This window comes from Pseudotabrizicola sp., assembly GCF_030684215.1.
Lineage (GTDB): Bacteria > Pseudomonadota > Alphaproteobacteria > Rhodobacterales > Rhodobacteraceae > Pseudotabrizicola.
Genome location: NZ_JAUXOV010000052.1, coordinates 57,672 through 173,014, shown reverse-complemented (window position 1 = coordinate 173,014; position 115,343 = coordinate 57,672). Strand labels below are relative to the sequence as shown.

The following is a 115,343-nucleotide window of genomic DNA, read 5'->3' as shown; positions in this document are numbered from 1 at the left end:
GACGCAGCAGATCAACCACGGGCAGCGGCCCGGCGATGTAGCCACCCAATGCCCCACCCAGCGCCTTGCCCAAGGTGCCGGTCAGAATATCCACCTTCACCCCGGCATGGGCGGGCGTACCGCGTCCCTGCGGCCCCATGAAACCGGTAGCGTGGCAATCATCCACCATTGTCAGCGCGCCATAGCGTTCAGCCAGCGCGGTGATCTGCGGCAGTTTGGCAAGGTAGCCATCCATTGAGAACACGCCATCGGTCGCGATCAGGATATGGCGCGCTCCGTCCGCCCGCGCAGTCTGCAACTGCGCCTCCAGATCGGCCATGTCGGAATTGGCATAGCGATACCGCCGCGCTTTGCACAACCGGATGCCGTCGATGATAGAGGCATGGTTCAGCCCATCCGAAATCACCGCATCCTCGGGCCCCAAAAGCGGCTCGAACAACCCGCCATTTGCATCAAAACAGGCGGCGAACAGGATGGAATCTTCCATCCCCAGAAAGGCGGCAATCCGTGCTTCAAGTTGGCGATGCAGGTCTTGGGTGCCACAAATGAACCGGACCGAGGCCATGCCATAACCCTGTTCATCCAAAGCTCGATGCGCCGCTGCGAGCAGGGCAGGATCATTGGCCAACCCAAGGTAATTGTTGGCACACAGATTTAGCAGCGACCGGCCGTCAACCGTCACATGCGCCGATTGCGGCGAGCTGATCTGCCGTTCCCGCTTGTAGAGACCTGCTGTCTCTATCTCGGTCAAGGTATGGGAAATGTGCTGGAGAAAAGCAGAACGCGGCATCATTCACTCCATCTGTTCTGGGTGATGTTGGGACATGAAATCCAGTGTGTCAATATTAAAGATACATATCCGTGATAACGGATATTCTATTCAGCTCCGATGCCCGAGTCTTCTTAGGGCTGCAACTCAGTGACCTAAGGGGCAGCCTGCCCCATCAGTCTTGCATACAGAATGACCTCGGGCCGATACTCAAAGTGCATGCCATCGAAGTGATGCCATTTCCCGCCCCAAATGAACCCGTGGCGTTCAAACACCTGCACCACATCCTGCGGAATACGGTTCAGATAGGGGCCTGCATTGCCCTCGGGTCGTTTAGACCAACGCCAATAGCCACCCAGATCGGCGTTCAGATCAAAGGCAATGCCATAGCTGTGCGTTGACATTCGGCTGGTGCCTGCAATCTGACGCCAGTTAAAGCTGCCCGCCACATTGCGGAACGCGGGGGCCCAGTCGATTGTCAGCGCCTGAACGCCAGCCAGCGCCGCGCGCATCTGGCAGGCGGCGCCGTGACGTTCCGAGATCAGAAAACTTGCACTGGCCTTGCCGCTAATCGCCACTTTTCTCAGGCTTGCACGCACCGCCTGCTCCGTGCCGCCATAAAGCGCAGCAAACAGCGGTTCCACCCGTGCGCGGCCGGGATCGTGCCACGCGTCCATGCGCGCGTTCAGGTCAAAACGAAGTGGATAAATATCGTGGAACTGTTCACGCAAAGTCGGATTCGCCAAGCGCGCCGCCGGATCGCGGCTCCGGTCTTCGCCCAAGGCGATCAGGCTGCCATCGGCCAACGTCACGCCTTGCGCATCAACCGTAAGCCCCGGATAGGCCACTCGCAACGCTGTGACCACCGGATCATCGCCCGACGGTAAAGGCAGGGTCAGGAAATCAACCGGCGTGCAATCCGCAGCCCAGACCGGCGTTGTTATCATGCTGGCCAAAAACAGTGCATGGCGCAGACGTCTTAGCACCCCTGCGCCTTTTCCCGCGCCTTGATCGCGTTGACTTCGGCCGTTTCGGCAGAGGATAGCTGCGGTGCCGACGTGTGACATTGCGAGTTGTCAAACCACTTCTTGCCCTCGGCCGAGGTGAAGCAGTAGCCACGTTCTGCAAAAATCGCATTGCGCGCATACCACAGATCGAAGCAGCTGTTGCCGGTGACAGGGGCGGGAACCGGTTGTGGCACAGGGGCAGGTTGTGATGCGGCGAAAGGCTGGCGGCCCAGGCCATCCACCAGATAGCCACCATAGACCCAACCGGCCACATTGCGCCAACTTACGTTGCACCATGCGTAAGGGTCGCCGGGCTTGCTGTCACAATCGCTGACCCAAATATCTGTCGCTTCTGCGGGCAGTTCCGACACCGCCGCATATTGCGCGCTGGGGCCAGAGAGAACAGGAATGCGCGTGCCTGCGGCAAAGCCTGTAGCGCTGTATTTGCCCTGTTGCGTCGAAAAGGGCGGGCTGCCCGCGCCGGTGCGCAGATATTTCTGCGCCGCATAGCCGCGCATACAGCCATAGACCACTTCGCACCAATTGTTCGCGCAGCCCACCTGATGCAGGCCAGTCGCATTGAAGGCCAACTCACCCACTGCACGAAAACCGGTGCCTCCACCCTGACGCAAAAACAAGGTGTCATCAGGTGGCACGCCCGTTACCGACATCGAGCCGTTCAGCGGCGTGCAGCTTCCGGTATACTCTGGCACAGGCGGTGGGCGCAGGGCGGCCAGCCTGTCATTGGCCCGCGATGCGTTGGCGCTGTTGGGATAGGCGGCAAGAAACGCGTCATACCCGTCGGCACTGTCGGCTGCCTGAGTGGCGGCCCAGGCTTGGCCTTCTTTCAAGTCTTCGATCAGGCGGCGCGCATCGGCGGCGCGGATGTGGTCAGGATAACGGCGCAGGAAATCTTCCAGAGCCGCCAGATCACGCCGGGCCGAAGCCTGAATATAAAGCAACAGCGGATCCTCAATGATCGGCGGTGCGGGTTGCGCTACAGGGGCCGGGCTGGGCGGCGGCGCAGAAGCCGCGACCAGATAAATATCCTGATCCGGCAATTGTGCGTATTCAATCGGCACCTGCCGCCCGCCCGATTTCTCACGCACCTTGGCACGGACCGCCCGGAACAGGCGGTTGATCTCCATCCCCGGCTGGTCGATGGTTTCCAAAAGCGCTTCGGTATAGGGGCTGTGCTTGGTGTCGCCATCATCGGCCGTGCTGCCCGCCTCGGCCGCGAAAGAGATCAGCAGCCCACGTTCACCATCCACCGGAACCGGGCTTAGCCCGCGCTTCACCGCCCGTGTGCCATCCTTGCGCTGCATCGAGTTGGCAAATGGATTGTCGCGGCAGGCGTCCAACAGCACCATGCCCAGCTTTTTCGCGCCACGTACCGAGTCCAACACCTGTTCCAACGGGATGGTTTCAAACTGCGCCGTAGCTTCCGACCGCATTCTGGCATCGATTGGAATCAGGTAGTTCTGGCCTGCCATCTCGATCCCGTGCCCGGCGTAAAAAACCATGGCAATATCGGCATTCAGCGCCTCTTCGGAGAACTCTCCCAACGCGATGCGGAACGATTGGCCATCCAGATCCTCGTGCAACATCACGGTGAACTGCATCGAGGTCAGCTTGTCCGCCAAAGCGCGGGCATCATTGCGCGGGTTGGCCAGCGTGGTTGCGTTGCTGTAGGCAGAATTCCCGATGACCAATGCCATGCGCTTTTCGGCCAGGGCCGGGCTTAGGCAAAACATGCTGAAGGCAAATGCCAAGCAAAGCTGTTTTATCCAAAAGATAAGGCGCAATACGGACTCTCCCCGATCATGTTGTCGGTTTGTGTTTATCCTGCCCGTCAGAGGGATGCCGCGCAAGGTTTCTGGCAGGCTGCAAAAGCAAAGCGATAGCCTAACCTTCGGTAAACAGGCCGATGCGGCCAAATTGACAGGCAGTATCAGCACTTGCCGCCTGCAACTCGGCCATTGGAGGCACTGACAGGCCATTCACGGCCCGTAACAGCGCGTGCAGGTTTAGCGGCGGGCGGCGGCACCAGATCACGACAAGCTGATCTTCGCCCGTGGGAGGGGACACCGAAAAGCGCAGGCTCAGGCCACTGTCAGCGGGCGCATCTTCGCGAAAGCCCGGCGGATACAGACCGTATTGCACGGTTCCATCCGATGCGACATTGAACAGCGTCAGAAAGCTCAGATCCGGCGCGGGCGGCGGAAAGTCAAAACCAACCGTTGCCCCAAGTGGCTGTCGCGCCGCCGACTGGTGCGGGCGCAAGGTCACGGGCGGCAAAGTTGGCTGTTTTGCGTCGTTCAGGTCCAGCAAAAATCGGGCACGCTCAATCTGCGGACGGGCATCGCCGGTTATTACCGTCACCTGATCGCCTTGCCCGTTATAGACGGCCCAGCCTCCCGCCACATGTTCAAACATCACGGCATGCCCAACATCGACCAGACGGCAGCCGGGGCACGCCCCACCCTCCAGTCCCGGAGGCGGCGCGCCCACCACCCGGACCGGCAGGCCCGGCGGCACTGGCGCGGGCGGTGGCGGCACTTCGCCCTGCAGGCTCAGCATTACCGATGGGTCGCCACGCGGCAAAAACCGGGGCTGTTGGTTCTGATCCATGTGCGTGAAAACCCGGTCGCCGACATAGGCCGCCATTTCAAGCCGAGTGATCACACCGTCGCCGTTCATATCAGCCTCGCCCTCAATCGCCTTGGCAAAAAACCATGACAGCGCGCCATGGGGCACGCCGTCAAAGGCGGTTTCCTGCACCAGACGGTCATCAGTCGCGGTGGCAAGGATTTGCGTCACATGTGGCAAATCCGGCGCTCCGTTCTCGCCCTGCCCACCGGACAACTCGTTTGGCAGGGGTTCAATCGGAATGTCCCAGATGCCACCAGACCGTGTAAGCCCGCCTGCACGCGCATTGACGTTGCGCTCCAGCCCGCCGGAATGACAGCTGTCCATCACCCAGACCACCTGAAGATGAGGGACAGATTGCAGCATCGTATAAAGCTGGTCATCGGTCAGGCGGCCAATGCGCGGGTTCACCGGATCGAAATCGGCGAACATCAGCGTCTCGTCCAGACCGTCCTTTTCATCAAACGGTTCCGACACTTCGCGTTCCTGCCCGCCGTGACCGGCAAAGGTGACAAACAACCGGTCCCCAGGTGCTGCCTGCGCCGTCACATCGCGCCAGGCTGTTTCAAACGCGGACACCGTTGCAGCACGGTCCAACAACAAGCGACTATCGGGCAGGTCTACCCCCACCTTACGCAATGCAGCGGCAATAACCTTTGCATCATTGCTGGCCCCTTGCAGGTCGAAATGGCCACCACCGGGCCGATCCGGGTCGAAAGGTTCAAAATGAATGTAATCGTCAATCCCGACAACGATGGCCCAATCGCGCGCGGCGGCTGGTCCTGCCGCACCAAGAGCGACCAGCACAAATCCGGCCAAGACCACCGTTAAGATGCGCTTAATGACCAAAAGCGATCTCCACCCGGCGGGCAATCGTGCGCAGTTCATCCAGATTGTAGATCGCGGCGTCCGAGTAAAGCGGCGGCTCGCTCTCACCTTTGCCGATGATATCAATCTTTGCGTAGACTCCGTCGCTTAACAAAAAGTCACGCAGACTGGTCGCACGCCGCACCGACAGGTCAAGGTTGTAATTGGCGTCCCCCACATCATCCGTATGGCCGGTGATGATCAGACGCGGCACTTGCTGGGCCCTGATAAACTCGGCCAGTCGCAGCGCCTCTTTCACGCCCGATGCGTCCAACCGATCGCTGTCAAAGCCAAATCGGATGGGCAGGAAGACGCTGTCCACCTTTTTCGCGGCCTCGGTCAGCACGTTCCATTCATCAGGGGGCGGGGTATAGGCCGGGGCCGCCGCATACTCCTGCGCGGGGGGGGCCACATAATCCGCCGTCGGTGCTGGCGGGGCGACATATTCGACGGCCGGGGCTGGCGCAACATAATCGGCGGTCGGTGCCGCTTCGGGCTTTGCCGCGACCAATTCCACCGCCAATCCGCGCTGCATCACCGTCATCACACCAGAGGCACCACCACCGCGGGTGATCGTGCTTTCCATGCTGCCCGCAAGCATCATGTTTTCCTGCGCCAAAGCCGCCAATCGTTCTGCGACCGGAACAAGCTGTTCGCTTTGTGTGGTCTGGCCGGGGTCGCCCAAGGTATCCAGCGCCGCGTTATACATCTTGGCGGCTTCGCCACGGTTGCCCCGCTTTGCCGAGATATCGCCGCGCACGGCCTGCACAGCCCAATGCACACCGGGCGCCTGAAGCACGATGTCTTCCGCTGCATCCGTGTTGCCAGTTGCAAGAGCAGCTTGCGCGGCGCGCGCCACAAGGGCCGAGGTTTGCGACCGCGCCGCCCTGAACCGTGACTCGTCGCAACCAGCAGGCTGCACTGCGCTCCACGCCGCCACAATCTGCGCAACATCGCTGCCGGACGCCGCCACTTGCAGCGCTGTCAGCGCATCGTCACAGGGTGCGGCCTGCACGGCGAATGGGAGTGCAAGGGCGCAGAACGCCCCTGCCAATGTCTTCCGCCATGCGGCGCGACGGGTTTGATACAGTGTCATGATCACCATCCTTCGCTCAGGGCTGCACGTTGAAAGTGACGACGTTGGTCGCACTTTGGCCGTTGTCTCTGGCCACCGTATCGGTGCGTTCAATCACAAGACCGCGCGACAAGGGCTGGAACCGGTCCTTGGCGTAATCGACAGCGCCCTGCCCGGTGATCCGCTTGTCGCCAAGCCCACCTTCCCGGCAAAAGGCGACCATGGTTTCCCCCTTGCCCGGTGTGTCAAAGCGCAACTGCATGCCTGACCCCGGATAGGGAATGCGCCGAGTCTCGCCTGCCTCAAGGAAGGCGGGGCCCAGCACTTCGGGCGGCAGTTCTTCGACCGTTTTGGTTTCCTCAACATATAGGATCTGCAATTCGCAGCGCCGGTTCGCACGAACATCAAATTCCAGCAGGTCGTTCACCTTAACCTCGACGTAAGGCACCGACAGCTGGAGGATCAGCGGATCGGTCGGGGCCGCGACTGGCACATAGGGTTGCAGCGTGCTTTCCGCCTGCGGCTGATAGGGCGCCTGTTCCTTTTGCGCCGCCACCTCATAGGCTGTGCTGGCGACAGCAACATAATCAGCCACCGGCTGGGGCGTATAGGAAACACCGCCACCATAGTCATAGGGGCGCAGGTCGGTCAGGCGCGGCAACAGATCGGCATACACCGCCTCCAGTTCGGCCCGGCGCACATGCAACCCGTCATCCACACGCTGCACCCATTGCTGCACCACCTGCATGATATTGGGGTCGCCCACCTCACGGATGCGAGCGCGGAACTCGTCCTCGGTAAGGAAAAACGCGCGCGCCACCTGGGCCAGATCAAGGTTGTTGAACTGGATGTCAGACAGATAGGTGACGATCTCACCGCCACCCGCCTTTTCTGGTGCGCGCATCGAAACATTGACCCCGGCGGCCGATTTCTCGGTAATGCCAAGTTCTTCCAGCGCTGCAAGAAACGCTTTGGTATCTTGTTGATACCATTGGTCCAGTTCCTCATTGGGAACATACATCTCCAGCAGGATTTCACGCTGATCGCGGGTGTAGCTGTTGCTCGACTCGATGAATTTGCGCACCTGATCTGCTTTGCGGATCATCCCGTTTTCATGGCAGTCAAAACAGGACCGGGCGTTTTCAATCTCGACCCCTTTCCCAATTGGCTTATTGCGGAAAGACACGATTGACGTGGGCCCAACCAACAGTCGCTCTCCCAGATTAGTGGACAGGTAATAACCCTGCAACCCATTGGCAAGACTGAATATCATCTCACCGCCGTCATGTTCGAATGCCGCAGTTCCCGATGCGGTATAGGACAGCTCTCGCGGGCCGTCGGGATGCTGAAGCAACGACTGTTCGCCCGAACTGCCCGCGAAATCGTAAGATTTCCAGTAGTAGCCACCGCGCGGCAGGTCGTGACGTTCCAGCATGCGGTTGTGATCAGACACACCCGACGCGCCTTCCAGCATCCCGGCGCGGATCACTTCGCCCGACTGGATGTTGCGGTCTACGTCCACGCCCATCCGCTGTTCAAGAATACGGATATCTTCGGGCAGACGCAGGAACATATCGTAATACGGAGCCTCTGATGCAACATGGGTAAACCAGCTTGCCCCCAAAAGCGGAACCGGCGCCCCTGTGCTGTCGGCTAGAACCCGCAGCAGACTGTCTGATGTCGGGTCCATCGCATAGGGGTAAACCCGCGCCAGATCGGCCCAGCTTTCGGGCGAAAACCCTGCCTCAACCGCACCTTGGGTATAAAGGCCGGTTGAAATCGCGGCCCAGTCGTCTTCGGACCAGCCATAGTCGCGGATATCAATACGCACCAAGGCGCCGTCGGTGCCGTCGACTGGTGTTACCTTGGCCAGACGTGCGGCGCGGCTGATCGAGTTGATGAATTTGTTCAATCCCGCATGCAGGAACGCCATCGGGTTGCGCTTCATGCCTTCGGCAGTGCAGTCCAGTTCCGGCAGTTCGGTATCGGCAAAACTGAAGTAGCGGGCAAAGCGTCGGTCGCGGTCGTTCAGCCGCTGCAAATCAGCCACGCCCGCCATCATGATCTGGGTGAAATCCCCGCCAACAAAACGCGGCACGGTCACGTCAGGGTTAGGCCGTGCCGGATTTACGGCGACCGGCTCTGCAGAGGCCACCGGAGTCACTGCTGCGGGTGGGGCTGCTTTCACCTCCCCCAAGGCGACGATCCATGCCTTGATCGCATCGAGTTCTGCCGGGGTCAGTTTGGTGCCAAGCGGCATCCGGTTCAATGCAATGGACGCATAGACCGGGGATTTGTCAGGATCGCCCGGCGTCACCGTCGCCTTGTCCATCGCCATATCGGCGATGTCATGCATCGGGAAGGTGCGGTCATTGCGCTGGCCGGGACCGTGACAGGTGCGGCAATGCTGGTCCATTACCCGATCTGCAGCCGTTTCAATCTCAATCGGCACGCCTGCGACAGCAGCAACCCGGGCAGGTGCCGCGACGGCTTGCAGGACGGGCGAATCCACAGGCATTGCGCACGCCGCCTGCACAATCTGCATCAGCCCCTGAGACCCGGTTTCGCGGGCCAGTTCCATCATGTCCATTGGCGCAGGCCCAGCAGTGGCATCGGTCACCGTGGCACTGCCAGCCTCTGCAACTTCGGCCACTTGCACCAACTCTGGCGCGGCTTGCGGCAGGGTAGAGACATCGAGCGGCTTGCCGGTCAGAAAGGCGTAGATAGCCGCGCGGTCATCAAGGCTGAGTTTGGCTGTCTGTTCTGCAACCCGTCGCATCGACCCCGCGCCAAGTGGCCGTCCGTTCAGCTTTTTGCCTTCGGCCAGCACACCGTTGACAAAGGCCACCGCCCCGGCCTTTTCCAGCCGTGGCCCCGAAATATCGGGGGAGTAATCACCGAAATAGCCGAGGAACCCGCTGTAAGCCTTGGTCGTATCAATCGAAAACCCATCGCGTGGGCTGTGGCATTCGCCGCAATGGCCCAGCGCCTCGACCAGGTATTCGCCGCGCGCCAGTTGCGGATCGGTGGGGTTGGACAGGGCCGCACGTTCGCTGTTCATCAGTTGCAGCGCCTTGTCCGACAGCAGGTTCACCGCATGTGATTTGGACGGCAGATCGCTTGATTGCATGGTCTTGAGATAGGCGCGGATATCCAGCGCATCTTCGGGTTTCATCCGGGCATAGGCGGCATAGGGGAAGAACACACCGTAATATTGCCGCCCGTTTGGCGCGACCCCGCGAAGCAAGGCGTTAAGGAATTGCGCATCAGACCAATTGCCGATCCCGGCGGTCTGATCATGGGTGATGTTGGGGGCGTAAACCGTGCCAAGTCGGTTTTCAAACCCACGGCCACCGGCAAGGGTCATCATATCCCCCTCAATCGAGTGACAGGTGGCGCAACCGGCTGCGCTGTACAGTACTTTGCCACGGTCAGCGTCGGGGATGTGACTGGAAAAATCACCCTCCTTGAATTCGGGCAATCCGGCCAGCGCAACACCGGTCGTCATCAGCATCAATGCCACTGTGGCAAGGAAAGTCGTTTTGGTCTTCATCCGGGCCATGATCGCCTCCATGAGAAGTTCAACGAAACTCGAAACGCTCGAAATGCACAGACCGGGGGGCTTTCCCGGCGGTCTTCAAATCCTTGATCAACCCGTCGCGCATGGGCGCCGGGCCACAGAACCACAAGCTTGCCTGACCAATTTCAAAAGGCAGATAGCTGACCAGTTTGGCGGCATCAAATCGGCCATCAGTATCCGACATGTGCAGCTTCAGCTTGAAACCCGGCACCCGATCCGCCGCCGCGCGCAGACGGTCCAGCGCCACGCCCTCGGCCTCGTTGCGCACACAGTAGACCAGCACGATCTGTTCAGCATCGTCAGGTTTCAGATGGTCGGCCCAAGCCAGAAACGGGGTGATGCCAATGCCCGCTGCCACCCAAACCTGCTTTGCGCCGCCACGATGGTGATGGAACCGGCCATACCCACCCTCGACCCGCGCGGTGTCACCCACCGCAATCACGTCGCGCAGGTGGCGGGTGTAATCCCCCAGACCCCGGATCGAAAACTGGATTCCCCCATTCGGGCGCACTTGCGATACCGTAAAGGGATGCGGCTCGCGCAGGCCCGGCGAAGAAAAATGCACAAAGGCAAAGCTGCCCGGCCGCACCGTTACGCCCTTGCCCACTGGCTCCAGATCAACAATCGTCGCAGCCGCGTGTTTGTCGACAGTGGCAACACGGTAGCTGTGACGGCGATACAAGAAGCCGAACTGGGACCATAAAAATGCGGCAATCCCTGCCAGCGCGGCCATATTCAACCAGACAGACAAGAGCGCGTTGCCGTCAAAGGGCGCTTTCACGAATGCCTGATGAAACGCCAAAGCAACAAACACCAGCCCAAGCAAACGATGCGACCAGCGCCACCAAGCATAGGGAATTTCCCATGTAATCTTGGGCATCCTTGGCACGCGCTTGAAAAAGCTGATCAGGATCAGCACAGCCAGCACGATAAAGGCCACCTCTGCCACATCGACGGCCAAACGGCTCAGCGCTTCGCTCACTTCCAGCCCGTCAGTCGATATCTTGATCTGCTGATGCAGAAAAGCGGCAGTTAAAATGGCTATGCCAGTCCATTTGTGGACCCAGTAAATCTGATCCAGCCCCCCAAAAACGGCATCAAGCCCCGGCAGACGCGCCCCTAAAATCAGGTTCAGTGACATGAGTGAAAACGCCGTTGCGCCCAAGGCAATCACAGGCCACGTTGTCCCCGGAAGGTGACCTGCCGCCGCATAGGCCAACATCACGGGCACCAGAACGCCCAAGACAAACAGGGTTACCTTTCCAGCCAAAGTGCAAGTCCAATCTGATCGTCAAAATTACGTCAAAAGCCATAGTGACCTACTATGCTCAATAGTTTCTGGGAAAAAAACGATTCTTGAAAGTAGCGAATTCAATACCCACAGTTTGGTCTGATTGTTCAGCCCGGTATTGAGGTCTGTGCGGCAGTTTTGTGTGCAATGCGCGCCACCATTGTCGTGGCAAAGCCTCCGATGAAATCATTGGCCAAAGGAAACTGGTCGTCGGCCGATACACTGACTGGCAGCGGCGTATCAGGCAACAACGACTGCGCCAGCGGCACCCAAGCCAGATAGTGTCGGCTGCGGTGATATCCTTTCAAGAAACCGAGGTCAGGCGCAGTCGGATTGTGGCCATGACCGGGCTGTGGATACAAGTTCTGTCGGGCCAGACGCAGCACTTCTGGCGGCAGGCTCAGGGCATGGCCAAAGCCCGCAATTGCGCGCTTCAGCACATTGGGGCTTACCACGTCATGATCTGATAGGGCTGCAATCGTCGTCAGCAGCATGACCGCCATATTCGCATACCAAAGCGCCGAGGCCCCCCGGCACAATTCACTGGGAAACAGACCATCATCAGTCATCTCAGCGAGAAAACGCGCTGTCAGTTCGGTGGCACCAGCGCGCCCGCTGGCCACTTCGGGAAATGAGAGCAACACTGCGGCCTGCATAAGTAAATGATTGTTTCGTAACGAAAGCTTCAGTGGGTCATCTGATGGCCTGTCTGGCATCTGATCAAGCCCAGCCGCCAGCAGCTGCGCGACAAGCCCGACCCGCGCCGGATCGGCCGCGGCGACAGCAATGCCCAGCACAAGCAGCGCACGCATGGCCTCAAACCGGCGCGGCACGGTCAGATCTCCCGCTGCCAGATGCTGCGACAACAAATCCGCAGCCAGTGTGCAGACCGCTGCATCGCCCTGCCCTGCGCCAAAGGTCATGACGCCAAACAAGGCACGGTGCAGCTTTTCTTCAAGCAGTGCCATGGCAGCCCTTACCCAAAATCGCCATTGATCCAGTTTTGCACGCGCCGTTCCACCTCGGCCAATGTGGCAGCGTCAAGCCCGGCAGAAATTTCGGCAGCTTTTTCCTGACTGTAGCCATGGCCTTGCCGCGCCGCCAATTGAAACCAGAACAACGCCTCGGTCATGTCGACCTCGCGGCCCTGACCCTTCAGATAGATGTCACCCAACGAGGTATAGGCCGAGGTACGCCGCAACTGGGCTGCGCGGCGATACAGACCAAATGCCTGATCGAAATCCTGTTGAACACCTTCGCCTTTGCGGTAAGCGCTGGCCAGATTGACCATGGCCGAGCTGTCACCCAACTCTGCCCCACGCGCAAAAAGGGCTGCGGCCTTTTCAGCATCGGCCTTTTCGCCTTCGCCTGACTTTGCCATCAGACCAAGCTTGTCAAAGGCAGAAGGGTAATCCTGCTGAGCAGCCTTTTCAAACCATTCATGCGCACGCGAAAAATCCTGCGGCACACCACCTTCACCCTCACGGTAAAGAATCCCGACGTTATAGGCGTCTTCGGGATGGCCGCGTTCTGCTGCGTAGGTAAACAATTCCAAAGCCTTGACCAGATCACGCTTTACGATCTCGCCACGGCGGTAATGATTGCCCAGATTGTGATAGGCCCCCAGATAGCCCAGCTTTACCGCCGCTTCATCCAATGCCAGCGCCTCTTGCAACTCGCCATTCTTGGTCAGGGCGCGGGCAAGCAGTGACATCAGCCTTGGGTTATGCGGATCGGCAACAAGATCGGCGCGACAGGCTGCAATGGCGGGGCCGGGGCGCAACAGCGCATAATCCACGCCCACATGAACCCGCTCTGGATCAGACGGATGGCCGGCCATCAGATCGCATTGCGTCACACGCTTTTGCGGATCAACGGCAGCGGCCACAGCAGCGGGGGCCGCCAGATAGATCTCTTGTGTCAGAGACGAGTTTTCCCACGGCACCTGCTGATAATCCGTAACCCCGATCACCTGTGTCCGTGCCAGTTTGAACACGCTTTCGATCGGCAGTCCGGGCCGCAGCATCGCATCGGCCAATGCAATGCTATAGGGGCTGTTCCGCCCCGTCCCATCCTGCGCCACCTTTCCGGGTGCGGTAGAAAACGCGATCATAGACCCACGAAAGCCGCTTAACACCGGCGCCAAACCACGGGTCTGGCTGCCAACCACGCTGCGCACGGCATCATCCTCGAACGGGTTGTTGCGGCAGGCGTCCAGAATGAAGATGTTTGCCGCAGCATTCCGTTCGCGAAAGATCCCCAGCAGATTGTCCAGAGACATCGACAAAAACGGCAGATCCGCTTGTGAGGCAGGATCGGCATCCACTGGCAGCAGGAAGTTTTGCCCTGACACCTGAACCCCGTGGCCAGCATAATAGACCACAGAAATGGCGCCATCGGGCAGGCTGTTGGCGTATTGAACCACGGCCCGGTTGAAATCAACATAGCCCGCATCGGTAACTTTCGTGACGGTAAAGCCGATTTTTCCCAGCGTTTCAGCCATCAAATCCGCATCTGCCGCCGGGTTCTTCAGCGGGCTGGCAATCTTGTAGCCGGAATTGCCGATAACCAACGCATGACGCGGCGCGTCCTGTGCGATGGCGACGGGATCGGCCATGGCCACTGCCTCTTGCGCGTGCAGAGGCACTCCCGGGCCGATGGAAAAAACCGCGAGCACTGCGGCGAACGCGTATTGTGGCAACAGGGTGCGCGGATTTGTCATGGCGCTGCATTCCTTTGCGTGGCGGTCTTGGTGATCAGAATATCGGCGACGCAGGCGCAACTGTGCCGGTCGCAGGTGAGTGGCAAAACCGGCAGATCAATGGTGCCCTGTCCTAACTGGCCCAGACACCCCCCGCTGCCGCACACCGCGCGGAACACACGGCCATCTGCCTTGATGCGCAACGATTCCAGCCCAGCATGGCATCGCATGCCCTGCCAGCGATTTTCGCCCGCCAGCAGCAGATCATTCGCGCGCCATGTGTCGGTGGTGCCATCCGCAAGATGGCGCGCCATCAGACCCCGCTGAAAAAGCAGCGCCTCGCTTTCGACCGACTGACCTGACCTCAGGCGCGCCTGCCGCTTCGACAGATGGCCCTTTTGGGCTTCGGTATAGGGATACAACTCTTGCCCAAAGCCAAGGCGCAGCGGCTTTAATGTCAGACTGGCACCCGGCCCAGCTGCGCGGATATCATCGACGCGCTCCAGAATGGCGTCAAAGCGGTCGGGGTGGACTGTCACATTGACATGCACCGGCACACCGGCCCCTGTCAGAATACCAAGCGTTTCCAGAAACTGTGAATGATCAACCTGCAGATCGTGATAGGTCAGGATCGCACTTGCCAGAACTGGGGTGGCCCGATGCCAGAACCGCGCTGTGCGCGATCCGTTTGAAATTACCGCCACCTTGATGCCTCGCGCATGGGCGGCACTGCAAAGATCAAAAAAACCCGGATATTGCGTTGGCTCCCCCCCGGTCAGTTGCAACCAGAGCGACCGGCCAAGGCCCGCGACATAGTGATCGTGCAACGTATCCAGAAAGCCCGTTGCTACATCCACAGGCATCCAAGGCAAAGAGCCATCGTGCAACTCTGTCGGACAGTAGTCGCATGCAAAATTGCAGTGGTTTCCCAGCATCCAGTCAATCAACACGACCCGCGCGTGGCGCGGGTCCGCATGGTTTAAGGCGATCATCCGTGCGGGCTTGGCCGCAACCGATGCCGCCGGGCTGTCAATACCCGCCGACCACGACACGTCTTGGCACCGGCGTTCTCACCACTTTTTTCGGTGGCACTGGGGCTTGCACGGCAACAGGTTTCGGTTTCACGACAACCTTCGGCTCCTGCCCTTCAAGCTGACAGCCCGCCGTAACAAAAGCGGTCGATACAAGCGTCATAAGCGCAACAATACGGTTCGTGAAGCCAGCCATCGGACACCCCGCGAAATTTACGTCTACAATGTGAAAAAGAGTATGGGCGGCGGCCCCACCTGTCAAAATGGATTCGACCCATCCCCCGATATTTGGGCAATTAGCGCCAAAATGTAGGCGTCGAGCGGCAAACCGTAATGTAAAACCACATCAGGCTGCCACTTTTGCAAAATTTGGTTCTGTCTTGATTCGAGATAGCGGCGAATTTCTCCCGCCTCATGGCCAGCCAACTCTCGCAGTCCGGGCAGCAGTTCGACCACAGCGCCGCCACGGGTCGCCTCGACCAGATCCGGCGCGCTAAGGACAAAAACCAGCCGGTCAAACTGCGTCAGCCGCTGTTGTGCCGCACGGACCATTTGTGCGGCACGCCCAGTTTCCACCCCTAAGAGCGTGACCAGCGCCAACGTGTTCTGGTCCGCTTCGGGTCGCAGGGCATAGGGTGTCGCGCTGTCTGCCTCTGAACGCTTTTTGCGAAGCAGAAGCCATCTGCTAACCTTGCGCCGAATCCCTCCCGCTCCGCGATGCGCAGGGCGTTCCGACCGGGGTCCGGCAAAGGATTGCAGTATGGCAGAGGCATTCTTCGACATCGTGTTCGCCGCCGATCCAAGGTTCCCCGGGGGAACGTCAACAGCCCTCGCCAGTGAAGTCAAGGCTGCGCGCCGCGCGGGACTGTCGGCAGCACTTTTGCCGGTGCTAAGCCCGCTGCTGAAACAGGCGCGCCCGGTGCATCCCCAGATTAAGTCCGCGCTGATCGAAACCGGCACCCCGATGATTGGCCCAGCCATAACGGTCGAGACACGTTTTGTAGTGCTGCATCATCCGCTTGTGTTCAACCAACTGCCCGCCGCGCCTTTGTCTGTGCGGGCAGAGCATGGCGTTGTGGTGCTGCATCACCCGCCGCATGATGGCCGGGGCATTTCCGACTATGACCCGGCAGAGGTATTGCGCATGACGGGGTTGATGCTGGGCGTAACGCCTTGGCTTGCACCGGTTGGTCCCTTGGTCCGGAAGCAACTGGCGGGACTTGAGTCCCAGACCTTACCGCTTGACTGGCTGAACCTGATTGACCTTGACGATTGGCCGGATCAATCCGAGCGCATCGCAGCCCCATTGCCCGCAACACTGCGCATCGGGCGCCATTCGCGACCGCATCCCCCCAAGTGGCCGGATACGGTTGAAACGGCGCTCGCGGCTTATCCTTTTGCGCCCGATATTCACGTCTCCATGCTGGGGGCCGACCCGGAAGCACTGGCCCGGCGATATGGGGTTACTTGTCCCGCGCATTGGCGGTGCCTGCCCTTTGCCAGCCAGACCGCCGCAGATTATCTGGCGACACTTGATGCCTGGGTATACTTTCATGGCGACGATTGGGTGGAAGCCTTTGGCCGCGCAATCCTGGAGGCAGCAGCTTGTGGTCTGCCCGTCATCTTGCCCCCGCATTTCCGCCCGTTGTTCGGCCCCGCCGCTATTTATTGCCGCCCAGAGGAAGTGGCCGACACCTTGGCCGACCTTCGCGTGAATGACGCCGCCCGTGGCCTTCAGGCCCGGCGCGCCCGCGCCCATATTGGCAAGGCCTTTGCCCTGGAAAGCTACCCGGCCCGGTTTGCAGCAATCGATCCTGCATTTGCCAGCATTCGCCGGGCCAGCGCATTGCCGCCCGTTCCTACCGTATCCGCCCCCCCGTCCATCAGACGTCTGGGGGCCGACCGCATCCTGATGATGAGCTCGAACGGCGTTGGTCTTGGCCATCTGACCCGCCTTCTTGCGATAGCCGAGGCAGACCCGACCCAGCCGCAACCTGTCTTCTTCACCCTCTCCCGCGGGGAGCCCTTTGTGCAGCAGGCAGGTTTCCCCTGTGAGTTCAGTCCTTTTCACCGAAATCTTGATGTCGATACTGACGCATGGAACGACAACCTTGCCCTATCGCTGACAGAAGCATCCGATTTTCATGGGGTGGGAGTTTTTGTCTTTGACGGCAACATTCCCTATCAGGGCGTTCTGGATTTCATGGCGGGCCGTCCGCATATCCGCACGGTCTGGAGCCGGAGGGGCTTTTGGCGCAATGACCACGATCCGGCGCTGGCGCGTGGCGGGGCCTTTGATCTTATCCTGTCGCCCGGCGACTTTGCCGACATCATAGACAATGGCCCCACGGCACATGATCGGGCTGCAAATCAGCTTCGCCTGCCGCCGATATGGCGTGTGCCGCCCGGACCGGTTTTGTCACGCAAGGATGCGCGGCGCGCACTTGACCTGCCCGAAAGCGGCGCATGCGTTCTGATCAGCCTTGGCTCGATGGTGAATAATGATCTGGGTGGGATGCCTTCGCTTATTGTTGCGGCAATCCGGGATGGCGGTGACATCCCTGTTGTCTTGCGCTCACCGCTGGAACCCGAAGGGCTTTCAGTGCCCGAAGGTGCGCTTTTACGGGCGGTTTATCCGGTAACGCCTTGCCTTGCTGCCTTTGATTATGCCGTGTCAGCGGCTGGATATAACAGCTTTCACGAATTTACCGCCGCTGGCCTGCCCACAGTGTGGCTCCCGAACGAGGCCGGAGAGATGGACCGCCAGGAACTACGTGCCCGTTTTGCCTGGATCACCGGAGCGGGAGAAATGTTGCGGGCCAGTGATAGGATGCGCGTCAACCCGGTTCTGGACCGGATGCGCGATCCTGCCCATCGTGCCAGCCTGTCCGCCCGCGCCCGTGCGCTGGCGACCGGCAATGGTGTCTGTCTGGCGGCAAGCTTGCTGGCAGATCTGTCCTGTATGACAGTGTTCCGCAGCGATGCAGAGCCTGCGCGGCATGTCTGATCACCCTGCCGTGCTGACCGCGTAATGGGCCTTGTCCAAAAATACCGGGCTTATTGTCACGCCCCAACCCGGTGCGTCAGTAACTTCGACATGGCCATCAAGCACCTTATATGGCCGTTCAAGAAACAGATCATCTGCCCATTGCTGGCTGTATGGTCCCTCAATCGAGTATTCCAGATATTTGCCCGCATTGGGAATTGCCCGCAGAAGGTGCATGGAACACAAGGTCACCAGCCCATGATTGGCCGAATGCGGGGTGCAGGGCAGGCCCGCATCTGCCGCCATCCGGGCCACTTCCAACGTGCGGCACATCCCGCCAAGATACAGGATATCGGGTTGCACCACATCAACGACCCGAGACCCGATCATGGTTTTCCAAGCCGATAATTCGCAGTCCTGCTCGCCACCCGTCACATCAATCGGCAAGGCGTCGGTCACCTGCTTTGTCCAGTCAAATTCCCAATAAGGACAGGGTTCCTCGAAATGCGAGATGCCATTATCGACCAGAAGCTGACCCAGTTCGATGGCACGGGCCGGGGAAAAACCGGAATTGCCATCTACCAGCTTGTCGATCCCGTTGCCCAGCGCCTTGGCGACATGCGGCACAATGGCCTCTGACCGGCCCGGCCATTGGTCAAAGTCGCGACCACATTCCTTGCCAACCCGCCATTTAAAGGCGGTGATGCCCGCCTCATCGCGCAGGCGGCAAAGGCGTGTGGCCTCCTCCTCAGGTGTGATGTCGCGGCGCATCGAACTGCCGTAAATCCGCAGTTTGCCTGGGCTGCCCCCGATCAAAGAGGTGACAGGCTTACCCTCGACCTTCCCACGCAAATCCCAAAGGGCCGTATCCAGCCCCCCCGTCGCACGGCGCAGATAGGCGCCGGGAAACTTGCACTCGCGCTCTGCAATCAAGGCGATCAGATCCGTGAAATCCAGCGCATTTGTCCCCAGCGCATGTGGTGCCACTTGCCGGTGCAGCACGTCGCAAGTGATGTCGGCATTGTAAGTTGAAACTTGCCCCCATCCTTCGTCGCCGCTGTCGGTCGTGACACGCACAAAGCCGATCAATGGGGTGGTGAAGGTTTCAATCTTTGCGATCTTCATATGCGGCTTCCTTCAATGGGTCTGCTAAACGCCCCGGTTTGCGTCGTCGATGGCATAGAGGTTTTGCCGGATATGCCGCGCGACGGGGCGACCATTGGCGATCAGCCATTCCTCGGTTTCAAAGAAATGCTTGCCGCGCACATCCCATGCCCGGATGATCCGGGCAGAGGTCTGGCAGGTCGCCCCGATGGGAACGCTGTCGCAATGGGCGACCTCGAACCCGGCAAGGATCACCGGCGCAGGCAGCGCCAGATTGCGCAGCGCAGCCTCCATCGTGACCCGCACAAGGCAGCCGGAATGAACACGTCTGCGGGTCGCAAAGAGCGCTTCGGTTTCGTGGAAATCGGACAGTGAGTCTGCCACCATGTCATCCGCCAGCACCCTGACGCCACTGCCGAGCTGAAGACCGACAGGAACTTCACCCATCCGAATGCGATGGCGGGGATCAGCCATTTGCAGCAATGGCAAGGTGTTGGGAGGCTGGGGTACGGTGTGGGCAAGGCCGATGCTTCCTTCTAGTACAACCTCGCCGGTTTCAGCATGGCTGACCGTGACCGCAGCCCCAATTCCGCCTTCGGTTGGCGCAACCGGGCCACGCTGCACCAAAAGCGGATCGCCGTTGTAGACAGGCTTGCGAAAGCGGACAGATGCCGTGCCGCGGCGCAACCAATCTTCGCCCCAGCCCATCACGGCAAGGCGCGTTGCGTGGCCATAAACGAACACCCCCGGCAACAGCGCTGCGCGAAAGCCCATGGCGCGGGCCGTTGCATCCTCGTGGCTGGTGCCCGCATAGCGCGGTCGTGGGTCCAGTCGGGCCGTCAGCTCCAGCCGTTCGGGCAAAGTGTCGATCATGTGCCCGGCTCCGGCGTGTCGGCAAGGGCTCCGCTGGCCATGATCTGCGCGATTTCCGCCTCAGACAATGCCAGCACATCGCGCAGCACATAATCATTGCCTTCGCCAAAACCGGGTGATGCGGTCCGGGCAGAGCCTTGGGCGATGTCTGAATGAAAGGGCAGACCGGGATGATCATGCCGCCCCGCAACCGGGTGATCCAATGTGGTGAAGAACCCACGTGTGCGCAGATAGTCCGACCGCGCCAGATCGGGCGCTGTTTCCACGGCTGAGGCGGCAACACCGATGGCTTGCAAGTGCGAAGCGATTGCGTGCCGGTCCTGCAAGCGGGTCCAGGCGGCAATGAGGTCATCCAGCGCATCTTCGTTGGCCTTGCGTGCGGCCAACGTTACAAAGCGCGGATCCTGTACCAACTGCTTGCCACCCACTGCGTTTGAAAGAACAGACCATTCCGCATCAGACCGGGCCGCGATTGCCACCCAACTATCGTCACCCAGCGCCGGATAAGCATTGTGGGGCGCGATGTCGGCCCGGCGATTGCCATCCGGGGGCACATCTGCACCCTCGATCAACTCTGGTCCGATGAACTGCATCGCGCCTTCAACCTGTGCCATTTCAATGTGCTGGCCCTGGCCTGTCCGGTCGCGGTGATGCAGGGCCGTCAGCAAGGCCGCCGCTGCGTTAAACCCGCCAATCGGGTCCATATAGGATGGGCCGGTCACCGTGGGCTGCCCGCCCGGATATCCGATCATCGCAGACATTCCGGCCGCCATTTCCATCGTAGGCCCAAGCGCGGCAAAGCCAGCATCAGGACCGGTCAAACCATAGGCGGGCATCTCTATCACGATCAGACCGGGGTGATCCTTTGACAAGGTGGCATGATCCAGACCGAGCCGCTCCAGCAGACCGGGTCGGAAATTGCAGATCAACACATCAGACTGTGCAACCAACCGACGCACGACAGAAAACCCCATTGGATTTTTCAGATCCACCACAAGTGATCGCTTGTTCAAATTCTGCGAATTGAAGGTAAAGCAGCGATCCCAAGGCCGCGCGCCCGGATCAAGGTCGGGATAGGTCACCGGATTTGGGCGATCACGGTTCGACCGCCATGTATTCGTGCGGGTCGGGCTTTCAATATGAAAGCTCTCGGCCCCAAACCAAGACAGAATGCGCCCAGCCATCGGCCCAGCCCAAGCTGTTGTAAGTTCGACCACGCGGATTCCTTCAAGTGGCAGCATGGGCCTTGTCCTTCGGTTCACGGGCCGGGGTCACAGCCATGCGGAACGGCGGGCCGGGCAGCACGAACGTCTCTTGGCCAATTGTCACTGGCCGCCAGTAGCCCCGCGCAGCAAGATGCTGGCTGGCCCGCAACTCACTGATCCGGTAAGCGCGGGCCGCAATGATGCTCATGCCCTGCAAGTCCGCGACAAAGGCATCTGGGTCGTGCTGATCCACCTTTTCCTGAACCAACGCAAAAAAGGCGGGCCAGTGGTTCTGTCTTTCATGCGCCTCGGCAAAGCGCGGATCTGTCAAGCAATGGTCCAGAGCCAGCGACCGACAAAGCGCCGGGAACCGGTTGGAATAGATCCAAAGGCACACCCATGACCCCCGGCATAGCACCTGTCCGGCGGGAATGTCCTGATCGCCCCGGCGCCGATCCGTACCGTTGTAAATCGCCTGCAAAGCATAGGGAAAACACATCGCGGCAGCGGTTTCAGCGGCGTCGATGCGAATGCAGTCGCCCTGCCCGGTTTGTGCCCGCACACGAAGGGACGCCATGATCTGAATGTATGCGGCCTGCCCTGCGGCGTAAGAGGCACGATTGCCTGTGCCGTACAGCGGCTCTTTGCCTCGGGTGCCGTTCGAAATCATCATGCCCGACGCCGCCTGCAAGACGATCTCGGGGGCAAGCCAGCCGGCCTTTGGCCCCGTCGCGCCAAATCCGCTGATGCAAACGACCAGAACGGCCGGCTGGTTGCGCCGCAATTCATCAGCATCGTCGGCCGGGCCACAGATCACAACATCTGGTGGCCCCGGCGGCGAACCAAGACGTTTGCCAAGGTTCAGATGCAGGTCCAGCGCGGTTGATCGGTCACCAGTGCCACCTGCCGCAATATCTGAATGATCCGATCCGGTTTCCAGCCAGACCTCTGCGCCAAAATCACACAACAGCTTTCCGCAGAACTGCCCCGCGATACTGCCAGAGCGGTCATGGACCACCAACCCGTCAAGCGCAGTAATCATGCCCCGGTCCTCTGGTTTGAAATCGGAAACGGTTGGGGATAATGGCAGGCAATAGCACGACCGGGTTCAACCTGCGAAAGCTCTGGCCGTTCCTGCGCGCAACGATCCGTCGCGATCGGGCATCGGGTGCGAAAGGCACAGCCCGAGGGCACGTTGGACGGACTTGGCACATCGCCCTGAAGGATAATGCGGTTGCTTTTCGCTTTCAGGTCAATGCGCGGCGCGGCCGACAACAGCGCCTCGGTATAGGGGTGGTGCGGGGCGGAATAAATCTGGTCTTTTGTCCCCAGCTCAATGATCCGACCCAGATACATCACCGCCACACGATCAGCGACATGGCGCACAACGGCCAGATCATGCGCAATGAACAAGAAGGAAAAGCCCTTTTGCCGTTGAAGATCCTGCATCAAATTGATGATCTGTGCCTGAATCGAGACATCCAACGCCGAGACAGGTTCATCTGCCACGATAAAGGACGGATCGACCGAAATAGCTCGTGCAATCCCGATCCTTTGCCGCTGCCCACCCGAAAACTGGCGCGGCTTCCTATCCATATACGACGCTGGCAAACCCACCATTTCCAACAGACGGGCAACCTTTTCGCGGCGTTCCTTGCGCGAACCAGACAGACCAAAGCTGTCCATTGGTTCGGCTATGATGTCTGCCACCGTGCGACGCGGGGAAAGTGAGCCAAACGGATCCTGAAACACCATCTGCATGTGTTGCCGCATCCGGCGCAGGTCCTCTTTTGACAGCGCACTCATATCCTGGCCGTCAAAGATGACCGAGCCTTCAGACATTTCGATCAGATGCAGCAGCAAACGACCCAGCGTGGATTTCCCACAGCCGCTTTCACCCACGACGGCCAGTGTCTCGCCCCGGTGAACCTGAAAGCTGACACCATCCACCGCGCGAACAGGGGCGCGGCGCGGACCCATGCGCAATGTGGTGTCCACAAAGGTCTTGCTGATCTTTTTCACGTCCAGCAGTACACTCATGCGACGGTCTCCGGCTGTGTTGCCCAGCAGGCGGCGCGATGATCCGGGCTGTGGGACACAAGGGGTGGCATCTCAACCGCGCAGCGGTCCATGCGCATCGGGCAGCGCGCCCGGAATGGACAACCTTCGCGGATGGTCCCGGCGGGCGGCACGGAACCGGGAATCTGGTAAAGCCTGTCGCGCGTATCGGTTAGCGTCGGCACCGACTGCAAAAGCCCCTGCGTGTAAGGGTGGCGGGCATTGGTGAACAACGCCTCAACCTTTGCGTCCTCGACGATATGGCCTGCGTACATCACGACCACGCGCTCGCAGATTTCAGCAACAACCCCCAGATCATGGGTGATGAGCAGAATTGCCGAATTGAAGCGGCGCCGGATATCAAGCATCAGTTCCAGCACCTGCGCCTAGATGGTGACATCCAGCGCCGTTGTAGGCTCATCCGCGATAAGCAATTGTGGGGTGCAGGCCATCGCCATGGCCGCCATTACCCGCTGTCGCATGCCGCCCGAGAACTGGTCGGGATAGGCGCCCAACCGGCTTACGGGGTCCGGCATTCCCACCAGCCGCAACAGCGCAATGACACGCTCACGCCGCTCTACTGCCGACATCGGCTCATGAAGCATGATCGCTTCATCTATCTGGTCGCCAATGGTGATCAGCGGATTCAGCGAGGACATCGGCTCTTGAAAGATCATGCCAATTTCCTTGCCCCGCACCGCAGGCATATCCCGTTTCGGCAGGCGCATCAGGTCGCGACCGTTGAAATAGACCTCGCCGGACACGCGCGCCGGAGGTTCGGGCAACAGGCGCAGGATGGAAAGTGCGGTCATCGACTTTCCTGACCCACTTTCACCAACCACCCCCAGCGCTTCACCCGCGCGCATCGAAAACGACACGCTATCGACCACGCGCAAAGGCCGCGAGACTGGGCCAAACTCGACCGAAAGGTTACGGATTTCCAAAAGGGGCACGGTCATTGATTTGTCTCTGGGTCAAGATGGTCGCGAACCGAGTCACCGATGATGCTGATCGCCAGCACGACGATGGTGATGGCAAGGCCGCCCGCGAAAATCGGCCATTGCGTTGCGAACATGCTGTTAAGCCCGTCACGGATGATATTGCCCCAAGACGGGTTCGGCGGGCGCGTGCCGATTCCCAAAAAGGACAATGTGGCCTCGATCCGGATAGAGCTTGCTGACCACAGCGCCATCAGCACCACAATGGGGGCCGAGATGTTGGGGATGATATGCCGGATGATGATATGCGGCGTTGAGACCCCCGCAGCGATGGCCGCCTCGACATATGGTTCTTGCTTGACCGAAAGGGTAGAGGCACGCGCCACCCGCGCAAAACCGGGCGTAAAGGCGACAGTCAGCACCACAACGATATTCCAGAAGCTGCCCCCCAGTGCCGCAGCAATCAGGATCGCCAGCAAAAGTTCGGGAAAGGCCATCAGCATGTCGATGATCCGACTGATAACTCGGTCTACGATCCCACCAAAATATCCTGCAGCAACGCCAAGGATGGTACCGAAAAACGCCGCGAAGACAGGCGAGAGAAGGCCGAAAATCAACGATTTGCGCGATCCGTGGATCAACCGGCTTAGCACATCACGGCCAAATTGGTCAGTGCCCAGCCAATGCTGTGCAGTAGGGGTCTGGTTGATCCGAAGCATCGACTGCCGCAACGGATCATAGGGTGCAATCAGCGGGGCCAATACCGCCACAAGAATGAATATGATGACCACAACAAAGGCGATCTGGGTCGAGGGGCGGTCCAGCACGACGCGGGAAAATGCCTCTCGAAAGCCCGGCTCGGGCGCAAGAATTTCCCGCTCTGCAATCAGCTCGGCCGAAGGTGTCTCGGTGCGCACATCAGTCATGATTTCACCCGAATGCGCGGATCGACGATGATATAGACAAGGTCCATGAACAGGTTCACGAGGATGACGAAGAAGGCAAACATCATTACACCTGCCTGAATGACGGGATAATCGCGTTCTTGAATGGCCGTGATAAGCAAGCGGCCGATGCCCGGACGGTTGAACACCAGTTCCACCGCAACCGACCCCGAAAGTGTGGCAAGGATCGACAGGCCCAAGCCCGTTGACAGCGGCAGCAACGCATTGCGCAGGCTGTGGCGAAAGATCACTCTGCCTTCTCTTGCGCCCTTGGCCCGCGCGGTTCGCACATAGTCACGCCCCATCACTTCCAGCAGTGACGTTCGGGTCAGCCTGCCCATAAAGGCAGATTTCAGAAAGGCCAGAGTGATTGCAGGCAGCAAGATGTGGTGCAGACCGCCCCAGAAACCGACGCCCGCGCCATTGATCGGGAACCAGCCCAATTGCAATGAAAACACTACCAGCAAAATGGCCGCCAGATAGAAGTCAGGCACCGAATAGCCGATCAGGGAATACAGCCGCAGCGCGTTGTCTGGCCATTTGTTTCGCTGCGTGGCGGCATAGATGCCCAGCGGAATACCCACCGTCATGCCCAGTGCTACCGATGTGATGGTCAGATAAACCGTGTGCGGCAGGTTGTTGGCGATCAGCGTGCGGATCGGCACATCAGTCATCAGGGATCGCCCGAAATCCAGCCGCACCGCATCCCATAAAAAGCGCACATATTGCAGCCAAAGCGGGTCATTCAGACCCATACGCTCGCGAAAGGCCTCCAGTTGGCCGCCGTCTGCGTTTTGACCCAGCACCGCCAGCGCTGGGTCACCCGGTAATATGCGCATGGCAACGAACACCAGCGTCAGCACCAGAAACAAGGTGGGTACCATGTCCAGAAGCCGAAGTATCAGGTATCTTGCCATGCGCTTTCTTCCTTCTCAGGCGACGATCTTTGCCTTGCAGAACCGCCAATAGGCATAGCCACCCTGCACTTCGTAACCAAGATCGATCCGCGGATTGCGCACGACCAGATATGACAGTGTCGGCAAGCCACCCATCGGCAGATCACGTTGAATCTGCAGCTCCACCTCGCGCCCTTTGGCGACGTAATCGTCAAATGTGGTAGATTGCAGCATCTCGGCCAGCAGATTGTCGACACCCGGCATCGCCACGCCATAATGCGAGTAGTTCGCCCCGCCCTTGCCATCGGCCGTCATGTTCGCTGTCGACACCGCATAGTCATTGAAGACATACAGCGGCACCGGCGGCAGTGACGACGAGTTGATGTTAAGGGTGTTCAGGTTCTGCCGGTTTGTCGCGTGATAGGCAGAGTGGTCCATGATCGTCAGGTCGATGTTGACGCCGATCTGCCGCAGCTGTTCCTGAATGATCAGGTGCTGTGTGCTGTAGTCTTCGCGTTGCGACGTGTTGACCTGTATGGTCAGCCCATTGGCAAAGCCTGCATCGGCCAGCATCTTCTTGGCTTCGTCGGGGTCGTATTCGTAGCGCAGATCCTCGGGCAGATCTTCCAGCGCGAACCCGGTCGGGTAGTTCGGCGGGTTAAGCGTGTAGACCATCCGTGACATGGGTTGCAACGCATCGACGATTTCTTGCTTGTTGATGCCATGCATGATCGCCTTGCGAACAAGAATGTTCTGCAACGGATCTTTTTCCATATTGAAAAACAGCGTATTGAACGATCCCGGCACAGTCATGTCGAACAAGAGATCAGGCTTTTGGTTCTGGATCTGCGGCACCCAACCGGGTTGGCGCACACCTTCGGCCATGTCCACATCCCCGGACATCAGCGCCAACGTGCGTGCCGTGGTATCCGCGATATAGAGACACTCGATATTCGAGATGATCGCAGGTTCGCCCCAGTAATCGACATGACGGCGCAAGAAGATGCCGCGCTCGGTGTCGAACCGCTCCAGCTCATAGGGGCCGGTTCCGACAGCTTCGGTCAGGAACGCCTCGCCCAGATCTTCCTCGGCCTTTTTTGAGATGACCATGACGTGCCGGGCCGTGACGGTAGAGCTGAGGAACATCGGATCAGGATTGTGCAACCTGATCGTAACCTCATAGGGACCAGACTCGATGATCTCGGCAAGGTTGCTGTAGTTGGCGGTGTTCACACCTTCATCACGGGCGCGCACAAAGGTCCGCACCACATCTGCTGCGGTCATTTCGCCATAGCCCCGGTGAAACTGAACCCCCCGGCGCAATGTGAACACCCAGGTTTTCGCGTCATCCGAGGTGGTCCAGCTTTCGGCAAGCCATGGCTCGAAATCATTGGGTGTGATGCCGAAGTTGCCATCTGGCGGGCGAGCCAGATACTCAAAAACTTGCACGACGGCCCAGTTGTCCGACCCTTGCGTGGTCTGGTTGGGGTCCAGTCGGCGCGGGCCGCCCGCTGCGCTGGCAAAGCGCAAAGTATCAGGTATTGCGGCGCGGAGCCGGGGCGCGAACAGACCGGCCGCCGAAGCGGCAACAGCCGTTCCAAGAAGTGTCCGTCTCGTAATCATCCTTGGTCCTCCCTTTTGTGTTCAGAGGGCATTTGCCCTGCGTTCCTTTCCCCGGTTCTTACTGCGCCGGGGTTGCAATCATGACCGGTCAAAGACGTCGCCGGTCCAGTTCCTCATCGCGCACCCGAAGACCCAGACCCGGCCCCCGGGGCACCTCAAAGGTTCCGTTCTTCGGAAGTGGCGGATTTTCAAAAGCCGGATGCATGCGGTCATCAGGGTCCGCGAATTCGGCTGGTTTGGTATTGTGCATCAGCGTGGACAGAACATGCAGGTTCGCCACATGGCCAATGCCCGGTTGGGTCTGGTGCGGCACCAGTTCGACACCATGCGCAAAACAGATCGCCGCGCATTGCATCAAACCGGTGATGCCACCCATCTTGACGATATCGGGCTGCACCATCCGCACGCCCGCATTGATTATATCCACCAACGCCTGCGTTGTGTACGTCTGCTCTGCGGCGGAAACCGTGATATCAAGCCGTTGCGCAACTTCGCCCATAGCCCGCACGTTGTAATGCTGGACCGGCTCTTCGAACCAGATATAGCTCAGATCCTCCAGCGCCCTGCCAACACGGATCGCCCCACCGACCGAGTATTGGTTATTCGCATCGAAGGCCAAGGGGTAGGCATCTCCTACCAGCTTGCGAACGGCCCGCGCCTTGGCGATATCGCCTGGAATGTCATGGTCTTGCCGGGTACGGTCACCGTCCCAGCGGATCTTGATGGCGGCGGGTGTTTCGGTCTGCCAGCGGGCCTCGACAACCCGCACTACATCATCAACCGAACGGTCCGCATTGCCTCCGATAGAGGCGTAGAAAGGCAGCGTGCTTCGCCAAGCCCCACCAAGCAGCTTAAAGACCGGTAAGCCAAGCGCTTTGCCCTTGATATCCCAAAGCGCGATGTCCAAAGCGGCAAGCGCGCCTGTAACCGCACCCTCGGGGCCAAGCTTGATGTAGCGGTGCAAAAGCCGATCCTGAAGGACCGCCTGATCAAACGGATCAGCCCCGATCAGCGAAGCCGCAAAGTCGCGCACGACGAGCAAACTGTGTTCGCCCCCCATCATCGGGGATGCCTCGCCATATCCGGTCAGGCCACTTTGCGTGCGAACCCGGACAATCGCTGTCCGGCGTCCCGGCGGGTCACCCGGCCGCCACTGCACCTGAAAAGCCTCTACTGAAGAAATCCGGTGATCTCCATCGGGGGCAGCGCCTGCAAAGGCTGTGGTAGGTCTGTCATTTGCCAAGGCCCGCACCTCCCAGAACATCATCCCCAAGCACCGCACCGGACGAATCCAAGTGCCGTCATGCTCATGCTGAACAGACTTTGCATCCGTATTCAAGATTAGTTTTTAACCAATCCCACCAAGACCGCACACCAGATTCGCGCAAACCGGGGGCAACACAGGCCACAGGCAACAGTCCTTCCGCAAGCAGGATGCACCTGCAGAACACATACAATTTTCCATCAATATACTGATTTTAAATTATATAATTGAAATCATCCAAGGAGGCCATCACAAAGAGTCAAGGCTTTCATCCATAAATCATCTTGCAGTTGCAGCAGACATCAACGCCGGAGAAGAAATATCTGAAGACAGATCTTCATTGCAATGAAATCGCATTCATAGGAAATTTTTGGCATGGTCCGGTCAAACCCGCTGATGATATGGTGGGCTCTGTCAGGCACGGGAACAAGACAAGTGAGCAAAACTGAAACAGCCACAGCACGGCCCTTGACCTCTAGACAGTTGGCGGCCCTGATCGGGGTCAGCCAGTCTGCAATTTCACGCGCCTTCACACCCGGCAGCAGTATCTCGTCTGACCTTCGCAGCAAAATCCTGATGGCTGCCCGGGACTATGGCTACAGGCCAAATGCGATCGCATCTATGCTGACAACCCGGCGCACCAATATTGTCGGCGTGGTCGTCTCTGACATGCAGAATCCGTTTTACCCTGCGCTACTGGCGCAACTGACCCAAGGGTTGCAGGCCGCCGGGTTGCAAAGCCTGTTCTTCAACATCTCCCCCGGTGCGAGCATTGAAGACCAGCTGCACGCGATCCGCACCTATAATGTCGATGCGGTCGTCATCATATCGGCCACCGTGCTGAATGAACGCATGCTGACATGGGCAACCGAAGGGCGACGGTCGATCCTGCTGAACCGCTTGGGGCATGAGGACATTACAACCGTTTGTTGCGACAATACGCTTGGGTTTCGCAGTCTGGTTGACCACCTTTTTGAAACCGGGCGGCGACGGATCGGGTATGTTGCCGGGTTTACAACGTCTGGCGTCGGGTTGGTCCGCTACAGCGCCTTTACCACGCGGCTTGCCGAACTTGGGATGCGGCTTGTCGGCACGTCCACCCGACAAGCCTACACCCATGAGGCGGGACGACTGAGCACGCTTGACCTGATTCCACTTGAGCCGGATGCGATCGTTTACGCTTCGGACATCCTGGCCCTTGGCGGGATCGAAACCATCCGCATGGCAGGGCGGGCAAAGGATATTGCCGTGACGGGGTTTGACGATATCCCGATGGCGTCGTGGCCCGGCTATTCACTGACCACCTATCGCCAGCCCGTCCGCGAAATTGTTGATCGCACGGTCGAGCTTTTGCTGGCTACCGACATCGGCCCGCCTCAACGCCACACCTTGCAGGGTGAATTGATGATCCGCGCAACGACCGATCCGGCAGGCTGGGCCGACGTGCCGCCCTCTGCCTAGAGCCGTGATGGCTATAGCTTTCGCAAATAGGCCCATGAAACATAGCCTTTCAACGCACGCGCACGATCCAGCGACACGCTGCACCAACGGGTGCTGCCGGTCTGTTCGCAACTGTGAACCCGCAGCACGGTTCCGTTCGGCAATCCAACGATCACGACATACCCGACTCCGGGGCCGGCACGCATTTTCAGCATGTCATCGTCTTTTACCCCATAAACCTCATGCCGCCCCAGTGGACCTGCCTTTGCAGGCTCAACGCCCCAAAGGGGTGTCAGCACTGTCGCCATCAAGGTTGCCAGAAGTGCTTTACGCATCTTTTCTCTCCTGTTTTCTGCCTCGGCTTCAGTTCTATGGTTTCCCGCGGTCAAACGAAATAGCACAAAGCAGGCGGATCAAACCGCAGGCGGTCTTGTGCCAGAGATTTGTCATCTGCGGCGCTTTGGAATCCTAGCCTTGCGCAAGTGTACAAAAGGCGTCGATCAGATCCGAAATGTCGCGTGCACGCGCACCCACCCCGGGCACCGATGCCAGCGCGCGGGCCAGATCGGGCAAGTGCCCCGCACGGTCAATCAAATCGATAAGCGTGCCAACAAGTGTCGGGCCAACAGTGTCTTTTCTAAATAAGTCAGGTCCAAGGTCGCGCGGCCACCACGGCAAGGCATTGACGACAGATGCAATCGCCTTTGCAAGCTCCGGGCCCGGCTGCATGTCAGCAAGAAGAAGCCGGAGAGGGGCGTGAAACTCTGGCAAGCGACCGGGGAACAATGTCTTGCGCAAAAGGTCGGGCAATTCTTGTGGCGCTAACCGCAGGGTCAGTCGGTCAAGAATACTGATTGCACGCGTCACATCTGACAGTTGGTCGCTCTTGCCCTGAACAAGCAAGGCCAGCGTTTTAGCCTCGGCCCGTGGAAGGTTTGACGTATCCAGTGCCGTTGCCGGACCCAGAAGATTCTCAAGCACGACCGGATGCAACACCGGAACCCCGGCAGCAACCTGCACGTTCAAAGGGCTATCGTCTGCGCCCACAAACCTGCGCCCGATCATCAGTGCCTCATACCGCCAGTCCAGAGCCGTCTCGATCGTATGGGCAGGCAGGGCACTTAGCTGGTCGATGGTCCCGAACCGGGGCGTTGGGGACAGAAGCGGGCTGCCTGTCATGGCGGCAAGCATTCCCACAAACCGCGCAAGGGCTTGTGCGGGCGCGGTGCCGGGTGCTGACATGATCAGCCGCTCTAAAGCCGAGGGCTGATGTTCTGGCGCAGACAGCCAGCCACCAAGGCATTCTCCAAGCCGCGCGCGCGCTGTCGGGTCAGCCGTGCGGGCCAATGTGGCCAGCGCTGCCAACCAAGCCGGATGTGCCAGATCGGGTGTTTCCTGCCCAACCCTGACCTGATCTGGACCAAACCCCAGAATGTGCGCGGCAAGATCAGGGGCTGCCGCCGCAAGGCTATGGAACTCTGCCCCCGCAAAAACTGCACGGGCAAGATCAGGGTTGGTGGAAAAGTCGTGCGTGGACCAAGTCTGCGCCGGATCCTGGCCCACAGCCTCGGCCAGAATTGTCTTTTCCTCCCCGTCTGACATCTGGCGTGCCTGACGTTTTAGCGTGGCTCGGTTCCGAGCCGAGCCGGCCAAAACCTTGATTTCTTTTTCCGAAAGCACCTTTCCTGCGGCCTCACGCAATTGCGCTTGTGGTTTTTTCAACAGATCTGTCGCATCTACGCCCAAATAACTGGACATATCCGCCAGCACCTCTGGGGCGACCCCTTCCAGCGCATCTGGGTCGATCAGGGCGCGGTAGTAAAGTCCGTCCCAAAAGTCTGCGCCAAGTCGCCCCGCAGCACGGGTCTCGAACCAAGCGGCCGCTGTCGTGGCCACCGTTTTTGCTGTCGGAAGGGACAGGATTTGCGGCAGCATGACCCGGCGCAGATCCGGCACATGCTCCAGTCCCACTGAGCCAAGGGCCGGGCGCACCAGCCAGATCTGATGGGCCAGCGCATCATAAAGCATTGCGGCACGGTCACGCGGTAGGGGGTGGGGCAAACCACAGGGCACAGCCAGCACCTCTTCGATCATCTGCACTGTAATTCGGCGTAATACCAAACCCGGATTGGCCAAGGCGCGCAAGTCAGGATCAGCGATCCGGTTCAGGATACGAGAATACAGCACACGCTGACACATCTCGGCATCCAATGCGCCACGCTGATCAGCTCCGGGGTCGCTCGATAATTCGACAATTTCTGTCCGGGGGCGGTTGCGGCAAAAGGCAGCGATGACTTCAATAACCAGCGGGTTCGAGCCATAAGCCGTGATCAGGGCTGGCACCAGATCAAGGTCTGGAATGCCGAAACGGCGGAACATGTCACGCAGCTTGGTCTGCCCCGGTTTCGCCCCCAGATCACCGAGGACAAGCTGCCCCTGAACCGTAAGGCCAAGGCCGTCGATTGCAGCAATCTTATCGGACTCGCGGCCAGACAGGATCACGCGCAGCGCGGCAACACCCGCAAGATCGCGTAACAAGAGTAGCCAGTCGGCGATCAACTGCACACGGCGGCTGCCCACGATCAAAGCCTGTTCGAATGTGTCAAAGACCAACACCAATTTTCGCTGCGAAAGCCCCTTCGACGACAGAGCGGCGCCAAGCTGGCTAAGCCCCGAGTAAACGGCGGATGACGCGGCCTCTGGGTTTTCGCGTTCAGCCCCTTGAGTCGAAATCAGTTTCCGCAGCTCAGATCTGATGTCCGACAGTGGCTTGTCCAATTCGGGTAAAAGCAGGCCAAGCTGACGCAACAACTCCATCGTCAGTGCCATCCGCTCCCCTGCCCGAAGTGAGGTCTGGTCCAGATCAAAGGTCAGGAAGATCATGTCCGACTGGCGCTCAACGCGGCGGCGCAGGGCTTCGATCAGGGCGGATTTCCCGGTGCCGCCCATTCCTGCCACCAAGACAGCGCCGATACCGCCCGGCGGAACAACTTTGGGCAAAGAAACGACACCGCGCGGGTCAAGAGCAACTTCGCCGCGGTCCACATAGTGCATCAAGGCCAAAAGCTCCCTTCTGCGGCCACGGAACGGGCTTGGCAGCAGACGGTGCTGCGACAGGGCACGCTGGTTCAGCATTACCGCTCGGCGCAGCTTCCGGACTTTCGAAGGATCGGCCGCCCAACCCCGCAACATGACCCCGGCCTCTTGCAGCATCTGAATCGCCTGCACCAAGGTATTGGCGTCAAGATCTGCGCCATCAGGCAGGCCACGCACAGCCCCCGTCGCACCGCCAAGACGCAACAGGTGTTGGACGCGCTCTGTGGGTTTTTCTGAAAGTGCGGCACGGATCGCCGCGCCCAAGGCATCCCCATCAACCAGCGGAAACGTGTCAAACAGCGCGAGCTGATCGGCGGGGCTTGGCGGCAGACGTGCCAGCCCAGCGCGCCTTGCGTCGGTGGTCAGCGCCCAAAACCAGCGCCCGCCCAACGACTCTTCGACCGCCACAGCCGCGAGCGCCGAAAGCCGCTGCTCATCCATATCTGGAACCAAGGCGCGCGGGTCGAACACCCCGGTCAACGCCGCGCGCATCAGATCATCCGCGCCATGCAGGGTGTTCAACATCATTTCCATGTTTGCACTGTCCGTAGCCAGACCTGCGCCAGAACGTCAGACAGACGCTCCAGCCGATTGCGCCCTTTTCCCATCGATTGCACCATCGCTTCGACCGCGTTCAACAGACCAAGCTGCCGCTGCAATTCCGCGGGCGCTGGTGCCAGACTTTGTTCCGTCATCAACGCGGCAAGGCAGGACTCCAATGCCTCGGGTGCAACCTGATCGGGTGCGTCAAGGATTTCTATGCGCACAGAGGCAGGATCAATGCTGGGCAAGGCTGCGTCCAGCCCTATCAGAACAACGCGCAAATTGCGCATCGCTTCGGCATCGGCGTAAAGCGCATCCAGCAGCTCGCGCGCGCCCGTCTGGGGAATGGCCATGACGTCAAGCTCGTCGATGATCAACCACAGAATCAAAGGCTGCAGCGGATCTGCGCTGAGCAGCCCGGCCAGCGCCAAACGCAGCGACGGCAACAGTGTTGAGCGGATCCATGCGTTATCTGTGCCGTTTTGCAGATCCGCCTGCGGCAAGGTCGCAACGGTCGTGGGCGCCGCCCCGGCCCGTGTAAGTATGAGCTGTGCCAGAGACAGCGCCTCGACCGGAAGTTCTGATGCGGACAGGCGCACAATCCGCCTCCGGTCATGCGGCGCGCAATCCCGGATCAGTTCAGCGGTGAAGCTTTTGCCAGATCGTGGCTGGCCCCGAACGTAAACGATGGGGCGGGCCGCGTTTTGCATCATGTCTTGCACAAGATCCTGCGTCTTGCCACGACCCAGGACAGCGCGCGACCTGTCCGACAACACGATAATGCGGTTCAGCCCCGGATCGGCATCCCCCAAGCCGGGACAGGCGGAATGAATCGCAGAAAGACGGACCGCACGGTTGGACACAAAGACATTCTGTTCCGTGAAAACAGCGGCATGATGCAAGCCAATCGGCCGGAACGCATGGTCAAGGCAAAGCCCCCCAGATGATCCGCCATCCGTCCAGGCTTTGTGGTGCAGAAAGTCTGCGCTGTTCGGGTCAAGCTTCGCGCCTGACGTGATCGCCAATCGCTGCGGATAACTTTGTGGATGTTGGAAAACAAAGAAATGATCTGTGGAGTCGTTCAGTTTGCCGGTTTTTGACAGATCATACCAACCCCTCTCTCGGCCTGGAGCCCCGGCAAGCCGGATCGCGCAAAAGTCGAGCGCATGGGGGCGCAAACCCTTCATATCTGGCAAAACAGACCCGCTTTTGGCCAGTTGTCCTGCCATAGGGCTGAAATCGACCAGCCAATCCTCGACAGCGTGATACGCTTTGCCCTCCTTGCGCTCCAGATTTTCAAAGGTGCAAACGATGTCTGCTGCGCTGCCTTCACGCGCCATCCCAGTGGCGGGGTCAATCAGGTTTGCGACGACGTGCCAATTCGTGATCACAGTCTGTGGGCCGATCAGAAAGCCCGTTCCCTCAACGCCGTCTGCCTCTATAAAGCAAAGCCGCCGCGCCACAAGATTGACCGCGCGCAAAAGCCCCGCCATGTCGATGGTCGCTGACACAGTTCTGTTCCAGCGCTGAGGCAGAACCAGATGGCCGCTTCCATCCTGCGGCCAAAGCAAAGTCTCCCGCGAGGCGGGCTCCAGAGCCGCAAGCGCGCCCGGCAGATCCAGAAACCCCAGACTGGAAAGTTCGATCAAAAAGGTGCGGTGAACTTCATATCTGGCGGTTTCCAGCAGCGCAGCGGCAAAAGCGGCCTCGGTATCCTGCAGGCCCAACGCCACAATTTTGAAATCGCGCAATCGACCGGCCGACCGTCGTTCAACTTCAGTATAAACCTGACACAAGGCCGTGCGGCCCGCTTTGAAATGGGCCGCAACAAGCGCTGCGCCTGTCGCGTCGATGGCCGGCAGATGCAAGGTGTCGCGACCGTCCTCCATTGTCAGCGCAACATGTCGGCAAGGTCAGGGTGCGCCGCCAGAACAGCCCCCAGATCATGCGCGTGGTTGGCGCGCAGCCAATCGCCAGCAAAGTGCAGACCCACTGCCCCCAGCCCGTCAGAAAGGGAGCCAACCAGCGAGCCGGAATTGCCACCCAAGGTGGTCGCGTCGTGGTCAAAAACCGTGGCATGACCGGTACCGATGACCATGCCGGGGCTAAAGTATTTCCGACGGTAAGACAGGCCAAAGATCGCGCGCAAGCGGTCAATAACATCCTGTCGCATCCGCCCTGCCTCATCTCGGGGAATGAAACCGGGGGGCGCGGGATAGCCAAGGGCAAAGAACCTGCGATTCTGAACCGAACCCAAAGTGGCAAGGGGAATGGCGGGCGGCAGGGTCGCGGCTTCACCATTCGTGACTTCAACCCGCAATACGGCAATATCCAGCTTGTCAAAGCTGATCGGCCATGCCCGGATCGGCAGGCCTCCTGCAAAAACCACCTCTGTCAGACGAAAAGCCTGTTCAGGCAGATCCGCACCGGGTGAGAAGTTGATTGTGGCATTGCGAAAGATTTGCCAGCTTGTTGGGTTTTCCAGCCTTGGCAGCGGGGCGGCGAATTCTTCCAGCACATGGCGGTTGGTCACGACAAGCCCTGACCCGATCATCCAGCCGGTGCCAAGGTGAATACCATCGCCATCGATCCGGCCAACCGAGGGCAGAATTCCCTCCTCCAACTCGGTCAGTGCCAGCGCGACTTCGCCCGCAAAGCGGCCAAACTCAGGATTATGGACATCCACGGTCTGAAGCGTTCTGCCATCGGGCGTCAGGCGTGTAGTGACCGGAATAGCCGGGCGTTCGGTCAGCGATACCAGTGCCTCCAGCACGATGGTCTGGCCCTCATTCAACTGCGCTGCTGTGCCGTCTTTGTGCAGCGCGGCAAGCGCCTGATCGCTGGTATCCAGCAGATCATCACCCCGTTCCCCGCTGCGTGAAAGCCTGTCGGACAATACCGCCAACGCAGTTGCACGGCCCTTTGGGTCGAGCATGGCCTGACCCACCTCTGGCCTGACAGAGGCTGCGGATTCAGGCGCAAGACCTGGCTGACTTGCAGCACCAAACCCGGAAAGCAAACGCGCCAAGCGGTCAGGGGACACTTCGGACCGGATCATGATCGAAGGGGCCACAGGACGCCCCCGCAACACCAGATGCGCGATCCGACTGTCACGCGCGCCGATGGCGGCCTCGGTCAATGCCGGTGTGCTTTGGCGAAACGCGCGGGCCTCTGCTGCGGCGCCGTCGCGCGCACGCCCCGCCCGGACATCTGCCATGATCAGCGCGGACAGTTCAGCGCCATGGGCCGACCAGTCGAAATCCGGGTCCGGGGCACCGGGTCCGAACAACTCAGACAGTGCTTCGGAAACCCCGCCAGAAGGGTCAACCGTGGGCGAAGTTGACTCGTAGGCCGAGGCAGAAATCTGGGTCAGCGGCAGATCAAGCAAGGCCTTTGCATCAATCACTCCGGCCCCAAGACCCGAAGGAAACCCGGTCGGGCGATGCACCGTTTGCCGGACAGCCGAGCGAAACAGCGCTTGCACCGAAACGCCGCGCTGTCGGGCGGCAGAGATCACAGCGGCGCGGCCATGGCGCTCCAGCCAGAGCGCCGCCACCCCCGCGCTAAGCGCCGTGGCAAAGGACGTGCCCTGCCCGGCCGAGATACCGTTGGTCTGCGGAACCTTGTCTGACCGCAAGGCACGCCAGACCTGTTCCGCGGGGGCCGAAAAATCAACGGCAGAGCCAGTGGATGATCCTTTCCACTTCTTATGCTGATGATTGGTGCCACCCACCGCGATCACCTCGTCATAGCGGGCGGGCCAGACCACCATCCCGACGCAATTTCCTGCCGCAGACAAAACGATGATATCTGCCGCAATCGCACGTCGGATGGCGGCCCGCAGGCTGCTGCTGAATGTCCCGCCAAGGCTCATCGTGATGACATGCGCGCCGACGCTGACGGCATGGTTGATTGCGCGGGAAATCGGCGTGGCGTTGAAGACTTTCACATCATTGATGCAGCGGATTGGCACAACCGTCGCGCCCGGCGCAGAACCAGACAATGTGCTGCCACCTTTGGCCGCCAACACGCTGACCGTGCCGGTGCCATGACCTGGGTTCGACATTTTCGAGGTTAGCGGATCGGTCGGTTTCTTGCCGCCCTCAAGCACATTCAACGTTTTGGCAAAATCAAAATTCGTGCCCGATATTTCCTGATGCGTTGCGATCCCGGTGTCAGGCTGGGCGACGATCACCCCCTGCCCCTTGCCGGGTGCCAGTGTCCAGGCTTCGGGCACGCGGGTCAGCGACAGTGCCCATGTCTTTGGCTCTGGCGGGGTTACATGGACCCAGCAGGTCGCATCCAGCACCGCGCCTTCGGGTGTCAGGTCAGGATCCGGCCCCGGATCAGTATAGATCTGGGCGCCGGTATCAGGCTCGCAAGAGATCAGCCCAAGTGCGTGGCGCAAATCTGTGGCGATGGTGAACAGCGCCTCGTCCGGTAATGTCCTGTCCAATCCGTCGGGAGAGAATGTAAGGAACTGGCTGTCATCCTGCGGCATGTCTTCCGACAAAGGGACAAGCGTAAAAGCATCGGTTCCCAACAGGTCAATCAACGCGGAACGGATCTGGTTCAAATCTGGCCCGCCTGCTGTGACCTCCAGCGCAAAGCGCAGACGTTCAGGGGCATAGATCAGGCGATCATCCGGCGCTGCTGACGCCATGGCGCGGCGGAGCAGGGGCAGTCCTGACAGATCAGACATTGTGATCAACTCCTTGTTAAATATAAATAATGACTGCTTAATTCGTATCTCCGACCACAAATAGAGTCGGTTTTGATGTCACAAGGCTACCCACGCAAGGGAATTGCGTCAAAGAAATCCAGCGCAAAACTTACCCAAGGTAAGCTATTCCATAGGTCGAGCCGGATTGAGCGACTCGCTCCATGCGTGTATCGTCAGGCTATTACACAAGATGCCGACAGCAGTTCCGTCCACCGTTTCCCGCTTGCAAGGGAAGCGGTCCGACAAGATTTTCCAGAGCCCAATTTCAAAGGAATATCGACATGAACGATACAGTTCTCAGGAATGAATATGGCGAAGTGGTCTATATGCAGAACCCCATCTCGCCGGGATTTGAATCTGCCGCCCCCCTTGTGACGCCACAACAGGTTGCGGAATTCACACTTCGCAACATCCGTGGTGAGTTGGGGCTGGCGGATACCGCCCTTGCCAGCGAACTTGGTGCAGGCTTGGAAAGCGCCGGGTCACAGCCGGTGATGGAGTTCCGGCAGGAAAAGGACGTCGCCGGAACCAAGGTTGTGATTTACCAGCAAGAAGTGCTGGGCCTTGACGTTTTTGGCGCAACGCTGGGCCTGCAGATGGATGGCGAAAGTTTGCAGCCGCACAGTCTGCAAAATGCGATGCATGCCAATGTGGTCATTGAAAATCCTCGCGCGAAATCAGACGCTGATGGCACCCGAAAGGTCACAAATGCGGCGCTGAAAAAGATGCTGGGTTTTGGCCTGTCCGACATGGACAGCGCCCGGATAGAGCGGCAGGTGGTGTATCGCTATGAACCCGATGCGCGCGAGGAAAGCCACGATCACGAAGGCTGTGTCGGCGGCGAGGGCGTGCATATTCCGCATCTTTCCAAGCCAACCATCAAGGGGTTGGAAAAGGGCAAGCACTACATCTGCGACGAGCTGCTGTTTCAGGCCGCGATGACCGAAGGGCAGGCTCCGGTCAACTGGCGCGCATTGGTCGAGCCGCAATCGGGTGATGTGCTGTATCTGCGCGCGCTTGTGGCTTGTGCCATCGGCATGGTTTTTCAGCGTGATCCGCAAACCCAGACCGGGGCGGCGGTGACGGCGGCCTCAACCAATGCGGTGCTGAACCCGTTTCGCACCTCACTGGCGCTGGACGGGCTGATTGCGAACACCCCGCAAGATCTGCGCGGAACCTTTGTGCATGTGACCGAGCGGCAAAGCCCGGTGCAGGCCCCACCCACGGTGCCCACCCCGGGGGGCAACTTTGCATTTAACGCGCAGACCGAGGATTTTACGGCGGTGAACGCCTACTATCATTGTGACCGTTTGTTCAGAAAAATGCAGGAGCTGGGGTTCAATGTTTCGAGCTATTTCAACGGCACCACGTTTCCTGTGCCTGTGGACGCGCGCGCTTTGGGTGACAATATCAACGCACAGGCCCCGGGCAATGCCAGCGGCAATGGTTTACTGGAATTGCGCTTTGGCAAGATGATGGCGGGCCAGACCATTGGCATTGCCACATCGAACCGCGTCACATGGCACGAGTTTGGTCATGCCGTGCTGTGGGATCATGTCAACAGCCCGAATTTCGGCTTTGCCCATTCGGCGGGCGATGCGATGGCCGCGATCATCAACGATCCCGGCACGGCGGCGGTGGACAGGTTCAACACGTTTCCTTGGGTGAACGCAGGCTTGCCGGGCCTGAACCGGCGGCATGACCGGACGGTGGCGACGGGATGGGCGTGGTTCGGGGCGAACTGGAACACCCAGTATGGCGGTGAGGAGGTGCTTTCGACCACGCTTTTCCGGCTTTACCGTTCCATCGGAGGGGATTCGACCAATATCAACACCCGCCGCCGCGCGGCAGATGCGGCGCTGTATCTGATCTTCAAGGCGATTGGCCTGATGACCGCAACCACCCAGTTCCCCGAGGTCTTTGAAGGGAGTATGGAAACCGCCGACAAGACCACAGGCAGCTTTCAGGGAATTCCCGGCGGGGCGTTGCACAAGGTCGTGCGCTGGTCGTTTGAAAAGCAAGGGCTGTTCCAGCCGGCAGCAGCGCCGGGCCGCCCGAATACGGTGACAACCGAAGGCAACCCGCCCGCCGTTGATGTCTATATCGACGATGGGCGTCAGGGCGAATACCAGTATCTGGCTAACCACTGGTCGTGTCAGGATATATGGGTGCGGCGATCTGCAGATGGTGGGATGACCCATCAAGACCCGCTCGTGAACCGCACCAATTACATGTATGTGCGCGTCAAGAACAGGGGCACGCAGTCTGCCCAAGCGGTCAGGGTTGATGCCTATCACGCCCTGCCTGGAACCGGTCTGGCCTTTCCTGATGACTGGGCACCGATGGCCACTCCAACGCTGCCCGCCGCTGCCCCGATTGCGCCCGGAGGCAGCGCCATAATCGGGCCATTTGCTTTTGTGCCATCGGTTGTTGGCCACGAATGCCTGCTGGCGATTGCCCATGCCACTGGCGATCCCGGCAATGACACGACGATCACCGGCACGATCCCGGAATCGCGGTTGGTGCCGTTTGACAACAACATCGGCCAGCGCAATGTGAACCCGGTACTGCCGACGCTGCGCGATCTGGTGAAGCTGCTGCGCAAGCATGTAATCTGGGTGCGAAACCCGTGGAAGCATCCGGTTGTCGCGCATATCGAGATTGAGTTGCCGGTGTTTCTGCGCAGGCTTGGCTGGTCGCTGAATGTTGTGTCGCACGGTGGGCAAAAGTTTGAGATGGGACCGCGTGACAAGCGCGAGGTGGTGTTGTCGATTGAACCCGGCAAAGAATTTGACTTGGACGAGGCCCGCAAGGCCATGGCCAAGGGTGACAACCAGATCACCGTTACCACCCTTCTGGATGGCGAGGTGTCGGGCGGCATGACCTATCAGCTGACGTTCGACAAGCAGGATGAGGACGAGAAGCCCGAGCAGGACAAGCCACGGGATAAAGAGCCAACCCGTCGCCCGACAATCGAGGAAATTCTGCGGATCTTGCGCGGAACGTCATCACCGCTTGGCGGTGGTACAATCCGCACCATGCGGCTGGAATTCGACCTCGACGATTGAACCCAGCCAGGGCCGGTCCAGATGGGCCGGCCCTGACCGTTTTCGGGAGTATCCCCTTTGGCACAGACCTTCACGCCGGGGCCAACCAGGTGGCCCCACACGATCCACCATATCGACCCGACGGCTACAATCCTACACAAGTACAAGCTGCTTTTGTGGTCTTCGACGGTCATCCTTGTGCGCCATGCGGAAAAGGGCACAGGAGCAAATCCGCCACTTTCCGTGGCTGGCCAGACACGGGCAAACCTTTTGCGCGATATGGTGCAGGATGAGGAACTGGCGGCGGTGTTTGTAACCGACACCTTACGGTCGCGGCAGACCGGGCAACCAACGGCCACGGCACAAGGATTGGCGCTGACGCTATATTCCCCAACTGATGGCGCGGCGCTGGCCCAAACCATCCGCACGCGCCATGCAGGCCGGGCGGTTCTGGTCTTGACCCATACCAACACCGTGGATGACATCGCTGGCGCATTGGGCGCACCGGGAATTGCCGAGCTGGCAGAAAGCCAGTTCGACCGGATGTTCGTGATTTCACGCAACTGGTGCGGCACCCGGCTGACCCGGTTGCGCTATGGCACCCCCACAGCCTGAGAGGAGGCTTCGATGACACCGATCACCAAGGCAATCGTCATCCTGGATCAGGCCAGCGGCGCGCTGCGCATGGATGAAGATGAGCGGCCCGTAGGATTGGACCTGATCCCCGATCTGACCTTTCTGACGCGTAGTAGTTCCGAACTTTCATTGGAAATCACGCTTGCTGTGCCGGGGCTGGAGGGCGGCGGTGTCGATGGTCTGGCAGATGGCTTTACCGCTCCACACGGTTTACGGATCATGGCGCTGCCGCCACTGGAATACGGCGTGCCAATCGGCTTGCACGGTGCGGCGGGCGGCGACACTGCCCTTGTCGCCGCCGACCGTCGACTGCGTGGTGAAGCTGCGGCTGCCGGGCTGGTGCCCGCGCCTCATGTGGCGCTGTTGCCCATGATGAGTTTGGGGCACCGCCCGGTGGCAGCCCGGCTGACAGGGCCAAAGGCCGCGCTGGAAACCTTGGTCCGGCAGGGTGATGTGGTGCCGATGTGGTTCCAGCCTGCACCTGAGAAGCCAGATAGATGGGCGCTGATTGCACTGCTGTCACCGCCGCGCCTGACCGATGCTTTGACAGGCGGGTTGACCCTGCAAAGCCTCGGCTATGACCCGCTGACCGAAGACCTGTTCTGGGCTCGGCCCGGCGATGACCGTGCAGAGCTTGATGAAGCGCTGAAGATCAGGCGCGTGCTTTATGCCGAACCGGGCCAGTTCCTGATCGCCATGCGCCCCGAAGAACAGGCCGAGGCATTCCACGTTCATGGTGCGCATGGGCACAGCGAATTTCTGGTCCCAGATCCGGGGTTGTTGCGCCCGACCCAAGCCGAGGCGGTGGAGTTTGAGTCGCAAGAGATTGGCGCGATACCCAAGATACTGGAGCCGGTCGAAATCTCGCCCGCAATCCGCAAAGCCATCTTGCTGCTGCGGCCCACCTGCAGGGCAGTGACGGCACATTATGCCACCGATCTGGACCGATATACCGGTGCCACACCGATAGATGCACAGGGTGCCATCGTGTCGCGCCATTCGGCGCACCCGGACAACAAACGGGCCGAGGCGCAGTTGATGCGCGATCTGCGTGCGATGGGCTACTGCGCTTATCGCCATGATTTCACCCATGCCGGGGCAACGCATTCCAATATCATCGCCGATCTGCCCGGTCAGGGAAAACTGCGGATAAAGCCGCACATCCTTGAGAAGTATCGCGAGATTTTGCGGCGGCCTCTGCCACGTCCGTTCCAACCGTTTCTGGACGATCTGGCAGAGATATTTGAGGTCTCTGGCGATAGTGACCTCAGCACATTTCCCGAACCGATGATCCGGGCCGAGATCGAGAGGGTGCTGAAATTGCAGCCTTGGTATCCATGGTGGCAGCCCAAATGCCCCCTGCCCGGTCTTGGCGCGGGGATCATCGTGGTGGGTGCGCATATGGACAGCACGGCGGGATTTGATCCGGGCTATCACGCGCCGACCGATGCTGCGCCCGGCTGTGATGACAACGGCTCTGGCCTTGCCGCCGTTCTGTCGATAGCGCGGTGGTTTCGGGGGTTGCAAGGCAAGCTTACCCACACAGTCCGCTTTTGCTTTTTCAACGCCGAGGAATCAGGGCTGGTGGGGTCAAAAGCCTATGCCGCACATCTCAAGGCGATGCGCGCGCCGATCCGGGGCGTGGTCTGCGCCGACATGATGGGCTTTAACAGCGATGCCAACCGGTTGTTCGAGGTGCATGCAGGTTACACAGATCCTGCGATCCGCGATCTGAGCGACCCTTTGGCCACGCAACTGGCCGCAGCAGCGGCAGAATATGGCGCGCTGGCCCCTGCACAAATCTATCGCGGCACCAGCACTTTCGGCGGGCCGGACCGGAATGTGTATGACGGAGCGATCAACCGATCTGACCATGCCGCTTTTCATCAACAAGGCTGGGGTGCAGTATTGGCCAGCGAGGATTTCTTTGCAAACCTTGCCAGCGAACCGGCGTCAGACCCGAACCCGCATTATCACCGGCAAAGTGATCAGATCGTCGATACACTTTACGCGCGCGATATCACCTGTGCTGTGGCACGCATGGTGACAAAACTGGCAGCTTAGCGCCAGACTTAGGATGTTTGACCCGGCTATCTTGGCAGGTCGCGGGTCAAAGGTGGCATGCGTTGCAAATCGACAGAGGGCCCATCGAATATCTCTGGCGTGCGGGACTGATGGACCGTCAGGTCCTGCAAGATCGTGCGCAAATGTAGCCGCATGGCCATTTCTGCCTGCGCGGGGTCTTTGGCGGCGATCCCGTCGACGATGGCCGAATGTTGCGCCACAAGGCGTTCGATATCCAGATTCTGCGCAGTCAGATAACGGACCCTGTCCATCTGCGATTTCACACCTTCCATGACCTGCCACAAGTACTGACGCCCCGCAGCTTCGGCAAGGGTTCGGTGAAACAGGTCATCCAGACGCAGAAACTCGGCGCGATCATGCTCTGAAGTACTGCTCTGACTCAGCCGGCTTTGCGCATCGAGTTGTTTGCGCAGTTCGGCAAGCAAGCCCGCGTCAGGGTCCACGGCAAGGATCCGAGCCAGATCGCCCTCGATGGCTTCGCGGATGAAGCGGGCATCTTCAACTGCGCGCAAAGATATCTTGCAGACAAATGTGCCGCGCTGCGGGCGCACCTGAACCAGACCTTCTTCGGCCAGCTTGATGAATGCCTCGCGGACGGGCTGGCGGCTGACGCCAAATTGCACGCTGACCTCTGCCTCAGACACCCGTTCACCGGGCGGCATCTTGTTCTCGATAATGCGCTCACGCAGGATCTTGACCAGCTGACGCCCGACCGAGCCACGCGGATCTATCAGGTCGCGGTGGATTACTTTGCTCATTCCAGCCCATCTCATTAGCCTCGCGGGGCGTTCACGCGTTGCAGACAGAGTAACGCGCGCGCCGACCCGGCCATAACATCAGCCTGATCAGGCAAGCCTATGTCAATAACAACCCACTATTGACTGGTATGGTAGTATGGTTTATTTGTGGCTCTGGGGAGAAACTCAGGATGCACTATCGTCAGGACATGCCGATAAAGCTGCAAACACTGCGCGTCAGCGTTGTTGATCAGCTTTATGCAGCCTTGCGCATGGCCATTATCGACAACGCCTTGAACCCCGGCACTCAGATTTCCGAAGCCGAAGTGGCGCTGCAATACGGCACCAGCCGTCAGCCCGTGCGCGAAGCCTTCATCTCGCTTGCCAATGAGGGATTGCTCGAAATACGCCCGCAACGTGGCACATTCGTTGCCAAGATTTCCCTACAGTCAGTTATGGACGCGCGGTTCGTGCGTGAGGCGGTTGAGGCCGATATCGTCAAACTGCTGGCACAGACACCTGATGCCGCTTTGGTGGCAGACCTGCGGGCACAGATTGTGTGCCAGCAACAGTTGGTCGGCGGGTCTGCTCGCGACTTCATGGAAGCTGACGAGGTGTTCCACCGCACCTTGGCCGAGGGTGCAGGCAAGGGCAAAGCCTGGCGCGTGGTGGTTGAGATGAAGGCGCAGATGGATCGTGTACGCTTTTTGTCCAGCATGCATTTCCCGGTGGATCGTCTGATCGACCAGCACCGCACCGTGGTTGACGCTATCGCGCTGAGCGATCTGGCAACGGCTGAACACGCTATGCGGCATCATCTGCAAGGCATCCTGACGGATCTGCCGGTGATAAAGCAGGAACGACCCGAATACTTTCTGTAATCGCGGCGGGTGCCGTCGATTTTTCATCCTGAGGAGGACACGATGACGCTGAACAAACTTACACGCCTTGCGGCGACCTGTGCTGTGGTGGCCCTGATGGGCGGCGCAGCTGTCGCGCAAGAGGTCACGCTAAAGCTGGGCCACCTCGCGAATGAGGAGAACATCTGGCACAAAGCGGCGATGAAATTCGCAGAAGAAGCCAAAGCCCTGACCGAGGGTCGGGTCGAGGTGCAGATCTACCCCAACGAGTCGTTGGGTAAAGAAATTGACCTCATAAACGGTATGCAGCTTGGCACCGCCGACATGACAATCACCGGCGAAAGCCTGCAAAACTGGGCACCAAGCGCCGCGCTGCTGGCCTTGCCCTATGCCTATAAATCGCTGGAGCATATGGATGAGGTTGCATCCGGTGAGGTTGGCAAGCAGATCGAAGCCGAGATCATTGAAAAGGCCGATATCCGCCCGCTCACCTATTTTGCACGCGGTCCGCGCAACCTCTCGGCCACCCGTGCAATCACCACACCGGATGAGTTGAACGGCTTTAAGCTGCGCGTGCCGAACGTGCCGATCTTTGTGGCGGCATGGCAGGCGATTGGCGCCAACCCAACACCGATGGCGTTCTCTGAAGTGTTCACCTCGTTGCAGAACGGCACGATTGAGGGGCAGGAAAATCCGCTGGCCCTATTCAAATCCGGCGGCTTTTATGAGGTACAGAAGGTCGTAAACAAGACCGAGCATGTCCGGTCATGGATCTACCTGACAATTTCGGAACGCAGCTGGAACAAGCTGTCAGAAGCCGATCAGGCCGCTCTGATGGAAGCAGGCAAGCGCACACAAGCCTATGAGCGCGAGTTGTTTCTGGCCGATGAAGATGCATTGGTCGCCGATCTGGAAGGCCGCGGCGTAACCTTTGTAGAGGTCGACAAGGCGGCATTTGCAGCCAAAGCGCGCGATGCCGTGCTTGGCGCCGTGGCCGAAGAAATTCGTCCGTTGGCAGAAGCCATCTTCAACAACTGATACCATGCAGGTTCTGCCGGAGTTGTTCCGGCAGAACCATTGCGGAGGATTTGATGACAACTGCATTCAAAGGGCTGGAGGGGCTATGTCGCCTCTTTATACTGGCCGCCTTTCTGGTGCTGTCGGGGTCTGTGTTGTTGCAGGTGTTTGCCCGCACTTTCCTGAGCACAGCACCCGTCTGGACCGAGGAACTGACCCGGTTTTGCCTGATTTACATTGGTGCACTTGGGGCGGGGCTGGCGCTTCGCAGTGGCGATATGGTCAACGTTGACCTGCTGTGCGAAAGCCTGCCGGGCCGCGCCCCTTGGGTTTTGCGTCTGGTCTGCGCTGTGCTCACGGCAGTGTTCTGCATCGTTCTGCTGTCTGCGGCGTGGGATTACACCGCGATTGGCCGCCGCCAGACCGCTGCGTCACTTGGCTGGCGGATGGATTTCATTCACGCATCCATGCTGATCCTGTTTGTTACGCTGGGTCTTTGGGCGCTGATGAGGGTCTATGAGATGCTGACAGGCCGACATGACGGTCTTCCCATACTTAAAGCAGAGGACAAGTAATGGGCCTGACCCTTCTTCTTGGTACGTTTATCTTTGGCCTTGCCATCGGCCTGCCCGTCGCCGTAACGCTGGGGTTGTCATCAATGGCCTATCTGTTGTTTGCCGATATCCCCTTGGTCGTCATCCCGCAGAAAATGTATGCGGGCATGGACAGCTTTGTGTTGCTCTGCATCCCCGGCTTTATCCTTGCTGGCAATCTGATGAATTCGGGCGGAATCACCGAACGGATCATCCGGTTTGCCAATGCCCTGGTGGGGTGGATGCGGGGCGGGCTGGCGCAGGCCAATATTGCGGCATCAATGCTGTTTGGCGGGATCTCGGGAACGGCGGTGGCCGATGTGGCATCCGTTGGAGGCATGATGATTCCGGGTATGAAGAAAGCGGGCTATCCGGGTGATTTTGCAGCGGCAGTCACAGCGGCATCTTCGACCGTGGGGCCGATGATTCCACCAAGTGTGCCAATGATCATCGTGGGTTCGCTGTCGGGGCTGTCGGTGGGCAAGCTGTTTCTGGCAGGCGCGGTACCGGGCCTTTTGATGGGTATGGCGATGATGGCGGTGACCTATTTCATCGCCCGTAAAAAGAACTTCCCGCGCGAGTCGTGGAAAGGCATGGGTGAGCTGTTCCGGTCATTCACGGGTGCGGTCTGGGCGCTTGCCATGACGGTTCTGATCGTGGGCGGGCTGCTGATCGGTGTAACCACGCCAACGGAAACCGCCGTGGTCGCCTGTTTGTATGCGATGCTGGTCGGCCTGTTCGTTTACCGCGAATTGCCCGTCGCCCGCATTCCAAAGATCATTGTCGACAGTGCCGTCAGCTCCGCTGGGATTCTGGTGCTGGTCGGCACCGCCAATGTGTTCGGCTGGATTCTGGTGGCCGAGCGTATTCCGCAGACGCTGGCCGATGGGGTGCTGTCTTTTACCGATAACAAGTTTGTTGTGATCTTGCTGATCAACCTGCTGTTGCTGTTTGTTGGCATGTTCATGGAGACGATTGCAGCTCTGATCATCCTGTTTGTGCCCTTGCAGGCGCTTGCCATGGCCGTGGGGATTGATCCGCTGCACTTTGCCTGCTTTGCCGTGCTTAACCTGATGATCGGCCTCACCACACCGCCGGTCGGGGTCTGCCTGTTTGTTGCGTCAAACATCGCAAGGCTGCCACTGTCACCGGTGATCCGGGCCATCACGCCATATATAATCACCAATATGATCGTGTTGCTGATGGTCAGCTACTTCCCGCTGCTGTCAACTTGGCTGCCCAACACTCTGATGCCCTGAGGCGATTATGACCAACCATTCGGAAAACTGTGTTGTCTGCCTGCATGGGCAGGATGATCTGAGACTGGAGACACGCGCGATAGAAGCGCCCGGACCGGGTGAGGTGCGGGTTGCGGTACTGGCTGGCGGTATCTGCGGGTCTGATCTGCACTATTGGCTGGACGGCGGCATCGGCACCATCCGCGTGCGCGAACCGATCATTCTGGGGCATGAAGCAGCGGGCCGGATTGACGCGCTGGGCAAAGGTGTAACCGGTCTGAAGGTGGGCCAGCTGGTTGCGATGAATCCATCGCAACCCTGCGGCGCTTGCGCGTTTTGCCAAGTCGGACTGACCATTCATTGCACTGCGATGAGGTTCAATGGCTCGGCCATGTATCTGCCGCATCAGCAAGGCATGTTCCGCGATCTGGTGGTGATTGGGGCGGGTCAGTGCTTTGTGCTGCCCGAAGGCACCAACCCCGGTGCCGCCGCCTGTGCTGAACCGTTGGCCGTCTGCCTGCACGCCGCCAATCGGGGCGAGGCGGTTGGCGGCAATCTGTCGGGCAAAACGGTGCTGGTCACCGGCGCAGGGCCGATCGGTGCGTTGTGTGTAGCGATTGCCCGCCAACGGGGGGCCGCCAAGATTATCGTGACTGATATTCAGGATGGCACACTGGCCATAGCGCGCCTGATGGGGGCCGATCATGCGATCAACACAGCCAAAGACCCGGACGGGTTGGCACCATGGACATCTGGAAAGGGCGGCGTTGATCTGGTCTTTGAATGCTCGGCCGCGGCCCCTGCAATCGGTGACGCGGTAGCCTGTCTGCGACCACGCGGAACGCTGGTGCAGGTGGGGGTGGCCGGACCAACGTTGATGCCGCTGAACGTAATGGTCGGCAAGGAGATCCTGTTCGTCGGCTCACAACGGTTCGATGTGGAATTTGCCGAAGCTGTCGCCCTGATCGGATCCGGCGCGATTGACCCAACCCCGATGATCACCGCAACATATCCCGCAGACAAGGCGCTTGCAGCCTTTGAAGCCGCCCGCGACCGTGCAATATCGGTCAAAGTTCAACTCTCTTTTGCCAGCGTATAGACGCGGCGCTTCAGACGGAAAGATGCAAACATGAGACAAACGTGGCGCTGGTTTGGTCCGAAGGATATGGTGTCTATCGACGACATGCTGCAAGCAGGCGTCGAAGGCGTTGTGACAGCTTTGCATCATGTGCCCACCGGAACAGTCTGGACCCCGGCCGAGATTGCCCAGCGACAGGCCGATCTGGCGCTGATGAAAGATGGCGCGCCGTCGGGCCTGAAATGGGAGGTGGTCGAAAGCCTGCCTGTGTCAGAGGATATCAAGCGGCAGACGGGTGACTGGAAAGCGCATATCGAGAACTGGAAAACCTCGATGCGGAACCTGCGCGATGCAGGGATTCAGGTGATCTGCTACAACTTCATGCCGATCCTTGACTGGACACGCACCGATCTGGCCTACCGTCTGGCCAATGGGGCGACCTGCATGCGCTATGACGCGATCGACTTTGCGGCCTTTGATCTGTTCCTGCTGCAACGCAATGGAGTAGACGCTGATTACAGCGCCGAAGTGACCGAAGCCGCCCGCGCGCGATTTGCCGCCATGACCGAGGCCCGCAAACAGGAACTATGCGGCAACGTCGTCTTTGGCCTACCCGGTTCTGCAGAGCGGATGTCGATGGAGGATGTGAAGACACATCTTGCGCATTACGACAATATCTCCGCGCAAAAGCTGCGCGGCCACCTGATTGATTTTCTGGCCGAGGTCAGCCCGTTGGCGCAAGAGATCGGCATTCGACTGTGCTGCCACCCTGATGACCCACCATTCCCGCTGATGGGTCTGCCCCGCATCATGTCAACTGAAGCCGACTACAAGACGGTAATGACCGCGGTTGATCTTCCTGCCAATGGCATCACGCTTTGCACCGGGTCTTTGGGCGCACGCGCCGACAATGATTTGCCAGGCATGATGAAGCGGCTGGGCGACCGGGTACATTTTCTGCATCTGCGCAATGTGGCCCTGGAAGATCGCCATTTGGGCGGGTCGTTCCACGAGGCCGCTCATCTGGAGGGCAATACCGATATGGTGGCCATGATCGCCGCTGTTCTGGCCGAACAGACCCGGCGCAAGGCAGCGGGGCGGGCCGATTGGCAGATCCCGATGCGGCCTGATCATGGGCAGGATATTCTGGATGACCAGACCCGCAAGGCGCAACCGGGCTATCCCGCCATTGGCCGACTGAAAGGCCTGGCCGAATTGCGCGGTATCATGACAGCGCTTTCACATCCGAAGGTCACGGCAGCGGGGTAAACCGAAGCGTGCGGACTGCCGGGGCGCAGCGCCCCGGCATCGTCATCAGCCCTGAAGCACACCGCCAAGCGCCAGCGTCAACGACTGATCAATGTGATGCGACAACGCCTGCACAGCGTTTTCAGACTCTCCGTTCAGCATCGGGATCAAGAAGCCAAGGTGTTCCTTGATCACGCGGGTTGCATTCTGCCGCGTAACCCGCACCCGCGACTGGGCGACCATACGAATCTTGATGGCAGTCACGCGGTAGACGTTGGAAATAAGACGATTTTCCATCGTGTTGACCATCTGCGCGTGCATATCCCAATCATAAAGCTGAAAATCACGCAGAACCTCGGCCAGATCTGACTCGTCATCCCGACCAAGCTGGGCTTGGGTCACAAGGTGCCAATCAATCCATTCGGTTATGGTCGCACGGTCCAGCCGCGCCAGAATGTCAGGGACAGCCCCCAGCTCTATCAACCGCCGCATCTGATAGGCTTCTCGAATAAAGCTTACGTCCAGACTTGGCACCATTAGCCCGCGCTGCGGCAAGGTTTGCAGCAGTCCTTCAGCCTCAAATCGCGGCACAGCTTCGCGCACAGACCCAAGCGTGACGCCGGTCATGTCCATCAGCTCACGCTGCGAAATGATCTGGCCCGGTCGCACCCGACCCCAGTTCAGAAGCTCCTCAATTCGGTCATAGGCGATCTGCCGAAGCGAAGGTTCGCCCGCCGTCTGGTGCGCCTCACGGTGCAGCGCTTTTTGATGTGTGACGATCGGTTCAGACATTCTGTGGCCCACTGACCCATTGCTAACATCACACTAACATGTTAGTGCGGTGAGGGTAAGCACAATGTTGCCAACTTCGGCAGGGGGCACGGCACAGCAAGGCCGGGCTGTCAAAGGGCCAAAGGGGCGGTATGCGCCTGCAACGATATATTCTGGGAGGAGTAAACAAATGACACTTCAATTGACACGCCGGGTCTTCATGGCGTCCGCAGGGGCGTTTGCCCTATTCGCCGCCAGCCTTGCACCCTTTGCCGCCTCGGCACAGGATAAGCCGGTTATCCGCATGTCTACCCCGGCATCAGACACAGACCAGCGATCTGTCGCGCTGGCCAGTGTCTTTGGTCCGGCAATTTCCGAATTTGCGACCTACCAGCCGCATTACAACGCGTCGCTGATCGCCCAAGGCTCAGAGCTTGAAGCGATTGCTTCGGGCGATCTGGAGATGTCGATTGCCTCGGCGCAAGAGTTGGCAAACTTCTTCCCCGAGTTTTCGATCTTTGCCACCGGCTATGTGCATCAAAGTGCCGAACATCAGGTCGCAGTCTTCAACGACGCGCTGATGGACCCTTTCAAGCAAAAGGTCGAGGATGAGCTGGGCGTCAAACTGCTGTCGGTCATGTATCTGGGCAAGCGCCACGTCAACCTGCGCTTTCCGCGCGCTGAAAAGGATGTGATGACCCCGGCCGATCTGAACGGCGTAAACCTGCGGATGCCGGGTTCGGATGCGTGGCAGTTCCTGGGCCGTGCGATTGGCGCCAACCCGACGCCAATGGCCTTTACCGAGATCTACACCGCGCTGCAGACCGGATCGGTTGACGGTCAGGACAATCCGCTGCCAACGGTGGTTGATGCCAAGTTCTACGAGGTGACAAAACAGGTCAGCCTGACCGCGCATCTGGTGGACCTGAACTACATCGCCTTCTCAAAGGCGCTGTGGGACAAGATGACGCCAGAACAGCAAGCGGCAACGCAAAAGGCCGCCGATGATGCTGCCGAATCCGGTCGCACAGGCCAGCTTGCCAAGGAAGAAGAGCTTGTCAGCTTCCTGAAAGAGCAGGGTCTTGATGTATACGAGCCGGATCTGGATGCCTTCCGCACCCATGTTCAGGCGCAGTATGTCGGTTCGGAATTTGCAAAAGCATGGCCCGAAGGCGTTCTGGACCAAATCAACGCGCTGGGCAACTGACCCAAAGCGCTGGCCGGAGGGCTGCTCCCGCTCTCCGGCCATTTTTCTCTTTCTCGTAGTCCTGCACGCCCCAAGCCGGAGGAATGCCGTGATCCGACTTCAATCGCTGCTCCGGACCGGGGCTGAAGCCTTTGCAGCCGCCCTTATGGCGGCAATGTTTGCCACGTTCATCTTGCAAGTTGTTGTGCGCTACACGGCTCGGATGGAATGGGTGGCGGTCAACATGCCATGGCTGCAACCGATGAACTATGGCTGGACGCTGGAATTCTGTCTAGCCCTCTGGGTCTGGCTGATTTTTTGGGGCAACGCCTTTGTTGTACGCCAGAATGATCATGTGACCTTTGACATTCTATACCTTGCCGTGCCGCCGCATGTGCGCAAGGTTTTTGCCATCATCACCGGCCTTGCCATCGCAATCGCGCTATTGGCCTCGCTCTCGCCCACTTGGGACAGGTTCATGATTTTGCGCCTGAAAAAGACCGCAACACTAGGCGATCTGTTTGGCGACTGGATCAGGATGCGCGATGTATATGTCATCTATATCGTGTTTCTGCTGGCTGTTGCTGCCCGGTATTTCTGGCAGGTCTGGAGCGCCTTTCGGTACGGTGTCGAAGAACCGATCCTGCCCGGCGAAGAACGGGTCAAGCCATGAGTTTTGAATTTCTTCTCTGCCTTGTCACCCTGATGGGGTTGGCGGCCATGGGCACGCCAATTGCCTATGCCATTCTTGTTGCTTCAATCGCCTATCTGGCGGCGGCGGGGCAAAGTATTGGTGTCAGCGGCAAAGTGTTGATGGATGGGCTATATCAAAGTTTTATCCTGCTGGCGGTGCCGCTGTTCATTGTGGCGGCCAATATCATGAACGCTGGCACCGTTTCGGACCGTCTCTTGCAGTTTTGCATTGCGATTGTCGGGCGGTTTCGCGGTGGGCTTGGCCATGTCAATGTGATGGCGTCGTTGGTATTTTCCGGCATGTCAGGCTCGGCGGTTGCGGACGCGGCAGGGATTGGCAAACTGATCATCGAGATGATGGTGAAATCCGGTCATTATACGCGCGGCTATGCGGCGGCGATTACGGCAGCATCAGCCACCATTGGCCCAATCATTCCGCCGTCAATTCCGATGGTGCTGTATGCACTGGTGTCAAACACCTCGATCGGGTTCCTGTTTCTGGGTGGCATTGTGCCGGGGCTGTTCATGGGCGGTGTGCTGATGGGCATGAACGCGTGGATTTCGCACCGTCGCGGTTTTGCCAAAGACGATCCTGTGCCGCTGCGCGAGTTGCCACGCATCACCCTCAACGCAGGCCCCGCACTACTGATGCCCGCCATTTTGCTTTATGGCATCTATGGCGGCGTCACGACCCCGACAGAGGCCGCTGCTGTCGCCGCATTCTATGCGCTGATCCTTGCTGCGGTGTTCTACCGGTCGCTCACACTGGCAAATTTCTACGAGATTCTGGTCAACAGCGCCCGGTCTTCGGCGGCTGTGGGTCTGGTGATCGGCGGTGCGCTGATCCTGAACTATATCGTCGCGTCCGAGAACATTCCCGGCGTTGTGGCGCAGGCGCTTGTGGGTCTTGATATTCACCCGCTGGTCTTCTTGCTGTGCATCAATCTGCTGCTGTTGCTGCTGGGATGTTTCCTTGATGCCTCCACCATCATTCTGGTGATCATTCCGCTGTTCATTCCCAGTTGCCGCGAGCTTGGCATTGATCTGGTGCATTTCGGAGTGGTGGCCATTGTGAACTGCATGATCGGGCTTATTACGCCGCCGTATGGCATTTTATTGTTTGTTATTAATGCCGTGACCCGCATCCCGCTGGCCGAGATCATCCGTGAGGTCTGGCCGTTTCTGGGCGTGCTGATGCTGGCACTGCTGACCATGATCCTTGTGCCGGATCTTACCCTGATGCTGCCTCGCGCCTTTGGTTACGCAGGCTGAACCCAATCCCCACGTTTTCAAGGACGCTTCGAATGTCGCACGCCATGCAGGGTATTTTCCCAGTCGTTATCACGCCGTTCAAACCGGACAACACGATTGACTGGGATGGATACGCCCGGCTGATCGACTGGTATATCGACAACGGCTCACACGGATTGTTCGCGGTGTGCCAATCATCGGAAATGCTGTTCTTGTCGCTAGACGAACGGCGTGATCTGGCGCGGTTCACGGTTGAACATGTGGCCGGACGCGTGCCGGTGGTCGCGTCGGGGCACATATCGGTTTCGATGGACGATCAAAAGGCCGAGTTGCGCGCAGCGGCCGATGTGGGCGTGGATGCGGTGGTTCTGGTCACAAACCGACTGGCAGCGGCCGATGAAGACAGCACAGTCTTTCGTGCCCGCATGGATGATCTGCTGACAGCACTACCCTCTGACATGGCGCTGGGGCTGTATGAATGCCCCGCCCCCTATCGCCGCCTGCTGACGGATGACGAGGTAAGCTGGTGCGCGCAAAGCGGGCGTTTTGCGTTCCTGAAAGACGTGACCTGCGATCTGGAGGATGTAAAGCGGCGGCTAAAGCTGGTCGCTGGCACGCCCTTGGCGATCAACAACGCCAATGCCGCTATTGCATGGCCAGCGATTCAGGCGGGCGGGCATGGGTTTTCGGGCGTGATGAACAACTTTCATCCCGACCTGTATCGCTGGCTGGTGGACCATGGGCGCGATCATCCGGCACTTGCTGCGGAACTGGACACGTTCCTTGTGCTGTCCGCCATGTCCGAAGGCATGGGCTACCCCAAGCTGGCCAAACATTATCACCGGCGGATTGGCACGTTTGATTGTGTTCACAGCCGGACTATCCCCTACGACATCGCAGAAAAGCACTGGGCGGTAGAGGTGATTCTGGACCACATTGTTGACGGTGCCGCCCGGTTCCGAGACCGGATCAAGACCCTCTAAGCGCAACCCGGCAAGCCCACTTCCGGCTACAACCCTTGGCAGGGAAATGCCCCCGCCCCGCAAGATCAAATGCGGGGTGGGTGCGGTGCTGTGGCATCACGCAGTGGCCGCCGCGTTCGGGCGACCACCAAGCCACTGACGCAACGCAACCGCGCCCAGAATAGAGGCGCCCATCGCGGTTGAGATGAGTTCTGGCGCGATCATCAAAAGCGCGGCGATTGGCAGCAAAACCCGTTCAATCTTCAGCAAGGGGGACATCAGCCAATTGGTGATCGCGGCGGAAAGCGCGATAATTCCGAGAACCGCCCCCGTAAAGGCCAGCGCGAAAGACCCCCAAGTGAAGCCATCAGTGACCAGCAACAGCGATGGCGAGAACACGAACATGAACGGCACCAAAGCCTTGCCCATCGACAGGCGGAACGCTGTGTTCCCGGCCTTGAACGCATTCGCCCCGGCAATACCTGACGCAGCATAGGCGGCAAGCGCGACAGGCGGCGTCACATCAGCCAGCACGCCGAAGTAGAACACAAAGAAATGCGCCACCAAGGGTTCGACATTCATCATGCTCAGCACGGGGGCGGCAACGGCCACCATGATGATGTAATTCGCCGTCGTCGGAATGCCGCAGCCCATCAGGATACAGACCACAGCCGTCATCATCAGCGTGAACAGCAGAGCAAGTGTTTGAATGCTGAACAGCTCAAACGGCAGGATGCCCAGAAAACCATGGGCCGAGACAGCCCAATCCTGCGCCAGACTGGTCAGCATAAAGGCGATTTTGAAGCCGATACCGGTCAGAGTGACCACACCGATCACAACACCAACCAGTGCCGCCGCAGCCGTGACAGAAAGTGAGCTTTTTGCACCCGACACAAAGCCCTCGAAAATGCCAACGACAAATTCCTTTGCCCCTTCGGTCACCCCTGACGCCATGACCCGCTGAATGGCATAGACCGCGATGCACGCGGTAATTGCCCAGAACGCCGACAGGAACGGCGTGCGGCCTGACATCAACATCCAGACCAACAAGACCAACGGCAGCACCGACAGCCAACCTTCGCGCAGCACCTTGATGGCGTTCGGCAGTTCTTCTTTGCGCAGGCCGCTGATGCCAAGGCGCTTTGCCTCCAGATGCACCTGAAACAGCACGCCAAAGAAATGCATGAACGCAGGCACGATGGCCGCGATCAGAATGGTGCGCAGCGGAATGCCAAGATATTCTACCATCAGAAAGGCGACCGCCCCCATGACGGGTGGCGTGATCTGCCCGCCGGTGGATGACGCCGCTTCAACCGCCGCCGCGAAGTGACGCTTGAAGCCGATCTTGATCATGGTCGGAATGGTCAAAGCGCCAGTGGTTACCGTGTTGGCAATGGATGACCCGGAAATAGAGCCGAGCATTGCCGAAGACACCACCGACACCTTGGCAGGCCCCCCGGCAAAACGCCCGGTCAGCGCCGTAGCAAGGTTGATGAACAACTGACCAAGACCGATCTTCTGCGCCATCACCCCGAACAGCACAAAATGAAAGACATAGGTGGCAATAACGCCCAGCGCAGTGCCGTAAACGCCCTGCGACGACAGATAGAGGTGGTTGACGATCCCCGACCAATCCGCCCCCGGATGCACAAAAATGCCTGGCATCGACCGGCCAAAATAGGCGTAGCCGATGAACAACAGCGCAATGACCGGCAGCGGCCAGCCCATAGACCGACGCACGGCCTCCAGTAGGGTGACCAGCAAAATGCTGCCCATCACTACATCAATCGGCAGCGGATTTCCGATGCGGAACGCCAATTGATCGTAAACCCAAGGCACATAAAGCGCGCTTACCCCAGCGCCGATGGCAAGAAACCAGTCGTGCACCGGCAAGCCCAGAATAACAAAGCCAGTGGTCTTGTCGCGCCAGGATGAGATCGCTGAAAAGCTGAGGAAAATCAAGAAAAGGGACACGCCCATGTGCAAACCGCGATGGGTCGTTGCGCGCGGGATGCCGTATCCGGCAGTGTAGAAGTGATAAACCGATAGTGCAAAAAGCAAAGCGCCAGACAACAAAGCAACCGGACGCGTGACCGTTCTGAAACGGGCTTCGGGGTCAAACTCCTCCTCGATCGCCCGAAGCTCGGCTTCGGTCAGTTCGCGTGTGGCTTCGCTCATCCGAAATCCCCTGAAAGCATCTTTTAGACAAAGGGGGCGCGGACAGGTTCACTGCCCGCGCCCCGGTCTTTACATCACATCAGAGCAATCACTCGATCGCGCCAACTTCCTTGTAGAACTTTTCCGCGCCAGGATGGAACGGAATGCCCGCGCCCTGCACCGCGTTTTCAAGGGTGATGAACTTGCCCTTGGCATGGCCATTGGCAAACAGCTTTTGCGTGGTTTCATTGAACAACGCCTGAGTGATGCCATAAACCAGATCTTCAGACAGATCGGCAGATGTCACCATCTGCGCCCCGACCGAGATCGTGGCCACATCGGTATCCTGGCCTCTGTAGGTGCCAGCAGGGAAAGTGTCGTTGGCAAAGAAGCTGTATTCCGTCCGCAATGCGTCGATTTCCGGGCCGACGATTGGAACGATCACCACATCATGCTGGCTAGACAGTTCTGCAATCGCACCCGCGGGGAAGCCGCCGACAAAGAAAAACGCATCCATCGCGCCATCGCGCATCCGGTCAGACGCCTGATCCGGCTTCAGATATTCTGGTGTGATGTCAGATTCCGTGAGGCCAAAGGCGCCAAGGATGATTTTGGCATCAACCAATGTGCCCGAACCCGGCTCATCCAGCGACACACGCTTGCCACGCAGATCCGCGACCGACGCGATGCCCGATGCTTTGCTGGCCACCAGATGAATGCTTTCGGGGTAAAGGTTTGCGATCAGGCGCAACTTTTCAACCGCGGGCTGACCTTCCCAGATTCCGGTGCCGGTCTGCGCCCAGTAGGCCACGTCAGACTGGCTGAACCCGGACTCCAGCGTGCCACCGTTGATCGAGTTGACGTTGCCGACAGACCCGTTAGAGGCCACAGCAGTCGCAATCAGACCGGGCACGCCGCAAGAGCCGCCTGCGTCGCAGGCGCGCGATCCGGGAGGGTTGGAGATCGCGTTCGCGATCAACCCGCCGATTGGGTAATAGGTGCCTGCGGTGCCACCAGTGCCGATGCGAAAGAACTGCATTTCCTGCGCAACAGCGCTCTGAGCCATCAGCCCGACCGCAAGCGCGGCCCCGGCCAAAGCGTTGAAGGATATGAATTTCATGCGTATCTCCTCGGTGAAGTTCGTTGCGTGCACGCCGTCATTTCTGACAGCCTGACAATAGCCTAGGCGATGATTTGCCCAAGGTCTAGGCGTGACCTTGGGCCCGGTTTACCACATTTGCGCCTCCAGCCCTGGGCGCAGATCCTAATTTGGTTGCCCCTAGCGGTTGAACTTTCGTCAAAAATGCGCGAGCAAGGCCATCCCAGGCGGAAGTCAGCGCATTTTCGCACAAATTCGTACGCCAACCGATTGTTGGCTTGGCGCAAACATCAGCCTGTGGTCGCAGACTGATCCATCCGGGACGACCCGCCGTCGGCTTCAGGCGGAAAACACGTGCAACAGCGTCGGGTCAGCCACCAAGAGAGGGACATCATGACCGAACCTCATGACACAACGCAGCGGGACGAAGACCTCGTCCCCGAAACCGACGCGATCCCAGAACCAGAGGGCGAGACCGAGATTATCGTCACAGATTATGCCATCGGGCAGGACAATATCGCACCTCGCTATGTCCTGGAATTTGACTTTCATCAAAAGGTCTTTTCCATCTCGGCGCTTGGCATTGTCGCTTTTACCATTCTCACGCTGGCGTTTCAAAATCAGGTAGAGCCGATGTTTACCGGTTTGCGCGATTGGCTGACCGGCAATCTGGGCTGGTTCTTTTTGGCGGCAGGCAATGTCTTTGTGATGCTATGCCTGTTCCTGATCGCCTCACCTTTGGGCAAAATCCGTCTTGGCGGGCCAGATGCCACGCCCGATTTTGGCTATGTTGGCTGGTTCTCGATGCTGTTTGCTGCGGGCATGGGCATTGGCCTGATGTTTTATGGCGTGTCTGAGCCTTTATCGCACTACACCGCTGCCTTTGGCGGGGTTACGGTTGATGAAACGGGTGCGCGCACCGACTGGGCGCCGCTGGGCGGTGCCGCAGGTGACACGGCCGAGGCCGCGCGTCTGGGCATGGCGGCCACCATCTTTCACTGGGGGCTGCACCCTTGGGCAATCTATGCGGTTGTCGCGCTCGCACTGGCGCTGTTTTCCTATAACAAGGGCCTTCCGCTGACCCTGAGATCCACATTTCATCCGATCTTCGGCGAGCGAATCTGGGGATGGCCCGGCCATATCATTGATATTATGGCCATCTTTGCCACCATCTTCGGCCTTGCCACATCGCTTGGCATCGGCGCGCAGCAGGCGGCGGCTGGGTTGGATCACCTGTTTGGCTTTGGACAAACCGACTCCCGGCTGATCATCCTGATCGTCTTTATCACCATTCTGGCCATCGTATCGATTGTGCGCGGGTTGGAGGGCGGTGTGCAGGTCTTGTCAAAGGTGAACATGTTCCTTGCCCTTATGCTGTTGATCTTTGTTATAGCGCTTGGACCAACCGCAGATATCTTCTTCGGGTTCTTCCGCAATCTTGGGGCTTATGGCGAGTATCTGCCTGGTCTGGCCAATCCCTTTGGCCGTGAAGACACGAACTTTGCTGCCGGATGGACAGCGTTTTACTGGGCATGGTGGATCAGCTGGTCGCCCTTTGTCGGCATGTTCATTGCCCGCGTGTCGCGCGGGCGGACGGTGCGTGAATTCCTGATCGCGGTGCTAATAGTGCCAAGCCTGTTTTCGGTGCTGTGGATGACGGCAATGGGCGGCAGTGCGATCGGTCAGGTGGTGAACGACGGCTTTACAGGTGTGCAAACTGCGGCACTGGAACTTCAACTGTTTGAAATGCTTTCTCAGTTTCCATTGGCAGGACTAAGTTCACTGGTCGGGATTGTTCTGGTCGTGGTGTTCTTTGTCACCTCATCCGACTCGGGGTCGCTGGTAATCGATACCATAGCAGCCGGAGGAAAAACTAATGCTCCTGTGGTGCAGCGGATCTTCTGGGCAACGTTTGAAGGTCTGGTGGCCATTGCGCTTCTGCTGGGTGGTGGCTTGGTGGCCCTTCAGGCCATGGCAGTATCCACCGGCTTGCCGTTCACGCTGGTCTTGCTGGCCGCATGCTATTCAATTGTGCGCGGGCTGATGAACGAACCGCGCTGAAACCTGCAGGCAGTCCCTTCCCGGGGCCGCCCGTCATTTCCCTGCAAGAACCGCCACATGCTGTGAAAAAACGGGGGATGCCATAAGCGCGCGGCACCGGGCAAAGCGGCCATCGGCATAGGCCTGAAAGTCTTCGGCCGGGTTGTCATTGGCCAGTTGGATCAGGCCCCACAATGTCCACAACAGATCGCACATCGCCTTGTAGATCACCATTCGCGCTCGATCCGCGTCCGGGGCGGGGCCGTTGAAATAGGCCATCAGCATCGCGTCGTCTTGCGCAGCATCGAACTCCGCCTCGACCGACAGATCGCCCAGATCCCACATCGGATCATTCATACCGGCATATTCCCAATCGACGATCCACATCCGCGATCCGACATCAAGGAAGTTTTCGCACAGCGGATCGCAGTGGCAAGGCACCAATGGCACAGGGGTGCGGGCCAAGGCCGCGCGCACCGCCTCGGCATCGGCGACAACGGCATGATAGCCTTGGGGCAAAGCCACATCCTTGCCCGACAACAGGCGCAGATAGTCGTCGATCATCGCGAACAACTCAAACCGGGTCGCGAACACCTGCCCCGACTGGTGCAACTGGCGCAAGGCCATCGCCGCGCGCTCAGGTGCGCCAGGGCGGTCGCGAAAGGCGTCTGGCGTCATGGTCACAGTGCCTGCGATATACCGGGTGACCATAAGACCGTTGGCCGGATCGATGTGCAGCACCTTTGGGCTGACCCCGGCACGTGCCGCCGCCTCTGCCGCGACAGCTTCGGCGGCGCGGTCGATGTAATCTGCCGTCCCCTCGCCCGGCACTCGCAAAATAGCGTCGCCCAGACGATAAACCCGGTTCGTCAACCCGCCCAAGCGTTGCGCCGGGCCGTCCCAACCGGCCAAGACCGGTATACCCGCAATCAGGCCCGCGATATCATCCTGCATACTGACCCCGTTGCCTTGTTCCCTTGTCTGAACCAAGCTAGCGGGCAAATCATCCGGGAGTCTAGCATGAGCGACGGGCAGCACGATGGCCACCTTGGCAAGGTCTATGACGCGCAGGCCCCCGAGCAGGTAGCGGCTGTCTATGACACATGGGCCGCAAGCTATGATGCTGAAATGGCTGCGGCGGGCTATCGCCACCCGTCTATTGGCTGCGCCTTGCTTTTCCGTCATGCGCCGCGCGGGGCCGGTCCGGTGCTGGATGCCGGCTGCGGAACCGGGCTGTTGGGCGACTGGCTGGGCATTCTGGGTTTTGCCCCGGTCGAGGGTCTTGATCTGTCAGCAGGCATGCTTGCCGTTGCCCGCGCCAAGGGCAGCTATGCCAGGTTGCACCAACTGGCGCTTGGCCAGCCGCTCCCCTTCGCCGATGGCCAGTTTGCCGCCGTGATTTCGACAGGTGTGTTCACAACAGGCCATGTCGGGGCCGAGGCGTTGCCGGAACTGATCCGCATTACGCATAGTGGCGGGCCGCTGGTGCTCACGGTCAAGACAACACTCTGGGCGGGCGGGTTTTCGGCTGTGCTGAACGCCACGGCGGGCATAACAGTTGTGGAAACCACCGCGCCCTATGTCTCTATGCCCGGCGAGGCGGGCACCATTCCGTCATTGGCCGTTGTGATCCGACGAGGCTAGATGCACCCGTACCCCGGCAAGGGATAATGCCGCTGCCACATCCTCTGGCGGCGGGGCATCGGTGAAAATCTCATCCAACCCCTCAAACCCGGTCACGCGGATAAAGCCGCGCCGCCCGAATTTGCTGGCGTCTGTCACGACCATCCGCCGCGCGCCGCAAGCCAGCACGGCGCGGGCAAACTCTGCCTCTTGCAGATCGAAATCCATCACCCCGCTGGCATCGACTGCCCCGGCTGAAATTATGGCGTGCTGCACCGCAAAAGCGCGGATGAACTCCAGCGCCGAGGCCCCAAGTGATGCGCCGGAATCGCCACGCAACTCGCCACCCGCCATGAACACGCGGTTGCCGTTCACCGTGGCCAGTGTGCGGGCGATGTCGGATGAGTTGGTCACCACCGTCAGCCGCCGATGACCCAGCAGCTCACGAGCAAGAAAACTGGTGGTGGTGCCGGTGTCCAGCATCAGCGAGTCGCCGTCGGCGATCTGCACCGCCATCGCCCGCGCAATCGCCTGCTTTGGCCCGGCATTTTCGCGCATGCGGCGGTGAAACGGTGCCTCGCCCATCTGGCCTGCCAGCCCCACCGCGCCATGCACCCGTACCACCGCCCCGGCGCCTGCCAGCGCCCGCACATCGCGCCGCATGGTTTCGGTGGACACGTCCAGCATATCGGCTAGCGTTGTGACAGAAAGCGGGCCCTTGCCCTCCAGCAGTTTCAGAATCGCGCCATGGCGGGGTGTCAGCATCGGGCGGCGTCCTGTGATTTGCGTGTGAATATCCGCATTAGCTTGCCCGTTTCTTTGCCAAAAGACAAACTATCGGTCATGAAAACCACACATCACCCAATTTTTCGTTGACAGCCGCCGGGGTGACGCGCGCTAATCATGAGATGATCAGAAGGCGCTGGCCCGTTTTCGCGCCCCAAGCGCCCGGACCCCGACCCACATGCCGCGCCTGCCGCGGTCCCTTTCCACAACAGGGAGAAACCGATGCGCCTGACACTCAGCCTTGCCGCCATTCTTTGCGCCACCACCGCTATTGCACAGGATTCCACCGATCCGATCAAACTCACCCTGCATGACTGGACCGGCCAGTTGATCACCACTCAGCTGATGGGTGAGGTGCTGCGCAAGGGCGGCTATAATGTTGAATATGTGCAGGCCGATTATCTGGCCCAGTTTGCCGGGCTGGAAACCGGCGATCTGCATGTCGCCATGGAAATCTGGGAAACCACCGGACGTGAGGCGATGGATGCCGCCACCGCCACCGGCAGTGTCGAAGTTTTTGGCCCCACCGGTATGCAGGCGAAAGAGGAATGGTGGTATCCGATCTACATGAAGGAAAAATGTCCCGGCCTGCCAAATTGGGAAGCGCTGAAAGAGCCCGCCTGTGCCGAGGCGTTCTCTACCCCTGAAACCGCGCCAAAGGGCCGCTATCTGGGCGGCCCCGTCACATGGGGCGGCTTTGACGAGGAACGGATTGAGGCACTCGACCTGCCGTTCGAGGTGATCCACGCAGGCACCGATGCGGCGCTGTTTGCCGAGCTGGAATCGGCCTATCAGCGACAGGCCCCGGTGCTATTGTGGATTTACGCTCCGCATTGGGCACCCGCCAAGTATGAAGGCGAATGGGTCGATTTCCCTACCTATGACGAAGCCTGCTATACCGATCCGGCGTGGGGCGGAAACCCCGATTTGGCCTATGATTGCGGCAAACCGTTTGGCGATATCTGGAAAGTTGGCTGGTCCGGTGTCAAAGACAAATGGCCCGGCGCGCATAAGGCAATTTCTGCCTTCAGCATCGACAATGACGCCATGGGCGCGATGATCACCGAGGTCGATCTGAACGGCAAAACCGTAGAGGCGGTGGTCGCTGACTGGATCGCCGCGAATGAGCCGACGTGGAGCGGTTGGGTCGCAAAGTAACCCAAGCCCCATGACGACCGGCACAGATACCCTGATCTGCCGCAATGTCTGGAAGGTGTTCGGCGCGCGAGCTGCCGAACACCTGAAAGCGGTAGATCAAGACGCGGACCGGCTGGCGGCGCTTGGTCTGGTGCCTGCCGTACGCGCGGTTGACCTGACGGTGCGGCGGGGCGAGATTTTTGTGATCATGGGCCTGTCCGGCTCTGGAAAATCAACGCTGGTGCGCTGTCTGTCACGGCTGATCGAACCGACGGCGGGGGAAATCCTGTTCAACGGCCAGAACCTGTTGACCGCCTCTGATACCGAAATGACCCAGATCCGGCGGCACAAGATGGGCATGGTGTTTCAGCACTTTGCCCTGCTGCCGCATATGACCGTTCTGGACAACGTGGCCTTTCCACTGGAAGTGCAGGGCATGGCCCGCCCCGCGCGTGAGTCGCGGGCGGCCGAGATGATCAGCCTTGTCGGTCTGTCAGGGCGCGAGGCCGCCTTTCCCCGGCAGTTGTCAGGCGGTCAGCAACAGCGTGTCGGCATCGCGCGGTCACTGGCTGCCGAGCCGGAGTTATGGTTTCTGGACGAACCATTTTCGGCGCTGGACCCGCTGATCCGGCGTGAGTTGCAGGGCGAATTCATGCGTCTGCAATCGCGGCTGCATAAAACGATTGTCTTTATCACCCATGATTTTGACGAAGCCATCCGTCTGGCCGACCGCATCGCCATCATGAAGGACGGCGCGGTGGTGCAATGCGGCACGCCCGAAGATCTGGTGCTGAATCCGGCCACTGATTACGTGCGCGAATTCACCCGTGCGGTGCCACGGGCAAAGGTGGTGCGGTTGGCCTCATTGGTCATGCCCGGCCCCGTGCCGGGCGGTATGCCAACCCTGTCTGCCCGCGCCACTGTGGCAGATGCCGGGCCATCCTTTTTGTCCGGCGCGGCGCAGGTGGGTGTGGTCGAGGATGGCCAGCCAATCGGCACAGTGCAACGTGAAGACGTGATCCGCTTGCTGCTTGGTGGAGACGCATGACCGCGGTGCCAACGATTGCCCCGCGCCCATTGGACGCGCGGCTGATCTGGGTTGTGGCGGTAGTGTTGTCGCTTGCGTTGTGGCTGTGGGGCCGGACGCTGCTTCCGATGACCTTTGACTATCCGAAGGCATGGCAAATTCCTGCCGCGCGCTGGATCGGGGCAGCGATCACATGGCTGGTCAAAGATGCCAGCCTTGGCTCGCTTGCCTTTTCCGACATCACACGCGCCTTTGCCGCACTGGTGGACAAGCCCTATCAGCTGGCGCTGGGGTTATTGGCGAATGGCGTCCAACAACAGGCTGGCGGGGTTATGGTGCAATATGTCCCGCCCATATCGTGGATCGCGATTATCGGCATTATGGCGCTTCTGGGGCTCTGGGCCGGTGGCGCGCGGTTGGCCCTGCTCATGGCGGCATGCTTTAGCTTTATCGCGGTGTTCGGCCAATGGCACAGTGCGATGGTCACGCTGGCCTCTATCCTTGTTGCCGTGCCTTTGGGCGTGGCGGGGGGGATGTTCTTTGGCATCTTGGCGTGGCGGTATCCGCGGTTTGAACGGGCCCTGCGCCCGGTGCTGGATCTGATGCAGACCATGCCGGTTTTTGCCTATCTGGTGCCCGTTCTGATCCTGTTCGGCTTTGGCCCGACGGCGGCGGTGATTGCCACGCTGATCTATGCCACCCCGCCAATGACCCGGATTACCACGCTGGCGCTGTCGCGGGTGCCCGATGAAGCGCATGATCTGGCCCGCATGACAGGCTGCACCCCGCGCCAAACTCTGTGGCGGGTGCTGATCCCCTCTGCGCGCGAGCCGCTGATGGTAGGGGTCAATCAGGTGATCATGCTGTCTCTTAACATGGTGATCATCGCGTCAATGATCGGCGCGGGCGGCCTTGGGTTTGATGTGCTGGGCGCCCTGCGGCGGCTGGATTTCGGCGCAGGGCTAGAGGCGGGGCTGGCAATCGTGGCGCTCGCGATTGCTCTGGACAGGTTGAGCCAAGCGGTGGCGCATCGCGGCACGGCTATGGCGCGGCAGGGGTCGTTGATACAGCGTCACCCATACATAGCCTCTGCCTTGGCTCTGATCGCTGTCACCGCCATCATCGGGCTGTTGATCCCGGCAGTGCAGACCTATCCGCTAAGCGCCCGCCTTTCGACCAGCCCATTCTGGGCCGCGGCGGTGCAATGGATCAACATTACCTTTTTCGACACTCTGGAGGCGGTGAAGACCTTTTTTCTTGTCTGGCTGCTGGTGCCCGTAAAGCGGTTCTTGCTTGATCTGCCATGGCTGGCCGTGGTGGCGCTTCTGGGCATCGCAGGGTGGCGTCTGGGCGGCTGGCGGCTGGCGCTGCTGACCTCGGGCCTGTCCTTTCTGATTGCAGCCACCGGGCAGTGGGAAAAGGCGATGATCACGGTATATCTGTGCGGCATCTCCACCCTGATCGCGATGGCCATTGGCCTGCCCATCGGCATTCTGGTCGCCACGCGCGACAGGCTGTGGACGGTGACCCGAGTGGTGATCGACACCGCGCAAACCCTGCCCAGCTTTGTCTATCTGATGCCGATCGTGATGCTGTTCCGGGTAGGGGATTTCACCGCGATGATCGCGGTGGTGGCCTATGCCATCGCGCCCGCCATCCGCTATACCGTCCTTGGCCTGCAATCGGTGGACCCACGACTGATAGAGGCGGGCCGGGCGATGGGCTGCACACGCTGGCAGATATTGACCCGCATCCGCCTGCGACTGGCGCTGCCCGAGATTTTGCTGGGCCTGAACCAGACCATCATGTTCGCGCTGTCGATGCTGGTGATCACCGCTTTGGTCGGCACCCGTGATCTGGGACAGGACGTGTATATCGCGCTGACAAAGGCCAATCCAGGCAATGGGTTGGTGGCGGGGCTGGCGATTGCGTTTATCGCCATCATCGCTGACCGACTGCTGTCAGCCTCTGCCCGTCGTGCGCGGGCCCGGCTGGGTTTAGAGGGGCACTCATGACCGCACCTGCACAGATCACCGCCCTGCCCTGCTGGTCCGGCACGCTATCTGCGGCACCGCTGGAGGGAGGTCTATCGAATGAAAGCTGGCTGGTGACCGATGCCGCGGGCCAGCATGTGGCCCGCTTTGGCCGCGATTTTCCCTTTCACCATGTTGATCGCGCGCGCGAGGTGGCTACAGCACGTGCCGCCCATGCGGCGGGCTTTGGCCCGGCAGTGGAATACGCCGCCCCCGGTGTCAGCGTGGTGCAGTTTATCCCGTCGCGGACGTGGACAGCGGCGGATGTGCGCGCCGCCCCTGACCGGATTGGCGCCCTGTTGCGGCGGTTCCATGACGGCATGGCGCACCACATTTCCGGCACGCCTTATATCTTCTGGCCGTTCCATGTGATCCGCGATTACGCTCGCACCATCGCGGCAGGGGGAAGCCCCTTTGCGCCCGATTTGTCGCGCTATCTGGCCCTGTCCGACAGGCTGGAGGTCGCGCAGATTCCCCTGCCGATCATCTTTGGCCACCACGATCTGTTGCCTGCCAACATTCTTGATGACGGCTCCCGCCTTTGGCTGATCGACTATGAATACGCAGGCTTCGGCACCGCGATGTTCGACCTTGCTGGCGTTGCCTCGAATGCCGGGATGATGGCCGGTGAAACCTCGGCCCTGCTGCAGGCCTATCTTGGCCAGCCGCCCGACGTCGACTTTCAGCGCGCCTTTGATGCCATGCAATGCGCCAGCCTGCTACGCGAAGCGATGTGGGCCATGGTGTCAGACATTCACCTTGCCGCCCCCGGCTCGGATTACCGCAGTTATGCGCGCGATAACCTGATGCGGCTTGAGGCTGCGTTGAATCAGTTCACCCAAACACACGGAACGCTTTGACATGACCCTTCCAGCGGCAACTCAGATCATTGTTATCGGTGGTGGCATCATCGGTTGTTCCACCGCCTATCATCTTGCCCGCGACCACAACGCCGATGTGCTGCTGCTAGAGCAGGGCAAGATCACTTCTGGCTCCACTTGGCACGCAGCGGGGCTGGTGGGACAGTTGCGATCTTCGGCCAGTATCACAAAGGTGCTGAAATACTCGGTCGATCTGTATAAAGGGCTGGCGGCAGAGACGGGGCTGGATACCGGGTGGAAGATGACCGGTTGTCTGCGGCTTGCCACCACGCAGGATCGCTGGACCGAGTATCGGCGGCTTGCGACAACGGCGGGTAGTTTCGGCATGGAAATGCACCTGATCTCGCCTGAGGAGGTCAAGCGGATGTGGCCCTTGATGGACACATCAGACCTGATCGGCGCAAGCTGGTTGCCCACCGATGGGCAAGCCAGCCCGTCCGACATCACCCAATGCCTTGCGAAGGGCGCGCGGATGCATGGAGCGCGGATTGTCGAAGGGGTGACAGTGACGGGCTTTGTGATGGACGGCCTCCGCATCACCCATGTCGAAACCGATCAGGGCGTGATCGCCTGTGACAAGGTGGTGAACTGCGGCGGCATGTGGGCGCGCCAGATCGGCGCGATGGCGGGGGTGGCGGTGCCGCTGCATCCGGTCAAGCATCAGTATATCATCACCGAGAAAATCGACGGCCTTTCCCCTGACGCGCCCACCCTGCGCGACCCCGACCGACGCACCTATTTCAAGGAAGAAGTCGGCGGGCTGGTGATGGGCGGCTATGAGCCTAATCCGCAGGGCTGGGTCACCGGGGACATTCCGCCCAATTGGGAATTCCGGCTGTTTGACGATGATTTTGACCATTTCGGCCAACATCTGGAACAGGCCATGGCCCGTATTCCGGCGCTGGAAACAACCGGCGTCAAGCAAATGATCAACGGGGCCGAAAGCTTTACCCCCGATGGCAATTTCATCCTTGGTCCGGCACCAGAGTGTGCGAACATGTTTGTAGGCGCAGGGTTCAACGCCTTTGGCATTGCCAGTGGTGGCGGCGCGGGCTGGGTGCTGGCGGAATGGGTTATGCGGGGCGAGGCACCGCTTGACCTGTGGGCCGTGGATATCCGGCGCTTTTCCGACATGCACCGCAACCGCGACTGGGTCGCCACGCGCACGCTGGAGGCATATGGCAAGCACTACACCGTCGCCTTCCCGCATGAGGAATACGATTCTGGCCGGCCACTGATCGTCTCGCCGCTGTATGATCGGTTAAAGGCACATCGGGCCGTGTTCGGGTCGAAGCTGGGATGGGAGCGCCCGAACTGGTTTGCGCCTGAAGGGGTAGAGGCGGGCGATGTGTATTCTATGGGTCGCCAGAACTGGTTTGACCATGTCGGCGAGGAACACGACCATGTGCGAAACCACGCCGGGCTGTTCGACCAATCCAGCTTTGCCAAGTATGAGCTTTCCGGCCCAAAGGCGGCCGAGGCTCTTGAGGCGATTTGCGCGAACCGGGTGGCACGGGATGTGGGGCGGCTGACCTATACCCAGCTTTTGAACACGCGCGGCGGAATCGAGGCGGATCTGACCGTCGCCCGCATGGCGGATCATCTGTTCTACATCGTCACCGGCACCGGCTTTCGCACCCATGATTTCGCGTGGATCGCCGACCACCTGCCCGGTGATGGCGTGCATTTGCGTGATGTGACCGAAGACTGGGGCACGCTGTCGCTGATGGGGCCACGGGCGCGCGATATTCTGGCCTGTGTCACCGCAGATGATGTCAGCAACGCCGCTTTCCCGTTTGGCCATGCCCGACAGATCACTATCGCAGGCGCACAAGTGCGGGCGTTGCGGGTCACTTATGTAGGTGAACTCGGGTGGGAACTGCACATCCCGCTGTCGCAGACGGGGGCAGTGTTTGATGCGCTGATGGCGGCAGATCCGGCCCTGCGGCCAGTGGGCTACCGTGCGCTGGAATCTTTGCGGCTGGAAAAGGGCTATCGCGCCTGGTCATCAGACATTACGCCAAACGACACTCCGTTCGAGGCTGGGCTGGGCTGGGCTGTCAAAATGAAGGGCGACACGCCGTTTATTGGCCGCGCGGCATTGGAGCAGGTGGCCAACCAACCGCTGAAAAAGCGACTGGTCGGGTTTACTGTTTCAGACTCCGCTGCGGTTCTGCTTGGTCGTGAGACAATATTGCGCAACGGCGAATCCGTCGGATATCTGACATCCGGCGGCTATGGCTTTACCGTCGGCAACAATGTTGGGTTTGGCTATGTCAGGCATGACAACGGGGTGTCAGACGACTGGCTGACACCAGGACAATATGCGCTGATCATCGCGGGCGACGCGCACCCGGCAAAGCTTTGCTTGCGCCCGCTTTATGACCCCGATGGCCTGCGCATCCGCGCCTGACTGTAAAACCTTTGCTTGTACCCAAGGCCGGGCCAAGGTGACCTTTTTCCGCAGACTGGAACACGCACCACCAAGGATCAGCGCGCGCGCAAGCCGTCCAGATGGGCGATCAGGCGCGCCTCGGTCTGATCATCCCAGCCATCCGGCGCCAATGCTGCGGCCCAGGCCGGAATGTAGTGGCGCGCAATATAGTCATGACCAAAACCCGGATCTCCCAAAGCGACAGCCATATCCATGCCGACCTGCAACAGCGTAACCACGGGCACCCATTGCATCTTTGGCGACACATCCGGCGCACGAATACCTGTCAACCAGTCTGGCCTGCGCCACGCCAGCGACCAGTCAAAGAACACGATCGGATCACTGCCATATTGCAGAAAAACCAGCCGCATATCGCCCCAATCCGTCTGGAATGCATCAAACCTCGCCCCTTGATTGCCAGTGCGAATCAAAGATCCATTGCCAAAGCGCGGCTTCCACGCAGGGCTGTCGGGCTGACGTCGGTTTACAACCATGTTCCAGAAATCGCTCAGAAACGGTGACCCCGCCCACATCGCGCCCTGTATCGGATCGCCCAGCACATCCAGCAGCGGCACCGTTTCTTGCGATAGAAAAGCCCCCAACGACAGGCCATGCAGATACAGCCTTGGTCGCGCATCACGCGGCAGTGCTGTCCAATGGGCATAGACCAGATCAAACATCGCCTGCGCCTCGGCCAGACCATGTCTCGGATCAACCACGACCGAGACGGGGCTGGCCAAATAGCTGTATTGCACGGCAACAGTGGCCACATCCCCGCGTGCGATGAATTCAAGGCTGTTCATCGCCCCCGGATCAAGCCAGCCAGACCCTGTTGGCATGGCTATGACCAGCACCTTGCGGTCGAACCCACCAACCCGACGCAGTTCTTCAAAGGCAAGCGCCGCGCGCGCTGCTGGCCCATAGGCGGCGTTCAGGCCGACATAGACCCGGATAGGGTCTGGCGCAGGCGCCCCCCAAAACGCAGCAATGGCTGCGCCGTCTGGTCCCGAAGTCACATAGTTGCGTCCCCAGCGGCCAAGATCCTCCCACGCGACAAGGGACGCCGCACTGCCGGTTTTCAGATACCCCGCCGGAATTTCCATGTCTGGCGGAATGATCGCATCTGCCGCCCGCGACGCGGAGTCGATCAGCCGAAGCGATGCGCGCAGCAAAACTCCGTTGATCAGCATTGAAAAGATGGCAAGTGCAGCCAACAAACCAAGCAGATTGGCAAGTTTCGGTGCGAGAAAGGATTTGCTTTTATGGCTCCACCGCGTGGAAATCAGCCAGAACATCCGGCCAAAGACCAAAAGCACCAGAAAGACTGCCGCCGAAAGTGCCAGCACTGTAAACGGCGCCCATGTGTCAACTGCAGGCAAGCCCCAAGCACTGCGGATTGAATTTTGCCAATCGGTACTTAGCCAAAGGCAAATTGCTGTGGCAACCGTTGTGACGCCTAGCGCGGTAATGGCGATAAGTCGCGCGGATCGTCCAGACAGCAGCCGCACTTCAAGCCAATTGGCCAACAGACCCATCAAGAACCAGATGCCATAGCCAACGCCAAAGACGGCACCGCCAAGCGCGCCCTGCACCAAAGGCTCTCTTGGCACCAACGAAGGCGTCAGCGCGAAGCAAAAACAGATGGCACCAAGCACAATACCACCAGCACTTAAGCGGCGCCAAAGCACAGGCGCCGGAAGGTTGGATTGTATGCTTACGTGACCGTCCTGAAACGCCATGGCCTGACCCCATCTGACAAAGACCGCAGGCAAGGTGTTCGATCAACACTGGAAACACCACCCACAATCTGACGATGACGGCCAGTTTCCCGAACATTCGCCGCTTCACAACCACCTCACTCCAGCAACAGGGCCAAACACGGGTAGCGCAGCAGCTTTTATCATCCCAGTGCTTGCAACGGTTGTAGCGGGTCTTCGGCAGGCCATACTTCCTCGAGGCATCACGCCTCCGCAAGCCAGAACAACGGCTCATCGTTCGGTCGGTTTTGGATGGCTAAGTCATACCGAAGGGACCAAACCAACGGGCCTTGACACGCACTTAGACTCCAAATCGCAGACTGAGTGCGACCGACAATGCTTTAAGCGACAGATTGGCGGTGGCAGCGTTTAATCCGGCTGATAACCGCTGATCAACTGATGCAGCCCGAACAAGGCACCCACGATGATTGCGGCCAAAGTGACCGGGCCAGACCATGCCAGCGCGGCAAAGGCAGAAACACCCTGCCCGACGGAACATCCCATCGCGACCACGCCACCAATGCCCATCAGGACCGCGCCGCCGACCTGACGGCCCAGTTCGCGCGGGTCTTCGCAGGCCTCCCATCGGAACAACCCGCGCACGGTCGATCCGATCAACGCCCCGGCCATGACGCCCACGACCGCGCCAACCGAAAAGGTGATCCCGCCAGCCGTCGAGGTCATCAAAAAGATCAGCGTGCGCCCGACGGGGGCGGTAAAGGACAGACCTTCCACTTCAATCGCGCCAAGGCTGTATTCGCTGACCCATGTTGTGGCTGCAAAGCACCAGACAACCGCCAATCCGGCGGCCACCCCCCAAAACAAACTACGCGGCGCGGCGCGCATCGGCGGATAGGACAAAGCCCAGATCAAACACCCAACGCCAATGGCGACAATGATCACCGCTGCAGGCAGGCCGGTCAACAGGCCGACATCATGCACAATGCCTTGCGGACCTGTTGCATCGGGTTGCGGAAACAACAGGATACGTGCCGGGGCCAGTGGACCTGACAGCGCGACAAAGCCGAAAATTCCCATCACCACAACCACGACCAGCGACCGCAGATCGCCCCCGCCGAACCGCACTAGCGCACCAAAGCCACAGTTGCCAGCCATCGCCATGCCATAGCCGAAAACCAATCCGCCAAAGATCGATCCAAGCGGGTTCCAGACGATCGAATGATAGAACGTGCCGCCCAGATCGACCCAACCAGCAAGTGCGCCAAGCTGTGTGCCCAGAATGGCGATGCCAAGCACGATCCCCCACAGCCGCAGGCGCATCTGGTCTTTGCCGTAAACAGCGGCCTCCAGTGCCCCGAGGGTGCAGAAATCACCCAAGCGCGCCGCCAGCCCCAGCACCGTTCCGCCAACCAGCCCGACAAGGGCCGCCAGCAAGCCATATGGAAGCGTTTCCATGGCATCCTCCCTTTTCAGCCGCGCGCGGCACAACCTGCGCGGAATAGCTTTTATCCGGTCTTACGCCGGCTTGCAGAACAGTTTTGCCAACACCCCGATCACGTCGGAGACCCGACTGTCCAGAATGGAATAGAAAATTGCCTGCCCTTCGCGCCGGGCACTGACCAACCCTTCAAGCCGCAATCTGGCAAGTTGCTGGCTGACCACAGCCTGTCGCGCCGATAGCAGGTTTTCAAGTTCGGTCACGCTCTTGGGGCCACTTTGCAGATGGCAAAGGATGAGCAGCCGCCCGTCGTGGCCAAGAGCCTTGAGAAAGGTTGCTGCATCGTTTGCATTTGAAACCAGCCCCTCAAGATCCAGAGGCGCATTCTGATCTGACTGATCCATTTCGCCCAGTGGCATTGTCTTGGTGACCTTTCCCGCCCCTTCATGCCGTGGGACAGCGGTCGGGGCAATCAAAACCCGCCATTGTCGCGTATTTGCCAAAGGAAAGATGTCAGATCGCGTCATTCCTTGGCATCAACAGCTGCATCATCGCCCGCGTCCAGGATCAGGCGCGCCAGCAATGGCCAAAAGAAATCTTCGCCCGGGTAGCCTTCGATCCGGCCAGTTTCGGCACCGTCGTGCAGCAAAACAAAGGTCGGGGTAAAGGCTGGGGGCCGCTGCAACATGATGTCTTCGGGCACCACGTCACGCAAATGCATCCTGCTCAGCGGCGCGGCTTTGCCTTCATCGGTCAACGGGTATTGTGGTGCAATTTCGACATCCCATTTGGCGCAGTAGATGCAGCCAGGCTGCTCAAACATCAGCAAGCGCAGCTCTGCCGCTGCGGCTGGGTGCACCATCGCAGCGGCAAACAGGGCCACCAATCCGTCAAAGACACGCCCCATGTTGACAGCCTCATGTTAACATAGAAATATGCTAATATATTTGCCATCACAGGGCAAGGTCGCTTAGGCGCATGGGGGGGAGATGCTGGATATCAGCTACACCGGGGCGGCGATCGCCGGGCTCTTGTCCTTTCTGTCGCCATGCATTTTACCAATGGTGCCGTTCTACCTCTCCTATATGGCCGGGCTGTCGGTGCGCGAATTGCGCGACGGTGATACGATTGCCCCCGGCGCACAACGGCGACTTGTGGTGCAGGCTTTGGCCTTTGCTTTTGGCGTCACCACCATTTTTGTGATGCTGGGACTGGGGGCCACCGCGCTTGGGCGTGTGTTTTTGCAATGGCGCGAAACCCTGTCCTGGGTGGCGGGCGGCGTGCTGATCCTATTCGGGCTGCACTTCCTTGGCATCCTGAAAATCGGCCTGTTCTACCGCGAAGCGCGTGTGCAGTCCGATGCCAAACCCACCACCCTGATCGGTGCCTATGTCATGGGTCTTGCCTTTGGCTTTGGCTGGACGCCTTGCGTTGGGCCCGCCCTTGCCGCGATCCTGATGGTGGCCAGCGGCATGGGCGATTTGTGGCGCGGCGGCCTCCTTTTGCTGGTGTACGGCCTGTCGATGACCCTGCCATTTGTCATCGCCGCGCTGTTTGCCGGCCCGTTCCTTGGCTGGGTCGCGCGGCACCGCGCCATGATGGGCCATGTGGAAAAGGTGATGGGCGTCATGCTGATCGCCTTTGGTATCCTGATCGCCACCAACTCCGTCAACCTGATCGCCGACTGGATGATCCGCAATTTCGACTGGTCCGCGACTCTGAAATGAAAGGACAACAGATGTTCCGCGCCGCCCTGACTGCGTTTTTGATCTCTGCCCTGCCGCTCTGCGCCGCGGAACTGGGCGATGACGGGCTGCACAAACCCGAATGGCTGCGCGAAACCTTCAAGGATTTGTCCGATGATCTGGCCGAAGCAAACAGCGAAGGCAAACGACTGCTGTTACTGGTCGAACAACGTGGCTGCATTTACTGCACCAGGATGCACGAAAAGGTCTATCCAGACGCTGCTGTTGCGGCACTGTTGAATGACCATTACTTCGTCGTTCAGATCAACCTGTTTGGCGATGTAGATGTAACCGATTTCGACGGCACCATGCTGTCCGAAAAGGATATGGCCGTGCGTTGGGGCGTAATGTTCACCCCCACGATGATCTTCCTGCCCGAGGCCGTGCAGCCAGGAGCGACAGCCGCCGAAGCAGCGGTCGCACTGATGCCAGGCGCGTTTGAAACGGGCACGACCCAGGCGCTTTTGACATGGGTTCGTGACCACGGTTACGACTCAGGCGAGCACTTCCAGAAATACCTTTCATCACGGATCAACCTTGATAACGCCCCATAAGGCGTTGAGATAAAAGGATGTATATGAATATTCAAGGATACATATATTCCTATTGCACACAAAGGCATGCCGGGGTTATCGTAAGTCCAGGGAGAGATCTGGGAGGATCGCAATGACACGCCAATTCTGGCTGGCCACAGCCGCCATGCTGTGCATCACATCACCAGTCGCCAGCGAAACCGCCCCATCGGCAGTGACTTATGTTGACGGTGCGATCGACGTTTCACTGACCGGCAGCCCCGGCGATGCAGCGGCGGGCAAAAAGGTGATGACCACTGCATCTTTGGGCAACTGTGTTGCCTGTCATCAAATTGGCACCATTCCCGAAGCGGATTTTCAGGGTGACATCGCCCCGCCGCTGGACGGTGTGGCAGACCGCTATTCTGAAGCCGAGCTGCGCGGCCTTGTCGCCAATGCAAAGATGACGTTCGAAGACAGCTTCATGCCTGCGTTCTACAAAACCGAAGGTTTTACCCGTCCGGGTGCAGCCTATAGCGGCAAGGCCCCGACCGAGGATTTGCCACCCATTCTGACAGCCCAACAAATCGAAGATGTCGTGGCCTATCTGATCACGATGACTGAGTGACCCGGCTGCGCGACCAGAGGAGATGACCATGAAACTTTCCAGACGAGACGCCCTTTGGGCAGGCCTAGGCGGCATCGCGACCGCAACACTGGCCAACCCGCTTTTCGCGAAGACGGTTGAAGAACTCAGCGCCGACTTCACCGGAGGCGCGGTGCCGGGCACCGGCGGTATCACCATCACTGCCCCGGAAATCGCGGAAAACGGCAACACGGTTCCGGTTTCTGTCAATGCGCCCGGCGCTGTGGCCATCATGCTGCTGGCGGCAGGCAACCCGACCCCGGCTGTGGCCACCTTTGCCTTTGGTCCAGCCGCTGGCAGCCAGATGGCCGCCACCCGCATCCGGCTTGCGACGACGCAGGATGTCATTGCCTTGGCCAAGATGGCCGACGGCAGCATCGTTCAGGCGGTCGCCACCGTCAAAGTCACCATCGGCGGCTGCGGCGGCTGAGTTCAGGAATAGGAGAAATATCATGGCAGAAGACGCAAAACCCCGCGTGAAAGTTCCGAAATCAGCCAAAGTTGGCGAGGTGGTCAACATCAAGGCGCTGATCAGCCACAAGATGGAATCCGGTCAGCGCAAAGACGCTGCCGGAGAATTGATCCCGCGCTCGATCATCAATCGTTTCACCTGCGATCTGGGTGGCGTGAATGTTATCGACGTGGAGATTGAACCGGCTGTGTCGACCAACCCCTACTTTGAGTTTGACGCAAAAATGGCGGACTCGGGCGAAATCAAGTTCACTTGGTATGATGACGACGGCTCGGTCTACGAAGACGTCAAAACCATCGAACTCGTCTGATTGCGGCAAATGTTTAAGGGAGGAGACATCATGCAGCGTCACGTCGCACGACTGGCCACCACGCTGGCCCTTGGTCTTGCCCTGACAGGCACGGCCTTTGCAGACCCGGTTGACGACAGCCTTAGCATCGAAACAGATGATGGTGTGCTGGAGATCGTGACCACAACCGCCGCCCCTGCCCATCTGTCCGATGTGATGGATACGATCTATTCCGGCTGGCACTTCCGCGAGGACGAAACCCGCGCGCTTCAGCGCGATGATTTCGACAATCCGGGCATGGTCTATGTCGACCGTGCGCTTGACAGCTGGAACAAGGCGCAGGGCGCCAAAGGTGAAAGCTGTGCAGGCTGCCACGAAGGCCCCGAAAGCATGAAGGGCTTGCGCGCGGTAACCCCGCGTGTTGATGCGACCACGGGCGCTTTGATGACCGTTGAGAATTACGTCAACGAATGCGTCACCGACCGTATGGGGCTGGAAGCCTGGGGCATGACCGGCGACAAGATGAAGGACATGCTGGCTCTGATCTCTATGCAGTCGCGCGGCGAGGTGGTTAATATCGCCATCGACGGCGCGGCGGCTCCGTTCTGGGAAGCGGGCAAGGAAATCTATTACACCCGCTTCGGGCAACTGGAGATGTCTTGCGCCAATTGCCACGAAGACAACCAGGGCCGCTACATCCGCGCTGACCATCTTAGCCAAGGGCAGGTAAACGGCTTCCCCGTCTATCGTCTGAAAGACGCGGGCATCCTGACAGCACAACAGCGTTTTGTTGGATGTGTCCGCGACACCCGCGCAGAAACCTTCAAGCCTGACTCGGCTGAATTCAAGGCGTTGGAACTTTACGTCGCCTCGCGCGGCAACGGCCTTTCGGTCGAAGGCGTGTCGGTCCGTCACTAAAAGTCATCCTCCCGCTACGGCGGGAGGCTATCCCACTGTAAAGACAAAGGCATCACGGCCACCGCGTTTGCGCGGTCATTGCCGTCATGCCAAAAGCCAAGGACACGTCGATGATAAGCCGCCGCGAATTTTTACAAGCGTCCCTTGCCGCCTCCGCGATTGTCGGCGTGTCAGGCTTTGGTAATTGGTCGCGGCTTTCCGCGCAGCAGGCGCTGACCGAGGATCAACTTTTGCAGTTTGACGATTTCGGCAATGTCACGTTGATCCATATCACCGACATTCATGCCCAGCTTAAACCGATCTGGTTCCGCGAGCCAGAATGGAACATCGGTGTGGGTGATGCGAAGGGCAAGCCGCCGCATGTGGTGGGCGACGCCTTTGCCCAGATGTTCAACCTGACCCCGGGCAGTGCCGAAGCCTATGCGCTGACGCATGAAGATTTTGTCGCCCTGGGCAAGACCTATGGCAAGATGGGTGGTATGGACCGCGTGGCCACGGTGGTCAAATCCATCCGCGCCGCTCGGCCTGACGCGTTGTTGTTGGATGGTGGCGACACATGGCACGGGTCAATGACCAGCCTACTCACTAACGGTCAGGATATGGTCAACGTGATGAACGCCCTGACCCCCGATGCGATGACCAGCCATTGGGAATGGACCTTTGGCACCGAGCGCGTGCAGGAAATCGTGGAGAACCTGCCCTTTGCCTTCCTTGGTGCCAACATCTTTGATGCCGAGTGGGATGAACCCGCGTTTGAACCCTATAAGATCTTTGAACGCGCCAGCACCCGCATCGCCGTGATTGGTCAGGCCTTTCCCTATATGCCCATCGCCAACCCGCGCTGGATGTTTCCTGAATACTCGTTCGGTATCCGCGAAGAACGCATGCAAGCCGTGGTGAACGAAGTCCGCGAAGCCGGGGTCGATCTGGTGGTTTGCCTGTCGCACAATGGCTTTGACGTTGACCAGAAGATGGCTGCCCGCGTGCAGGGCATTGATGTGATCCTGACCGGCCACACCCATGACGCCATTCCCGAACCGGTTCTGGTCGGCCAGACCATCCTGATCGCATCCGGGTCCAATGGGAAATTCGTAAGCCGCGTCGATCTGGATGTGCGTGACGGCAAGATGATGGGTTTCCGCCATAAACTGATCCCAATTTTCGCAGATGTCATCACCCCGGATGCCGATATGGCCGCCCTGATCGACGCCGAACGCGCGCCGTTCAAAGACCAGCTGGAGGAAAAGATCGGCACAACCGAAAGTCTGCTGTATCGTCGCGGCAACTTTCAGGGCACATGGGATGATCTGATCTGCGACGCAGTGCGCAGTGAACGGGACGCCCAGATCGCCCTGTCACCCGGCGTGCGTTGGGGGCCAAGCCTGATGCCCGGCGATGATATCACCCGCGAAGATATCCATAACGCCACCTCGATGACCTATGGCCAGGTCTACCGTACTGAGATGACCGGCGAGACGCTGCATGCCGTGCTGGAAGATGTGGCCGACAACCTGTTCAACACCGACCCCTATTACCAGCAGGGCGGCGATATGGTGCGCGTGGGCGGGATGGGCTTTGCTATCGACGTCTCGAAACCCATCGGCAGCCGCATCACCAACCTTGCCCTGACCGACACGGGCGAGGCGATTGACGCCGCAAAATCCTACACCGTCGCAGGCTGGGCATCGGTGAACGAAGGCACCACCGGCCCGCAAATCTGGGACGTGGTCGAGGCGCACATCCGCAAGCTCGGCACCGTCAAACTGGACCCCAACACCTCGGTCTCCGTGACCGGTCTTTAAGCAACAGGAGCGTTCGCCACATGACCGACGAACCACATAACCACACATCGCGCCGCACGTTCCTGCGCGGCACCGCTGCCGCTGGGGCCGGGCTGATGGCAACTGCTGCCCACGCCCAAACGGCTGACCCACTGATCACCGAGGTGCAGGACTATGCCTCGGGCTTTGGTGATCCGGTCGATGCGGCCCCCTATGGCACGCCGATTTCCCATGAGGCGCATGTTGTGCGTCGCAATGTGGAATGGCTGACCGAAAGCCCGGTCAGTTCGATCAACTTCACGCCGATCCACGCGCTGGAAGGCACGATAACCCCGCAGGGCTGCGCGTTTGAACGCCACCACTCTGGTGCGATCGATATGACCAAACAAGACTACCGCCTGATGATCAACGGGCTGGTCGACACCCCGCTGGTTTTCACCTTTGAAGACCTGATGCGCTTTCCCCGCCACATCACCACCGCGTTTTGTGAATGTGCGGCCAATGGCGGTATGGAATGGGGCGGCGCGCAGCTAGAGGGCTGCCAGTTTACCCAAGGCATGATCCACAACATGGAATACACCGGCGTCATGCTGCGTGACCTGTTGGCCGAGGCGGGTGTGCAGACCGCTGGCAAATGGGTCTATGTCGAAGGCCACGACGCATCGTCGAACGGCCGCTCGATCCCGCTGGAAAAGGCACTTGATGATGTGATGGTCGCATTCTTTGCAAATGGCGAGGCGCTGCGCAAGGAGCATGGCTATCCGGTCCGTCTGGTTGTGCCGGGCTGGGAAGGCAATATGTGGGTCAAATGGATCCGCCGGATTGGGGTCTATGATCAGGCCGTGCAAAGCCGAGAGGAAACCTCGAAATACACCGACCTGATGCCTGACGGGCGCGCGCGCAAATGGACATGGGTGATGGATGCCAAATCCGTCATCACCTCGCCCAGTCCGCAGGCACCCATCCGCCACGGCGCAGGCCCCTTGGTCGTGACCGGTCTGGCGTGGAGCGGTAACGGCGCGATAACCCGCGTTGATGTATCCACCGATGGCGGCAACACATGGGCCCCGGCCCGCATTTCCGGTGATGCCAAGCCAAAGGCCCTGACCCGCTTTCACTATGACATGAACTGGGACGGGTCTGAGATGTTTATCCTGTCACGTGCGGTGGATGAAACCGGCTATGTCCAGCCCACCAAGCAGGCGCTGCGCGATATTCGCGGCACCAACAACGTTTACCACAACAATTCCATCCAGGTCTGGTGGGTGCGCGCTGACGGAGAGGTCGAGAATGTCGAAATCGCTTAAACTGGTGCTAGCCTCGGCCGTTCTGACCACATTTGTCGCCCCTGCCCTTGCCGAACCGCTGGGCCTTGGCCGCCCAGCTTTGACCGAAGAAATCGAAGCCTGGGATATTGCCGTGCTTCCCGATGGCACCGGCCTGCCTGTTGGGTCTGGCGATGTTGAAACCGGGGAAGAGGTGTTCGGCTCTTACTGCGCCTCGTGCCACGGCGATTTTGCCGAAGGGCTGGACAGTTGGCCGGTGCTTGCCGGTGGCAATGGGTCGCTGACTGACCCTCGCCCGGTCAAGACCATTGGCAGCTATTGGCCTTATCTCTCAACCGTTTTTGATTATGTCCACCGCTCAATGCCCTTTGGCGGCGCGCAGACGCTGACGGCGGATGACACCTACGCCATCACCGCTTTCCTTTTGTATTCCAACGGGATTGTCGAAGACGATTTCGTTCTGACGCAAGAAAACTTTACCACAATCGTCATGCCCAATGTTGACGGCTTTTACGAAGATGATCGGCCCCAGACAGAATACCCGCTGTTCACCGGCGAACCCTGCATGGAAAACTGTCTGAAAACTGACCCGCAGGTCACCAAACGCGCCGTCGATCTGAAAGTGACCCCCACAGATGAAGACGGCAAACCCGCCGGAACCTTGCCGGTCTTGGTGGCCGATTCAGGTGGCGCTGCGGTGACGCCCGCCGCCAAGGCCGCTGCGGCCGAGGCCCCGGCTGACGTTGTAGCAGAAGCCCCCCCGGAAGCGGCAGCACAGCCAGAAGTTGTCGTTCCCGCCACCGCAGACCCGGTCCTGATCGCCGCAGGCGAGACAGTGTTCAAAAAATGCATGGCCTGCCATAAGGTGGGTGAAGGTGCGAAAAATGCCGTCGGCCCAACGCTCAACGGTATCGTAGGCGATGCGGCCGGGGTGGTTGCTGGCTTCAACTATTCCAAACCGCTGCTTGCCATGGCCGAGGATGGGCTGGTCTGGGATGACGCCGCGCTCCATGCGTTTCTGGAAAACCCACGCAGCTTTATGAAGGGCACCAAAATGGCCTTCGCCGGGTTGAAATCTGAACAGGAACGTGCGGCCGTCATCGCATATCTGGCCAGCTTCGGGGGCTGATCGGGGATGATACGGCAAATCTTTCTGGCCCTGACCCTCGCCGCAGCCACAGCTTTGCCCGTCGCCGCCGAAAGGATCGGTGACGCGGCACGCGGGGCCACGCTGTTTGACCGCCAGTGCAAGGCCTGCCACCAGATTGGAGACGGGGCCACCAACCGCGTTGGCCCCACTCTAAGCAATATCTTCGGGCGCAAAGCAGGCACCGTTGCCGGGTTCAAATACTCCAAATCCATAACCCGCATGGGCGCTGATGGCCTGACATGGACCCTGCAAACCCTTGATGCCTATATCGAAAACCCAAAGGCGCTGGTGTCTGGCACCCGGATGAACTACCGTGGCATGGCCGATGCCTCCGCCCGTGCCGATCTGATGGCATTCTTGCGCGATTATTCCGATCAACCGGCCAACATCCCGGAATCCGAGCCGACGGCGCGCAAGTCCGAGCCTACCCTTGATCCTGCGATCCTCGCCATTCAGGGCGACCCGGAATACGGTGCCTATCTGTCATCCGAATGTTCTACCTGCCACCGCCGCGATGGTGCCGATGAAGGCATTCCGGCCATCACCCAATGGCCACCCGAAGATTTCGTGGTCGCAATGCACGCCTATAAATCCAAACTGCGCCCGCATCCCGTCATGCAAATGATGGCCAGCCGCTTGTCGAATGACGAGATTGCCGCTTTGGCCGCCTATTTCGCCACGCTCGAATAACCCGAGGGGCGGTCAAACCGCCTCCTTTTCATCTAACCGGAGGACCCTATATGACCCTGAACAGACGCCATTTCATCGGCACCGGCTTTGCCGCAGCCTCGCTCTTGTCGGTCCCCATGGTCTGGGGTCAGGCCAAACCGCGTGTCGTTGTCATCGGCGGCGGTGCGGGCGGGGCCACTGCCGCGCGCTATCTGGCTAAAGACAGCGCGGGTGGCCTTGACGTCACCCTGATTGAGGCCAACCCGATCTATACCACCTGTTTCTTCTCGAACCTCTACCTCGGCGGCTTCCGCGAGTTCGAAAGCCTCCAGCACGGCTACGATGGCATTGCCGCGGGCGGCGTCACCATCATAAACGACATGGCCACCGGCGTTGACCGCGCCGCCAAAACAGTCACCCTCGCCGGTGGCCAGACCGTGCCTTATGACCGGCTGATCCTGTCGCCGGGCATCGACTTCCGTGACGGCGCTGTGCCCGGCTGGTCGGCTGACGCCCATGCCGAAATCATGCCGCACGCCTATAAGGCCGGGCCGCAGACCCAACTGCTCAAATCCATGATTGAATCTATGCCCCAAGGCGGCACCTTCGCCATGATTGCGCCGCCAAACCCATACCGCTGCCCGCCCGGGCCGTATGAACGGATCAGCATGGTCGCCCATGCGCTCAAGCAAAACAACCCGACCGCCAAGATACTTGTCCTTGATCCCAAGGAAAACTTCTCGAAAAAAGCACTCTTTGAGGAAGGCTGGGCCAAGCATTACGACGGCATGGTCGAATGGGTCGGCCCGGAATTTGGCGGCGGCGCTGTTGAAGTACGGCCCGATACCATGGAAATCGTCGTCGATGGCGAGATACAAAAGGTTGATGTCTGCAACGTGATCCCCGGCCAGATGGCAGGTAAGATCGCAGCCATTGCCGGGGTCACTGACGATTCCGGCTGGGCTCCGGTTCATCCCGACAGCATGAAGACCAAGGCGGATGACAACATCTATGTGCTGGGCGATTCCAGTGCGCAGGGCGATATGCCGAAATCCGGCTACTCTGCCAATTCGCAGGCCAAAGTCGCCTCTATGACCATCCGGGGCGAGCTTTTGGGGTCCAACGTCTTTCCGGCGAAGTACTCCAATACGTGCTGGTCGCTGATCGCGCCCGATGATGGCGTCAAGGTGGGTGCATCTTATGAACCCACGCCGGAAAAGATCGCCTCGGTTGAAAGCTTCATCAGCGCGACGGGCGAAGATGCGGCGTTGCGCAAGGCGACATACGAAGAAAGCATCGGTTGGTATTCGGGCATAACCGCCGACATGTTCGGCTAGTATCCTCCCCCCTGACTGGCGGGCGCCTTACGGTGCCCGTCTTCTTTCCCATTGAAAGTTGCACCATGCTGACCCGCCGCCATCTCCTTGCCGCTCTTGCGCTGCCCTTTGCCCCGCGCACACTCTGGGCCGCATCGACCCTGACCATGGGGCAGATACAGGTTGATACCCTGTCCGATGGCAATCTGGTGCTGCCAGGTGACTTCATCCTTGGCGGCATGCCACAAGATGAAATGGCGCAGATTGTCGCCTCATACGGCCTGCCCACAGATCAGCTGACCCCACCGTGCAACGTCACCCTGATGCGCGATGGCACCAACACTGTGCTGTTCGACGTAGGCGCTGGCCCCGACTTTCAACCGTCGGCAGGCAAGCTGGCTGATGCGCTGGCTGCCGCAGACCTGAGCCCCGAAGATATCACCCATGTAGTTTTTACTCATGGCCATCCCGATCACCTTTGGGGCCTGCTGGATGACTTTGACGAACCAGTGTTCACAAATGCCGAATACTTGATCGGTCAGGCCGAATTTAACTACTGGACCGACCCGAACACCGTCGCCACCATTGGCGAGGCTCGAACAACCTTCGCCATCGGGGCCGAACGCCGCCTTTCGGCTATTGCCGATGCGTTGCGCTTTGTCAGCGATGGCGAAGAAATCCTGCCCGGCATCGCCGCTCGCCTGACCGCCGGCCACACGCCGGGCCATATGGCCTATGAACTGAGCGCAGGCAGCGAGTCTGCCATGGTGGTGGGTGATGCGCTTGGCAATCACCACGTTGCCTTTGAACGCCCCGATTGGGCCTCTGGCTCTGATCAGGATAAAGAACTGGCCGCCCAGACCCGGCTTGCGCTGCTGGATCAGATCACCGCCGCCCAGATGCGGCTGATCGGCTTTCACCTGCCCGGCGGCGGCATTGGCCGGGCCGAAAAGTCGGGCTCTGGCTATAGGTTCATCGAAGAATGAAACGCATCCTTGTCACCGCATTGTTGCTCGGCTCCCCGGTCTTTGCGTCCGAGGATATCCCTGATCAATACCCGCAATCGGTTTTGTATTCCAAACCGGTCGAGGTAATCCCGCATGTGTTCTCTGCCATCGGGGCCACCGCGCCGCCCACCTATGACAACGCAGGCCATAACAACAATCTGTCCTTTATCATCACTGGTGACGGGGTCATCGTGGTGAACTCTGGCGCCAGCTTCAAACTGGCGCAGGCGCTGCATACCGAGATCAAGGCCGTGACCAATCAACCGATCAAGCTGGTGATCGTTGAAAATGGCCAAGGTCACGCCATGCTGGGCAATGGCTATTGGGTGGCCCAAGGCGTGCCGATCCTTGCCCATACCGAGGCCGCGGCGGAATTTGAAGATGGGGCGGCGCAGGATCTGGCCAGCCTGCAACGCTATGCGCTTGAGAATGCCGAAGGCACCGTGATCGCTATGCCCACGGAAACCTTTACCGACAACAAAACCATTACCATGGGCGATGTCACGCTAGAGGTGCTGCACCTTGGCCCCGCCCATTCGCCCGGCGATACCCAAGTCTGGATTCCGCAGTGGAGCCTGATGATCGCGGGCGACATTGCCTTTCACGAACGCATGCCCCCGATCTTTGAGGGCACCTGCACCTCGTGCTGGATAGAGACATGGGATACCGCGCTGATGCCGCTGAACCCAACCTATGTTATTCCAGGCCACGGCCACCCCACCAATCTGGCGCAGGTGACCCGCTATACCCGTGACTACCTTTTGGATCTGCGCGCCAAAATCGGCGCCCACCTGGAAGACGGAGGCGATCTGGCGGGGGCCTATTACGTCGATCAATCCGCGTGGCGGCACCTTGATACGTTTGAGGAACTTGCCACCAAAAACGCAGGCGTGGTCTTTGCCGAGATGGAGTTTGAATAGGTTAGCCGCGAGGTTGCCCTATTCCTGCACCTGCACACCCGCCTGATCCACCACGAAATCGGTAATCACTGCGCCGATCCACATGCACAGCAACGCAAGCAGGGCGGTCGCTACAAAGATCGACCCGCCGGTTACTCCGGCCCCGATGGCGCACCCCCCGGCCAGCATCGCCCCAAAGCCCATCAAGGCGGCCCCAGCCATCGATCGCCGCATCTGACCTTCGCCCTCAAACCCCTGCAACTTCAACTCTCCTGCCCAGGCTGCAGCGACAAACGCTCCCAGAAACACCCCCGGGACCAGACCGATATCAAACCCCAACACTGAATCAGGGGTCAGGAAAAACATCAGCGTGTTGGCAGAAGGGCCCGAGAACGTGGCCGAAGTGACAGCACCCGGCTGAAACGCCTGTTGCGACAGGGCAAAGGTCAGCACCCAGCCCAAAGCAACCGCAAACCCGACACCAGACGCAAAGACCAGTGCCCGCGCGCCAATATGGTTGCGCAAGGCCAGCCACAGCGCAAATGCCGCGATGCCAATGCCGATCACAAATCCGGAAGCCGGCGGCAATGACAAGACAGCGATCAGATCAACATTCCGTCCCGACGGTGTTACCCACAAACCCGCCAACGCCTGCCGCGCCGGGGCAAGCAACCCGTGCAGCGACATCTGCGCGACGACCGCAAATATCATGCCCGACACAACCGACCTCAGATTGCCAGACGCCGCCAGAACCAGCAACCGCCCGGAACAGCCACGCGCCAGCACCATGCCGACACCAAACATCAGCCCGCCAATCACAGCCCCCGACCAAGACCCGGCGACCGCCATCATCCGAGCCTCGTCTGCGCGGAACAGTCCAAGCATTTGCGCGCCCTGCACCCAGATCACCGCCGTCGAAAAGGCCAACAGCCAGATGGCCAGTTTTGGTCCAATCTTGCCGCGGGCAAATTCTACCGTCGCCGCCCGCAAACAAAATGAAGACCGCTGCGCCGCAACCCCGAACACGGCACCAACCAACAAACCAAACAGAGCGGCCAGAAGCGGTTCTTCCACATGATCGAGCAACAGGCTGATATCCATCATGAGACCCTTCTTTGGTTCATTCTAGCGGGTTTTAGAGCCGTTCGATATTATTTTTTGGTGATCCCGACAGGACTTGAACCTGTAACCTGCCCCTTAGGAGGGGGCTGCTCTATCCAGTTGAGCCACGGGACCACACGCGTCTTCATGCGAAAAAAACGGCTTGGGTTCAAGCATGGACTTCATTGTGATGCTGAAAGTGGGGAGGTAGAAAAAGGGGGAGTGAGTTTTGGCCCACCACTCCCCCTCTGGGTCCGTTGCGTCTGGATTGAGAGCTTGCAGGACGCGCAGGATTTCATTTGCCAAACAAATGGCTGTTAGCGGTAACATAGCAGATCAATCGCCCTTGGACAAGGGCTGTGTTTGGCGCTAACAAGAAAAAGAACCCGCCGCAGAAGGCCATATCCATTGGTAAAGCCCGTCACCCCCGATATCCGCCGCACTCTGACCTTGCGCGATGTGTCCGAAGCTTCGGGCGTCAGTGAAATGACGGTAAGCCGCGTCTTGCGAAACCGTGGCGATGTATCGGAAACCACGCGCGAGCGCGTTTTGGAAGCGGCGCGGCGGCTTGGCTATGTGCCGAACAAAATTGCAGGCGCTTTGGCAAGCCAGCGCGTCAATCTTGTCGGTGTGATCATCCCCTCACTGTCAAATATGGTGTTCCCCGAAGTGATGACCGGCATTTCTGATGTGCTGGAGGACACCGGGCTTCAGCCGGTTGTTGGTGTGACAAACTATCTGCCCGAACGGGAAGAATCAGTCATTTACGAGATGCTGAGTTGGCGGCCTTCGGGTCTGATCCTTGCCGGGCTGGAGCATAGCGCGGCAAGTCAGGCAATGCTCGCACAGGCGGGTGTGCCGATTGTCGAGATCATGGATATCGACGGCACCCCGGTTGATTCCGCCGTGGGTATTTCGCATCGCCGCGCCGGACGGCAGATGGCAGAGACAATTGTTGCGGCAGGGTATCGGCGGATTGCTTTTCTGGGAACGCAAATGCCAAACGATCACCGTGCAAAAAAGCGGTTGGCCGGATTTGAAGAAGCCTTGGGTCGCGAAGGGCTGCTGCTGGCGGATCGTGAGTTTTACTCGGGTGGCTCTGCCCTTCTGAAAGGGCGCGAGATGACCGAAGCGGTACTGAAGCGCAGCCCCGATGTTGATTTTCTCTACTACTCGAACGACATGATCGGCGCCGGTGGGCTTTTGTACTGCCTTGATCAGGGCATTGATGTGCCGGGGCGCGTCGGGTTGGCCGGGTTTAACGGCGTCGAGTTGCTGGATGGTCTGCCGCGACGACTGGCGACGATGGATGCCTGCCGTCTGGATATTGGCAGGCTGGCTGCCGAAATAATCGCGGGCAAGCGGCCTGACGGGATTGTGGGTGGCGAAATAATCGAGCTGTCTCCGACCCTGCAGCCCGGCGACACGATCCGCAAAGTTTAGGCCATTGGCACCAGCCGTTTGATGGCGGCCACATGGTCTGCGCTGGCGGCCATGGCGTCACTGGCCAACAGGCGCGCGTCTTCCATCAGCGACTCGGGCGAGGTGATCCGGTCAATCAAGCCCCAGGACAGCGCTTCGGCCGCGTCAATGCGGGCACCACCCATCAACACCATTTTGCTGCGTGCCGGGCCGATCAGAGCAGACATGCGCCGCGGGTCGGTTGGTTGGGGCAGAAACCCCAGCTTCATCACCGGATAGAAAAACTTGGCGGCAGGCACAGCAAGCCGCAGATCGCAGGCCAGCACCATTCCCATCGCCCCACCCGCCAGCGTGCCATTCAGTGCGGCAATGGTCAGGCACGGCAAACCAGCAACACGCGCCGACAACCGTTCCCAAACCGGGTCTGTCGCCAGACCTGCGCGGGCGTCATCAAGATCTGCCCCGGCAGAAAACACGTTTCCCGCCCCGGTCAGGATCACCGCGCGCACCCCCTTAAGCTCTGCATGGGCCAAAGCCGCATCCAGTTCTTCAAGCATCAGGCGGGTAAGAGAGTTTGCCTTATCCTGGCGATTCAGGGTCAGGGTCAACAAGCGCCCGTCAAGTTCAACGTTGATCATTCCATCACTCCGATCGCGCGGCGGACATTTTCATCCCGCAATTTCACTTCTTCACCCAGCCATGTATCGCCACCCGGACCGCACATCCACAGCAGGCACTTGGCAGGCCAGTCCGCAGGGATATGAACCGCCGGATCAAGCGCCGAAACGGGGTTAATTCCGCTGGCCTTGATTTTGACCTGCATTTCCGTTGCGACCGTTCCCGGCGAAAGACCCATGATTCGCAAACCGTTCCCGCTTTCTTCCAGATGGGCGGCGCGAGTCAGCATAGCGGCCCCGGCCTTGGCGGCACAATATGCGCTCCACCCTTCATAAGGGTTACTGGCCGCGCCCGAACTGACAGTAATAATCGTGCCACCCCCCGCCGCCTTCATCACCGGGATTGCGGCGCGCATGCCGTTGAACACGCCCTTCAGGTTCACGTCGATAGACCGCCCCCAGGCATCGGCATCGGCATCTTCCAGCCGCGCAATCGGGTCGATCATGCCTGCGTTGTTGATCAGCGCATCCAAGCGCCCCCAGCGTGACAGTACCGATTGCACTGCATTTCGCATGGCAGTCGGGTCTGCCACGTCACAAGGCAGCGCAATAGACGCGGAACCTATCAGTCTGGACAGCTCCGAAATGTCATCAGCCGAACGCGCCAGAAGCGCCACGCGCCATCCGGCCTGTGCAAATACATGCGCAGCAGCGGCGCCGATGCCGCGACTTGCCCCAGTGATCATCACAGTCTTTTCGGTCATGGTCTTCCCCTTGCTTTGCGTGATCGCGAACCAGCGCAGACTGCCCCTTACCGGAAGCCCTTGACCCTGTGGCACGGTCAGAACAGGATATAAGCCAATCAGAGCATTTGTGGGAAAGGTGTATTATGAAACGGGCAACCTGTGCGACCTCATCCTTCTTTTTGTCGGTTTTATTGGGATTGCCCGTCGCCGCCCAGGTCACACCTGAAGAGGTGTGGCAAGGGTGGCAGAAAATGGGCGCAACTTATGGTCAGGCGATTGTCGCCGATCAAGTTGTGCGCAGTGGCGATACCCTGGTTGTCAGCGGCATGAAGATCAGCATGGATCAGGACGGTGCCAAGATTGACGGCGGCATTGATGAAGTGCGGTTCAAGGATCTGGGCAACGGAACGGTCGAAGTGACGATGACCGACACCTACACCATCGACATGACCATGCCAGAGAGTGGAAAAACGCAAGACATCAACCTGAAACTTACCCAGCCCGGCGTCAGCCTGATTGCTGGCGGCAGTGCAACTCGCACCGAATACACCTATTCCGCGCCCTCAGTCTTGATGGACATGCAGATCAGCGAAGATGGTGCTGTGCTGGCCAATGTAGCCTCGGCTTTGACCGGACTTGCGGGCACCTACACACTGGACACGAAGACAGCGCAAAGCATGCTGGACAGCGCGCTGTCGATCGACACGCTCGATTTCACAATCGTCGCCGGAGACGCTGCCGATGGCGCCAATATCACAGGCACACTTGGGGCGCTGAAGATGGGGTCCAACGGTACCTTCCTTGGCGTTGCAGCCATGGAAAACATGTCGCAAGCCCTGCGGGACGGTTTTGCCGCCGACGTAGATCTGTCTTACGGTCAAGGCAATTTTACCATTGATGTCCGCGACTCCGGCAAGGAAAGCAAAATCGTGGCAGCGAACGCAACCGGGCATTTTCGCGTCAACATGGGGGCCGAGGCTCTGCGCTATGGCGCGGGCGGCACTGGGGTAGAGATGGTGGTGACAGGGGCCGACATTCCGTTCCCGGAAGTCAGGCTCAGCTATGGCGAGGCATCGTTTGATTTTCTGATGCCATTGGTCGCCTCGGATCAACCGACCGACTTTACCTTTCTGACGCGGATTGTAGATCTGGCGGTATCTGATGACATCTGGACGATGTTCGACCCGACAGTGGCCTTACCGCGCGATCCCGCAACATTGGTCATCGACACAAAAGGCAAAGTGCGTCTGACCGCTGATCTGATGGACGAAGCCGCGATGGCGTCGCTGGATGATGGCGCGCCGGGCGAGATTCACGCACTGGATGTGACCGATCTGACCCTGAAGTTTGCCGGGGCAGAGTTGAAAGGCACAGGCGGCGTGACCTTCGACAACAGCGATACAATAACCTTTGATGGCGTTCCCGCTCCGACGGGTAGGTTTGATCTTGAGATCAAGGGCGGGAACGGTCTGCTCGACAAGCTGGTGGCGATGGGGGTGATTCCGGCCGATCAGGCGATGGGGGCGCGCATGATGATTGCGATGTTCGCCAAACCGGGTAGTGGGCCGGATGTGCTGAACTCCTCGTTGGAGTTTCGCGACAAGGGCTTTTTTGCCAATGGACAGCGTTTGAAGTAACCGCCGTTTGCAATGATACGGTCCTCGCCATGCGCGGGGGCCGTTGCGGTGGCTTGCAGGTGGGGGCCTGACGGACTACCTCGGCCATAGCACAGTGCAAGGAACCCAGCATGATTGATCTTTCGCGCCTGACCGATGCCCTTTTGTCAGCCGCCCGGCGCGCCGGAGCGGAACAGGCGGATGCTTTGGCGATGGATGGCACCTCGCTTTCGATCGACATTCGTGCGGGCAAGCTGGAGCAAGCCGAACGGTCAGAAGGTGTGGAAATCGGTCTGCGCGTGCTGATTGGCGGGCGGCAAGCCTGTGTGTCAGCGTCAGATATTTCTGATGCGACAATTGCCGCGCTGGCAGAACGCGCGGTGGCCATGGCACGCGAAGCACCGGCAGACCCTTATGCCGGGCTGGCCGATCCTGATCAGATTGCGCGCAGTTGGGATCTGTCCGCGCTGGAGTTGTCTGACCCCGCGCCAGAGCCGGGGGCGGCAGAGCTGGAGGCGGCGGCGCGGGCGGTTGAGCTGGCGGCGATGGACCGCGCCGGGATCACGCAGGTCGAAGCCTCGGCCAGCTATGGGCGGCGGGCAATGCATCTGGCGGCGACGAACGGGTTTTCAGGTGGCTACGGCCGCACGTCTCATTCGCTGTCAGCGGTCGCTTTCACCGGGGAAGGCACCGCAATGGAACGGGACTGGGCCGCCGAGGGCCGGATCTATGCCAGTGACATGCCGGGCGCGGAAGGTATTGGATATCTAGCCAGCGAACGCGCCTTGCAGCGCGCGGGTGCTGTACGGCCCAAGACCGGCACTTATGCGGTGCTGTTTGATGAACGGGTCGCCTCCAGCCTGATCGGGCATTTGCTGTCGGCCACCAATGGTGCGGCAATCGCGCGCGGCGCGTCATGGTTGCGCGATGCGATGGGCCAGCAGGTTTTGCCCGCGCATCTGTCGGTGATTGAAGACCCGCACCGGGTGCGCATCGGAGCCAGCCGCCCGTTTGACGGCGAAGGCCTGCCGACACAGCGCCGGGTGATCGTGGAAAACGGCGTGCTGACGGGCTGGACGCTGGATCTGGCGACCGGGCGCAAGCTGGGGATGCCGTCGACCGCCAACGCGGCGCGCGGGGCGTCTTCGCCGCCCTCGCCCTCGACCAGCAACATCGATCTGACTCCGGGCACGCACAGCCGCGATGATCTGATCGCGCAGATGGGAACAGGGTTGCTGGTCACCTCGATGATCGGGTCCACCATTAGCGCCACCACCGGCGATTATTCCCGTGGGGCGGCGGGGTTTTGGGTAGAGAATGGGGTGATTCAATACCCTGTCAACGAATGCACCATTGCGGGTAATCTGCGCGACATGCTGCTGCGGATCATCCCGGCCAATGACGCACGGTCGCATCTTTCAACCCGCGTGCCATCTTTGCTGATCGACGGGATGACCCTTGCCGGGGCCTGATCTGACCCTTTTGGCCGAAGTGGCACGCAAAGCCGGCGACATCGCCATGCGCTTTTGGCGGCAGGATCCGCAGGTCTGGGACAAGGGCGGTGATCATGGCCCTGTGACCGAGGCGGATCTGGCTGTGAACGATATGCTAAAGGCGACCCTGCTGGCGGCGAGACCGGATTACGGCTGGCTGTCCGAGGAAACCCCGGATTCAGCGGATCGGTTATTGGCAGATCGTCTGTTCATCCTTGACCCTATCGACGGCACACGGGCCTTTGTTTTGGGCGAGGATAATTTTGCTGTGTCCTTGGCGGTGGTCGAAAAAGGCGTGGTGATTGCCGGGGCGGTGATGATGCCCGCGAAAAACAGGCTCTACACCGGCGAGATTGGTGGGCCTGCACTGTGTAATGGGGTGGAGATCCGGGCCGGAGCGCGCAGCAATCTGGTGGGGTCCAACCTGCTGGCGACCAAGGCCAATATGGAACCTTCGCATTGGCCCGGCGGAGTGCCAGAGCTGAAGCGCAGTTTCCGCACCTCGCTGGCCTATCGGCTGTGTCTGGCGGCAGAGGGGCGATATGACGGGATGATCACCTTTCGCGACACATGGGAATGGGACATCGCGGCGGGTAGCCTGATTTGCGATTGCGCGGGCGCGAAGGTGACAGACCGAACGGGTGCCGCACTGCGGTTCAATTCGCCCCGCGCAATGACAGCGGGAGTGATTGCCACCAACCCGGCATTGCACCGTGCCATCATGGCGCGGCTCTAAAGAAAAAGGGGAAAGCCGAAGCTTTCCCCTTTGGTCGACTCAGACTTTCAACGCTTAGCGCTTGGCACCCTTTGGTGGCACAAAACGCTTGGATGTGTCCTTGGCATCTGCACGCGGGCGGGCCGGAGCATCAGATTTGCGCGCAAAGGGCTTTTTGCCGTCAGCGCCAGCTGGTTTAAAGCCAGCCTTGCCCGCAGGTTTTCCGTCACGCTTGGCATATGGCCGCGCATCATCGCCCTTGGGCGCATAGGTGCGCTTTTCGGCGCGGTCGCCTTCGGCCTTTGGCTTATAGCCGGTGCCCTCAGAGGCATGGCTTTTGAACCCGGCCGCACGCGCTGGTTTGTCAGCACTACCACCGAAAGACTTAAAGCCCGCCGATTTGAACTTTGCACCACCTGCCGGAGCATCATCACGCTTGGCATAAGGCTTGCGCTCTGCGCCTTCGCGTGGGGCGTAGGGCTTGCGGTCACCGTCTTCGCGCTTGGCATAGGGTTTGCGGTCTGCTCCGTCACGTGGGGCGTAGGGCTTGCGCTCTGCTCCTTCGCGGGGCGCATAGGGCTTGCGGTCGGCATCATCGCGCTTGGCATAGGGCGCACGTTCGGCAGCAGCACGCGGGGCATAAGGCTTACGCTCGGCATCATCGCGCTTGACGTAAGGTTTGCGGGCCGGGGCGGGGGCCGAGATGATGGCATCATCCTCGACCACACGCGGCGGCTTTGGCTTATAGGCCGGGCGATCTTCGCGCGGGGCACGTTCTGGCCGCTCAAGGCTCGGCTCGCCTTCCATGCGTTCCATGATCAGACCCGGTTCCAGCTCAAGCTGCGGACCGAAGCGGCCTGCCAGTGGTTCGGCGATCTGGACGTAAGTGATGTCCTCCTTGACTCGGATCGCGCCGATACCGTCCTTGGAAATGCCAGCCCCATCGCAGATTTTCGGCAGGATCCAGCGTGCCTCGGCGCGGCCAGAATGGCCGACGGTCAGGGTGAACCAGACCGAAGGGCCAAATTCGCTACGCTCACGCGGGGCCGATGCAGGCGGTGGCGGCAGGCTGTCGGACAGCACTTCCGGGGCCGACCGGCCTTCGCGCCACAACCGGATGAAGGCAGCGGCGGTCTGCTCGGCGCCAAAGCGTTCGATCAGGGTGCCGACCATGGCAGCATCGTCGCCGACAGCCTCAGTCAGAGCCGGGTGTTCCAGAATGCGCTGGTCATCGCGGGCCTGCACTTCTTCGGCGCTGGGGGCCTTGACCCATTGCGCCACGACCTTGGCACCGGCCAGCAGACGCTGCGCCTTTTTCGCCTCGGCCGGGGGCACGATCAGCGCCGACACGCCCTTGCTTCCCGCGCGGCCAGTCCGGCCAGAGCGGTGCAGCAGGGTATCGGAGTTCGACGGCAAATCAGCGTGGATCACCAGTTCCAGACCTGGAAGGTCGATGCCACGTGCGGCAACATCGGTCGCAATACAAACCCGCGCCCGGCCATCGCGCAGCGATTGCAGCGCATGGGTGCGTTCCTGTTGGCTCAGTTCGCCCGACAGCGCCACAGCCTGAAACCCGCGGTTGGTCATCCGGGCCATCAGATGGGTCACGTTCATCCGGGTTTTGCAGAACACGATGGCGGTGGGCGCATCGTAATATCGCAGCGCGTTGAAAATCGCATGCTCACGGTCGCGCGAGGCGACCGACATGGCGCGATATTCGATATCGGCGTGCTGCTTGGTTTCACCCTTGGCGATGATGCGCATGGCATCGCGCTGGAAGGTGCGGGCCAGCGTTTCGATCTCTTTCGGCACGGTGGCCGAAAACATCAACGTGCGGCGATCTTGTGGGGCAGCGCCCAGAATGAACTCCAGATCCTCGGCAAAGCCCAGATCCAGCATCTCATCCGCTTCGTCCAGCACAGTTGCGCGGCAGAACGACAGATCCAACGACCCGCGCTCGATATGGTCGCGCAGACGGCCGGGCGTGCCGACAACAATATGTGTGCCACGATCCAGCACACGCTTTTCAGTGCGGTAGTCCATGCCACCGACGCAGGACGCAATCTGCGCGCCCGCCACGCCGTACAGCCAGTCCAGCTCGCGCTTGACCTGCAGGGCCAGTTCGCGCGTTGGGGCCACGACCAGCGCAATCGGCTTGTCGGCATAAAGCAGGCGGTCAGACCCCGCCAGAATTTCCGGCGCGATCGCCAGACCAAAGGCCACGGTCTTGCCCGACCCGGTCTGTGCCGAAACCAACAGGTCACGGCCTTCAACGCCATCGGCCAGAACAGCCATCTGCACTGCCGTAAGGGCTTCATAGCCCTTGGCTTCCAAAGCCTGCGCCAGCGGCGCGGCCACGTTCATATCGATCATTTATATTTTCCAAAAAGGAGGATGCCATTGCATCCGTGAAGCCCTGTGCGGCGCCTTCTTTCCCTTTTGGCCGCGGGCCTCCTCGCCCGACGCGCCCCCGGAATCCTCGGGCCGACTTGGGGTCCATAACGTAAAGCGGGTCGAATGTATAGCCTGACTTACAGCATGACAATGTTTCAGGCTGTGGAAGGCCGGGCTCCATTTCATTGAAGCCCCGGTTTCGGCGTTGTCACGGGGGTCCCTTCCCCCGACAGTCAGGCCAACCGATGAGGCATTCGAATGACCGAAACGCATTTCAAAAAGGGCGCGCTCAAGGCCGCCGAAGCAGCAGATCTGTCGGCATCCGTCAGCGCCATCCTTACGGAACTTGAGGCCGGAGGTGAAGCGGCAGCCCGGCGCCTGTCGCGCGATCTGGATGGCTATGACGGCGACATCGTGCTGTCACAAGAGGCCATCGCCGCAGCTTGCGCGCGTGTGCCGCAGGCGCTGAAAGACGATATCGCCTATGCGCATGAAAACATTTCCCGTTTTGCGCAGGCACAGCGCGACAGCATCACCGAGACAGAAATCGAACTGCGCCCCGGCCTGACAGCAGGGCAAAGGCTGATCCCGGTTCAGGCAGCGGGCTGCTACATCCCCGGCGGGCGCTACAGCCACATTGCCAGCGCGATGATGACGGTGACAACCGCGCGCGTCGCAGGCGTGCCGCATATCGCCGCGGTCTCGCCGCCGCGTGCGGGGGCAGTGGCGGGTATCCCGGATGCCATCCTTTACACTCTTCATCGCTGCGGCGCTGATCGCATTCTCGCCTTGGGCGGTGTTCAAGGTATTGCCGCGATGGCCTTTGGCCTGTTTGACCTGCCGCGCGCCGATATTCTGGTCGGCCCCGGCAATCAGTATGTGGCAGAGGCAAAGCGGCTGCTGTTTGGACGTGTTGGCATCGATATGGTTGCTGGGCCCACTGATTCTCTGGTCGTTGCTGATTCAACAGCAGACCCTTTGACCGTCGCTTGGGATCTGATCGGTCAGGCAGAGCATGGTGCCAATTCCCCGGTTTGGCTGATCACTGATTCCGCAGTGCTTGCAACGGAAGTGGCCCGCCTCGCCCCACTTTGCGCGGCAGAGCTTCCGCAGCCCAATCGCGCCGCGGCCGAATCCGCGTGGGCTGGGTTGGGGGAAATCATTCTGTGCGAAAACCGCGACCAGATGGCTGCGCAGGCCGATCTTATCGCGCCCGAACATCTGCATGTGCAGGCCGCTGATCTGGATTGGTGGAAATCCCGTCTCACCGCCTATGGCTCATTGTTTCTGGGCGCAGAATCCACAGTGGCCTTTGGCGACAAAGCGGCAGGCACCAATCATGTCCTGCCCACCTCTGGCGCGGCACGCTACACGGGCGGTCTCTCGGTGCACAAGTTCCTGAAAACCGTCACATGGCAGCGCGTCACGGCCGAAGCGTTGCCCCGCCTTGCCGCCGTAACCGCAAACATCAGCCGCTTTGAGGGTATGGAGGGCCATGCCAGAACCGCCGACCTGCGCCTTGAGAAATATACTTTCCAATCCTCCTGATCCGCCTTCATCTTGGCCAAAGTGCTCGGGGTCGTCGGTTCGTGCGCCACTGGCTTCAAAACCACCGGGCGACAGGCAGAGCCTCGGGTCCACCAACAAGAAAGTCCGTGACATGCATCTTTCCCGCTTTCCCCGCGTCCGCCTTAGCCACCTACCCACCCCGCTGGAGGCGATGCCGCGGCTGACGGCTTTGCTGGGTGGGCCAGAGCTGTGGATCAAGCGGGATGATTGCACTGGTCTGTCAACCGGCGGCAACAAGACCCGAAAGCTTGAGTTTCTGATGGCCGAGGCCTTGGCGCAAGGCGCTGATATGGTGCTGACCCAGGGTGCCACGCAATCAAACCACGCCCGCCAAACTGCGGCAGCGGCGGCAAAGCTGGGCTTGGATTGCCACATCATCCTTGAAGACCGCACCGGCTATAACGAACCAAATTACCGCATGAACGGCAATGTGCTGCTGGATGTATTGCACGGGGCCACAATTGAAAATCGCGGGCCAGGACTGGACATGCACGCCGAGCTTTTGGCCGTAACAGAGACGTTTCGGGCCAAAGGCCGCCGCCCCTATGCCATCCCCGGGGGCGGATCGAATCCTACGGGGGCCTTGGGCTATGTGAATTGCGCGCTGGAATTGTTGGCGCAGATGGTCGATCGCGGACTCTCCTTTGATCACATGGTCACTGCCACAGGGTCGGCTGGCACCCATGCCGGGCTGATCGTGGGGTTGAAGGCGCTGAACGCGCAGCTTCCGCTTTTGGGTATCGGCGTGCGCGCGCCAAAGGACAAGCAGGAAGAAAATGTCTTCAAACTGGCGCAGGCGACCGAGGAAAAGCTGGGAACCCAAGGCATGGTCAAACGCGAAGATGTGGTCGCAAACTGCGATTATATTGGCCAGGGCTACGGCATTCCCGCTGACAGCACGCTAGAGGCGATTGATCTGTTTGCCCGTCAGGAAGCCATTTTGCTAGATCCGGTCTATTCTGGAAAAGGCGCTGCCGGGCTGATCGATCTGATCCGCAAAGGCCATTTTAAAAAGGGCGAGCGGGTGGTGTTCCTGCATACCGGCGGCGCTATTGGCCTGACCGGATACACCCACGTTCTGCCACACGCATGAAAACGGTCGGCATTCTTGGCGGTATGGGGCCAGCGGCTACAATTCTGCTTATGCAGAGACTGTTACGGGCTGTCCCAGCCCGGGATGATGCCGACCACATTCCCCTGATCGTGCATCAGAATCCTGCGGTTCCCAGCCGGATTGCAAGGCTGATCAATGGTGTGGGCGAAGATCCCGGCCCCGTTCTGGCAGGCATGGCGCGGGCCTTGCATGTGGCAGGGGCACAAGCCCTTGCCATGCCTTGCAATACGGCCCACGCCTATGCGCCGCAAATCATCGTCGCCACGCCCCTGCCGTTTCTGGATATGCGCGCCGCCACCGTTGCAGCCTTGCCGAGCGGTCGGGTCGGCATGCTTGCCTCACCCGCGCTGCGGTTGACCGGAGCGTTTGAGGCACAGTTCAACTCCGCTGGAGTAGAGCCTGTTTGGCCGATAGATGATGCCCCCATACTGACTGTGATCCAGCGAGTAAAGGCGGGCTTTACCGGGCCAGCGGAACGCGATGACATGGCCCGGCTGGCCGAGCAGATGGCCGAACGCTGTGATCATCTGCTGGTTGCCTGCACCGAATTGTCCCTGCTGACCGACGCAATCCGCCCGCGCTTTACAGACAGTCTTGACTGTTTGATTGGTGAAATTCTGCGGTTTTCGCAGAGTTAGAGCCTATTCATCGTCGGCCACTTCGATCGCGCCAGCCAAAGTGGGGGCGATTGCGTCAAACCGGGGCACCAGATGGCTGCGCACCAAGGCGCGGCAATCGCGGGCAAGCTCTTCTGGCAAGCGGCCCAGCTCGTCCGTGCGGGCAATCAGATGCACCCGGCGCACATCTCCGGCAAAGGGCAGGGCCATGACCTCAAGATCCGGTAAGAACCGTTCCGCATCCATCAGGTTCAGCGGGGTGGTGATTGTCCAGCCGCCCGTTTGAACCACCATTGCCAAAACCGAGCGTGTGGCCTCCAGTGCAAACCGCCGGTCCGGGTTCAGCCGGACCCGCGCAAGATGGCGCGCAATGCGCTGACCAATCGGCAGGCTTTCGGAATATTGCACAAAGGGCAGCCGCTCTAACGCCGCGCGCACATCGCCGCGAACAGACCCTTTGCCAGCCACCAGTACAAACGGCTCGCGCAGAATGGGCAGCACACGAAAGGCCGTGGTGTCGGGGGGCACCATCGCTGACACACCGATATCCGCCTCTCGGGCAAGCAGCCGGTCGATCACATGATCGGACCGGCCCGAGAACGCATGTACAAAACAGCGCGACAGTCGCGATTGCAGCGCTGACACCAGCACCGGCGTCAGCGAGGCGTCAAGATCGTCAATAATGGCAAGATTCAGCTGCGGCAAACTGGAAAGGCTGATTTCGGCCAGATCGGCCTGCGCCTCACTCAGTGCCGCCAAAAGCCTGTGGGCATGACGGCGCAGCACCTGCCCCGCCGGGGTAAGGGATACCGGCTTGGCTTTGCGGTCGAACAAACGGGCACCGACAGCAGCCTCCAGCGCAGTGATGTGCTGACTCACACCCGAGGGAGAACCGCCGATCCGGTTGGCAGCCCCAATGACCGATCCTGCCTCCTCCAGCGCCACGAAAATCCGCAGGCCGCGCAGTGTCAGTTCCGGCGTGGTCTTTGCCTCATCGCTCATCAGGGGCGCAGACTGTCCATCACACGGACCAATCCGGCTGAAATCCCCGGCTCGGACAAGGCGTGGCCTGCGAGCGGCACCATGGTCAGATGGCAGCAGTCCCATCCTTCGGCCAGCTTCCAAGCCGAGGTGGGTGGACAGATCATATCATAACGCCCTTGGATGATATGCGCGGGCAGATGCTTGATCCGATGCTTTTCGCGCAGGATCCAGCCGTCTTCTTCCAAAAACCCCGCGGCATGGAAATAGTGATTTTCCAGCCGCGAAAAGGCACGTGCATATTCGCCGGGGCTTTCACCAACGGGGCCGTCATGATGCACCGATGCAAGCGCGTTTTCCCAATTCGCCCAAATGCGCGCAAAGCGGGTTTCTTCCATCAGATTGCCGCAAAACAGACGGCGGTGATAGGCTGCGATCAGATTCTTGCGCTCCTCGGCTGGGATCGGGCCAACGAAACGCGCCCAGAGTTCGGGGAAAAACGCCCCTGCGCCTCCACCATAAAACCAGTCCAGTTCGGCCTGCGTCATCAAGAACACGCCGCGCAGCACCAGATGCACCGCGCGACTGGGGTGGCTGATGGCATAAATCAGAGCCAACGTGGCACCCCAGCTGCCACCAAAAAGGATAAACTGCTCTATCCCAAGCGTTTGACGGATCGTTTCAATGTCACGGATCAGGTGCCATGTCGTGTTGTCAGACACGCTGGCATGAGGGCGCGAGCGCCCGCAGCCGCGCTGATCGAACAAGATCACGCGGTAAACGCTTGGGTCAAAATAGCGGCGCATGGCGGGCGAACAACCGCCCCCCGGACCGCCGTGCAGCACCAGAACCGGGATACCATCCGCGCGCCCGCATTGTTCGACATAAATCTTGTGTCCATCGCCCATATCGATCAAGCGCTGGTCGAACGGATCGACCAGCGGGTAAAGATACTCAACTGCGCGCTTTTGGCCTGATCTCTGATCCATCATCGCTCTATATAATGCCGAAGTGGCCCGCATCCAAAGGGCAATCGAAAGGGAAATGTGATGGAAAGTCAAACAACCGTCGATCCGGCAGAAGTGGCGAAGTTTGAGGCAATGGCCGCTGAATGGTGGGATCCGAACGGCAAGTTCAAACCGTTGCATATGCTCAACCCATGCCGGTTGGATTACATCACCGGCCAGATCGCGGCAGAGTTTGATCGGGATCTGACAAAACCACTGCCGTTCAAGGGCTTGCGGCTACTGGACATCGGCTGTGGTGGCGGGCTTTTGGCCGAACCCATGGCGCGGCTTGGGGCGGATGTGGTGGGCGCAGATGCTGCCCCGCGCAACATACCGGTGGCGCAGGTTCATGCGGCGCAATCCGGGTTGGCAATCGACTACCGCCACACCACAGCCGAAGCGATGGCCGCTGCGGGCGAGCAGTTTGACGTGGTGCTGAACATGGAGGTCGTAGAGCATGTGTCAGACCCACTGGCCTACCTGAGCGCCTGTCAGCAATTGATGGTGCCGAACGGACTGATGATCTGTTCAACGCTGAACCGGAACCCAAAATCATTTCTGATGGCGATTATCGGCGCAGAACATGTCATGCGCTGGCTGCCAAAGGGCACCCATGACTGGAAGAAATTCATAACCCCGGATGAGCTGTGTGACCTGATCCGCAGCGCGGGGCTTGATCCCGTTGACCTCAAAGGCATGGTGTTTAACCCGATCTCTTGGTCGTGGAGCCTGTCATCGCGTGATCTGAGCGTGAATTATGTGACCGCCAGCGTGAAGCGTTAGGAACAAGAAGGCCACACAGACCCCTGAAATTCGACGAATATTTACATTTCTCATCCAATAAAGGTGGGAATTCGGGATAATAGGCGCGTTCCCACAGGGCATGGATTAAATGGCATCCGAACACATCAGCGCCGATATGATCGGCCCCGGAAAGCGCGAACTTGCGCTTATAAAGCGGGAAACGCGTTCTCTTTTGGTCGCCGCCGTTGTGTTCAGCGTGTTTGTAAACCTGTTGATGCTGACCGGGCCACTTTACATGCTTCAGGTCTATGACCGCGTGCTGGGCAGCCGGTCAGAGGCGACACTGGTCGCCTTGTCGATCCTGATGGTTGGCCTGTTTCTGGCGATGGGTGTGCTGGATCATGCCCGGTCCCGCCTTTTGGCCCGGATCGGCGCACGGTTGCAGGCGCGACTGGATCGGCGGGTGTTTCAGGCGGCACTTGCACGAGCAAGTGTTGCGCCAAGCGATCCGCTGGCTGCATCGGCGCAACGCGACCTTGAAGCGATGCAGCGGTTCTGGACCTCGCCCATCGCCGCAGCCGTCATGGATCTGCCGTGGACGCCGTTATTTCTGGCAGCCATTTTTGTCTTTCATCCCCTGTTGGGTTGGCTGGCCCTGTCTGGTGGCGCGATTCTGGTGGTTCTGGCACTGGCCAATCAGCTTTTGGGAAAAGAACCCGTCCTGCGCGCCAATGCCGCGACAGTGGCGGCAGAGCGTGTGGCGGACAGGTTGAAAGCTGATGCCGAATTGCTGCGATCCCTTGGGATGAGCGATGCTGCCTTCCGCCGCTGGTCCGGGGCCCGCACCAATGCCTTGGCCAGCGGTTTGGAAAGCGCAGACCTCGGGGGCCGATTCAGCAGCACCACCCGTGCGCTGCGCATGATGCTGCAATCGGCGATCCTTGGCCTTGGGGCCTGGCTGGTCTTGCAAGATCAGCTGACAGCCGGCGCGATGATTGCGGCGTCAATCGTGATGGGGCGCGCGCTTGCCCCGATCGAGCAAGCGATCGGTCAATGGGCCGTGCTGGCGCGGGCGCGCGAGGGCCGGCAGAATTTGCTGCGCCTGCTGTCCACGCAGCCCATTGAGGCGCCGCGAACCGCCCTTCCCCGCCCAAAGGCCTTGCTAGAGGTCGAGGGGTTGTCTTTGGTGCTGCCCGGCAGCCAAACGCCCGTCTTGCGCAGCATCAGCTTCCGGTTGGAACCGGGGCAGGCGTTGGGGATCATCGGGCCGTCTGGTGCGGGGAAATCCACGCTTGGCCGGGCAATTGTGGGGGCGCTTCGCCCAACGGCAGGAAAAATCCGGCTGGATGGTACAGAGCTGGCGCAATACGACCCCGATGTTCTGGGCAGCTATTTTGGCTATCTGCCGCAAAGCGTGTCCCTGTTTGACGCGACCGTAGCAGAGAATATCGCCCGTCTGGCACCACAGCCAGATGCGGAAAAGGTGGTCGCGGCGGCCCGAGCCGCAGCGGCCAATGACATGATCCTGAAACTGGCAAAGGGCTATGACACGCCGCTGACATCCGTTGGCGGCCAGCTTTCAGGTGGGCAAGTGCAACGCGTTGGATTGGCCCGCGCGCTCTATGGCAACCCGGTTCTTCTTGTTCTGGACGAGCCTAACTCCAATCTCGACAATGACGGCTCTATGGCGCTGAATGCCGCGATCCGGCAAATAAAGGCCGCAGGCGGCAGCGTGATCGTCATTGCGCACAGGCCAGCGGCAATACAGGAATGTGACCTGCTGCTTGTCATCGAAGACGGTCAACGCCGCGCCTTTGGCCCCCGTGATGAAGTGCTGCGCGACAAGGTCAAGAACCACACCGAGTTGGTGCGCAGCAAAGGACCGGGAGGAGTGACATGAGCCAGCAGGGATTGCCGCCCGCCCTTGGGGCAAAAGGCCCGCTGTTGATCGGCGGGTTGACCATGCTTGCGCTGGTAGGCGGGCTTGGTCTGTGGTCCGTGACCACCTCCATCTCTGGTGCAATTGTCGCCCCCGGCCGGATAGAGGTGGAACAGAACCGTCAGGTTGTGCAGCACCCGGATGGCGGCGTTGTCGCTGAAATTATGGTTAATGAAGGCGCAAGTGTCACGGCGGGTGATATTCTGTTGCGGCTTGATGGTGCGCTGGTCAAATCAGAGCTTCTGATCATCGACGGCCAGCTGTCCGAGGTGCAAGCCCGCCGCGCGCGGCTGGAGGCAGAGCGCGACGATGCATCGGAAATGATTTTATCCGTGGCGCTGACCCAAAAAGCCGAAGCGAACCCCGACGCGGCAGAACAGATAGAGGGCCAGCGCCGACTGTTCATCGCACGCAAGGAAACCTTGGCCGGCACGATTGAACAGTTGGAAAAACGCAAAGGGCAGACAGTTTCACAAATTGGTGGCATTGATGCTCAGGCGCGGGCGTTGTCGGATCAGCTCGACCTGATCGGGCAGGAGCTGGCGGATCAGCAGGTGCTGCTAGCCAAGGGGCTGGCGCAAGCGCCGCGTGTGCTAGCCCTGCAACGCGAAGCCTCGCGGCTGGCCGGTCAGGTTGGCGAACTGGCGGCATCTCGCGCACAGTCCGAAGGACGAATTACCGAGATCGAGCTGGAAATTCTGGGGCTTTCATCGCAGCGCCGCGAAGAGGCCAACACCCAGCTGCGCGACATCGGCACTACTGAACTGGAACTGATCCAACGGCAGCGCGCATTGTCGGAACAGGTTGCGCGGCTTGATATCCGTGCACCGGTTTCGGGCACAGTGCTGGGGCTACAGGTGACAACGCCGCGTGCCGTTTTGCGCCCGGCAGACCCGGTTGCCCATATTGTGCCGCAAGACCGCCCATTGGTGATAGCAGCACAGATTGCCCCGATCCATATTGATGAGGTCTATGTCGGTCAGCCGGTCAAGCTGATGTTCCCTGCGTTTTCTGCCCGCACAACACCAGAGCTGAATGGGTTCGTCACAATTGTCTCTGCCGATTCCCTGACTGATCCGGTAACAAACGTGCCCTTTTACAGAGCTGAAATCTCAATGGCGCCGGAAGAGGCCGAACGGCTGGGTCAGACATTGCTGCCGGGCATGCCAGTGGATGCGTTTATACAGACCGAGGCGCGAACGCCTCTGGCCTATCTGATCAAACCGTTCACAGATTATTTTACACACGCGTTCCGCGAAAGCTGACGGTCAGCCCATCCGTTCCGATGCGTAAGACCCCGGAGACGCTGGGAAAACCACGGTTTTATTGCCGTTGATGAACACGCGGCCATGGACATGTGCATGAATCGCGCGGGACAGAACCTGCGATTCCACATCGCGACCCAATGAGACGTAATCCTCATTTGATTGCGCATGAGTCACACGGATGATGTCCTGTTCGATGATCGGGCCTTCGTCCAGATCACCCGTTACGTAGTGCGAGGTCGCTCCGATCAATTTCACCCCTTTTTCAAAGGCTTGCTTATAGGGGTTCGCCCCTTTGAAGCTGGGCAGGAAAGAGTGGTGAATGTTGATGATCCGACCAGACATCTTGCGGCACATCTCATCCGACAGAACCTGCATATACCGCGCCAGCACGATCAGTTCCGCCCCCGTGTCTTCGACAATGCGCATCTGTTCAGCCTCGGCTTGCGCTTTGTTCTTCGGAGTGACCTTGATGCAGTAATACGGGATATCCTGGTTCACCACGACCTTTTGGTAATCCATATGGTTCGAGATCACCGCTGCGATTTCAACGGGCAAAGCACCGATCCGCGAGCGATACAGCAGGTCGTTCAGGCAATGGCCAAAGCGGCTGACCATGATGATAACGCGGCGTTTGACCAGTTCATCAAAGAACTCTGCCTGCATGCCGAACTTTTCGGCAATCGGGTCAAAACCCGCGCGCAAATCTTCCAGCCCTTTGTCACCTTCGGACCGAAAGCTGACGCGCATGAAGAAGTTTCCGGTGCCGGTGTCGTCGAATTGCGAGCTGTCCGTAATGTTGCAGGACTGATCCGCCAGAAAGGTTGAAATCGCCGCGACGATCCCACGGGTCGAGGGGCATTGGACGCGAAGCGCAAAGCTGGTCATGAGGGGCTCTTTCAGTGGATGCGTAGCCTAAGGATATAGGGCGGATGATAGTCAGCCGCCCTTACACCCGAATGACTGGCTGCGAACAAGCATGTTCCATTCGCGTCTTTCCGTGGTGCAGCAGCGGATTACTCCGCCGCGGCAAGGGGTGGGGCCGTGCGCGGCCCAACCATGGCATCCAGCCGGTCCCGCAGCGCCCGTTGCTCTGCATCCAGCAAGGCGATGCGTTCAGCCAGTACTTCGGCGGGTGGGGCCTCGGGGTCGGGTTCTTTTTTCCCGACAAATCGGCCAAACGCCCAGCCAAGCACGCGGCTCAGATCATCCATGATCAGATAAAAGGCCGGAACCACCACAAGGGACAGGACGGTTGACACGATAATCCCCCCGATCACCGCCGTTGCCATCGGCGCGCGGAACGACCCACCCTCGCCCACGCCCAGCGCCGACGGCAGCATGCCTGCCGACATGGCGATAGAGGTCATGACAATGGGCCGGGCGCGCTTGTGGCCCGCCTCCATCACGGCGGTAAAGCGTTCCATCCCTTGAGCGCGCATCTCGATGGCAAAGTCGATCAGCAGAATGGCATTTTTGGTAACAATCCCCATCAACATAAGAATACCGATCAACACTGGCATCGACACCGCAGACCCGGTCAGAATCAACGCGGTCGCGACACCCCCAATGGCCAGCGGCAACGAAAACAGGATGGTGAACGGCTGGATCACCGATTTGAACAACAGGATCAGCACGGTCAGCACCAGCATCAGGCCCAGCAGCATTGCGTTGCCAAAACTTGCCATCAATTCGTTTTGCACCTCGGCGTCGCCCGCCTCTTGCACACGGACGCCGGGGGGCAACTCAACCGTGGCCACGATCTCGGTGAACCGGTCAGTTGCGGTGCCAAGTGCCACACCAACAGGCAGGTTCGCCCCGATGGTCGCGCGGCGTTCGCGGTTCAGGCGGTTGACGGTAGACGGGCCTTCGGCGATGGCCACATCGGCCACGGCGGACAGCGGCACAACGCTGCCGGTTGCTGTCGTCAGCTTCAACGCGGAAATGCGGGCCAGATCTTCGCGTGCGGCATTGTTCAGCCGCACCCGCACCGGGACAAGCCGGTTATCAATCGACAGCTTGGCCAGCGCTGCGTCCACATCGCCAATTGTTGCGACCCGCACCACATCTGCGATTTGCGCCGTTGTAATGCCCAGACGCGCCGCCTCATCCATACGGGGGGTGATCTGAATCTCGGGCCGGGGCAGGGCACCTTCAGAGGCGACATTGGCCAAAAGAGGGTCGCCCGAAAGCGCCGTTTCCAATCTGCTGACGGCAAGGTTCAGGTCAGCCTCGTTCGAGGACAGGATCGAGAAAGAAATGTCGCGCTGCCCACGGTCATTCAGCTTGAACGCCCGCATGTCGGGCACAGCTTGCAGACGGGTGAAGACGCTTTCTTCGATGATGTTCTGAGGAACGGTGCGGCCCTTGTTTTCCACCTCTGGAACAAGCCCGCCGATGACCGGAACGGTTCGCCCGATCTGCGACAGTTTGAGCAGCAATGAATGATCAAGCCGGGTCAGCAAAATCGTCACCGAGGCGCGGCGAATGTCCCGGTCTCCTGTGGGCGAAGCCCCGCCAAGGATGAACACATTGTCGATCCAGTCCAGATCTTCGATGGCGGTGTAAATCGCCTTGGTCGTGCGCTCGGTTTCATCCAGCGTGGTGCCGGGCGGAAGTTCGACCGACACAGCGATACGGCTGACATCTTCCGGCGGCAGAAACGACCCCGGTATCTGAAGCATGTAGTAGACCGAGACCACAAGCACCCCGATCGCCGACAGCAGCGTGACATAGCGAAAGCGCAAGGATGTGCGGATCAGGCGCAGATAACCGGTCATGATCCAGCCGTCATTGTGGCTGTCTTCATGCCCGTCTTTGTCGCGCATCAGATACGCCGCCATCATTGGCGTGATCAACCGCGCCACGATCAGCGAGAAGATCACGGCAATCGCAACGGTCATGCCGAATTGCCGGAAATACTGACCGGGAATGCCGGGCATGAAAGACACCGGAACAAAAACGGCGACGATGGTGAAAGTGGTGGCAACAACCGCCAGACCAATTTCGTCAGCCGCTTCGATTGCAGCACGAAACGGGGTTTTGCCCATGCGAATGTGTCGCGCGATATTCTCGATCTCGACAATCGCGTCATCAACCAAGATGCCAGTCGCCAGCGTCAGCGCCAGAAAGGACACGAGGTTGAGCGAAAAGCCCAACAAGTCCATGATAAAGAAGGTCGGCACGGCAGAAAGCGGCAGGGCCACAGCCGCGATGATGGTCGCACGCCAGTTCTTCAGAAACGCCAGCACCACCAGAATCGCCAGAATCGCGCCCTCAATCAGGGTGTGGAGAGCGGATTCGTAGTTGCCGTAGGTGTAGAACACGGTTTCATCGACCAGTTCGATCCCAACCTCGGAGTTATTCGCCCGGATCACATCAAGCTGCGCGTTCACGGTTTCCGCCACCGACACTTCGGATGCGCCACTGGCACGGTAGACGGCGAAGCTGACCACGCGATTGCCGTTCAAACTGGAAAAGCTGCGCAACTCTTCATAGCTGTCGATCACCTCGCCCAGGTCAGACAAGCGCACCTTGCGCCCCGATGGCAGAGCAATGGTTGTGTCGGCCAAACGGTCCACCGTCGCGGCATCGCCCAGAGTGCGAATGGCCTGCTCACCCGACCCAAGTTCCGACCGACCCGAGCCAAGGTTGGCGTTGGTGGCGCGCAGCTGCTGGTTCACGGCCGAGGCACTGATGCCGAAACTGTCCAGCCGAACCGGGTCAAGCTCCACCCGGATTTCACGGTCAGCACCGCCAAAGCGCGACACACGGCCAATGCCGGGACGACCCTGCAAGCCACGGGTGATCACGTCATCGACAAACCATGACAATTCCTCCAGCGTCTTGTCGGGGGCGGTGACGGCAAAAGTCATAATCGCCTGACCCTCCACGTCGATCCGGGTGACGATGGGGGCTTCGATTGATGCTGGCAGATTTCCGCGAATCTGGTCGATGGCATCCTTGGTATCCTGCACGGCCTTTTCGGTCGGCACTTCCATCCGGTATTCGACCACTGTCGTCGAAATGCCGTCATTGACGGTAGAGTTGACGTTCTTCACCCCGTTGATGCCCGCAACGGCATCTTCGATTTCCTTTGTGACCTGACTTTCCATTTCGGCCGGGGCTGCGCCGGGTTGCACAACCGTAATGCCAACCAACGGCACGTCGATGTTCGGGAAGCGGGTGATCGGCAGGGTGTTAAAGCTGTTCCAGCCCAACACCATAAGCAGGAAAAACCCAAGGATCGGTGCAATCGGGTTTTTGATGGCCCATGAGGAAAAGTTCATCATCCGCCCCTGTCAGTTCATAGCCGGGATCGGGTTGATCCGGTCACCGTCCCGCACGAATGCGCCTGCTTTGGTCACCACGACATCCGCTTCCGTCAGGCCAGAGAGAATTTCGACCCAACCGCCATCACGAATACCGGTCTGCACCGGCAAACGCGAAACGCTGTCGCCCGTAACTTTCATGACCGATGTGCCATCTGGGCCTGATCCAACCGCCGTGACAGGAACAGCAATCACATCATGTTCTGCGACCAAGATTTCCGCCTCGACATACATGCCGGACCGCACACCGGTTTCGTCGTCCACGGCAATGCGCACTCGGCCCAAACGCGATGCAACGCCGATGGTCGGCTCTACCATCCGCAACGTGCCAGTCAGTGGCTCTGACGCCCCTACCAGCCGCAAATGCGCAGTTTGACCGGGGGCAAGGCGCATGATATCCGCCTCGGCCACATCGGCCAGCACTTCCAGCGCATTGTCGCGGATGATCGTGAACATCGGCTCACCCGCGGCCGAGGCAATGGACCCTACTCGTGCATTGCGGGCGGTAACCTCGCCAGACACCGGAGCTTTCACCTCGGTTCGGCTGAGTTGAAGGTCGATATTCGCCATCTGCGCCTCAACCAGCGCAACCTGTGCGCGCGCGGCCTCCAGCGACTGCACAGCGACGGTGACGCGGGCCGTTGCCGATATGGCGTTGGCCTGTGACGTATCGGCAGCGGCTTGCGAGGCAGTGCCTTGCTGACGCAGCGCCGAAGTGCGCTGGCTGACACGCTGCGCCTCGTCAGCGGAACTGCGCGCTTCCAGCATCTGGGCTTCGGCCTGCGCAACCGTGGCGCGCGCCGAGGCGAGCGAGGCGTTAAACTGGCTTTTTTGCAGCTCAAGCGTTGACTTGGACAAAACCGCAAGCACCTGGCCCACTTCCACCACGTCACCGATATCGACCAAAAGCGCCTCGATCGGCTGGCCCTCAATCAGGGGGGCGACCTGCACGTTTTCAATCGCAGAAATCAGGCCAGAGGCGATCACCCGGTCTCGTAACACGCGCTTTTCAACAACTGATACGGTGATGGCCGGGGCAATTTGTGTCGCCGTTGCAGCTATATCGGTTGCAGCAGCCGCAGTTTCGGCAATCGCCGGGCCGACAAGGCCAAACGTGAGAGCAAGCGGCAGCACAAAAGCAAGGGAACGCATAAATTCAGCCTTTCAGGGCGGCAGATGTGGCAATGTCATCAAGAGTCTGGTTAATATTACGCATCACAAGACGCGTCAGGTCAGCCGTGATCGGGTTATCGGGATGTTGCATCGCGCAGGCCTTGACCAGCATCACGATCAGATGGGCATGTGCCGTCCAACGGGTTTGCGCTTCTTCCTTTGCCACGCCAGCGGCCAGGGCAAAGATCGTGGTCAAATGCGCCACGATCCCGACCTCCATCCGTAAGGTCGCGTCGCCAATTTCCGGCTTGCGAAGTGAGGCCGCAGTTATTTCGGCCCAGATCTGGCCGTCGCCTTGGCAATCAGCCTCGGTGATCTTACGCTCGATCGTTTCCCGGAGCGCCAGAATCGGATTGGGGTGCGCCAGAATTGTTGCAAAGTCCTGCTCCATCTCGGCCATATCCAGCGCGATCAAGGCTTCGACGATTGCCGATTTTGACGGAAAATAGCGGTAGAAGTTACCAACGCTCATGCCCGCCTGACGGGCGATGTCTTGCATTGATGCGCCATCAAAGCCCTTTTCCGCAAAAGCGCGGCGGGCACTGTCCAAAATCTCTGCCGATCGTTGATCAGCCAGTGGAACAGGGGATACAACAGCCATGAAATGCCAAAGAATGAACGTTCATTCAGCAAATAGGCAAATTCACGAAAAGGTCAAGCGCAGTTGTCGTTTTTACTGATCTGCCCTGATTTCTTGACGTGAATGCGCGATAACTGGGCGATCACCTATATGTCTTTGACCAATCGCAATGCATCATAGATCGCCGCATGCGTGTTGCGCGACGCGACTGCATCCCCGATTCGATACAGCGCAAAGCCCTCTGGCCCCTGCCCCGCAGGCTGCGGCATGCCCGCGATAAGGGCGTCATACTCAACACCGCCAAGATTGTGCGACCGAGGCTTCAGATCGAAGTAAACATCGGCGAGCGGTTGGGTCGAGTGGTTGACCACGATCTGATCAAAGCTGCGCTGCTTGGAGACATCCATATAGTCAGACCCGATGGTGGCGCGCAGTTGGTTTCCGTCTCGCGCGACACTGCGCAAACGGTAAGTTACTGTAAAGGTAACAGGTTTATCCTGCAAAGCCCGCATATAGGGCACAAGGTTCATCCCCATAACCTCGGGTGCAAAGCTGCGGTCCGGGGTCATCACCTCGACCGTGGCACCAGATTCGGCCAGCAGTTGCGCGGCTTGCAGGGCGGTGTGGTCACCCGCGTCATCATAAAGCAGCACATTCGTGCCGGGCTTGACATCACCAGACAAGATATCCCACGCACTGACCGTCAAATCGTTGCCAGCCTCAAGCACCGCCATGTCGGGCAGACCGCCCGTGGCGATGATCACCACATCGGGCGACAGGGCCAGCACATCATCGGCTTCGGCCCAGGTGTTGAAATTAAACGCCACCCCGCGCGCCGCACATTGCGCCATGCGCCAATCGATGATGCCGATCATCTCGGCCCGGCGCTTGGTCTGTGCGGTCAGCCGCACCTGACCACCGGGTTGGTCTGCGGCCTCCAGCACTGTCACCCGGTGGCCCCGCTCGGCGGCGACGCGCGCGGCTTCCAGCCCGGCAGGCCCCGCGCCGACGATCACCACATGCTTTGCCACCGGGGCGGGCAGGATGGTATGCGGCATGGTTTCTTCGCGCCCCGTCGCCGGGTTGTGGATGCACAGCGCCATGCCGCCCTGATAGATCCGGTCAAGGCAATAGGTCGCGCCGACGCAAGGACGGATATCTTCCTCGCGGCCCTCGATGATCTTACGCACGATATGCGGGTCGGCCATGTGCGCCCGCGTCATGCCCACCATATCCAACTGCCCCGACTGCACCGCATAGCGCGCGGTGGCCACATCGGGGATGCGCGCGGCGTGAAAGGTCGGCAACCCGACCTCGGCCCGCACACGCCCGGCAAAATCAAGGTGAGGCGCGGATTTCATGCCCTGAATCGGGATAACATCGGTCATCGCCGGATCGGTGTGGATGCGCCCTTTGATGATGTTCAGAAAATCAACCAAGCCAGAGTCGCGGAACATCTTGCCAATCGCGATGCCTTCATCGGCATCAATCCCGCCCGGCTCTGCCTCGTCAGCAGTATAGCGCACGCCCAGCAGAAAGCCGTTTCCCACCCGCTTGCGACAGGCGGCCAGCACATCCATCGCAAAGCGCGCCCGGTTTTCCAGACTGCCGCCATAAGGCGCGGCCAAAGCGTTGGTAAAGGGCGACATGAACTGATCCATCAGATGGCCATAGCACTCGAATTCCACCCCATCGAGACCCGCCGCCTGCATCCGTTCGGCGGCATCAGCGTAATCGGTGATGATGCGGGCGATGTCCCAATCTTCTGCAACCTTGGGAAAGGCCCGGTGCGCCGGTTCGCGCGAGGGGCCAGCGCCGACCACCGGCAGCCAGTCGCCCTTGTCCCAACGGGTGCGGCGGCCAAGGTGGGTCAGCTGGATCATCACCGCCGCCCCGGCTTCGTGGCAATCGTCAGTCAGGCGTTTCATCCATGGCACCACCTCGTCCTTGTAGGCGAGGATGTTATTGAACACCGGTGGGCTGTCCTTTGACACCGCAGCCGATCCCGCAGTCATGGTCAGGGCTACACCCGCTTTTGCCCGTTCCAGATGATACAGGCGGTAGCGATCTTTTGGCATCCCGTCTTCGGGATAGGCCGGTTCGTGACTTGTGGTCATGATCCGGTTGCGAAGGGTCAGGTGTTTTAGCTGATACGGCTGCAACAACGGGTCGCTGGACATCTGGCACCTTCCTGTTTTCTGACAGCCTAGGTTTGCATCACGCGGCGTGCTGAGAAGAAAACGACTGCTGGATGTCTGTTCCTGCCGCCCAAGTGCCGTTGACAGGGCGGGGCTTGCGGCCCCACTCTCGCCAGTAAATGACGCGGGGGAATTCATGCGCGACTATGCGCGACCACAAACTCTGGATGAGGCAGTCGGACTGATGGCGCAGACGCCGCGCCGGATTCTTGCAGGCGGGACAGATCTTTATCCGACCGTTGGCCGCCGGATTGATGGCGACATTCTTGATCTGACAGCCATTCCCGCGCTGTGTGGCATTACCCAAGGCGATGGCCTGCGCATCGGGGCCTGCACCACATGGACGATGATTGCCGAAGCGGCGCTTCCGCCCGCTCTTTGCGCCTTGCAACAGGCCGCACGACAGGTGGGCGGACGGCAGGTGCAGAATATGGGTACAATTGGGGGAAACCTGTGCAACGCCTCGCCCGCTGCCGATGGTGTGCCGCCGCTCTTGGCGTTGGATGCGGTGGTCGAACTGGCCGGGCCGTTGGGTCTGCGCCGGGTGCCGCTTACACAATTGTTGATCGGGCCGCGCCAAACCTTGCGCGCGT

General features: G+C 59.7%; 93 protein-coding genes and 1 tRNA gene (2 of these 94 cut by a window edge). 46 read left to right on the top strand and 48 right to left on the bottom strand.

Features of this window, described 5'->3' with window-relative positions:
• The 11 genes from Q8K08_RS10410 to Q8K08_RS10360 form a co-directional block, all read right to left on the bottom strand.
• On the bottom strand, nt 1-793 hold the 5' portion of the coding sequence (locus tag Q8K08_RS10410) for a glycine C-acetyltransferase (RefSeq protein ID WP_305250020.1). The gene continues 398 nt to the left of window position 1, outside the view; only the first 793 of its 1,191 coding nucleotides appear in the window; its start codon is at nt 791-793; the stop codon falls past the left edge of the window.
• 131 nt (nt 794-924) lie between these two features.
• The gene (locus tag Q8K08_RS10405; protein WP_305250019.1) at nt 925-1,716 is read right to left on the bottom strand and encodes a M15 family metallopeptidase; all 792 of its coding nucleotides are present in this window, start codon (nt 1,714-1,716) and stop codon (nt 925-927) included.
• A 32-nt stretch (nt 1,717-1,748) separates the two neighbouring features.
• On the bottom strand, nt 1,749-3,530 hold the full coding sequence (locus Q8K08_RS10400) for a caspase family protein (RefSeq protein ID WP_305250018.1): 1,782 nt from the start codon (nt 3,528-3,530) through the stop codon (nt 1,749-1,751).
• 151 nt (nt 3,531-3,681) lie between these two features.
• Nucleotides 3,682-5,244, bottom strand: coding sequence for a caspase family protein (locus Q8K08_RS10395; RefSeq protein ID WP_305250017.1), 1,563 nt, complete (start codon nt 5,242-5,244; stop codon nt 3,682-3,684).
• Between the two features lie 19 nt (nt 5,245-5,263).
• Nucleotides 5,264-6,388 carry an OmpA family protein gene (locus tag Q8K08_RS10390; RefSeq protein ID WP_305250016.1) on the bottom strand — a complete coding sequence of 375 codons (1,125 nt, stop codon included), beginning with the start codon at nt 6,386-6,388 and terminating at the stop codon, nt 5,264-5,266.
• A gap of 16 nt (nt 6,389-6,404) precedes the next feature.
• Entirely contained in the window at nt 6,405-9,929 is a 3,525-nt protein-coding gene (locus Q8K08_RS10385) for a c-type cytochrome (RefSeq protein ID WP_305250015.1), read from the bottom strand.
• Nucleotides 9,930-9,948: 19 nt separating this feature from the next.
• Nucleotides 9,949-11,217, bottom strand: a complete 1,269-nt coding sequence (locus tag Q8K08_RS10380; protein ID WP_304797393.1) for a ferric reductase-like transmembrane domain-containing protein — start codon at nt 11,215-11,217, stop codon at nt 9,949-9,951.
• 128 nt (nt 11,218-11,345) lie between these two features.
• Nucleotides 11,346-12,206: an alginate lyase family protein gene (locus tag Q8K08_RS10375; RefSeq protein WP_305250014.1), complete on the bottom strand. Its 861-nt coding sequence runs from the start codon at nt 12,204-12,206 to the stop codon at nt 11,346-11,348.
• 8 nt (nt 12,207-12,214) lie between these two features.
• Nucleotides 12,215-13,960, bottom strand: a complete 1,746-nt coding sequence (locus Q8K08_RS10370) for a caspase family protein (RefSeq protein WP_305250013.1) — start codon at nt 13,958-13,960, stop codon at nt 12,215-12,217.
• Nucleotides 13,957-14,991 carry a radical SAM protein gene (locus Q8K08_RS10365; RefSeq protein ID WP_305250012.1) on the bottom strand — a complete coding sequence of 345 codons (1,035 nt, stop codon included), beginning with the start codon at nt 14,989-14,991 and terminating at the stop codon, nt 13,957-13,959. Before Q8K08_RS10365 ends, Q8K08_RS10370 begins: the two co-directional genes overlap by 4 nt.
• A gap of 237 nt (nt 14,992-15,228) precedes the next feature.
• The gene (locus tag Q8K08_RS10360) at nt 15,229-15,570 is read right to left on the bottom strand and encodes a hypothetical protein (protein ID WP_304797387.1); all 342 of its coding nucleotides are present in this window, start codon (nt 15,568-15,570) and stop codon (nt 15,229-15,231) included.
• Between the two features lie 160 nt (nt 15,571-15,730).
• On the opposite strand from Q8K08_RS10360, the gene Q8K08_RS10355 reads away from it, so the two are divergent.
• Nucleotides 15,731-17,977, top strand: a complete 2,247-nt coding sequence (locus Q8K08_RS10355; protein ID WP_305250011.1) for a hypothetical protein — start codon at nt 15,731-15,733, stop codon at nt 17,975-17,977.
• On the opposite strand, the gene Q8K08_RS10350 is transcribed toward Q8K08_RS10355, so the two are convergent.
• The 11 genes from Q8K08_RS10350 to Q8K08_RS10300 form a co-directional block, all read right to left on the bottom strand.
• A complete protein-coding gene (locus Q8K08_RS10350) occupies nt 17,978-19,081 on the bottom strand; it encodes a mandelate racemase/muconate lactonizing enzyme family protein (RefSeq protein ID WP_305250010.1) in 1,104 nt (367 codons plus the stop codon).
• A gap of 24 nt (nt 19,082-19,105) precedes the next feature.
• The gene (locus Q8K08_RS10345) at nt 19,106-19,933 is read right to left on the bottom strand and encodes a hypothetical protein (protein ID WP_305250009.1); all 828 of its coding nucleotides are present in this window, start codon (nt 19,931-19,933) and stop codon (nt 19,106-19,108) included.
• A complete protein-coding gene (locus tag Q8K08_RS10340) occupies nt 19,930-21,174 on the bottom strand; it encodes a CaiB/BaiF CoA-transferase family protein (protein WP_305250008.1) in 1,245 nt (414 codons plus the stop codon). Before Q8K08_RS10340 ends, Q8K08_RS10345 begins: the two co-directional genes overlap by 4 nt.
• A complete protein-coding gene (locus tag Q8K08_RS10335; RefSeq protein ID WP_305250007.1) occupies nt 21,161-22,180 on the bottom strand; it encodes a CoA transferase in 1,020 nt (339 codons plus the stop codon). Before Q8K08_RS10335 ends, Q8K08_RS10340 begins: the two co-directional genes overlap by 14 nt.
• The gene (locus Q8K08_RS10330) at nt 22,177-23,178 is read right to left on the bottom strand and encodes an ABC transporter ATP-binding protein (RefSeq protein WP_305250006.1); all 1,002 of its coding nucleotides are present in this window, start codon (nt 23,176-23,178) and stop codon (nt 22,177-22,179) included. The genes Q8K08_RS10335 and Q8K08_RS10330 overlap by 4 nt, the downstream gene beginning before the upstream one ends.
• Nucleotides 23,175-23,564 carry an oligopeptide/dipeptide ABC transporter ATP-binding protein gene (locus Q8K08_RS10325; RefSeq protein WP_305250005.1) on the bottom strand — a complete coding sequence of 130 codons (390 nt, stop codon included), beginning with the start codon at nt 23,562-23,564 and terminating at the stop codon, nt 23,175-23,177. The genes Q8K08_RS10330 and Q8K08_RS10325 overlap by 4 nt, the downstream gene beginning before the upstream one ends.
• 18 nt (nt 23,565-23,582) lie before the next feature.
• Nucleotides 23,583-24,155 carry an ABC transporter ATP-binding protein gene (locus Q8K08_RS10320; RefSeq protein WP_305250004.1) on the bottom strand — a complete coding sequence of 191 codons (573 nt, stop codon included), beginning with the start codon at nt 24,153-24,155 and terminating at the stop codon, nt 23,583-23,585.
• Nucleotides 24,152-25,060 carry an ABC transporter permease gene (locus Q8K08_RS10315; RefSeq protein ID WP_305250003.1) on the bottom strand — a complete coding sequence of 303 codons (909 nt, stop codon included), beginning with the start codon at nt 25,058-25,060 and terminating at the stop codon, nt 24,152-24,154. Before Q8K08_RS10315 ends, Q8K08_RS10320 begins: the two co-directional genes overlap by 4 nt.
• Complete coding sequence (locus Q8K08_RS10310; RefSeq protein WP_305250002.1) at nt 25,057-25,995, bottom strand: ABC transporter permease; 939 nt, start codon at nt 25,993-25,995, stop codon at nt 25,057-25,059. Before Q8K08_RS10310 ends, Q8K08_RS10315 begins: the two co-directional genes overlap by 4 nt.
• A 15-nt stretch (nt 25,996-26,010) precedes the next feature.
• The gene (locus Q8K08_RS10305) at nt 26,011-27,597 is read right to left on the bottom strand and encodes an ABC transporter substrate-binding protein (protein WP_305250001.1); all 1,587 of its coding nucleotides are present in this window, start codon (nt 27,595-27,597) and stop codon (nt 26,011-26,013) included.
• Nucleotides 27,598-27,685: 88 nt separating this feature from the next.
• Nucleotides 27,686-28,840: a mandelate racemase/muconate lactonizing enzyme family protein gene (locus tag Q8K08_RS10300; RefSeq protein WP_304798725.1), complete on the bottom strand. Its 1,155-nt coding sequence runs from the start codon at nt 28,838-28,840 to the stop codon at nt 27,686-27,688.
• A 456-nt stretch (nt 28,841-29,296) separates the two neighbouring features.
• Here Q8K08_RS10300 and Q8K08_RS10295 point away from each other — a divergent pair, with 456 nt between their 5' ends.
• Complete coding sequence (locus Q8K08_RS10295; RefSeq protein ID WP_305250000.1) at nt 29,297-30,322, top strand: LacI family DNA-binding transcriptional regulator; 1,026 nt, start codon at nt 29,297-29,299, stop codon at nt 30,320-30,322.
• 11 nt (nt 30,323-30,333) lie between these two features.
• Here Q8K08_RS10295 and Q8K08_RS10290 read toward each other — a convergent pair whose 3' ends face one another.
• From Q8K08_RS10290 to Q8K08_RS10275, 4 genes are all read right to left on the bottom strand, one after another.
• The gene (locus tag Q8K08_RS10290; protein WP_304800909.1) at nt 30,334-30,636 is read right to left on the bottom strand and encodes an SH3 domain-containing protein; all 303 of its coding nucleotides are present in this window, start codon (nt 30,634-30,636) and stop codon (nt 30,334-30,336) included.
• A 133-nt stretch (nt 30,637-30,769) separates the two neighbouring features.
• Nucleotides 30,770-33,931 carry an ATP-binding protein gene (locus Q8K08_RS10285; RefSeq protein ID WP_305249999.1) on the bottom strand — a complete coding sequence of 1,054 codons (3,162 nt, stop codon included), beginning with the start codon at nt 33,929-33,931 and terminating at the stop codon, nt 30,770-30,772.
• Nucleotides 33,922-35,829, bottom strand: a complete 1,908-nt coding sequence (locus Q8K08_RS10280) for a serine protease (RefSeq protein WP_304800903.1) — start codon at nt 35,827-35,829, stop codon at nt 33,922-33,924. The genes Q8K08_RS10285 and Q8K08_RS10280 overlap by 10 nt, the downstream gene beginning before the upstream one ends.
• 2 nt (nt 35,830-35,831) lie before the next feature.
• Nucleotides 35,832-38,642: a S8 family serine peptidase gene (locus Q8K08_RS10275; RefSeq protein ID WP_305249998.1), complete on the bottom strand. Its 2,811-nt coding sequence runs from the start codon at nt 38,640-38,642 to the stop codon at nt 35,832-35,834.
• 302 nt (nt 38,643-38,944) lie between these two features.
• Between Q8K08_RS10275 and Q8K08_RS10270 the strand changes: the two genes are divergently transcribed.
• Genes Q8K08_RS10270 through Q8K08_RS10260 form a run of 3 tightly spaced genes read left to right on the top strand, consistent with a single transcriptional unit; the run spans nt 38,945 to nt 44,410 of the window.
• Entirely contained in the window at nt 38,945-41,731 is a 2,787-nt protein-coding gene (locus tag Q8K08_RS10270) for a hypothetical protein (protein WP_305249997.1), read from the top strand.
• 57 nt (nt 41,732-41,788) lie between these two features.
• Nucleotides 41,789-42,325, top strand: a complete 537-nt coding sequence (locus tag Q8K08_RS10265) for a histidine phosphatase family protein (protein ID WP_305249996.1) — start codon at nt 41,789-41,791, stop codon at nt 42,323-42,325.
• 12 nt (nt 42,326-42,337) lie between these two features.
• A complete protein-coding gene (locus Q8K08_RS10260) occupies nt 42,338-44,410 on the top strand; it encodes a M28 family metallopeptidase (protein ID WP_304796457.1) in 2,073 nt (690 codons plus the stop codon).
• Between the two features lie 26 nt (nt 44,411-44,436).
• Here the strand turns inward: Q8K08_RS10260 and Q8K08_RS10255 are convergent, their stop codons facing one another.
• On the bottom strand, nt 44,437-45,189 hold the full coding sequence (locus Q8K08_RS10255) for a GntR family transcriptional regulator (protein WP_304796460.1): 753 nt from the start codon (nt 45,187-45,189) through the stop codon (nt 44,437-44,439).
• A gap of 170 nt (nt 45,190-45,359) precedes the next feature.
• Between Q8K08_RS10255 and Q8K08_RS10250 the strand changes: the two genes are divergently transcribed.
• The 6 genes from Q8K08_RS10250 to uxuA are packed head-to-tail and all read left to right on the top strand — an operon-like array spanning nt 45,360 to nt 51,223.
• Nucleotides 45,360-46,049: a GntR family transcriptional regulator gene (locus tag Q8K08_RS10250; RefSeq protein ID WP_304796463.1), complete on the top strand. Its 690-nt coding sequence runs from the start codon at nt 45,360-45,362 to the stop codon at nt 46,047-46,049.
• A gap of 42 nt (nt 46,050-46,091) precedes the next feature.
• On the top strand, nt 46,092-47,066 hold the full coding sequence (locus tag Q8K08_RS10245) for a TRAP transporter substrate-binding protein (protein WP_370870540.1): 975 nt from the start codon (nt 46,092-46,094) through the stop codon (nt 47,064-47,066).
• 53 nt (nt 47,067-47,119) lie between these two features.
• Nucleotides 47,120-47,620: a TRAP transporter small permease gene (locus Q8K08_RS10240; protein ID WP_304801927.1), complete on the top strand. Its 501-nt coding sequence runs from the start codon at nt 47,120-47,122 to the stop codon at nt 47,618-47,620.
• Complete coding sequence (locus Q8K08_RS10235; protein WP_305249995.1) at nt 47,620-48,897, top strand: TRAP transporter large permease; 1,278 nt, start codon at nt 47,620-47,622, stop codon at nt 48,895-48,897. The genes Q8K08_RS10240 and Q8K08_RS10235 overlap by 1 nt, the downstream gene beginning before the upstream one ends.
• Before the next feature lie 7 nt (nt 48,898-48,904).
• On the top strand, nt 48,905-49,975 hold the full coding sequence (locus Q8K08_RS10230; protein ID WP_305249994.1) for an L-idonate 5-dehydrogenase: 1,071 nt from the start codon (nt 48,905-48,907) through the stop codon (nt 49,973-49,975).
• Between the two features lie 30 nt (nt 49,976-50,005).
• Nucleotides 50,006-51,223 carry a mannonate dehydratase gene (gene uxuA / locus Q8K08_RS10225; protein WP_305249992.1) on the top strand — a complete coding sequence of 406 codons (1,218 nt, stop codon included), beginning with the start codon at nt 50,006-50,008 and terminating at the stop codon, nt 51,221-51,223.
• Between the two features lie 45 nt (nt 51,224-51,268).
• Here uxuA and Q8K08_RS10220 read toward each other — a convergent pair whose 3' ends face one another.
• Nucleotides 51,269-51,994, bottom strand: a complete 726-nt coding sequence (locus Q8K08_RS10220) for a GntR family transcriptional regulator (RefSeq protein ID WP_304801676.1) — start codon at nt 51,992-51,994, stop codon at nt 51,269-51,271.
• A gap of 169 nt (nt 51,995-52,163) precedes the next feature.
• Here Q8K08_RS10220 and dctP point away from each other — a divergent pair, with 169 nt between their 5' ends.
• The 4 genes from dctP (at nt 52,164) to Q8K08_RS10200 (ending at nt 56,086) form a co-directional block, all read left to right on the top strand.
• Entirely contained in the window at nt 52,164-53,180 is a 1,017-nt protein-coding gene (dctP, locus tag Q8K08_RS10215; RefSeq protein ID WP_305249991.1) for a TRAP transporter substrate-binding protein DctP, read from the top strand.
• 88 nt (nt 53,181-53,268) lie between these two features.
• A complete protein-coding gene (locus Q8K08_RS10210; RefSeq protein WP_304796954.1) occupies nt 53,269-53,832 on the top strand; it encodes a TRAP transporter small permease in 564 nt (187 codons plus the stop codon).
• Nucleotides 53,829-55,124, top strand: a complete 1,296-nt coding sequence (locus Q8K08_RS10205) for a TRAP transporter large permease (RefSeq protein ID WP_304796955.1) — start codon at nt 53,829-53,831, stop codon at nt 55,122-55,124. The genes Q8K08_RS10210 and Q8K08_RS10205 overlap by 4 nt, the downstream gene beginning before the upstream one ends.
• 32 nt (nt 55,125-55,156) lie before the next feature.
• A complete protein-coding gene (locus tag Q8K08_RS10200; RefSeq protein WP_304796957.1) occupies nt 55,157-56,086 on the top strand; it encodes a dihydrodipicolinate synthase family protein in 930 nt (309 codons plus the stop codon).
• Nucleotides 56,087-56,182: 96 nt separating this feature from the next.
• Here Q8K08_RS10200 and Q8K08_RS10195 read toward each other — a convergent pair whose 3' ends face one another.
• Both Q8K08_RS10195 and Q8K08_RS10190 read right to left on the bottom strand, forming a co-directional pair.
• A complete protein-coding gene (locus tag Q8K08_RS10195) occupies nt 56,183-58,243 on the bottom strand; it encodes a TRAP transporter permease (protein WP_305249990.1) in 2,061 nt (686 codons plus the stop codon).
• An 88-nt stretch (nt 58,244-58,331) separates the two neighbouring features.
• Nucleotides 58,332-59,342, bottom strand: coding sequence for a TAXI family TRAP transporter solute-binding subunit (locus Q8K08_RS10190; protein ID WP_304796960.1), 1,011 nt, complete (start codon nt 59,340-59,342; stop codon nt 58,332-58,334).
• A 372-nt stretch (nt 59,343-59,714) separates the two neighbouring features.
• Between Q8K08_RS10190 and Q8K08_RS10185 the strand changes: the two genes are divergently transcribed.
• Complete coding sequence (locus tag Q8K08_RS10185; protein WP_305249989.1) at nt 59,715-61,382, top strand: BCCT family transporter; 1,668 nt, start codon at nt 59,715-59,717, stop codon at nt 61,380-61,382.
• A 33-nt stretch (nt 61,383-61,415) separates the two neighbouring features.
• Here the strand turns inward: Q8K08_RS10185 and Q8K08_RS10180 are convergent, their stop codons facing one another.
• The gene (locus tag Q8K08_RS10180) at nt 61,416-62,315 is read right to left on the bottom strand and encodes a choline/ethanolamine kinase family protein (protein ID WP_304803352.1); all 900 of its coding nucleotides are present in this window, start codon (nt 62,313-62,315) and stop codon (nt 61,416-61,418) included.
• A gap of 66 nt (nt 62,316-62,381) precedes the next feature.
• Here Q8K08_RS10180 and Q8K08_RS10175 point away from each other — a divergent pair, with 66 nt between their 5' ends.
• The gene (locus tag Q8K08_RS10175; protein WP_305249988.1) at nt 62,382-63,005 is read left to right on the top strand and encodes a class I SAM-dependent methyltransferase; all 624 of its coding nucleotides are present in this window, start codon (nt 62,382-62,384) and stop codon (nt 63,003-63,005) included.
• Here the strand turns inward: Q8K08_RS10175 and Q8K08_RS10170 are convergent.
• A complete protein-coding gene (locus tag Q8K08_RS10170; protein WP_305249987.1) occupies nt 62,976-63,749 on the bottom strand; it encodes a DeoR/GlpR family DNA-binding transcription regulator in 774 nt (257 codons plus the stop codon). The genes Q8K08_RS10175 and Q8K08_RS10170 overlap by 30 nt on opposite strands.
• Before the next feature lie 243 nt (nt 63,750-63,992).
• On the opposite strand from Q8K08_RS10170, the gene Q8K08_RS10165 reads away from it, so the two are divergent.
• From Q8K08_RS10165 to Q8K08_RS10145, 5 genes are read left to right on the top strand one after another with little or no spacing between them, the layout of a single operon-like run.
• Nucleotides 63,993-64,928: an ABC transporter substrate-binding protein gene (locus Q8K08_RS10165; protein ID WP_304803359.1), complete on the top strand. Its 936-nt coding sequence runs from the start codon at nt 63,993-63,995 to the stop codon at nt 64,926-64,928.
• Between the two features lie 10 nt (nt 64,929-64,938).
• Nucleotides 64,939-65,955 (top strand): glycine betaine/L-proline ABC transporter ATP-binding protein, encoded by a 1,017-nt coding sequence (locus tag Q8K08_RS10160; RefSeq protein WP_304803361.1) that lies wholly within the window; start codon nt 64,939-64,941, stop codon nt 65,953-65,955.
• Nucleotides 65,952-67,949 carry a proline/glycine betaine ABC transporter permease gene (locus tag Q8K08_RS10155; protein ID WP_304803363.1) on the top strand — a complete coding sequence of 666 codons (1,998 nt, stop codon included), beginning with the start codon at nt 65,952-65,954 and terminating at the stop codon, nt 67,947-67,949. Before Q8K08_RS10160 ends, Q8K08_RS10155 begins: the two co-directional genes overlap by 4 nt.
• The gene (locus Q8K08_RS10150) at nt 67,946-68,827 is read left to right on the top strand and encodes a phosphotransferase (RefSeq protein ID WP_305249986.1); all 882 of its coding nucleotides are present in this window, start codon (nt 67,946-67,948) and stop codon (nt 68,825-68,827) included. Before Q8K08_RS10155 ends, Q8K08_RS10150 begins: the two co-directional genes overlap by 4 nt.
• Nucleotide 68,828: 1 nt before the next feature.
• Nucleotides 68,829-71,261: an FAD-dependent oxidoreductase gene (locus Q8K08_RS10145; RefSeq protein ID WP_305249985.1), complete on the top strand. Its 2,433-nt coding sequence runs from the start codon at nt 68,829-68,831 to the stop codon at nt 71,259-71,261.
• Nucleotides 71,262-71,338: 77 nt separating this feature from the next.
• Here the strand turns inward: Q8K08_RS10145 and Q8K08_RS10140 are convergent, their stop codons facing one another.
• The 4 genes from Q8K08_RS10140 to Q8K08_RS10125 all read right to left on the bottom strand — a co-directional run bounded on the left by Q8K08_RS10140 (nt 71,339) and on the right by Q8K08_RS10125 (nt 75,345).
• Nucleotides 71,339-73,021, bottom strand: coding sequence for an alpha/beta-hydrolase family protein (locus Q8K08_RS10140; protein ID WP_305249984.1), 1,683 nt, complete (start codon nt 73,019-73,021; stop codon nt 71,339-71,341).
• 387 nt (nt 73,022-73,408) lie between these two features.
• The gene (locus tag Q8K08_RS10135) at nt 73,409-74,455 is read right to left on the bottom strand and encodes a YeeE/YedE family protein (RefSeq protein ID WP_304801451.1); all 1,047 of its coding nucleotides are present in this window, start codon (nt 74,453-74,455) and stop codon (nt 73,409-73,411) included.
• 60 nt (nt 74,456-74,515) lie between these two features.
• Nucleotides 74,516-74,857 (bottom strand): helix-turn-helix transcriptional regulator, encoded by a 342-nt coding sequence (locus tag Q8K08_RS10130; protein ID WP_304801449.1) that lies wholly within the window; start codon nt 74,855-74,857, stop codon nt 74,516-74,518.
• Nucleotides 74,858-74,961: 104 nt separating this feature from the next.
• On the bottom strand, nt 74,962-75,345 hold the full coding sequence (locus Q8K08_RS10125; protein WP_304801447.1) for a thioredoxin family protein: 384 nt from the start codon (nt 75,343-75,345) through the stop codon (nt 74,962-74,964).
• 82 nt (nt 75,346-75,427) lie between these two features.
• On the opposite strand from Q8K08_RS10125, the gene Q8K08_RS10120 reads away from it, so the two are divergent.
• The 13 genes from Q8K08_RS10120 to Q8K08_RS10060 all read left to right on the top strand — a co-directional run bounded on the left by Q8K08_RS10120 (nt 75,428) and on the right by Q8K08_RS10060 (nt 87,149).
• Complete coding sequence (locus Q8K08_RS10120) at nt 75,428-76,165, top strand: cytochrome c biogenesis CcdA family protein (RefSeq protein WP_304801445.1); 738 nt, start codon at nt 75,428-75,430, stop codon at nt 76,163-76,165.
• An 11-nt stretch (nt 76,166-76,176) separates the two neighbouring features.
• Nucleotides 76,177-76,737, top strand: a complete 561-nt coding sequence (locus Q8K08_RS10115; protein ID WP_304801443.1) for a thioredoxin family protein — start codon at nt 76,177-76,179, stop codon at nt 76,735-76,737.
• A gap of 112 nt (nt 76,738-76,849) precedes the next feature.
• Nucleotides 76,850-77,323 (top strand): sulfur oxidation c-type cytochrome SoxX, encoded by a 474-nt coding sequence (gene soxX / locus Q8K08_RS10110; RefSeq protein ID WP_305249983.1) that lies wholly within the window; start codon nt 76,850-76,852, stop codon nt 77,321-77,323.
• A 28-nt stretch (nt 77,324-77,351) separates the two neighbouring features.
• Nucleotides 77,352-77,771, top strand: coding sequence for a thiosulfate oxidation carrier protein SoxY (soxY, locus tag Q8K08_RS10105; protein ID WP_304801437.1), 420 nt, complete (start codon nt 77,352-77,354; stop codon nt 77,769-77,771).
• Between the two features lie 22 nt (nt 77,772-77,793).
• Nucleotides 77,794-78,123 (top strand): thiosulfate oxidation carrier complex protein SoxZ, encoded by a 330-nt coding sequence (gene soxZ, locus Q8K08_RS10100; protein WP_304801435.1) that lies wholly within the window; start codon nt 77,794-77,796, stop codon nt 78,121-78,123.
• 30 nt (nt 78,124-78,153) lie between these two features.
• Nucleotides 78,154-79,020, top strand: a complete 867-nt coding sequence (soxA, locus tag Q8K08_RS10095; RefSeq protein WP_304801433.1) for a sulfur oxidation c-type cytochrome SoxA — start codon at nt 78,154-78,156, stop codon at nt 79,018-79,020.
• A 110-nt stretch (nt 79,021-79,130) separates the two neighbouring features.
• Nucleotides 79,131-80,822 carry a thiosulfohydrolase SoxB gene (gene soxB, locus Q8K08_RS10090; protein ID WP_305249982.1) on the top strand — a complete coding sequence of 564 codons (1,692 nt, stop codon included), beginning with the start codon at nt 79,131-79,133 and terminating at the stop codon, nt 80,820-80,822.
• 20 nt (nt 80,823-80,842) lie between these two features.
• Nucleotides 80,843-82,108 (top strand): sulfite dehydrogenase, encoded by a 1,266-nt coding sequence (gene soxC / locus Q8K08_RS10085; protein ID WP_304801427.1) that lies wholly within the window; start codon nt 80,843-80,845, stop codon nt 82,106-82,108.
• Nucleotides 82,092-83,216 carry a c-type cytochrome gene (locus Q8K08_RS10080; RefSeq protein WP_304801424.1) on the top strand — a complete coding sequence of 375 codons (1,125 nt, stop codon included), beginning with the start codon at nt 82,092-82,094 and terminating at the stop codon, nt 83,214-83,216. The genes soxC and Q8K08_RS10080 overlap by 17 nt, the downstream gene beginning before the upstream one ends.
• 6 nt (nt 83,217-83,222) lie before the next feature.
• Nucleotides 83,223-83,927 (top strand): c-type cytochrome, encoded by a 705-nt coding sequence (locus tag Q8K08_RS10075; protein WP_304801422.1) that lies wholly within the window; start codon nt 83,223-83,225, stop codon nt 83,925-83,927.
• A gap of 50 nt (nt 83,928-83,977) precedes the next feature.
• Nucleotides 83,978-85,243 (top strand): NAD(P)/FAD-dependent oxidoreductase, encoded by a 1,266-nt coding sequence (locus Q8K08_RS10070; RefSeq protein WP_305249981.1) that lies wholly within the window; start codon nt 83,978-83,980, stop codon nt 85,241-85,243.
• Nucleotides 85,244-85,308: 65 nt separating this feature from the next.
• Nucleotides 85,309-86,208 (top strand): MBL fold metallo-hydrolase, encoded by a 900-nt coding sequence (locus Q8K08_RS10065; protein ID WP_305249980.1) that lies wholly within the window; start codon nt 85,309-85,311, stop codon nt 86,206-86,208.
• A complete protein-coding gene (locus tag Q8K08_RS10060) occupies nt 86,205-87,149 on the top strand; it encodes an MBL fold metallo-hydrolase (RefSeq protein ID WP_304801414.1) in 945 nt (314 codons plus the stop codon). The genes Q8K08_RS10065 and Q8K08_RS10060 overlap by 4 nt, the downstream gene beginning before the upstream one ends.
• 18 nt (nt 87,150-87,167) lie before the next feature.
• On the opposite strand, the gene Q8K08_RS10055 is transcribed toward Q8K08_RS10060, so the two are convergent.
• Together Q8K08_RS10055 and Q8K08_RS10050 are read right to left on the bottom strand one after the other, a co-directional pair.
• Nucleotides 87,168-88,229: a YeeE/YedE family protein gene (locus tag Q8K08_RS10055; protein ID WP_304801457.1), complete on the bottom strand. Its 1,062-nt coding sequence runs from the start codon at nt 88,227-88,229 to the stop codon at nt 87,168-87,170.
• 58 nt (nt 88,230-88,287) lie between these two features.
• Nucleotides 88,288-88,364, bottom strand: a tRNA-Arg gene (locus Q8K08_RS10050).
• A gap of 273 nt (nt 88,365-88,637) precedes the next feature.
• On the opposite strand from Q8K08_RS10050, the gene Q8K08_RS10045 reads away from it, so the two are divergent.
• Nucleotides 88,638-89,672, top strand: a complete 1,035-nt coding sequence (locus Q8K08_RS10045; RefSeq protein WP_304801412.1) for a LacI family DNA-binding transcriptional regulator — start codon at nt 88,638-88,640, stop codon at nt 89,670-89,672.
• On the opposite strand, the gene Q8K08_RS10040 is transcribed toward Q8K08_RS10045, so the two are convergent.
• Both Q8K08_RS10040 and Q8K08_RS10035 read right to left on the bottom strand, forming a co-directional pair.
• Complete coding sequence (locus Q8K08_RS10040; protein ID WP_304801409.1) at nt 89,669-90,289, bottom strand: enoyl-CoA hydratase/isomerase family protein; 621 nt, start codon at nt 90,287-90,289, stop codon at nt 89,669-89,671. The two genes, Q8K08_RS10045 and Q8K08_RS10040, sit on opposite strands and share 4 nt — an antisense overlap.
• Complete coding sequence (locus Q8K08_RS10035; protein ID WP_305249978.1) at nt 90,286-91,032, bottom strand: SDR family oxidoreductase; 747 nt, start codon at nt 91,030-91,032, stop codon at nt 90,286-90,288. The genes Q8K08_RS10040 and Q8K08_RS10035 overlap by 4 nt, the downstream gene beginning before the upstream one ends.
• 233 nt (nt 91,033-91,265) lie before the next feature.
• Here Q8K08_RS10035 and Q8K08_RS10030 point away from each other — a divergent pair, with 233 nt between their 5' ends.
• From Q8K08_RS10030 to Q8K08_RS10020, 3 genes are all read left to right on the top strand, one after another.
• Nucleotides 91,266-92,651, top strand: coding sequence for a DUF2125 domain-containing protein (locus tag Q8K08_RS10030; RefSeq protein ID WP_305249977.1), 1,386 nt, complete (start codon nt 91,266-91,268; stop codon nt 92,649-92,651).
• Nucleotides 92,652-92,761: 110 nt separating this feature from the next.
• Nucleotides 92,762-94,102, top strand: a complete 1,341-nt coding sequence (locus Q8K08_RS10025) for a TldD/PmbA family protein (protein WP_305249976.1) — start codon at nt 92,762-92,764, stop codon at nt 94,100-94,102.
• Entirely contained in the window at nt 94,089-94,859 is a 771-nt protein-coding gene (locus Q8K08_RS10020; RefSeq protein WP_305249975.1) for a 3'(2'),5'-bisphosphate nucleotidase CysQ, read from the top strand. Before Q8K08_RS10025 ends, Q8K08_RS10020 begins: the two co-directional genes overlap by 14 nt.
• A gap of 54 nt (nt 94,860-94,913) precedes the next feature.
• Here the strand turns inward: Q8K08_RS10020 and Q8K08_RS10015 are convergent, their stop codons facing one another.
• Entirely contained in the window at nt 94,914-97,211 is a 2,298-nt protein-coding gene (locus tag Q8K08_RS10015) for a DEAD/DEAH box helicase (RefSeq protein ID WP_304801395.1), read from the bottom strand.
• A 279-nt stretch (nt 97,212-97,490) separates the two neighbouring features.
• Between Q8K08_RS10015 and hisD the strand changes: the two genes are divergently transcribed.
• The 3 genes from hisD (at nt 97,491) to Q8K08_RS10000 (ending at nt 100,553) form a co-directional block, all read left to right on the top strand.
• Nucleotides 97,491-98,780, top strand: coding sequence for a histidinol dehydrogenase (gene hisD / locus Q8K08_RS10010; RefSeq protein ID WP_305249973.1), 1,290 nt, complete (start codon nt 97,491-97,493; stop codon nt 98,778-98,780).
• Nucleotides 98,781-98,892: 112 nt separating this feature from the next.
• On the top strand, nt 98,893-99,894 hold the full coding sequence (locus Q8K08_RS10005; RefSeq protein WP_304801389.1) for a D-cysteine desulfhydrase: 1,002 nt from the start codon (nt 98,893-98,895) through the stop codon (nt 99,892-99,894).
• On the top strand, nt 99,891-100,553 hold the full coding sequence (locus Q8K08_RS10000; protein WP_305249972.1) for an aspartate/glutamate racemase family protein: 663 nt from the start codon (nt 99,891-99,893) through the stop codon (nt 100,551-100,553). Before Q8K08_RS10005 ends, Q8K08_RS10000 begins: the two co-directional genes overlap by 4 nt.
• A 3-nt stretch (nt 100,554-100,556) precedes the next feature.
• Here Q8K08_RS10000 and Q8K08_RS09995 read toward each other — a convergent pair whose 3' ends face one another.
• Both Q8K08_RS09995 and pip read right to left on the bottom strand, forming a co-directional pair.
• Entirely contained in the window at nt 100,557-101,534 is a 978-nt protein-coding gene (locus Q8K08_RS09995; RefSeq protein WP_304801384.1) for a LysR family transcriptional regulator, read from the bottom strand.
• Entirely contained in the window at nt 101,534-102,502 is a 969-nt protein-coding gene (gene pip / locus Q8K08_RS09990; protein ID WP_305249971.1) for a prolyl aminopeptidase, read from the bottom strand. The genes Q8K08_RS09995 and pip overlap by 1 nt, the downstream gene beginning before the upstream one ends.
• Before the next feature lie 60 nt (nt 102,503-102,562).
• On the opposite strand from pip, the gene ubiG reads away from it, so the two are divergent.
• From ubiG to Q8K08_RS09975, 3 genes are all read left to right on the top strand, one after another.
• On the top strand, nt 102,563-103,303 hold the full coding sequence (ubiG, locus tag Q8K08_RS09985) for a bifunctional 2-polyprenyl-6-hydroxyphenol methylase/3-demethylubiquinol 3-O-methyltransferase UbiG (protein ID WP_305249970.1): 741 nt from the start codon (nt 102,563-102,565) through the stop codon (nt 103,301-103,303).
• A 109-nt stretch (nt 103,304-103,412) separates the two neighbouring features.
• Nucleotides 103,413-105,164: a type I secretion system permease/ATPase gene (locus tag Q8K08_RS09980; protein WP_305249969.1), complete on the top strand. Its 1,752-nt coding sequence runs from the start codon at nt 103,413-103,415 to the stop codon at nt 105,162-105,164.
• Complete coding sequence (locus tag Q8K08_RS09975) at nt 105,161-106,468, top strand: HlyD family type I secretion periplasmic adaptor subunit (RefSeq protein WP_304801374.1); 1,308 nt, start codon at nt 105,161-105,163, stop codon at nt 106,466-106,468. The genes Q8K08_RS09980 and Q8K08_RS09975 overlap by 4 nt, the downstream gene beginning before the upstream one ends.
• 3 nt (nt 106,469-106,471) lie before the next feature.
• On the opposite strand, the gene purU is transcribed toward Q8K08_RS09975, so the two are convergent.
• The 5 genes from purU to Q8K08_RS09950 form a co-directional block, all read right to left on the bottom strand.
• Nucleotides 106,472-107,356 (bottom strand): formyltetrahydrofolate deformylase, encoded by an 885-nt coding sequence (purU, locus tag Q8K08_RS09970; protein WP_304801372.1) that lies wholly within the window; start codon nt 107,354-107,356, stop codon nt 106,472-106,474.
• Nucleotides 107,357-107,484: 128 nt separating this feature from the next.
• Nucleotides 107,485-110,757, bottom strand: a complete 3,273-nt coding sequence (locus Q8K08_RS09965) for an efflux RND transporter permease subunit (RefSeq protein ID WP_305249968.1) — start codon at nt 110,755-110,757, stop codon at nt 107,485-107,487.
• A 12-nt stretch (nt 110,758-110,769) separates the two neighbouring features.
• Nucleotides 110,770-111,951, bottom strand: coding sequence for an efflux RND transporter periplasmic adaptor subunit (locus tag Q8K08_RS09960; protein ID WP_304801367.1), 1,182 nt, complete (start codon nt 111,949-111,951; stop codon nt 110,770-110,772).
• Nucleotides 111,952-111,955: 4 nt separating this feature from the next.
• Nucleotides 111,956-112,573: a TetR/AcrR family transcriptional regulator gene (locus Q8K08_RS09955; protein WP_304801365.1), complete on the bottom strand. Its 618-nt coding sequence runs from the start codon at nt 112,571-112,573 to the stop codon at nt 111,956-111,958.
• 125 nt (nt 112,574-112,698) lie between these two features.
• Nucleotides 112,699-114,732, bottom strand: a complete 2,034-nt coding sequence (locus Q8K08_RS09950) for an NADH:flavin oxidoreductase (protein WP_305249967.1) — start codon at nt 114,730-114,732, stop codon at nt 112,699-112,701.
• A 154-nt stretch (nt 114,733-114,886) separates the two neighbouring features.
• Here Q8K08_RS09950 and Q8K08_RS09945 point away from each other — a divergent pair, with 154 nt between their 5' ends.
• Nucleotides 114,887-115,343: the 5' portion of a xanthine dehydrogenase family protein subunit M gene (locus tag Q8K08_RS09945; RefSeq protein ID WP_305249966.1), read on the top strand. 371 nt of this gene lie beyond the right edge of the window; 457 of the gene's 828 nt are visible here — the first part of the coding sequence; its start codon is at nt 114,887-114,889; its stop codon lies beyond the right edge, outside the window.

Coding starts and splice junctions, on each gene's coding strand:
- Q8K08_RS10405 (WP_305250019.1), bottom strand. CDS start 1,716: ATGATAACAACGCCGGTCTGGGCTGCGGATTGCACGCCGGTTGATTTC.
- Q8K08_RS10400 (WP_305250018.1), bottom strand. CDS start 3,530: ATGTTTTGCCTAAGCCCGGCCCTGGCCGAAAAGCGCATGGCATTGGTC.
- Q8K08_RS10390 (WP_305250016.1), bottom strand. CDS start 6,388: ATGACACTGTATCAAACCCGTCGCGCCGCATGGCGGAAGACATTGGCA.
- Q8K08_RS10385 (WP_305250015.1), bottom strand. CDS start 9,929: ATGGCCCGGATGAAGACCAAAACGACTTTCCTTGCCACAGTGGCATTG.
- Q8K08_RS10375 (WP_305250014.1), bottom strand. CDS start 12,206: ATGGCACTGCTTGAAGAAAAGCTGCACCGTGCCTTGTTTGGCGTCATG.
- Q8K08_RS10370 (WP_305250013.1), bottom strand. CDS start 13,960: ATGACAAATCCGCGCACCCTGTTGCCACAATACGCGTTCGCCGCAGTG.
- Q8K08_RS10355 (WP_305250011.1), top strand. CDS start 15,731: ATGGCAGAGGCATTCTTCGACATCGTGTTCGCCGCCGATCCAAGGTTC.
- Q8K08_RS10350 (WP_305250010.1), bottom strand. CDS start 19,081: ATGAAGATCGCAAAGATTGAAACCTTCACCACCCCATTGATCGGCTTT.
- Q8K08_RS10345 (WP_305250009.1), bottom strand. CDS start 19,933: ATGATCGACACTTTGCCCGAACGGCTGGAGCTGACGGCCCGACTGGAC.
- Q8K08_RS10340 (WP_305250008.1), bottom strand. CDS start 21,174: ATGCTGCCACTTGAAGGAATCCGCGTGGTCGAACTTACAACAGCTTGG.
- Q8K08_RS10335 (WP_305250007.1), bottom strand. CDS start 22,180: ATGATTACTGCGCTTGACGGGTTGGTGGTCCATGACCGCTCTGGCAGT.
- Q8K08_RS10330 (WP_305250006.1), bottom strand. CDS start 23,178: ATGAGTGTACTGCTGGACGTGAAAAAGATCAGCAAGACCTTTGTGGAC.
- Q8K08_RS10325 (WP_305250005.1), bottom strand. CDS start 23,564: ATGCTTGATATCCGGCGCCGCTTCAATTCGGCAATTCTGCTCATCACC.
- Q8K08_RS10320 (WP_305250004.1), bottom strand. CDS start 24,155: ATGACCGTGCCCCTTTTGGAAATCCGTAACCTTTCGGTCGAGTTTGGC.
- Q8K08_RS10315 (WP_305250003.1), bottom strand. CDS start 25,060: ATGACTGATGTGCGCACCGAGACACCTTCGGCCGAGCTGATTGCAGAG.
- Q8K08_RS10310 (WP_305250002.1), bottom strand. CDS start 25,995: ATGGCAAGATACCTGATACTTCGGCTTCTGGACATGGTACCCACCTTG.
- Q8K08_RS10305 (WP_305250001.1), bottom strand. CDS start 27,597: ATGATTACGAGACGGACACTTCTTGGAACGGCTGTTGCCGCTTCGGCG.
- Q8K08_RS10290 (WP_304800909.1), bottom strand. CDS start 30,636: ATGCGTAAAGCACTTCTGGCAACCTTGATGGCGACAGTGCTGACACCC.
- Q8K08_RS10285 (WP_305249999.1), bottom strand. CDS start 33,931: ATGGAAATGATGTTGAACACCCTGCATGGCGCGGATGATCTGATGCGC.
- Q8K08_RS10280 (WP_304800903.1), bottom strand. CDS start 35,829: ATGGAGGACGGTCGCGACACCTTGCATCTGCCGGCCATCGACGCGACA.
- Q8K08_RS10275 (WP_305249998.1), bottom strand. CDS start 38,642: ATGTCTGATCTGTCAGGACTGCCCCTGCTCCGCCGCGCCATGGCGTCA.
- Q8K08_RS10270 (WP_305249997.1), top strand. CDS start 38,945: ATGAACGATACAGTTCTCAGGAATGAATATGGCGAAGTGGTCTATATG.
- Q8K08_RS10260 (WP_304796457.1), top strand. CDS start 42,338: ATGACACCGATCACCAAGGCAATCGTCATCCTGGATCAGGCCAGCGGC.
- Q8K08_RS10255 (WP_304796460.1), bottom strand. CDS start 45,189: ATGAGCAAAGTAATCCACCGCGACCTGATAGATCCGCGTGGCTCGGTC.
- Q8K08_RS10250 (WP_304796463.1), top strand. CDS start 45,360: ATGCACTATCGTCAGGACATGCCGATAAAGCTGCAAACACTGCGCGTC.
- Q8K08_RS10245 (WP_370870540.1), top strand. CDS start 46,092: ATGACGCTGAACAAACTTACACGCCTTGCGGCGACCTGTGCTGTGGTG.
- Q8K08_RS10240 (WP_304801927.1), top strand. CDS start 47,120: ATGACAACTGCATTCAAAGGGCTGGAGGGGCTATGTCGCCTCTTTATA.
- Q8K08_RS10235 (WP_305249995.1), top strand. CDS start 47,620: ATGGGCCTGACCCTTCTTCTTGGTACGTTTATCTTTGGCCTTGCCATC.
- Q8K08_RS10230 (WP_305249994.1), top strand. CDS start 48,905: ATGACCAACCATTCGGAAAACTGTGTTGTCTGCCTGCATGGGCAGGAT.
- uxuA (WP_305249992.1), top strand. CDS start 50,006: ATGAGACAAACGTGGCGCTGGTTTGGTCCGAAGGATATGGTGTCTATC.
- Q8K08_RS10220 (WP_304801676.1), bottom strand. CDS start 51,994: ATGTCTGAACCGATCGTCACACATCAAAAAGCGCTGCACCGTGAGGCG.
- dctP (WP_305249991.1), top strand. CDS start 52,164: ATGACACTTCAATTGACACGCCGGGTCTTCATGGCGTCCGCAGGGGCG.
- Q8K08_RS10205 (WP_304796955.1), top strand. CDS start 53,829: ATGAGTTTTGAATTTCTTCTCTGCCTTGTCACCCTGATGGGGTTGGCG.
- Q8K08_RS10200 (WP_304796957.1), top strand. CDS start 55,157: ATGTCGCACGCCATGCAGGGTATTTTCCCAGTCGTTATCACGCCGTTC.
- Q8K08_RS10195 (WP_305249990.1), bottom strand. CDS start 58,243: ATGAGCGAAGCCACACGCGAACTGACCGAAGCCGAGCTTCGGGCGATC.
- Q8K08_RS10190 (WP_304796960.1), bottom strand. CDS start 59,342: ATGAAATTCATATCCTTCAACGCTTTGGCCGGGGCCGCGCTTGCGGTC.
- Q8K08_RS10185 (WP_305249989.1), top strand. CDS start 59,715: ATGACCGAACCTCATGACACAACGCAGCGGGACGAAGACCTCGTCCCC.
- Q8K08_RS10180 (WP_304803352.1), bottom strand. CDS start 62,315: ATGCAGGATGATATCGCGGGCCTGATTGCGGGTATACCGGTCTTGGCC.
- Q8K08_RS10175 (WP_305249988.1), top strand. CDS start 62,382: ATGAGCGACGGGCAGCACGATGGCCACCTTGGCAAGGTCTATGACGCG.
- Q8K08_RS10170 (WP_305249987.1), bottom strand. CDS start 63,749: ATGCTGACACCCCGCCATGGCGCGATTCTGAAACTGCTGGAGGGCAAG.
- Q8K08_RS10165 (WP_304803359.1), top strand. CDS start 63,993: ATGCGCCTGACACTCAGCCTTGCCGCCATTCTTTGCGCCACCACCGCT.
- Q8K08_RS10160 (WP_304803361.1), top strand. CDS start 64,939: ATGACGACCGGCACAGATACCCTGATCTGCCGCAATGTCTGGAAGGTG.
- Q8K08_RS10155 (WP_304803363.1), top strand. CDS start 65,952: ATGACCGCGGTGCCAACGATTGCCCCGCGCCCATTGGACGCGCGGCTG.
- Q8K08_RS10150 (WP_305249986.1), top strand. CDS start 67,946: ATGACCGCACCTGCACAGATCACCGCCCTGCCCTGCTGGTCCGGCACG.
- Q8K08_RS10145 (WP_305249985.1), top strand. CDS start 68,829: ATGACCCTTCCAGCGGCAACTCAGATCATTGTTATCGGTGGTGGCATC.
- Q8K08_RS10140 (WP_305249984.1), bottom strand. CDS start 73,021: ATGGCGTTTCAGGACGGTCACGTAAGCATACAATCCAACCTTCCGGCG.
- Q8K08_RS10135 (WP_304801451.1), bottom strand. CDS start 74,455: ATGGAAACGCTTCCATATGGCTTGCTGGCGGCCCTTGTCGGGCTGGTT.
- Q8K08_RS10130 (WP_304801449.1), bottom strand. CDS start 74,857: ATGCCACTGGGCGAAATGGATCAGTCAGATCAGAATGCGCCTCTGGAT.
- Q8K08_RS10125 (WP_304801447.1), bottom strand. CDS start 75,345: ATGGGGCGTGTCTTTGACGGATTGGTGGCCCTGTTTGCCGCTGCGATG.
- Q8K08_RS10120 (WP_304801445.1), top strand. CDS start 75,428: ATGCTGGATATCAGCTACACCGGGGCGGCGATCGCCGGGCTCTTGTCC.
- Q8K08_RS10115 (WP_304801443.1), top strand. CDS start 76,177: ATGTTCCGCGCCGCCCTGACTGCGTTTTTGATCTCTGCCCTGCCGCTC.
- soxX (WP_305249983.1), top strand. CDS start 76,850: ATGACACGCCAATTCTGGCTGGCCACAGCCGCCATGCTGTGCATCACA.
- soxY (WP_304801437.1), top strand. CDS start 77,352: ATGAAACTTTCCAGACGAGACGCCCTTTGGGCAGGCCTAGGCGGCATC.
- soxZ (WP_304801435.1), top strand. CDS start 77,794: ATGGCAGAAGACGCAAAACCCCGCGTGAAAGTTCCGAAATCAGCCAAA.
- soxA (WP_304801433.1), top strand. CDS start 78,154: ATGCAGCGTCACGTCGCACGACTGGCCACCACGCTGGCCCTTGGTCTT.
- soxB (WP_305249982.1), top strand. CDS start 79,131: ATGATAAGCCGCCGCGAATTTTTACAAGCGTCCCTTGCCGCCTCCGCG.
- soxC (WP_304801427.1), top strand. CDS start 80,843: ATGACCGACGAACCACATAACCACACATCGCGCCGCACGTTCCTGCGC.
- Q8K08_RS10080 (WP_304801424.1), top strand. CDS start 82,092: ATGTCGAAATCGCTTAAACTGGTGCTAGCCTCGGCCGTTCTGACCACA.
- Q8K08_RS10075 (WP_304801422.1), top strand. CDS start 83,223: ATGATACGGCAAATCTTTCTGGCCCTGACCCTCGCCGCAGCCACAGCT.
- Q8K08_RS10070 (WP_305249981.1), top strand. CDS start 83,978: ATGACCCTGAACAGACGCCATTTCATCGGCACCGGCTTTGCCGCAGCC.
- Q8K08_RS10065 (WP_305249980.1), top strand. CDS start 85,309: ATGCTGACCCGCCGCCATCTCCTTGCCGCTCTTGCGCTGCCCTTTGCC.
- Q8K08_RS10060 (WP_304801414.1), top strand. CDS start 86,205: ATGAAACGCATCCTTGTCACCGCATTGTTGCTCGGCTCCCCGGTCTTT.
- Q8K08_RS10055 (WP_304801457.1), bottom strand. CDS start 88,229: ATGGATATCAGCCTGTTGCTCGATCATGTGGAAGAACCGCTTCTGGCC.
- Q8K08_RS10040 (WP_304801409.1), bottom strand. CDS start 90,289: ATGATCAACGTTGAACTTGACGGGCGCTTGTTGACCCTGACCCTGAAT.
- Q8K08_RS10035 (WP_305249978.1), bottom strand. CDS start 91,032: ATGACCGAAAAGACTGTGATGATCACTGGGGCAAGTCGCGGCATCGGC.
- Q8K08_RS10030 (WP_305249977.1), top strand. CDS start 91,266: ATGGGCGCAACTTATGGTCAGGCGATTGTCGCCGATCAAGTTGTGCGC.
- Q8K08_RS10025 (WP_305249976.1), top strand. CDS start 92,762: ATGATTGATCTTTCGCGCCTGACCGATGCCCTTTTGTCAGCCGCCCGG.
- Q8K08_RS10015 (WP_304801395.1), bottom strand. CDS start 97,211: ATGATCGATATGAACGTGGCCGCGCCGCTGGCGCAGGCTTTGGAAGCC.
- hisD (WP_305249973.1), top strand. CDS start 97,491: ATGACCGAAACGCATTTCAAAAAGGGCGCGCTCAAGGCCGCCGAAGCA.
- Q8K08_RS10005 (WP_304801389.1), top strand. CDS start 98,893: ATGCATCTTTCCCGCTTTCCCCGCGTCCGCCTTAGCCACCTACCCACC.
- Q8K08_RS10000 (WP_305249972.1), top strand. CDS start 99,891: ATGAAAACGGTCGGCATTCTTGGCGGTATGGGGCCAGCGGCTACAATT.
- Q8K08_RS09995 (WP_304801384.1), bottom strand. CDS start 101,534: ATGAGCGATGAGGCAAAGACCACGCCGGAACTGACACTGCGCGGCCTG.
- pip (WP_305249971.1), bottom strand. CDS start 102,502: ATGGATCAGAGATCAGGCCAAAAGCGCGCAGTTGAGTATCTTTACCCG.
- ubiG (WP_305249970.1), top strand. CDS start 102,563: ATGGAAAGTCAAACAACCGTCGATCCGGCAGAAGTGGCGAAGTTTGAG.
- Q8K08_RS09980 (WP_305249969.1), top strand. CDS start 103,413: ATGGCATCCGAACACATCAGCGCCGATATGATCGGCCCCGGAAAGCGC.
- Q8K08_RS09975 (WP_304801374.1), top strand. CDS start 105,161: ATGAGCCAGCAGGGATTGCCGCCCGCCCTTGGGGCAAAAGGCCCGCTG.
- purU (WP_304801372.1), bottom strand. CDS start 107,356: ATGACCAGCTTTGCGCTTCGCGTCCAATGCCCCTCGACCCGTGGGATC.
- Q8K08_RS09965 (WP_305249968.1), bottom strand. CDS start 110,757: ATGAACTTTTCCTCATGGGCCATCAAAAACCCGATTGCACCGATCCTT.
- Q8K08_RS09960 (WP_304801367.1), bottom strand. CDS start 111,951: ATGCGTTCCCTTGCTTTTGTGCTGCCGCTTGCTCTCACGTTTGGCCTT.
- Q8K08_RS09955 (WP_304801365.1), bottom strand. CDS start 112,573: ATGGCTGTTGTATCCCCTGTTCCACTGGCTGATCAACGATCGGCAGAG.
- Q8K08_RS09950 (WP_305249967.1), bottom strand. CDS start 114,732: ATGTCCAGCGACCCGTTGTTGCAGCCGTATCAGCTAAAACACCTGACC.